Origin of the sequence: Streptomyces sp. NPDC088194, from assembly GCF_040702025.1 — a bacterium.
GTDB lineage: Bacteria > Actinomycetota > Actinomycetes > Streptomycetales > Streptomycetaceae > Actinacidiphila.
Map to the genome: position 1 here is coordinate 1 of NZ_JBFBIV010000002.1, position 114,298 is coordinate 114,298.

General features: G+C 73.1%; 95 protein-coding genes, 2 pseudogenes and 1 riboswitch (1 of these 98 cut by a window edge). Of the genes and pseudogenes, 59 read left to right on the forward strand and 38 right to left on the reverse strand.

From position 1 onward, the window contains the following. Window positions 1-615, reverse strand: a 615-nt coding sequence (locus tag AB0399_RS00940; RefSeq protein ID WP_366409812.1) for a TetR/AcrR family transcriptional regulator, incomplete at its 3' end; no start/stop codon positions are given. 134 nt (window positions 616-749) lie between these two features. On the opposite strand from AB0399_RS00940, the gene AB0399_RS00945 reads away from it, so the two are divergent. Continuing rightward, window positions 750-2,192, forward strand: a complete 1,443-nt coding sequence (locus AB0399_RS00945; protein WP_366409813.1) for an MDR family MFS transporter — start codon at window positions 750-752, stop codon at window positions 2,190-2,192. 68 nt (window positions 2,193-2,260) lie between these two features. Here AB0399_RS00945 and AB0399_RS00950 read toward each other — a convergent pair whose 3' ends face one another. After that, a complete protein-coding gene (locus AB0399_RS00950; RefSeq protein ID WP_366409815.1) occupies window positions 2,261-3,685 on the reverse strand; it encodes a trehalose-6-phosphate synthase in 1,425 nt (474 codons plus the stop codon). A gap of 71 nt (window positions 3,686-3,756) precedes the next feature. Continuing rightward, window positions 3,757-4,722 (reverse strand): glucosyl-3-phosphoglycerate synthase, encoded by a 966-nt coding sequence (locus AB0399_RS00955; protein ID WP_329368182.1) that lies wholly within the window; start codon window positions 4,720-4,722, stop codon window positions 3,757-3,759. Between the two features lie 184 nt (window positions 4,723-4,906). After that, a riboswitch (SAM riboswitch) is annotated at window positions 4,907-5,038 on the forward strand. 18 nt (window positions 5,039-5,056) lie between these two features. Here AB0399_RS00955 and thrC point away from each other — a divergent pair. The 4 genes from thrC to groL all read left to right on the forward strand — a co-directional run bounded on the left by thrC (window position 5,057) and on the right by groL (window position 9,543). Next, window positions 5,057-6,385 carry a threonine synthase gene (gene thrC, locus AB0399_RS00960; protein WP_328465218.1) on the forward strand — a complete coding sequence of 443 codons (1,329 nt, stop codon included), beginning with the start codon at window positions 5,057-5,059 and terminating at the stop codon, window positions 6,383-6,385. Continuing rightward, window positions 6,382-6,657 (forward strand): MoaD/ThiS family protein, encoded by a 276-nt coding sequence (locus tag AB0399_RS00965; RefSeq protein WP_329368185.1) that lies wholly within the window; start codon window positions 6,382-6,384, stop codon window positions 6,655-6,657. The genes thrC and AB0399_RS00965 overlap by 4 nt, the downstream gene beginning before the upstream one ends. 501 nt (window positions 6,658-7,158) lie before the next feature. After that, on the forward strand, window positions 7,159-7,362 hold the full coding sequence (locus AB0399_RS00970) for a cold-shock protein (protein ID WP_009339379.1): 204 nt from the start codon (window positions 7,159-7,161) through the stop codon (window positions 7,360-7,362). 555 nt (window positions 7,363-7,917) lie between these two features. Continuing rightward, entirely contained in the window at window positions 7,918-9,543 is a 1,626-nt protein-coding gene (groL, locus tag AB0399_RS00975) for a chaperonin GroEL (protein ID WP_328465213.1), read from the forward strand. A 96-nt stretch (window positions 9,544-9,639) separates the two neighbouring features. Here groL and AB0399_RS00980 read toward each other — a convergent pair whose 3' ends face one another. From AB0399_RS00980 to AB0399_RS00990, 3 genes are all read right to left on the reverse strand, one after another. Next, entirely contained in the window at window positions 9,640-10,134 is a 495-nt protein-coding gene (locus tag AB0399_RS00980) for a glutathione peroxidase (protein WP_366409816.1), read from the reverse strand. 245 nt (window positions 10,135-10,379) lie between these two features. Continuing rightward, window positions 10,380-11,309, reverse strand: a complete 930-nt coding sequence (gene murQ, locus AB0399_RS00985) for an N-acetylmuramic acid 6-phosphate etherase (protein WP_329368188.1) — start codon at window positions 11,307-11,309, stop codon at window positions 10,380-10,382. 168 nt (window positions 11,310-11,477) lie between these two features. Then, complete coding sequence (locus tag AB0399_RS00990) at window positions 11,478-12,434, reverse strand: MurR/RpiR family transcriptional regulator (protein WP_328465207.1); 957 nt, start codon at window positions 12,432-12,434, stop codon at window positions 11,478-11,480. A gap of 190 nt (window positions 12,435-12,624) precedes the next feature. On the opposite strand from AB0399_RS00990, the gene AB0399_RS00995 reads away from it, so the two are divergent. The 3 genes from AB0399_RS00995 to AB0399_RS01005 all read left to right on the forward strand — a co-directional run bounded on the left by AB0399_RS00995 (window position 12,625) and on the right by AB0399_RS01005 (window position 14,254). Continuing rightward, window positions 12,625-12,969 (forward strand): hypothetical protein, encoded by a 345-nt coding sequence (locus AB0399_RS00995; RefSeq protein WP_366409818.1) that lies wholly within the window; start codon window positions 12,625-12,627, stop codon window positions 12,967-12,969. Window positions 12,970-12,976: 7 nt separating this feature from the next. Beyond that, window positions 12,977-13,261 (forward strand): DUF4031 domain-containing protein, encoded by a 285-nt coding sequence (locus tag AB0399_RS01000; RefSeq protein ID WP_329368193.1) that lies wholly within the window; start codon window positions 12,977-12,979, stop codon window positions 13,259-13,261. Between the two features lie 333 nt (window positions 13,262-13,594). Then, window positions 13,595-14,254 carry a hemerythrin domain-containing protein gene (locus AB0399_RS01005; protein ID WP_366409819.1) on the forward strand — a complete coding sequence of 220 codons (660 nt, stop codon included), beginning with the start codon at window positions 13,595-13,597 and terminating at the stop codon, window positions 14,252-14,254. A gap of 232 nt (window positions 14,255-14,486) precedes the next feature. Here AB0399_RS01005 and AB0399_RS01010 read toward each other — a convergent pair whose 3' ends face one another. The 3 genes from AB0399_RS01010 to AB0399_RS01020 all read right to left on the reverse strand — a co-directional run bounded on the left by AB0399_RS01010 (window position 14,487) and on the right by AB0399_RS01020 (window position 18,849). Next, window positions 14,487-17,093, reverse strand: a complete 2,607-nt coding sequence (locus AB0399_RS01010) for an excinuclease ABC subunit UvrA (protein ID WP_366409820.1) — start codon at window positions 17,091-17,093, stop codon at window positions 14,487-14,489. Between the two features lie 27 nt (window positions 17,094-17,120). Continuing rightward, window positions 17,121-17,558 (reverse strand): nuclear transport factor 2 family protein, encoded by a 438-nt coding sequence (locus AB0399_RS01015; RefSeq protein WP_366409821.1) that lies wholly within the window; start codon window positions 17,556-17,558, stop codon window positions 17,121-17,123. Window positions 17,559-17,646: 88 nt separating this feature from the next. Further along, window positions 17,647-18,849, reverse strand: coding sequence for an MFS transporter (locus AB0399_RS01020; RefSeq protein ID WP_328465193.1), 1,203 nt, complete (start codon window positions 18,847-18,849; stop codon window positions 17,647-17,649). A 54-nt stretch (window positions 18,850-18,903) separates the two neighbouring features. On the opposite strand from AB0399_RS01020, the gene AB0399_RS01025 reads away from it, so the two are divergent. From AB0399_RS01025 to AB0399_RS01035, 3 genes are all read left to right on the forward strand, one after another. Then, on the forward strand, window positions 18,904-19,728 hold the full coding sequence (locus AB0399_RS01025; protein WP_366409822.1) for a helix-turn-helix transcriptional regulator: 825 nt from the start codon (window positions 18,904-18,906) through the stop codon (window positions 19,726-19,728). A 254-nt stretch (window positions 19,729-19,982) separates the two neighbouring features. After that, entirely contained in the window at window positions 19,983-20,990 is a 1,008-nt protein-coding gene (locus AB0399_RS01030; RefSeq protein ID WP_366409823.1) for a dihydroxyacetone kinase subunit DhaK, read from the forward strand. Between the two features lie 73 nt (window positions 20,991-21,063). Beyond that, on the forward strand, window positions 21,064-21,783 hold the full coding sequence (locus tag AB0399_RS01035; RefSeq protein WP_366409824.1) for a DAK2 domain-containing protein: 720 nt from the start codon (window positions 21,064-21,066) through the stop codon (window positions 21,781-21,783). Between the two features lie 97 nt (window positions 21,784-21,880). On the opposite strand, the gene AB0399_RS01040 is transcribed toward AB0399_RS01035, so the two are convergent. After that, entirely contained in the window at window positions 21,881-22,549 is a 669-nt protein-coding gene (locus AB0399_RS01040; RefSeq protein WP_329368209.1) for an HAD family phosphatase, read from the reverse strand. Window positions 22,550-22,768: 219 nt separating this feature from the next. Then, entirely contained in the window at window positions 22,769-23,737 is a 969-nt protein-coding gene (locus tag AB0399_RS01045; protein ID WP_366409825.1) for a ScbA/BarX family gamma-butyrolactone biosynthesis protein, read from the reverse strand. A gap of 181 nt (window positions 23,738-23,918) precedes the next feature. On the opposite strand from AB0399_RS01045, the gene AB0399_RS01050 reads away from it, so the two are divergent. The 3 genes from AB0399_RS01050 (at window position 23,919) to AB0399_RS01060 (ending at window position 26,119) form a co-directional block, all read left to right on the forward strand. Then, the gene (locus tag AB0399_RS01050) at window positions 23,919-24,560 is read left to right on the forward strand and encodes a ScbR family autoregulator-binding transcription factor (protein ID WP_366409826.1); all 642 of its coding nucleotides are present in this window, start codon (window positions 23,919-23,921) and stop codon (window positions 24,558-24,560) included. Window positions 24,561-24,652: 92 nt separating this feature from the next. Then, entirely contained in the window at window positions 24,653-25,324 is a 672-nt protein-coding gene (locus tag AB0399_RS01055; protein WP_366409827.1) for a hypothetical protein, read from the forward strand. 84 nt (window positions 25,325-25,408) lie between these two features. Then, window positions 25,409-26,119: a copper homeostasis protein CutC gene (locus AB0399_RS01060; protein ID WP_329368216.1), complete on the forward strand. Its 711-nt coding sequence runs from the start codon at window positions 25,409-25,411 to the stop codon at window positions 26,117-26,119. A gap of 36 nt (window positions 26,120-26,155) precedes the next feature. On the opposite strand, the gene AB0399_RS01065 is transcribed toward AB0399_RS01060, so the two are convergent. Further along, the gene (locus AB0399_RS01065; protein WP_366409918.1) at window positions 26,156-28,189 is read right to left on the reverse strand and encodes an AAA family ATPase; all 2,034 of its coding nucleotides are present in this window, start codon (window positions 28,187-28,189) and stop codon (window positions 26,156-26,158) included. A gap of 395 nt (window positions 28,190-28,584) precedes the next feature. Here AB0399_RS01065 and AB0399_RS01070 point away from each other — a divergent pair, with 395 nt between their 5' ends. Continuing rightward, on the forward strand, window positions 28,585-28,755 hold the full coding sequence (locus tag AB0399_RS01070; protein ID WP_328465175.1) for a hypothetical protein: 171 nt from the start codon (window positions 28,585-28,587) through the stop codon (window positions 28,753-28,755). Window positions 28,756-28,848: 93 nt separating this feature from the next. Continuing rightward, on the forward strand, window positions 28,849-29,388 hold the full coding sequence (locus tag AB0399_RS01075) for a hypothetical protein (protein WP_366409830.1): 540 nt from the start codon (window positions 28,849-28,851) through the stop codon (window positions 29,386-29,388). 76 nt (window positions 29,389-29,464) lie between these two features. Here the strand turns inward: AB0399_RS01075 and AB0399_RS01080 are convergent, their stop codons facing one another. Both AB0399_RS01080 and AB0399_RS01085 read right to left on the reverse strand, forming a co-directional pair. Then, on the reverse strand, window positions 29,465-31,123 hold the full coding sequence (locus AB0399_RS01080) for a DNA repair helicase XPB (RefSeq protein ID WP_366409831.1): 1,659 nt from the start codon (window positions 31,121-31,123) through the stop codon (window positions 29,465-29,467). A gap of 203 nt (window positions 31,124-31,326) precedes the next feature. Continuing rightward, window positions 31,327-31,836 (reverse strand): hypothetical protein, encoded by a 510-nt coding sequence (locus AB0399_RS01085; protein WP_366409923.1) that lies wholly within the window; start codon window positions 31,834-31,836, stop codon window positions 31,327-31,329. A gap of 460 nt (window positions 31,837-32,296) precedes the next feature. On the opposite strand from AB0399_RS01085, the pseudogene AB0399_RS01090 reads away from it, so the two are divergent. The 4 genes and pseudogenes from AB0399_RS01090 to AB0399_RS01105 form a co-directional block, all read left to right on the forward strand. Next, window positions 32,297-32,422, forward strand: a pseudogene (locus AB0399_RS01090) (LPXTG cell wall anchor domain-containing protein); the annotation flags it as partial. A 390-nt stretch (window positions 32,423-32,812) separates the two neighbouring features. Next, on the forward strand, window positions 32,813-33,475 hold the full coding sequence (locus tag AB0399_RS01095) for a VanZ family protein (protein ID WP_366409919.1): 663 nt from the start codon (window positions 32,813-32,815) through the stop codon (window positions 33,473-33,475). A gap of 165 nt (window positions 33,476-33,640) precedes the next feature. Next, window positions 33,641-34,081, forward strand: coding sequence for a hypothetical protein (locus tag AB0399_RS01100; RefSeq protein ID WP_366409832.1), 441 nt, complete (start codon window positions 33,641-33,643; stop codon window positions 34,079-34,081). Window positions 34,082-34,086: 5 nt separating this feature from the next. After that, window positions 34,087-36,765, forward strand: a complete 2,679-nt coding sequence (locus AB0399_RS01105) for a caspase family protein (protein ID WP_366409833.1) — start codon at window positions 34,087-34,089, stop codon at window positions 36,763-36,765. Between the two features lie 90 nt (window positions 36,766-36,855). On the opposite strand, the gene AB0399_RS01110 is transcribed toward AB0399_RS01105, so the two are convergent. Continuing rightward, complete coding sequence (locus AB0399_RS01110) at window positions 36,856-39,321, reverse strand: helicase C-terminal domain-containing protein (protein WP_366409835.1); 2,466 nt, start codon at window positions 39,319-39,321, stop codon at window positions 36,856-36,858. A gap of 89 nt (window positions 39,322-39,410) precedes the next feature. On the opposite strand from AB0399_RS01110, the gene AB0399_RS01115 reads away from it, so the two are divergent. Next, entirely contained in the window at window positions 39,411-40,514 is a 1,104-nt protein-coding gene (locus AB0399_RS01115; RefSeq protein WP_366409836.1) for a hypothetical protein, read from the forward strand. A gap of 146 nt (window positions 40,515-40,660) precedes the next feature. Further along, a complete protein-coding gene (locus AB0399_RS01120; RefSeq protein ID WP_329368240.1) occupies window positions 40,661-41,290 on the forward strand; it encodes a haloacid dehalogenase-like hydrolase in 630 nt (209 codons plus the stop codon). Here the strand turns inward: AB0399_RS01120 and AB0399_RS01125 are convergent. Further along, complete coding sequence (locus AB0399_RS01125; protein WP_366409837.1) at window positions 41,269-41,619, reverse strand: hypothetical protein; 351 nt, start codon at window positions 41,617-41,619, stop codon at window positions 41,269-41,271. The genes AB0399_RS01120 and AB0399_RS01125 overlap by 22 nt on opposite strands. Window positions 41,620-41,920: 301 nt before the next feature. Here AB0399_RS01125 and AB0399_RS01130 point away from each other — a divergent pair, with 301 nt between their 5' ends. Beyond that, a complete protein-coding gene (locus AB0399_RS01130) occupies window positions 41,921-42,304 on the forward strand; it encodes a cold-shock protein (protein WP_103885605.1) in 384 nt (127 codons plus the stop codon). A 104-nt stretch (window positions 42,305-42,408) separates the two neighbouring features. Here AB0399_RS01130 and AB0399_RS01135 read toward each other — a convergent pair whose 3' ends face one another. From AB0399_RS01135 to AB0399_RS01150, 4 genes are all read right to left on the reverse strand, one after another. Continuing rightward, window positions 42,409-43,323: a 1,4-dihydroxy-6-naphthoate synthase gene (locus AB0399_RS01135; protein ID WP_366409838.1), complete on the reverse strand. Its 915-nt coding sequence runs from the start codon at window positions 43,321-43,323 to the stop codon at window positions 42,409-42,411. Further along, window positions 43,316-44,071, reverse strand: a complete 756-nt coding sequence (locus tag AB0399_RS01140) for a futalosine hydrolase (RefSeq protein ID WP_366409839.1) — start codon at window positions 44,069-44,071, stop codon at window positions 43,316-43,318. The genes AB0399_RS01135 and AB0399_RS01140 overlap by 8 nt, the downstream gene beginning before the upstream one ends. A gap of 143 nt (window positions 44,072-44,214) precedes the next feature. Further along, window positions 44,215-44,706: a hypothetical protein gene (locus AB0399_RS01145; protein WP_329368248.1), complete on the reverse strand. Its 492-nt coding sequence runs from the start codon at window positions 44,704-44,706 to the stop codon at window positions 44,215-44,217. Window positions 44,707-44,894: 188 nt separating this feature from the next. Next, on the reverse strand, window positions 44,895-46,205 hold the full coding sequence (locus tag AB0399_RS01150) for an MFS transporter (protein ID WP_329374212.1): 1,311 nt from the start codon (window positions 46,203-46,205) through the stop codon (window positions 44,895-44,897). A 327-nt stretch (window positions 46,206-46,532) separates the two neighbouring features. Here AB0399_RS01150 and AB0399_RS01155 point away from each other — a divergent pair, with 327 nt between their 5' ends. Together AB0399_RS01155 and AB0399_RS01160 are read left to right on the forward strand one after the other, a co-directional pair. Further along, window positions 46,533-47,456, forward strand: coding sequence for a DUF3027 domain-containing protein (locus AB0399_RS01155; RefSeq protein WP_366409840.1), 924 nt, complete (start codon window positions 46,533-46,535; stop codon window positions 47,454-47,456). 359 nt (window positions 47,457-47,815) lie between these two features. Then, window positions 47,816-51,154 carry a molecular chaperone Hsp90 gene (locus AB0399_RS01160; RefSeq protein ID WP_366409841.1) on the forward strand — a complete coding sequence of 1,113 codons (3,339 nt, stop codon included), beginning with the start codon at window positions 47,816-47,818 and terminating at the stop codon, window positions 51,152-51,154. 142 nt (window positions 51,155-51,296) lie between these two features. Here the strand turns inward: AB0399_RS01160 and AB0399_RS01165 are convergent, their stop codons facing one another. Further along, window positions 51,297-53,687 (reverse strand): HAD-IC family P-type ATPase, encoded by a 2,391-nt coding sequence (locus AB0399_RS01165; RefSeq protein WP_366409842.1) that lies wholly within the window; start codon window positions 53,685-53,687, stop codon window positions 51,297-51,299. Window positions 53,688-53,724: 37 nt separating this feature from the next. Next, a complete protein-coding gene (locus AB0399_RS01170) occupies window positions 53,725-54,063 on the reverse strand; it encodes a DUF2530 domain-containing protein (RefSeq protein ID WP_366409843.1) in 339 nt (112 codons plus the stop codon). Between the two features lie 183 nt (window positions 54,064-54,246). Between AB0399_RS01170 and AB0399_RS01175 the strand changes: the two genes are divergently transcribed. Next, the gene (locus AB0399_RS01175) at window positions 54,247-55,701 is read left to right on the forward strand and encodes an NCS2 family permease (protein ID WP_328465137.1); all 1,455 of its coding nucleotides are present in this window, start codon (window positions 54,247-54,249) and stop codon (window positions 55,699-55,701) included. On the opposite strand, the gene AB0399_RS01180 is transcribed toward AB0399_RS01175, so the two are convergent. After that, window positions 55,671-55,967: a hypothetical protein gene (locus tag AB0399_RS01180; protein WP_366409844.1), complete on the reverse strand. Its 297-nt coding sequence runs from the start codon at window positions 55,965-55,967 to the stop codon at window positions 55,671-55,673. The two genes, AB0399_RS01175 and AB0399_RS01180, sit on opposite strands and share 31 nt — an antisense overlap. A 217-nt stretch (window positions 55,968-56,184) precedes the next feature. Between AB0399_RS01180 and AB0399_RS01185 the strand changes: the two genes are divergently transcribed. The 3 genes and pseudogenes from AB0399_RS01185 to thpR all read left to right on the forward strand — a co-directional run bounded on the left by AB0399_RS01185 (window position 56,185) and on the right by thpR (window position 58,863). After that, complete coding sequence (locus tag AB0399_RS01185; protein ID WP_328474191.1) at window positions 56,185-56,562, forward strand: MarR family transcriptional regulator; 378 nt, start codon at window positions 56,185-56,187, stop codon at window positions 56,560-56,562. A 70-nt stretch (window positions 56,563-56,632) separates the two neighbouring features. Further along, window positions 56,633-57,979, forward strand: a pseudogene (locus AB0399_RS01190) (MFS transporter); the annotation flags it as partial. Between the two features lie 272 nt (window positions 57,980-58,251). Beyond that, complete coding sequence (thpR, locus tag AB0399_RS01195) at window positions 58,252-58,863, forward strand: RNA 2',3'-cyclic phosphodiesterase (RefSeq protein WP_366409845.1); 612 nt, start codon at window positions 58,252-58,254, stop codon at window positions 58,861-58,863. Window positions 58,864-59,034: 171 nt separating this feature from the next. On the opposite strand, the gene AB0399_RS01200 is transcribed toward thpR, so the two are convergent. After that, window positions 59,035-60,030: an aldo/keto reductase gene (locus AB0399_RS01200; RefSeq protein WP_329368261.1), complete on the reverse strand. Its 996-nt coding sequence runs from the start codon at window positions 60,028-60,030 to the stop codon at window positions 59,035-59,037. An 88-nt stretch (window positions 60,031-60,118) separates the two neighbouring features. Here AB0399_RS01200 and AB0399_RS01205 point away from each other — a divergent pair, with 88 nt between their 5' ends. After that, complete coding sequence (locus tag AB0399_RS01205; protein WP_366409846.1) at window positions 60,119-61,174, forward strand: hypothetical protein; 1,056 nt, start codon at window positions 60,119-60,121, stop codon at window positions 61,172-61,174. An 87-nt stretch (window positions 61,175-61,261) separates the two neighbouring features. On the opposite strand, the gene serC is transcribed toward AB0399_RS01205, so the two are convergent. Continuing rightward, window positions 61,262-62,380: a phosphoserine transaminase gene (gene serC / locus AB0399_RS01210; protein WP_366409847.1), complete on the reverse strand. Its 1,119-nt coding sequence runs from the start codon at window positions 62,378-62,380 to the stop codon at window positions 61,262-61,264. A gap of 156 nt (window positions 62,381-62,536) precedes the next feature. Between serC and AB0399_RS01215 the strand changes: the two genes are divergently transcribed. Next, window positions 62,537-65,467: an FAD-binding and (Fe-S)-binding domain-containing protein gene (locus AB0399_RS01215; protein ID WP_366409848.1), complete on the forward strand. Its 2,931-nt coding sequence runs from the start codon at window positions 62,537-62,539 to the stop codon at window positions 65,465-65,467. 116 nt (window positions 65,468-65,583) lie between these two features. Here AB0399_RS01215 and AB0399_RS01220 read toward each other — a convergent pair whose 3' ends face one another. Beyond that, window positions 65,584-66,684 carry a citrate synthase 2 gene (locus tag AB0399_RS01220; RefSeq protein WP_329368269.1) on the reverse strand — a complete coding sequence of 367 codons (1,101 nt, stop codon included), beginning with the start codon at window positions 66,682-66,684 and terminating at the stop codon, window positions 65,584-65,586. 223 nt (window positions 66,685-66,907) lie between these two features. Here AB0399_RS01220 and pdxH point away from each other — a divergent pair, with 223 nt between their 5' ends. Next, window positions 66,908-67,546: a pyridoxamine 5'-phosphate oxidase gene (pdxH, locus tag AB0399_RS01225; RefSeq protein ID WP_366409920.1), complete on the forward strand. Its 639-nt coding sequence runs from the start codon at window positions 66,908-66,910 to the stop codon at window positions 67,544-67,546. Window positions 67,547-67,888: 342 nt separating this feature from the next. Then, complete coding sequence (locus AB0399_RS01230; protein WP_366409849.1) at window positions 67,889-69,283, forward strand: PAS domain-containing protein; 1,395 nt, start codon at window positions 67,889-67,891, stop codon at window positions 69,281-69,283. Window positions 69,284-69,358: 75 nt separating this feature from the next. On the opposite strand, the gene AB0399_RS01235 is transcribed toward AB0399_RS01230, so the two are convergent. Further along, entirely contained in the window at window positions 69,359-70,120 is a 762-nt protein-coding gene (locus AB0399_RS01235; protein WP_366409850.1) for an SIS domain-containing protein, read from the reverse strand. A gap of 141 nt (window positions 70,121-70,261) precedes the next feature. Here AB0399_RS01235 and AB0399_RS01240 point away from each other — a divergent pair, with 141 nt between their 5' ends. From AB0399_RS01240 to AB0399_RS01255, 4 genes are all read left to right on the forward strand, one after another. Next, a complete protein-coding gene (locus AB0399_RS01240) occupies window positions 70,262-70,954 on the forward strand; it encodes a metal-dependent transcriptional regulator (RefSeq protein ID WP_329368274.1) in 693 nt (230 codons plus the stop codon). Between the two features lie 418 nt (window positions 70,955-71,372). Beyond that, window positions 71,373-72,371 (forward strand): alpha/beta hydrolase, encoded by a 999-nt coding sequence (locus tag AB0399_RS01245; RefSeq protein ID WP_366409851.1) that lies wholly within the window; start codon window positions 71,373-71,375, stop codon window positions 72,369-72,371. Window positions 72,372-72,740: 369 nt separating this feature from the next. After that, entirely contained in the window at window positions 72,741-73,343 is a 603-nt protein-coding gene (locus AB0399_RS01250; protein WP_329368278.1) for a hypothetical protein, read from the forward strand. A gap of 208 nt (window positions 73,344-73,551) precedes the next feature. Next, on the forward strand, window positions 73,552-73,821 hold the full coding sequence (locus AB0399_RS01255; RefSeq protein WP_328465108.1) for a WXG100 family type VII secretion target: 270 nt from the start codon (window positions 73,552-73,554) through the stop codon (window positions 73,819-73,821). Between the two features lie 288 nt (window positions 73,822-74,109). Here AB0399_RS01255 and AB0399_RS01260 read toward each other — a convergent pair whose 3' ends face one another. Beyond that, a complete protein-coding gene (locus AB0399_RS01260) occupies window positions 74,110-78,675 on the reverse strand; it encodes an FtsK/SpoIIIE domain-containing protein (protein WP_366409852.1) in 4,566 nt (1,521 codons plus the stop codon). Window positions 78,676-78,988: 313 nt separating this feature from the next. Between AB0399_RS01260 and AB0399_RS01265 the strand changes: the two genes are divergently transcribed. Further along, on the forward strand, window positions 78,989-81,070 hold the full coding sequence (locus AB0399_RS01265) for a hypothetical protein (RefSeq protein ID WP_366409854.1): 2,082 nt from the start codon (window positions 78,989-78,991) through the stop codon (window positions 81,068-81,070). Between the two features lie 62 nt (window positions 81,071-81,132). Here AB0399_RS01265 and AB0399_RS01270 read toward each other — a convergent pair whose 3' ends face one another. Continuing rightward, a complete protein-coding gene (locus tag AB0399_RS01270; protein WP_366409855.1) occupies window positions 81,133-81,798 on the reverse strand; it encodes a hypothetical protein in 666 nt (221 codons plus the stop codon). Between the two features lie 208 nt (window positions 81,799-82,006). On the opposite strand from AB0399_RS01270, the gene AB0399_RS01275 reads away from it, so the two are divergent. The 11 genes from AB0399_RS01275 to AB0399_RS01325 all read left to right on the forward strand — a co-directional run bounded on the left by AB0399_RS01275 (window position 82,007) and on the right by AB0399_RS01325 (window position 92,508). Beyond that, entirely contained in the window at window positions 82,007-82,330 is a 324-nt protein-coding gene (locus AB0399_RS01275; protein WP_328465100.1) for a hypothetical protein, read from the forward strand. 355 nt (window positions 82,331-82,685) lie between these two features. Continuing rightward, a complete protein-coding gene (locus tag AB0399_RS01280) occupies window positions 82,686-83,438 on the forward strand; it encodes a hypothetical protein (protein WP_366409856.1) in 753 nt (250 codons plus the stop codon). Window positions 83,439-83,465: 27 nt separating this feature from the next. Further along, window positions 83,466-84,266, forward strand: a complete 801-nt coding sequence (locus AB0399_RS01285) for a hypothetical protein (protein ID WP_366409858.1) — start codon at window positions 83,466-83,468, stop codon at window positions 84,264-84,266. Beyond that, on the forward strand, window positions 84,263-85,573 hold the full coding sequence (locus tag AB0399_RS01290) for an ATPase, T2SS/T4P/T4SS family (RefSeq protein ID WP_329368291.1): 1,311 nt from the start codon (window positions 84,263-84,265) through the stop codon (window positions 85,571-85,573). The genes AB0399_RS01285 and AB0399_RS01290 overlap by 4 nt, the downstream gene beginning before the upstream one ends. Continuing rightward, window positions 85,573-86,628: a type II secretion system F family protein gene (locus tag AB0399_RS01295; protein ID WP_366409859.1), complete on the forward strand. Its 1,056-nt coding sequence runs from the start codon at window positions 85,573-85,575 to the stop codon at window positions 86,626-86,628. Before AB0399_RS01290 ends, AB0399_RS01295 begins: the two co-directional genes overlap by 1 nt. Beyond that, the gene (locus tag AB0399_RS01300) at window positions 86,625-87,542 is read left to right on the forward strand and encodes a type II secretion system F family protein (RefSeq protein WP_329368295.1); all 918 of its coding nucleotides are present in this window, start codon (window positions 86,625-86,627) and stop codon (window positions 87,540-87,542) included. Before AB0399_RS01295 ends, AB0399_RS01300 begins: the two co-directional genes overlap by 4 nt. 58 nt (window positions 87,543-87,600) lie before the next feature. Further along, complete coding sequence (locus AB0399_RS01305) at window positions 87,601-87,852, forward strand: hypothetical protein (protein WP_329368297.1); 252 nt, start codon at window positions 87,601-87,603, stop codon at window positions 87,850-87,852. Between the two features lie 160 nt (window positions 87,853-88,012). Next, entirely contained in the window at window positions 88,013-88,402 is a 390-nt protein-coding gene (locus AB0399_RS01310) for a TadE family protein (RefSeq protein WP_328474185.1), read from the forward strand. 5 nt (window positions 88,403-88,407) lie between these two features. Further along, the gene (locus tag AB0399_RS01315; RefSeq protein ID WP_366409860.1) at window positions 88,408-88,887 is read left to right on the forward strand and encodes a TadE/TadG family type IV pilus assembly protein; all 480 of its coding nucleotides are present in this window, start codon (window positions 88,408-88,410) and stop codon (window positions 88,885-88,887) included. Next, the gene (locus AB0399_RS01320) at window positions 88,884-89,534 is read left to right on the forward strand and encodes a pilus assembly protein TadG-related protein (RefSeq protein ID WP_366409861.1); all 651 of its coding nucleotides are present in this window, start codon (window positions 88,884-88,886) and stop codon (window positions 89,532-89,534) included. Before AB0399_RS01315 ends, AB0399_RS01320 begins: the two co-directional genes overlap by 4 nt. Window positions 89,535-89,592: 58 nt before the next feature. Continuing rightward, entirely contained in the window at window positions 89,593-92,508 is a 2,916-nt protein-coding gene (locus AB0399_RS01325; protein ID WP_366409862.1) for a BTAD domain-containing putative transcriptional regulator, read from the forward strand. Window positions 92,509-92,635: 127 nt separating this feature from the next. Here the strand turns inward: AB0399_RS01325 and AB0399_RS01330 are convergent, their stop codons facing one another. The 3 genes from AB0399_RS01330 to AB0399_RS01340 all read right to left on the reverse strand — a co-directional run bounded on the left by AB0399_RS01330 (window position 92,636) and on the right by AB0399_RS01340 (window position 96,084). Then, window positions 92,636-94,315, reverse strand: coding sequence for a transporter (locus AB0399_RS01330; RefSeq protein ID WP_329368305.1), 1,680 nt, complete (start codon window positions 94,313-94,315; stop codon window positions 92,636-92,638). Further along, window positions 94,312-95,199 carry an ABC transporter ATP-binding protein gene (locus tag AB0399_RS01335; protein ID WP_366409863.1) on the reverse strand — a complete coding sequence of 296 codons (888 nt, stop codon included), beginning with the start codon at window positions 95,197-95,199 and terminating at the stop codon, window positions 94,312-94,314. The genes AB0399_RS01330 and AB0399_RS01335 overlap by 4 nt, the downstream gene beginning before the upstream one ends. A gap of 219 nt (window positions 95,200-95,418) precedes the next feature. Then, window positions 95,419-96,084 (reverse strand): bifunctional DNA primase/polymerase, encoded by a 666-nt coding sequence (locus AB0399_RS01340; RefSeq protein ID WP_366409864.1) that lies wholly within the window; start codon window positions 96,082-96,084, stop codon window positions 95,419-95,421. Window positions 96,085-96,355: 271 nt separating this feature from the next. Here AB0399_RS01340 and AB0399_RS01345 point away from each other — a divergent pair, with 271 nt between their 5' ends. Continuing rightward, complete coding sequence (locus tag AB0399_RS01345) at window positions 96,356-97,735, forward strand: transcriptional regulator (RefSeq protein WP_328465079.1); 1,380 nt, start codon at window positions 96,356-96,358, stop codon at window positions 97,733-97,735. 242 nt (window positions 97,736-97,977) lie between these two features. Then, the gene (locus tag AB0399_RS01350; protein WP_366409865.1) at window positions 97,978-99,417 is read left to right on the forward strand and encodes a hypothetical protein; all 1,440 of its coding nucleotides are present in this window, start codon (window positions 97,978-97,980) and stop codon (window positions 99,415-99,417) included. Between the two features lie 98 nt (window positions 99,418-99,515). On the opposite strand, the gene AB0399_RS01355 is transcribed toward AB0399_RS01350, so the two are convergent. Then, window positions 99,516-100,667, reverse strand: a complete 1,152-nt coding sequence (locus AB0399_RS01355; protein WP_366409866.1) for an ABC transporter substrate-binding protein — start codon at window positions 100,665-100,667, stop codon at window positions 99,516-99,518. Between the two features lie 295 nt (window positions 100,668-100,962). Here AB0399_RS01355 and AB0399_RS01360 point away from each other — a divergent pair, with 295 nt between their 5' ends. Both AB0399_RS01360 and purU read left to right on the forward strand, forming a co-directional pair. Continuing rightward, window positions 100,963-101,400, forward strand: coding sequence for a hypothetical protein (locus AB0399_RS01360; protein WP_329368314.1), 438 nt, complete (start codon window positions 100,963-100,965; stop codon window positions 101,398-101,400). Window positions 101,401-101,523: 123 nt separating this feature from the next. Further along, window positions 101,524-102,402, forward strand: a complete 879-nt coding sequence (gene purU, locus AB0399_RS01365; protein WP_329374217.1) for a formyltetrahydrofolate deformylase — start codon at window positions 101,524-101,526, stop codon at window positions 102,400-102,402. Between the two features lie 83 nt (window positions 102,403-102,485). Here purU and AB0399_RS01370 read toward each other — a convergent pair whose 3' ends face one another. Together AB0399_RS01370 and AB0399_RS01375 are read right to left on the reverse strand one after the other, a co-directional pair. Next, window positions 102,486-104,039, reverse strand: a complete 1,554-nt coding sequence (locus tag AB0399_RS01370) for a hypothetical protein (protein ID WP_366409867.1) — start codon at window positions 104,037-104,039, stop codon at window positions 102,486-102,488. Continuing rightward, entirely contained in the window at window positions 104,036-104,611 is a 576-nt protein-coding gene (locus AB0399_RS01375) for a sigma-70 family RNA polymerase sigma factor (RefSeq protein WP_329368317.1), read from the reverse strand. Before AB0399_RS01375 ends, AB0399_RS01370 begins: the two co-directional genes overlap by 4 nt. Before the next feature lie 228 nt (window positions 104,612-104,839). Here AB0399_RS01375 and AB0399_RS01380 point away from each other — a divergent pair, with 228 nt between their 5' ends. The 3 genes from AB0399_RS01380 (at window position 104,840) to AB0399_RS01390 (ending at window position 106,649) form a co-directional block, all read left to right on the forward strand. After that, window positions 104,840-105,280, forward strand: coding sequence for an STAS domain-containing protein (locus AB0399_RS01380; RefSeq protein ID WP_366409921.1), 441 nt, complete (start codon window positions 104,840-104,842; stop codon window positions 105,278-105,280). Between the two features lie 86 nt (window positions 105,281-105,366). Continuing rightward, window positions 105,367-105,873 carry an O-acetyl-ADP-ribose deacetylase gene (locus tag AB0399_RS01385; protein WP_329368319.1) on the forward strand — a complete coding sequence of 169 codons (507 nt, stop codon included), beginning with the start codon at window positions 105,367-105,369 and terminating at the stop codon, window positions 105,871-105,873. Window positions 105,874-106,232: 359 nt separating this feature from the next. Then, window positions 106,233-106,649: an ATP-binding protein gene (locus tag AB0399_RS01390; protein ID WP_328465065.1), complete on the forward strand. Its 417-nt coding sequence runs from the start codon at window positions 106,233-106,235 to the stop codon at window positions 106,647-106,649. Between the two features lie 38 nt (window positions 106,650-106,687). Here AB0399_RS01390 and AB0399_RS01395 read toward each other — a convergent pair whose 3' ends face one another. Beyond that, entirely contained in the window at window positions 106,688-107,719 is a 1,032-nt protein-coding gene (locus AB0399_RS01395) for a helix-turn-helix domain-containing protein (RefSeq protein WP_329368322.1), read from the reverse strand. A gap of 71 nt (window positions 107,720-107,790) precedes the next feature. Between AB0399_RS01395 and AB0399_RS01400 the strand changes: the two genes are divergently transcribed. Then, window positions 107,791-109,143 (forward strand): MFS transporter, encoded by a 1,353-nt coding sequence (locus tag AB0399_RS01400; protein WP_366409868.1) that lies wholly within the window; start codon window positions 107,791-107,793, stop codon window positions 109,141-109,143. A 394-nt stretch (window positions 109,144-109,537) separates the two neighbouring features. Here the strand turns inward: AB0399_RS01400 and AB0399_RS01405 are convergent, their stop codons facing one another. Then, entirely contained in the window at window positions 109,538-110,707 is a 1,170-nt protein-coding gene (locus AB0399_RS01405) for an NAD(P)/FAD-dependent oxidoreductase (RefSeq protein WP_366409869.1), read from the reverse strand. Between the two features lie 385 nt (window positions 110,708-111,092). Further along, window positions 111,093-111,740, reverse strand: coding sequence for a TetR/AcrR family transcriptional regulator (locus AB0399_RS01410; RefSeq protein WP_328465059.1), 648 nt, complete (start codon window positions 111,738-111,740; stop codon window positions 111,093-111,095). A gap of 300 nt (window positions 111,741-112,040) precedes the next feature. Here AB0399_RS01410 and AB0399_RS01415 point away from each other — a divergent pair, with 300 nt between their 5' ends. Beyond that, a complete protein-coding gene (locus AB0399_RS01415; protein WP_366409870.1) occupies window positions 112,041-112,829 on the forward strand; it encodes a VOC family protein in 789 nt (262 codons plus the stop codon). A 241-nt stretch (window positions 112,830-113,070) separates the two neighbouring features. Then, window positions 113,071-114,298, forward strand: the 5' portion of a protein-coding gene (locus AB0399_RS01420; protein WP_366409871.1) for a PQQ-binding-like beta-propeller repeat protein. 1,205 nt of this gene lie beyond the right edge of the window; the window shows 1,228 of its 2,433 coding nt (coding positions 1-1,228); it begins with the start codon at window positions 113,071-113,073; the stop codon falls past the right edge of the window.

Genomic DNA, 114,298 nt, shown 5'->3' on the forward strand with positions numbered 1-114,298 from the left:
GCCGCGCTTCGTCGGCCGGGCGAAGAAGTCGATCAGGAACACGTCGTCGACGATCTCCTCCAGGGCGCGCGTGCCCAACGGCTCGCGCGCGAAGACGAGTTCGTTGCGCAGCAGATCCACCGCGACCGTCGTGACGCGCGGCGGCAGGTCGGCGGTCGGGATCTCGCCCCGCCCGGCGGCCCGCCGCAGCACCGACGTCATGACGTCGTACATGATCGCGAACGCCTGGGTGTCGAGGTCGGCGGCTTCGGCCATCAGGCCGTGCAGGGTGTCGCTGCCGATCTCCCGCTGCCGCTCGACCATCGCCGCGAGCACGGCGAGCGCGTCGCCGCGCAGGCTCCCCGTCTCGGGGACGCGGTCGGCGATCGACCCGACGTGCTGCCGCATCGCGTCGGCGACCAGGGCCGCGCGGTTCGGCCACCGCCGGTACAGCACCTGCTTGCCCGTGCGCGCCCGGGCGGCCACGCCCTCCATGGTCAGCCGGGCGTAGCCGGCCTCGCCGAGTTCGGCCCACGCGGCGTCGAGCAGGTCCGCCTCCAGTTCGGCGCCGCGTCGCCGGGTGGGGGTGGCGGCGCGGGTACCGCCGTCCCGTCCGCGTCCACTTCCGTCCTGCACGGGCGGAGCCTCCCTCGGATCTTTGGAGACCTTGCGTCTCTTATCGGAGTCAGCCTATCGTGCTGATCCTGATTGGAGACGCAGCGTCTCTTGTCTGGGAGGCTGTGCGGTGACGTGCGGAAAAGGGGAGAAGGATGAGTGAGGCCAGCGGAACGGCGGGCCGGCCGGCCCGGGAAACCGGTGGTGCCGGGGAGGACGCGCCCGCGCAGGGGCTGGACCCGGCCCTGGTCGCACTCGCCCTCATCCTGGTGCTCGGCGCCCTCACGCCCCTGCTGGACAGCACCATCGTCAACGTCGCGCTGCACACCCTGGGACACGACCTCGGTGCCTCCGTCAGCACCGTCCAGTGGGTCAGCACCGGCTACCTGCTCGCCGTGGCCACCGCGATCCCCGCCGCCGGCTGGACCGCCGAGCGGTTCGGCGCCAAACGGATGTGGCTGGTCTCCCTGCTCGTCTTCCTCGGCGGCTCCGTGCTGAGCGGCGCCGCCTGGAACATCGGCTCCCTCGTCGCCTTCCGCGCGCTCCAGGGCATCGGCGGCGGACTGATGCTGCCCATCCTCCAGACGCTCCTGCTGCGGGCCGCCGCCGGGCGCCCGCTCGGCCGGCTGATGGCCGTCATCACGCTGCCCGCGCTGGTCGGCCCGATCCTCGGCCCGGTCGTCGGCGGCCTGCTCGTCGGCCATCTCGACTGGCGCTGGATCTTCTACGTCAACCCGCCGATCTGCCTCGGCGCCCTCTACCTCGCCTGGCGCCACCTGCCCGCCGACCAGCCCGTCCGCGGCCAACGGCTCGACATCACCGGCCTGTTGCTGCTCTCGCCGGGCCTGGCCGCCCTCGTCTACGCCCTCGCCTCCGCCGGCACCGGTGGTGCCACCCGCACCCGGGTGCTGCTGCCCCTGGTGCTGGGGGCCGCCCTGTCGGGTGCCTTCGCCCTGCGGGCGCTACGGGTCCGCCACCCCCTGCTCGACCTGCGCCTGTTCCGCTCGCGCGGCTTCGCGGCGTCCTCCGCGCTGCTCTTCTTCTCCGGGTTCGCGCTCTTCGGCTCCATGCTGCTGCTGCCGCTCTACTACCAGCAGGTGCGGGGCGCGTCCGTCGTCGCCGCCGGGCTCCTCCTCGTGCCCCAGGGCGTCGGAAGCCTGCTGGCGCGTCCCGCCGGCGGGCTCGCCGACCGGATCGGACCGCGGCCGGTCGTCCTGGGCGGGCTCGCGCTCACCGCACTCGGCACGCTGCCCTTCGCGTTCGCCGCCGAGCACCCGCCGGGGCCGCTGCTCGGCACGGCGCTCGTCGTCCGCGGGTTCGGGCTCAGCGCGGCCAACATCGCGATCATGCTGGGGGCTTACCGCGGGCTCGGCCGGGCGCAGATCCCGCATGCCGGCGTCATCACCCGCATCGCCCAGCAGGTCGGCGGGTCCTTCGGTGCGGCCCTGCTCGCCGTCGTCCTCCAGCACGCCCTGCTCACCCGGGCGCCCGCCTCGGCGTACGCCCTCACCTTCGCGGTGACGCTCGCGCTCACGGTGGCCGGGGGCGTGCCCGCGCTCCTGCTCCCGGGCGGCGCGGACTCCGGGCACGTGTCGTGACGCCTGGTCGGGTGGCGGGGTGGCGGGGGCCGGGGTACGGCCGTTGCTCCGCTCCGTCCCGCGGGCCGTTACCCGGTGATCGCGTGGAGTTGGTCGAGGAACCACTGGCTCGGGGGGAGCGCGGTGGCTGCCGCGGCGAGGCGCTTGGTGCGGTCGGCGCGGTCGGCCTCGGGGAGGGTGAGCGCGAGGTTGAGGGCGACGGCGGTCGCGCGGATGTCGTAGGGGTTGACGGTGAAGGCGTCGTCCCCCAACTCCTCGAAGGCGCCCGCCTCGCGGGACAGCACGAGCGCGACCCCCTGGTCGGAGACGACCGGGACCTCCTTGGCGACGAGGTTCATGCCGTCGCGGATCGGGTTGACGAGCGCCACGTCGGCGAGGCGGTAGGCCGCGAGCGAGCGGGCGAAGTCGTCGTCGACCTTGAGGATGACCGGCGTCCACCCGTCGGTGCCGAAGTCGTCGTTGATCGCGGTGGCCACCCGGGAGACCTCCGCGGTGTACTCCCGGTAGATCGCCAGGTCCTGCCGCGACGGGTAGGCGAAGGCGACGTGCACCACGCGCTCGCGCCAACCCGGGTGCTCGGTGAGGAGCTGCCGGTAGGCGTGCAGGCCGCGCACGATGTTCTTCGACAGCTCGGTGCGGTCCACCCGGACGATCAGCCGCCGCCCCGGCCCGGCCTCCGCGCGCAGCGCCGCCATCCGCTCGCCGACGTCGGGCCGCTGCGAGCGCTCGCGCAGGAACTCCCCGTCGGCGCCCAGTCCGTGCACGCCCAGCCGGGTGGTCCGGCCGCGGTACGTGACCGCGTCGCCGTCGGCGGACACCTCGGCGCCCAGCACGTCGGCGCAGCACGCGGCGAACGCGGCGGCCCAGCGGCGGGTGAGGAACGCGGCCCGGTCGGCGCCGAGGATGCCTTCGAGCAGGCGCGCGGCCACGTCGTCGGGCAGCAGGCGGAAGTAGTCCGGCGGGGCCCACGGCGTGTGCGAGAAGTGGCCGATCCGCAGGTCGGGGCGGCGCTCGCGGAGCAGCGCGGGCACCAGCGCGAGGTGGTAGTCCTGCACGAGGACGGCGGCGCCCTCGGCGGCCTCCTGGGCGAGCGTGTCGGCGAACGCCTCGTTGTACGCCTCGTAGGCGGCCCACTGGCCGCGGAACTCCTCGTCGAAGACCGGCTCGAACGGGGTCTGGTAGAGCAGGTGGTGCACGAACCACAGCACCGAGTTCGCGATGTCGTTGTACGCCGAGTGGAACACCTCCGGCGGCACCGCGATCATCCGCACCCCGGGCTCGGCGACGCCGCGCCGCACCGCCTCCCGGTCACCCTCCGAGAGCGCCGCGCACACCCACACGGCACCCGCGTCCGGGCCGATCGCGCTCAGCCCCGAGACGACGCCGCCACCACCGCGACGGCTCCCCAGGGTGCCGTCGGGTGCCACGGTGTACGACACCGGGCCGCGGTTCGACGCGACCAGAATCCGGGCACCCTGCGAAGATCCCTCCATGCCGCGAGCCTAGCCATTTACCGTGCAGCTCAAACGTGTATTCGGTGCCCTTCGCCCGTCGCGACGCCGCGCTACGCCGCCCGGCGGGCGAGGTATTCCGGCAGGACGCTCATGGGGGGCCGCTCCTCCGTGTCGACCGGGTGGGTGCTGGGGACGAAGGCGGCGCCGGAGCGGCCGAACTGCGTGAGCCGCGGCCGTACCAGCTGTCCCCGGGCGAGCCGGACCTGCGCGGTCCGGTAGATCGCCGCCGCCATCCGCCCGAGCGCCTGGCCGTCCTGGTGCCGGTGATGGCGCACCCCGACGTCGACCTGCCCGAGCGCGTCCAGCCCGACCAGGCCCAACGCATCGATGAGCATGCCGAGTTCGACGCCGTACCCGACCGGGAACGGGAGCCGTTCGAGCAGCGAGCGGCGGGCCGCGTACTCCCCGCCGAGCGGCTGGACGAAGCCGGCCAGCTGCGGCCAGTGCAGGTTGAGCAGGGGGCGGGCGACGAGTTCGGTGACGCGGCCGCCGCCCGCGGGCACCACGGTCCCGCCGGTCTCCAGCGGGCGGTCGTACATCGCCTTGACCAGCTGCACGGCGGGCTCGGTGAGCAGCGGCCCGACGATCCCGGAGACGAAGCGGGCGTCGAACCCGCGCAGGTCCGCGTCGACGAAGCAGACGATCTCGCCGCTGGTCACCAGCAGCGACCGCCACAGCACCTCGCCCTTGCCGGGCACGGCCGGCAGCCGCGGCAGGATCGCGTCCCGGTCGACCACGCGGGCGCCCGCCGCGGCGGCGACCTCGGCCGTACGGTCGGTCGAGCCGGAGTCGACGACGACCAGCTCGTCCACCAGCGGCACTTGCGCGGACATCAGGTCCCGGCGGATCGCGGCCACGATGGCACCGACGGTGGCCTCCTCGTCCAGCGCCGGCAGCACCACGCTGACCGTGCCCTGGCTGCCGGCCGCGCGTTTGGCGGCGAGCAGCAGGTCAAGCGGCCGGTCGGCGGCCGACCAGGACCTCCCGCGCAGCCAGTGCTCCACCTCGTCGAGCACGTGAGTCCTCTCCCTCGGACACGCCCTGATGCCGGGCGTGTGATCCATCTCGCGGTGCGGACGACTATCTCAACCGCCGCCCGTGTCGGTTACAGTCTTGAACAACGCGTGACGCCACCGCATGCCGGGGGCGTGGCGCGTGACAAACGCGACGGGTGCGGTCCGTACCGCCCGGTCGCCATACCGCTCATCCAGAGGGGCAGAGGGAACGGCCCGTAGAAGCCCCGGCAACCCTCCCGCCGACCGCGAGGTCAAGCACGGTGGGGAAGGTGCCAATTCCGTCTCGTGACGCGCCCGCGTGCGAGGAAGATGAGGAGAAAGGGCCTCGCCTGTCATGGCTGCGCAAACCGTCGCAAGTACCACCACCACCGACTCCGCCCTCGGCGCCCAGGGTGCCCAGGACGCCGGAGCACCCGCACCGTTCGGACCGGCCGCCGCGCTGTCCTGCCGGGAGTGCGGCACCCGCTACCCGCTGAGCCCGGTCTTCGCCTGCCTGGAGTGTTTCGGGCCGCTCGAAGTGGCCTACGACCTGCCGACCGGCGACCCCGAGGCGCTGCGCGCGCGGATCGAGGCCGGGCCGACCAACATCTGGCGGTACGCCCCGCTGCTGCCGGTGCCGGTCGACGTCGCCACCAAGCCGAACCTCAACCCCGGCTGGACCAAGCTCGTCAAGGCCGACAACCTCGCCCGCGAACTGGGCATCACCGGCGGCCTGCACGTCAAGGACGACTCCGGCAACCCCACCCACTCCTTCAAGGACCGGGTGGTCGCCATCGCGCTGGAGGCCGCCCGCACCTTCGGCCTCACCACGCTGTCCTGCTCCTCCACCGGCAACCTGGCCGGCGCGGTCGGCGCCGCGGCCGCCCGGGCGGGCTTCCGCTCCTGCGTGTTCATCCCGCACGACCTGGAGGCCGGCAAGGTCGTGATGGCCGCGGTCTACGGCGGCGAACTGGTCGGCATCGAGGGCTCCTACGACGACGTGAACCGCTTCTGCTCCGAGCTGATCGGCGACCCGATCGGCGAGGGCTGGGGCTTCGTCAACGTCAACCTGCGGCCGTACTACGGCGAGGGCTCCAAGACGCTCGCCTACGAGATCGCCGAGCAGCTCGGCTGGCGGCTGCCGGACAACCTGGTCATCCCGATCGCGTCCGGCTCGCAGCTCACCAAGATCGACAAGGGCCTCAAGGAGCTGATCGCGCTCGGCCTGGTCGAGGAGAAGCCCTACAAGATCTACGGTGCCCAGGCCGAGGGGTGCTCCCCGGTGTCGGCGGCCTTCAAGGCCGGGCACGACGTCGTGCGGCCGGTGAAGCCGGACACCATCGCCAAGTCGCTGGCGATCGGCAACCCGGCGGACGGCCCGTACGTCCTGGACATCGCCCGGCGCACCGGCGGGGCCGTGGAGGACGTGAACGACGAGCAGATCGTGGACGCGATCAAGCTGCTCGCGCGGACCGAGGGCATCTTCGCCGAGACCGCGGGCGGTGTGACCGTCGGCGTGCTGAAGAAGCTGATCGAGTCCGGGCAGCTCGACCCGGCCGCCGAGACCGTCGTGCTCAACACCGGCGACGGACTGAAGACCCTGGACGCGGTGGCGCCGACCACCGGACCGACCGCGACCATTCGCCCGACCCTTGCCGCATTCCGAGAGGCTGGCCTCGCATGAGTGCTTCCGTACGTATCCCCACCATTCTCCGCACCTACACCGGCGGCCAGGCCGAGGTGCCCGCCGAGGGTTCGACCCTCGCCGAGGTGATCGGCTCGCTCGAGCGCGATCACAAGGGCATTTCGGCGCGCGTGCTGGATGACGCAGGAAAGCTGCGGCGCTTTGTGAACGTGTATGTCAACGACGACGACGTGCGGTTTTCCCAAGGGCTGGAGACGGCCGTGCCGGATGGCGCGAGCGTCTCGATCATTCCCGCGGTAGCCGGCGGCTGAACCTCGCGGACGGACTTCGTCTCGGCGACCGAACCGGCCGTCGCCCAGCGGGAGTTGGTCCGCCAGTGCGGGTTCTGGCGGTTTGTGCCCCGTTCACCCCTTCGGGTGGACGGGGCATCCGCGTCACAGGGCGGTAGTTGAAAAGTTGTACAGTTGCCGGGGGCAATCTCGCAGCGCGGACACCCGGTCGAGCCGGCTGCGGCGATTTATCGCCAAATTCACGAACGAATTCTCCCTTTCGCCCTTTATGTCCGGCCCGGGTTGCCCTGGCTTATCGTTTTTTCTCGGGCTATTTCCGATGGGTCGCGCCCAGAATTCTCGTCCGATTGACCTGTTGCAGACGGCATCCGTGCAGATACATTCAGCCGCGGTCGACGCGTTCCGGCGCACGCCCCCCAGGACCCCCACCTGTCGACGGTAAGGGGCGAACGGGTGGGTGAGGTCTGACCCGGGCCCGTGAAGTGCGGGGCCGCGATAGGGCCAGCAATAGGGGAGTTAGGAATGGCTCAGGGCACCGTCAAGTGGTTCAACGCGGAGAAGGGCTACGGCTTCATCGCGGTCGACGGTGGTGCGGATGTCTTCGTCCACTACAGCGCGATTCAAATGGACGGGTACCGCACCCTCGAAGAAGGCCAGCGGGTCGAGTTCGAGATCTCGCAGGGTCAGAAGGGGCCGCAGGCGGACATGGTCCGTCTCGCCGGCTGACTTCACGGCGCGTTCGGCCATCGACGCGACCTTTCACACGGAGGAGCCGCACCCCACGGGGTGCGGCTCCCCCTTTTTTCCCGCCCGCGGGGCTCCTCGCGGAAGGCGTGCGCCTTCCAGGCGAAGCGCTGGGAGGGGTGCCTTCCGGCGAGGCCGGCGGGAGAACCGCGCGAGCGACCGCCCACGGGCAGATGGCCCGGCGACTCGCCGCGGGGGCCGGGCCGGCGGGCGCGGCGCGCCACGCAAGCGGCCGAACGCGCAGGTCCGCGTGGGTGCGGCCCACGCCGCAAGGACGCCCCTGCCCACGGGGAGTGGGCGCCGCCCGTCCGCCAGGACACCCCTCCCACGGGGGGTGGGCACCCAAGGACCGCTTGCACTCGCACAGGGAGAGTGCTAATCATTGGCGTTAGCACTCTCCCTGTGAGAGTGACAGCAGGGCCGGGTCGGTGAGGGTCGTACGGGTGCCGGGAAGGAACCGGTGGCCGACGGTCCGTCCGTCGCGGGCACCACACGGTCCCGAGCGCAAACAACCCAGTCCGCGGAGGACACTTCACCATGGCCAAGATCATCGCGTTCGACGAGGAGGCACGGCGCGGCCTTGAGCGCGGGATGAACCAGCTCGCCGACGCCGTCAAGGTCACCCTGGGCCCCAAGGGCCGGAACGTGGTCCTCGAAAAGAAGTGGGGCGCCCCCACGATCACCAACGATGGTGTCTCCATCGCCAAGGAGATCGAACTCGAGGACCCGTACGAGAAGATCGGCGCCGAGCTGGTCAAGGAAGTCGCGAAGAAGACCGACGACGTGGCCGGTGACGGCACGACGACCGCGACCGTCCTGGCCCAGGCCCTGGTCAAGGAGGGCCTGCGCAACGTCGCCGCGGGCGCCAACCCGATGGCCCTCAAGCGCGGGATCGAGAAGGCCGTCGAGGCCGTCTCCGCCGCGCTGCTGGAGCAGGCGAAGGATGTGGAGACCAAGGAGCAGATCGCCTCCACCGCCTCGATCTCCGCCGCCGACACCCAGATCGGCGAGCTGATCGCCGAGGCCATGGACAAGGTCGGCAAGGAAGGCGTCATCACCGTCGAGGAGTCGCAGACCTTCGGGCTCGAGCTCGAGCTCACCGAGGGCATGCGCTTCGACAAGGGCTTCATCTCCGCCTACTTCGCCACCGACCTGGAGCGGATGGAGGCGTCGCTCGACGACCCCTACATCCTGATCGTCAACTCCAAGATCTCCGCGGTGAAGGACCTGCTTCCGCTGCTGGAGAAGGTCATGCAGTCCGGCAAGCCGCTGCTGATCATCGCCGAGGACGTCGAGGGCGAGGCCCTCTCCACCCTGGTGGTCAACAAGATCCGCGGCACCTTCAAGTCCGTCGCCGTCAAGGCCCCGGGCTTCGGTGACCGCCGCAAGGCCATGCTCGGCGACATCGCCATCCTCACCGGTGGCACCGTCATCTCCGAGGAGGTCGGCCTCAAGCTGGAGAACGCGGGCCTCGACCTGCTCGGCCGCGCCCGCAAGGTCGTCATCACCAAGGACGAGACGACCATCGTCGACGGCGCCGGTGACACCGAGCAGGTGGCCGGCCGGGTCAACCAGATCCGCGCCGAGATCGAGAACAGCGACTCGGACTACGACCGCGAGAAGCTCCAGGAGCGCCTGGCGAAGCTGGCCGGCGGCGTGGCCGTCATCAAGGCCGGTGCCGCCACCGAGGTCGAGCTCAAGGAGCGCAAGCACCGCATCGAGGACGCGGTGCGCAACGCCAAGGCCGCCGTCGAGGAGGGCATCGTCGCCGGTGGTGGCGTGGCCCTGCTCCAGGCGTCCGCCGTCTTCGAGAAGCTGGAGCTGGAGGGTGACGAGGCGACCGGCGCTGCCGCCGTCAAGATCGCCCTCGAGGCCCCGCTGAAGCAGATCGCGGTCAACGCCGGCCTCGAAGGCGGCGTCGTGGTGGAGAAGGTGCGCAACCTCACCCCCGGCCACGGTCTGAACGCGGCCACCGGTGAGTACGTCGACCTCGTCGCCGAGGGCATCATCGACCCGGCGAAGGTGACGCGCTCCGCGCTGCAGAACGCGGCCTCCATCGCCGCGCTCTTCCTCACCACCGAGGCGGTCATCGCCGACAAGCCCGAGAAGGCGGCCCCCGCGGGCGCCCCGGGTGGCATGCCCGGCGGTGACATGGACTTCTGATCCCCCCGGATCGGCGTCCAGCACACGCGTGACGACGGCGCCCCCTCCCTTCGAAGGGAGGGGGCGCCGTCGCGCGTGCGGGAAGGCGTGCGCGGATCAGCCCTGGAGCACGGACTCGACCGCGGCGCGCAGGTCGGGGTCCTGCGGGGTGATGCCCGGACGGAAGCGGGCGACGACCTGGCCGGCCGGGTCGACCAGGAACTTCTCGAAGTTCCACTGCACGTCGCCGGCCTCGCCCTCGGCGTCCGCCTGGCCGGTCAGCGTCCGGTAGACGGGGTGCCGGTCGGGGCCGTTGACCTCGACCTTGTCCGTCATGGGGAAGGTCACACCGTAGGTCGTGGAGCAGAACTCCTGGATCTCCGTGTTCGTGCCCGGCTCCTGCCCGCCGAACTGGTTGCAGGGGAAGCCGACGACGGTGAAGCCCCGCCCCGACAGCTCCTTGTGCAGCTCTTCCAACGCCGTGTACTGCGGGGTCAACCCGCACTGGCTGGCGACGTTCACCACGAGTGCGGCTTTTCCGCCGGTCAGTCGGCCGAAGGTGGTCTCCTCGCCTGCCAGTGTGGTCAGGCCCAGCTCATTCAGATCGCTCATGCCCCCATCATGCTCCCTCCCTCCCGGGGGGAAGCGACCCACCGGGGTGCCTCGCGCTGCCGGCCGAGGGACCGCCTGCCGGTGGGGGCTGGGTACCTCCCGGGCGAGGCTCCGGGGGAGTGCCGTTCTCCGCGCCTCTGCGCAACTGCGGCTTCTTCCGCGAAAGGAGCCGCACAGAACCAGGCGCGTGCCACCACCCGCCGGCAGGTGGTCCCCGAACCGGCGGAACAAGGCACCCCGACGGGTCAGTTCACCGCGTCGAGCGCTTCGCGGAGGTGGCCGCCGGAGGCGGCGAGGAGGCGGAGGGCGGTCGGGGCGTCCACCTTCGCCAGGAGGGCCAGGATGGCCGGCTTGACCTCGCCGTCGGTCGCGCTGAGCGCCTCCTCGATGGCGGCGTCGGCCGCACCCGTGGCGAGGGCGACGATACGGCGCGAGCGCGCCCGGAGCTTCTCGTTGGACGCCCGCACGTCGACCATCAGGCTGCCGTAGGTCTTGCCGAGCCGGATCATCGTGATCGTCGAGAGCATGTTGAGCACGAGCTTCTGGGCGGTGCCGGCCTTCAACCGGGTGGAGCCGACCACGAGTTCGGGCCCGACCACCACCTCGATGCCGTGGTCGGCGGCCGCGGCCAGCGGCGACCCGGCGTTGCAGGACAGCCCGACGGTCAGCGCACCGGTCCGGCGGGCGGCCTCGACCGCGCCGAGGGCGTACGGCGTGCGCCCGGACGCGGAGATCCCCACCACGCTGTCGGCTTCGGTGAGGTCCAGCGCGGCCAGGTCCGCCGCCGCGAGTTCCTTGCTGTCCTCGGCGCCCTCGATCGAGGTGACCATGGCCGCTGGGCCGCCCGCGATCAGTCCGACCACCTCGCGTCCCGGCGTGGTGTTGAAGGTCGGCGGGCACTCGCTCGCGTCGAGTACGCCCAGCCGTCCGGCGGTGCCCGCGCCGGCGTAGACCAACCGGCCGCCGCGGCCCATGCGTTCGGCGATGCCGTCGATGGCGGTCGCGATCAGCGGCAGCTGCTGGGCGACGGCGGCCGGCACGGTGAGGTCCTCGCCGTTCATGATCCGCGCGATCTCCAGTGTGGACAGCCGGTCGATCTCGGCGAGTTCGGGTCGGAACGCCTCCGTGGTGAGCGTCTCCAACTCCCGGCGCAACTCGGTGTACTGGTCGGTCATGTGCGGCTCGTTCGTCCTTCTCGGGTGGCTGGCGCGATGCGGGGGGATGGGTGAAGCACGGTGGGTGCGGCGAGCACGGCGCCAAAGGGGTGAGGGTCGGGTCGATCGGGTCGGTCGGGTCGCCGGCGGCGGGTGGAGCGCGGGCCGGCGGCGGGAGGGGCGTCGCGGTCAGCTGGGGCGCGGCGCGCGGTGGGTGTGCCGGTGGGCCAGGGCCTCGTAGGAGGCGGACAGCGCGGGTGCGGCCTCGTCGTAGGTGCGCTGCGCCACGCCTATGAACAGGCAGTCCACCACCAGGAGTTGGCTGGTGCGGCTGGACATCGCGGCCGGTCTCAGCTCGCTCTCCCGCGAGCAGGAGGTGGTGAGCACCACGTCGGCGTACTGCGTGACCGGGCCGTCGGCACGGCCGCTGATCGCGATGGTGGTGGCGCCGCGGTCGAAGGCGACCCGCAGCGGTTCGATGACGTCCTGCGTGGTGCCGGAGTGCGTGATCGCCAACGCCACGTCGCCGGGCCGTAGTTGTACGGCGTTGGTGACCGCCAGGTGCGGGTCGATGTGGGCGTGCGCGATCAGCCCGATCCGCAGCAGCTTCTGCGCCAGGTCCTGGCCGACCAGTCCCGACGCGGCGATTCCGTACACGTCGATCCGCCGGGCGACCGCCAACGCGGCCACTGCGGCCTCCAGTTGGGCGGTGTCGAGCTGGGACGCGGTGTCGGCGAGGGTCTGCTGCTCCTCCAGCGCGAGCTTGGTGACCACGTCGCCGAGCGGATCGTCGACGGCGATGTCGGCGGTGACGGCGGGTGCGGCGCCGGTGGCCTGGTGGGCGGCGAGCGCGGCGAGCGCGAGCCGCAGGTCGCGGTAGCCGGGGTAGCCGAGCAGGCGAGCGGTGCGGACGACGGTCGCCTCGCTGGTCCCGGTGCGGACCGCCAGCGCGGTGACGGTGAGGTGCGAGCAGCCGGCCGGGTCGCTCGCGACGGCTTCGGCGACCCGCTGCATGGAGCGGGTCATCGAGGGCGCGAGAGTGCGGACCTTGGCGGCGAGGGCCCCGGGGTCGGGGGCCGTGACTGGTGCGGGCGCGCCGGGTACGCCCCGGAGGGCGCGGACGCTCGGGGAGAAAGTTTCCTTCACGCTATAGGTCACCCTCTGAAAGGTATTTTCACCTCCGCTGCCGCGTCAACCCCGCAGCGCCGGGTGGCGTCGAGGAGCCGTCCAGGAGCGTGGTAGACGGGCGCGCGGACCGCGACCCCCGGGGCGTCTCGAACGGGCCGGCCGCGGTGGCCATGGCGGGGTCGCGCGCCGCCGGTTGCACAATGGACGGATGGAAGCCGCCCTCCACGACGCCCGCGCGCGCGTCCTCGCCGACATGAAAGCCCGCGACGTCGCCGACGCCGAGATCGTCTCGCTGCTGGAGGACGCGCTGAGCAAGCGCCGGTGGTGGCTGGAGCAGTGGCCGCAGGGCGCCGAGTTCGTGCCGGGGCTGCTCGCGCAGGACGTGCAGGACGCGCTGCTGGAGACGCACGGCCGGTGGCCGCTGTGCCCGCTGTGCGACGACCCGCACGCCCTGGCGGTCGAGCCGGAGCTGGGCGCGGACCCGCACTGGGTGTGCGAGGTCCGGGGCGAGGCGGTCGCCTCCGTCGGGGCGCTGGGCGCGCTGGGCGGGTGAGGCGCGGATGACCGTCTACATCGATCCGCCGACCTGGCCGGGCCACGGCCGGGTCTGGTCGCACCTGGTGAGCGACAGCTCCTACGCCGAACTGCACGCGTTCGCACGGCGGCTGGGTGCGCCGCAGCGCGCGTTCGAGCGGGACCACTACGACATCCCGTCGGCCGACTACCCCGAGGCGGTGCGGCTGGGCGCGGTCGAGATCGGCAGCAAGGAACTGGTGCGGCGGCTGACGGAGGCGGGCCTGCGCCGCAGGAAGCCGCCGCCGGGCGGACCCGCACCCGCCCGCTGAGCCGAGGCGCGCCACCGCACTGGCGCCGGCTCCGGGCGCCCGCCCACGCGGTGACGGTCGGCCTCGTCACGGTTCCGGCGGGCACCGCGGCCTGCCTGCCTGCTCGCGCTGCGCCTGCTGCCGCGCAGGGCCCCGGCGGACGCGTTTGGCCACTACGGCTGACCCGCCCGGCGAAAAGGGCGCAGCTCCCCGCTCCGGGGGCGGTCGCCGGACTCCCGCAATCGGCCCCTATTCGGCGTGTGAATTCCGAATGAACAGGGCCGCCGGCCGTGCCCGCGGGAATGGGGAATCCTCTTGTCCCGCGGTGCGCGCGCTGGCTACGATCGCTGCTCTATGTCCTCCGCACCCGCAGAACCCCGCGAGCCCGACGACAGGCACCACCCTTCCCACGAAGCCGAGCCGGCGCGACGGCCACAACCAGCGGCGCCGACCCTCCCGGCCGGGCCGGCGGAATCCCCGGAATCCGCGGAATCCGCCGCCGCGACCTCCCGGCCGGCCGCGCTGGGCCGCGAACTCGTCGAGATCCACGACTGGTTGCGCGCCGAACTGGCCCAACTCCGCGCCGAGGTCGAACTCCACCTCGACGGCCGCCCTTCGCCCGGCCGCCAACCGTCCCGGCCGCTCACCGCGCACTGCCTCTACTTCTGCGCCGCCCTGACCGGACACCACCGCGCCGAAGACGCCGGCGCCTTCCCGCTGTTGGCCGAGGAATTTCCCCAACTGCGGCCGACCATCGAGAAACTGGCGGAGGATCACCTGCTCGTCGGCGAGATCATGTCCCGGCTCGAAACGGTGGTCGCCGGAATTCCCGCCACCCCTTCCGACGCCGAGGCGCGCCGCGTCCGCGGCGAACTCGACGGACTCGCCGCCATCCTGGAGTCGCACTTCACGTTCGAGGAGAAGCGCATCGCCGCCGCGCTCGACGCACTTCCGGGGACCGGACGGCGGACCGCGGCGGACCTGCTCGGAACGGCGTCACCCGACAGCCGCTGACGGGCCGTCCACCGCCATTGTGGGCTCGTATGCTCCTCAAATTATCTTGACAATTTGAGGGTTTAGATGCGAAATTCGCATACCGGTGATCCGGGGGTGTGGGGGCGCCTGCGGGTCGGCGTGGTGGGAGGCGCGGAGGGGGCTCCTCCCGCCGCGCAGCCGGCCAGGTTCCGGCCCGCCGCCGGTCGGGTTCCGCCGGTCGGGTCCCGCCGGCCGGGTTCCGGCCCGCCGGTCAGGTTGCGGCCCGGGCCGCCAACCGCCGGGCGAGGTACCCCGCCGTCCGGCTGCCCTCGGCCTCGGCCACCACGGCCGGCGGCCCGGCCGCCACCACCCGGCCGCCGTCGTCACCCGCGCCGGGCCCCAGGTCCAGCACCCAGTCCGCACCGGCCACCACGCCCATGTCGTGCTCGACCACCACCACCGAGTTGCCCGCCTCGACCAGCCCGTGCAACTGCCGCATCAGCAGGTCGGTGTCGGCCGGATGCAGGCCGGTCGTCGGCTCGTCCAGGAGGTAGAGGGTGTGGCCGCGCCGGGCCCGCTGCAACTCGGTTGCCAGCTTGATGCGTTGCGCCTCCCCGCCGGACAACTCCGTTGCCGGCTGGCCGAGTCGCAGATAGCCGAGGCCGACGTCGCGCAGCGTGCGCAGGCTGCGCTCGGCCGCGGGCACGTCGGCGAAGAACCCCGCCGCGGTGTCGACCGACATGTCCAGCACCTGCGCGATGTTCCGTCCGTGATAGGTGATCTCCAGCGTCTCCGGGTTGTAGCGGGCGCCGTGGCAGGTCGGGCAGGGCGCGTACGTGCCGGGCAGGAAGAGCAGTTCGACGGCGACGAACCCCTCGCCCTGGCAGGTCTCGCAGCGGCCCGACGCCACGTTGAACGAGAACCGTCCCGGGGTGTAGCCGCGCGCCTTCGCCTCGTCGGTGCCGGCGAAGACCCGCCGTACCGCGTCGAACAGGCCGGTGTACGTCGCCAGGTTCGAGCGCGGGGTACGGCCGATGGGCCGTTGGTCCACGCGGACGAGACGGTCCACGACCTCGATGCCCTCGACCGACCGCACCCGCGCGACAGCCGTCCCCGGACCGCCCGTCCCCGGTCCGCCCGCGCCCTCCCACGGGTCGTCCCCCTCCCCGTCCGCGGGCTCCGCCCCCTCGCCCGCGCCCCCCTCCGGGCTCAGCCGCGCCGCGACCACCTCCGCCAGCACCTGGCTCACCAGCGTGGACTTCCCCGAGCCCGACACCCCCGTCACCGCGGTGAACACCCCCCACGGCACATCGACGTCGAGGTCGTGCAGGTTGTGCCGGTTCACCCCGCGCAGCCGCAACCACCCGGCCGGCGACCGCGGTTCACGCTGCACCCCGGCCCCGGCCCCGGCCGTATCCCCGCCGCCGGCCCCGGCCGTACCGCCGTCCCCGAACAGGTACTTCCGGGTGGCCGACTCCGCCACCTCCGCCAACCCCGGCACCGGCCCGCTGTAGAGCACCCGGCCGCCCTGCTCGCCCGCGCCCGGGCCCACGTCGACCACCCAGTCCGCGCGGCGCACCACGTCCATGTCGTGCTCCACCACGAACAGCGTGTTGCCCTCCGCCCGCAGCCGGTCCAGCACCGCCAGCAGCGGCTCCGTGTCCGCCGGGTGCAGCCCGGCCGAGGGCTCGTCGAGGACGTAGACGACACCGAACAGCCCGGCCCGCAACTGCGTGGCCAGCCGCAGCCGTTGCAGTTCACCGGGCGAGAGCGTCGGGGCCGGGCGGTCCATGCCGAGGTAGCCGAGGCCCAGGCCGACCAGCACCTCGATCCGGGCCACCAGGTCCTGGGCGAGGGAGACCGCGGCCTCGGTGGCCTCGCCGGAACCGGCCGAGGCGGTCGCCGCGCCCGGTGCCGCGAGGCCCGCGGTCTTCCGCAGCACACCGGCGAGTTCGGCCAGCGGCAGCGAGGCCAGCTCCGCGATGTCGCGGCCCGCGAAGGTGACCGCCAGCGCCTCGGGCCGCAGCCGCTTGCCACCGCACACCGGGCACACCGCGCTCTCCAGATGGCGCTGCACGCGCCGCCGGGTGGCGGGGCTCTTCGACTCGGAGAACGCGCGCATCACATACCGCCGCGCGCTCATGAACTTTCCCTCGTACGGCCGTTGGATACGCCCGGCCTCGCGCACCGGGTGCACGGTCACCACCGGCTGCTCGTCGGTGAACAGCAGCCAGTCCCGGTCCGCCTGCGGCAACTCCCGCCACGGCCGGTCGATGTCGTAGCCGAGCGCGTCCACCACGTCGCGCAGGTTCTTGCCCTGCCAGGCGCCCGGCCAGGCCGCGATCGCGTGCTCGCGGATGCTCAGCGACGGGTCGGGAACGAGCGAGGACTCGGTGACCCGGTGCACCGTTCCCAGGCCGTGGCACTCCGGGCACGCGCCGATCGCAGTGTTCGGCGAGAACGCGTCGGAGTCCAGCCGCTCGGCGGTGCCCGGCGGGTACGACCCGGCGCGCGAGAAGAGCATCCGCAGCAGGTTCGACAGCGTCGTCACGGTGCCCACCGACGAACGCGAACTCGGGGCGCCGCGCCGCTGCTGGAGCGCGACGGCCGGCGGCAGCCCGCTGATCTCCTCCACCTTCGGCGCGCCCACCTGCTGGATCAGCCGGCGGGCGTACGGCGCGACCGACTCGAAGTACCGCCGCTGGGCCTCGGCGTAGAGGGTGCCGAAGGCCAGCGACGACTTTCCGGACCCGGAGACCCCGGTGAAAACGGTCAGCGCGTCACGCGGGACGTCGACGTCCACCCCGTCCAGGTTGTGCACCCGCGCGCCCCTGACCCGCACGAACGGGTCGGAGGCGCCTTCGCGATCATTGCCCACGGCTCCACTGTCCCACCGGCGGCGCGGTCATGCCCGCGGCGGGAGGTGCGGGGGCTCACCGTCGGTCCACACCGGGGTGATGGACAGGTCGCCGAACCGCCAGCCGTCGGCCGTACGGCGCAGCGCCGCGCGGCACCGCCCGCCGACCGTGAAGATCCGGCCGTCCGGGTGGAGGTGCGTCATCAGCGCGTTCCACGACGCGTCGGCGGTCGCGCCGTCCGCGGCGGCCGTCACCAGCACGTCCGTCGACATGTGCTGGGTCCGGTCGAACCGGCGCAGGGCCTCCTCCGCCTGCGCGGCGATCGCCTCCCTTCCGCGTACGGCGCCCACGGGGGCCCGGACCGCCGCGTCCTCGGTGAAGAACGCGGCGGTCCACCCGGTCTCGAACGCCCGCTCGTCGAGGGCGCGGAAGTAGCGGCTCACGAGGGTGCTGACGGCGGTCTGCGGTTCCAGGGGGGTGTCCATGCGGACGATCCTGCGACCTCAAGCGGGCTTGAGGTCAAGGGGACGCGCGGGTCGAAGGGAGGCACGGGTCGAGGGGAGGCGCGGGCCGTCACGCCGTACGGGACGGCTCGGGGAGGAGGAGGCCCAGTGCCAGGGCGACGGGCGGGACGACGAGGAGGGCGGTGAGGGCGCCGCGCGGACCGTGGGCGTCGGCGATGAGGCCGAGGATCGGGGAGAGCAGCCCGCCGATGCTGACGCCCAGCCCGAGGGTGACGCCGGCCGCGGTGCCGGGGCGGGTGGGCAGGTAGTCCTGGCCGAGCTTGACGAGGACGGCGAAGGGGAGGTTGAGGCAGACACCGGTGAGGACCGCGAAGAGCAGCGGCGCGATGCTGCCCGGGGTGAGCACGAGCCCGGCGAGCATGGGCAGCGCGAGCGCGCCGCCGAGCTGCACGGTGCGCACCATGCCGATCCGGTCCGCGATCCGCCCGCCCAGCAGGGTCCCGCCGACCCCGCCGGCGAGGAAGACGGTGAGCGCGGCCCCGGCCAGCCCCCGGGAGGCGTGCAGATGCCTGATCCAGTACAGCTCGATGAACGTGTTCACCCCGAAGAAGGCCACGGAGCGCACCACTTCGAGGCAGGTCAGCGCGGCGAACGGCCCCCAGCGGTCCTTTCCGGCGCGGGCCGCCGCCGACGCGGGAACCGCGTGCCGCCGGCGGCGGCGCAGCAGGACGTACCCGGTGAGGACGGCGGGCGGGATGAACAGGGCGGTGGCGCCGACGCCCCACGCGATCAGGGCGGGGGTGGCGAGGACCGGCGCGAGGAAGAAGCCGACGCTGCCGCCGGCCGCGAAGACGCTCATCGCGGCGGCGCTGTCCCCGGCGTCCTCGCGGGCGGACTTCCCGGCGGCCGGGTGGAACATGGCGATGCCGAGCCCGGAGAGCATGATCAGGCACCACACGGCGGCGTACGACGGGACCAGTCCCGACAGGCCGAGGCTGATCCCGGCGATGGCGACGCCGACTCCCGCGAGCCAGCCCAGCCGCATCCGGTCCACCGCCAGCCCGATGAACGGCTGCGGCACCGAACTGCCCAGCGTGGCGGCGAGGGTGAGGCCGGACGCGGCGACGTAGCCGTAGTGCCGGTCGAGGACGAAGTACGGCACGGTCGCCGGGACCAGGCCCTGGTAGAGGTCGTCGACGGCGTGGGCGATGCCCCACACGCGCATCCGCTGCCAGGTGGTGCGGGCGGGGGCCGGCCCCGGGGGGCCGGAGGAGTCCGGTCGAGGTGTTGCCGTGTCGGCGGTCTGGGTCATATCCGCAGCCTGCCGAGTGGGCACACTGGTCGACTACCGATACTCTGTCTACTTATGCCGACAACCCGCCAATCGGCCGGGGAGCCGCCCCGCCGGCCCGGACCGCCGGTTCCCGACGCGCCCGGGCCGCGCCCGCTGGACGCCGCCACCCGCCAGAAGCTGGTCCACCGCGAGCGGATCGACTGGCACCACCACGCCGTGCACCAGCTCATCCACCCCAGCCGCGGCGTCCTGCGGGTGTCCACGCCGCTCGGGGCGTGGGTGGTGCCGCCGTACCGCGCGGTGTGGATTCCGGCCGGGGTGCCGCACGCCCACGAGGCGCACGGCCCGACGGACATGCGGACGCTGTCGTTCGCGCCCCGGCTCGGCCCGCTCGGCGGCGACCGGCCGACGGTCGTGGCGGTCACGCCGCTGCTGCGCGAGCTCGTGGTGGCCCTCAGCGACACGCCCGGCCCCGCGGACCCGCCCTACACCGCCGCTCAGCGGGCCGACCTCGAACGGGTCACCCTCGATCAGCTGCGGCGGGTGGACGCGCTGCCGCTGCATCTTCCGGCGCCCTCCGACGATCGGCTGCGCGCCGTGGCGAGGCTGCTGCACGCCGATCCGGCGGATGATCGCTCGCTGGCGCGGCTGGGGGCCGCGGTGGGGGCCGGTGAGCGGACGCTCAGCCGGCTGTTCCGGCGCGAACTGGGGATGACGTTTCCGCAGTGGCGGACGCAGTTGCGGCTCCACCACTCGCTGATGCTTCTCGCGGCCGGGCAGTCCGTCACCTCGGCGGCCACGGCTTGCGGGTACGCCAACCCGAGCGCGTTCATCGAGGCCTTCCGGCACGCCTTCGGGGTCACCCCCGGCCGCCACGCGTCCCCTGACCGGGGGTGACAGGACCCCCGGGCTGGGTTGTCCCGCCGGCCCCGGGACCACCCGCCGGTGGGCCGGTCGCGCCGCTCCCCGCGCCCCTGGGTTCGTGCGGCTCTTTTCGCGGAGGAACCCGCAGCCGCTCAGGGGCATGGAGGCCGGGGCCGGCGGCCCTTCGCCGGGAGGTGGGCCCTGAGCAGGGAGGACGGGGGCGTTCGGGGGGTCCGGTTGCCGCCATCCGCAGGACCGCTCAGCATGAGGGGACAGGAGGTCGTCTCATGGGCCTTTACTTCGTGAACGTGGCCGACGAACTGGTGGGGGACGCGCTGGCCGGCTTCGCCCGGGCGCACGCGGAAGACGTGCGCTGGGACGAGCGGGACGGCTTTGTACGGGCGCTGAAGCCGGCGCCGACCCGCAGGGTCGGCCTCGTCTCCGGCGGCGGTTCGGGCCATGAACCGCTGCACATCGGATACGTCGGCACCGGAATGCTGGACGCCGCCTGCCCTGGCCGCGTCTTCGCCTCACCGCACAACCGCCAGATCTTCGCCGCGTCGCGCGCCGTCGCGGGCGAGGGCGGGGTGCTGCACGTGGTGAAGAACTACACCGGCGACAAGATCAACTTCGGGATCGCCGCGGAACGCCTCGCCCGGGAGGGCATCGCCTGCGGCCGGGTGCTGATCGACGACGATGTGGCGACCGAGTCGGACGAGGTCGCCACGGGCCGGCGCGGCACCGGCGCGACCGTGCTGGTCGAGAAGATCCTCGGCGCGGCCGCGGACACCGGGATGGGCCTGGCCGAACTGGTCGCGCTGGGCACGGACGTGGCCGGCCGGTGCCGCAGCCTCGCGGTCGCCTCGGGCGCGCACACCTCGCCCGCGACCGGCCGCCCCGCCTTCGACCTGCCGCCGGGCGCCATCGAGTACGGCGTCGGCATCCACGGCGAGCGGGCCCGCCGCACCCTCGGGGAGATGTCGCTGCGCGACCTCGCCGAGGACATGGTCGCCGCCCTCGCCGACTCCCTGGACCTGGGCCCCCGGGCGCAGGTCGTGCTCCTCGTCAACGGACTGGGCGGGGTCACCCGTCTGGAGCTGTACGCGGTGCTGGGCGAGGTGACGCGGCTGCTGGACAAGCGCGGCGCCTCCACCGTACGGACCCTCGTCGGCGACTTCGTGACGGCGCTGGACATGCGGGGCTTCTCGCTCACGCTGCTGGCCGCCGACGACGCGACGCTCGCGTACTACGACGCGCCGGCCTCGGCACCCGCGTGGTGCGGGCGGGCGGGCTGACGGCGGCCGCGACCGGGTGCCCACCACGGTGCTCACCACGACCAGCGGGCAGGCAACGACGGGAGATGCAGCGATGCTCACATCAACCGACACCGAGTTCTCCGAGCCCTTCCGGCCCATCGACTTCACCGGGTTCACCGACGCGTGGGTGCGCCGGTTCGCGGCCTCCGCGACCGCGACCGAGGCCGAACTGACCGCGCTCGACCAGCAGGTCGGCGACGGTGACTTCGGCGCGAACCTGGTGGCCGGGCTGCAGGCCGCGCTGCGGCGGCTCGACGCGTCCGACGTACCGGTGCTGCCCGCGGTTCCACCGGCGCCCGCCTGGCCGTTGGAGGCGGCCGCCTCCGCGTTCCTCGACGAGGTCGGGGGCACCAGCGGCCCGCTGTTCGGCCTTCTGCTCCAGGAGGTCGCGGTCGCCGTCGCCGCTGCCCGGGACGGGGCGCCCGCCGCCGCGCTGGCGGTCGGCGCGGGCAACGGCCTCGCCGCGATCCAGCGGGTGGGGGAGGCGGCGGTCGGTGACAAGACGCTGGTCGACGCGCTGGTGCCGGCCTGCGAGGCGCTGGCCGCGCGGGCTCGTACGGTGCCGGGTGATCCCGGCGCCGCGGTCGCCGGCGCGGCGGACGCCGCGTGGGGCGGGGTGCGGAGCACCGCTCGACTCACCGCGCGGCGGGGGCGGGCGAGTTACCTCGGCGAGCGGGCGGCGGGCGTGCCCGACCCGGGGGCGGTCGGGATCGCCCTGCTCTTCGCCTCCGCGGGCACCACGGTTCCCTCTCTCACGCCGTACCTGGCCTGATCGGCCCGGCCCGGCCTTCCGGGGCGGGTGGCGCTGGTCAACTCCAGGACCACCCGCCGGTGGTGGGCTGGTCGTACGGTTCCCGGCTCCTTACCGGTCAGCGTGACGACCAGGAGAAGATGTTGGGGTCGTCGAGGGAGGCGACCCAGATGTCGACGGTGGCGGCGAGGTCCTCCCCGGGCCAGGGGCCGACGCCCATGGTGCGCAGGCCGGCGCGGGTGGCGGCCTCGATGCCGCACGCGGAGTCCTCGACGGCGAGGGAGTCGGTGGGCGCGGAGCCGCACAGGCGGGCGGCGGTGAGGTAGACGTCGGGGTAGGGCTTGGGGCGGATGCCGGGTCCCGGCACCACGATGTGGTCGAAGTGCTGCCGCAGCCCTGCGGTGCGCAGGCACGTTTCGACGACGTCCAGCGGGCAGTTGCTGGCGACCGCCAGAGGCGCGAACTTCGCTGCGTTGGCGACGAGTTCGCCCGCGCCGGGCATCGTCTGCGGGTCCGCGGCGACGAGCGTGCGGAAATGGCCGAGCAGCCGTTCGGTGAGTTCGCCGCCGAGTTCTGGCCGCCCGGATTCGTCGGCCATGAGCTGACCGCATTCGGTGTAGTGCAGGCCCTTGCTGCGTTCGGCGAATCCGTCTTCCGTCACGAGCTGGAAATCGCGCAGGGTCAGATCGCGGGCGTCCTGCCAGTGCCGCTCGGTGTCCATCAAGGTGCCGTCGCAGTCGAAGACAATCGCCGCCGGGGTCCAGGAAAAGAGGGGGTGAGGGGTCATGGGGGCAAGTCCGTTCGAGAATGCCTGAACGCGCTGAGGGTGGTCGCCGGGAATGCGGGCGACGGACGGCTGTGCGCTGTTTCGTCAGGCAGGCGCGGGCTCTCGGCGAAGGCGTCCGGAAATCCCGCGGACGGCGCGGAATTCGGAGGGCACCACCGAGAACATATCGATCGTTACGTTATGGACGACCGCGTAAGGTAGTCAAGCGAATGCAATAAGTCACACCGCGTGTCGGCCGTATCCGAGCACCCCGTATGCGGTGCAGGCGGGTCCTTGCCGGACCCGGAAGACGCAGGTGCGGTGGTGCGGCACCGGCTCGATCCGGGCGGCCGGCGCGTGCTCGGTGAAGCGGGTGGCCACCAGCCGTCCGGAGACCGGCCGCAGCAGCGCGCCGCCGCTGGCCTCGGCCGCGGCCTGCCGGGCCGCCTCCAGCAGCACCATCCCGGGCACGTGGTCGCTGGCGTGGTCGAAGAAGAACGGGTGCCGAGGGTCGGCCGGTTCGATCGCGAGGCCGCCGTGGCGGCGGGCGATCACCACGTCGCCGTGCCCGGTGACCGCGAGCGCGGAAGGCTCGGGGCGGTCGTCCGGAGCGGGGCGCGAGGCCCGGTTCGCGGCCCGGTTCGAGGCCGGGTTCGCGGCCGGGTCGGGAGCCCGGCCGGGAGCCGGGAGCCGAGCCGGGTCCGCGCGCTCGGCGTCGTCGTCGTACCGGTTCCGTACGGCGCGGTAGCCGTCCGGGTCGACGAAGCGGGCGCCGCCGCCGGCCCGGGCGAAGTCCGTCCCGGCGCAGGCGTAGCGGACGTCCAGCCGCAGCCCGGTGACCGCGCCGTCGGCGTCCCGGCGCACCTTGCGCACCGCGATCGCGCAGGTCACCTCGGTGCCGCCGTGGCCGACCCGCGGCTCCCGGTCCGGGGCGAGCGCGAAGTACAGATCGCCGATGAGCAGATGCGCGGTCGGCGCGACGCCGAAGTAGCGCAGCGGCAGGTAGATGCCCAGTTGCCGCAGTGTCTCGACCACCAGCAGCGGGCTGTGCAGGTCCGAGCCGTCGCGCGGGAAGGTGGCGTGCGAGCGCGGCCAGCACGCCGCCGCCTCGAACCCCCCGGTGCCGTCCGGCCGTACGTCCGTCAGCAGCACCTCGGCGACGGACGACCGGTGCACCATTTCCCTGGCGACCGTGCGGGACCAGCTCAAGCCCGGTGAATCGTCCTGCCCGGAGTTCCGTCCGGACCCATCCCCGACCGAATGATTCATACCATAAGAAGAACTCACGTCCGGCTGATTCGCATGTGCGTCATCCGGAACCCGGTAGGGATCGGTCTTCGCGACGCGCTAGATTGCCGGGGTCGGCGACGAAGCGGCTACCGGGGTGATCGTGCAGGGACGGGCGGAGACGACGCGCAGGTGTCTCGTGGAGGCCGCGGCGCGGCTGTTCGAGGAACGCGGTTATGCCGGCACCAGTATCAGCGACATCAGCGCGCTCTCCGGGCGCACCAGCGGGGCGATCTACTTCCATTTCGGCAACAAGGAGCAACTGGCGCTCGCTGTCGTCGAGGCGCACTTCGCGACCTGGCCGGAGATGATCTCCGGAATTCACCGGTCATACGAATCCGCGCTGGAGAGGCTGGTCGCGCTGAGTTTCTCGGTCGCCCGCGCCTTCCGCGACGACGTCGTGGTGCGGGCCGGGTCGCGGCTGTGGACCGAGCGCCGCGCCATCGACACGCCGCTGCCCGCGCCGTTCCTCGGGTGGATCGACACCGTGGGGTCGCTGCTGCGGGAGGCGGCCGAACAGGGCGAACTGGCGGGCGGGCTCGCCCCGGAGACGGCCGCGGTCGGTGTCGTCTACGCGTTCTTCGGGATGCACACGGTCTCCGACGCGCTCGACGGGCGCGACCAGATCGAGGACCGGCTCTACGACCTGTGGCTGCTGCTGCTCGCCGGGCTCCAGGCGAAGCCCGACGCCCGGGAGCTGTTGACGCGGGTGGGCGCGCCCGGCCCGTCCTGCCTGGTGCCGTAGGGCCCTGGCGCCCGGCGCACTCGGGTGGGGGAGGGGAACCCGCGTCGGGGGGCACCCGTGCTCTCCCGGGAGCGCGGTGGACAATGATCCGCATGCCCGAGAGCCGAGCCGAAGCCCATCCCCGTTACGCCGCTCTGCTCGCGCAGTGGTGCGAGCTGTTGCGCCGCTGCCGGAACGGAGCGGCGGACGAGCCCGATCCGGCCGTGTACGGGCGGGAGTTGCTGGCCCGCTGGGCGGAGCCGCAGCGCCGCTACCACACGCTGGACCACCTGGTCGCGGTACTGGCACGGGTGACGGAGCTGACGGTGTACGCGCAGGACCCGGACACGGTGGCGCTGGCCGCGTGGTTCCACGACGTGGTCTACCGCCCGGAGCGCAGCGAGAACGAGGAGCGCAGCGCCGCGCTCGCCGAACGGGCGCTGACCGAGGCCGGGGTGGACCCGGAGCGCGTCGCGCAGGTCGCCCGGCTGGTGCTGCTGACCGTGGACCACGACCCGGCCGAGGGCGACGCCGACGGCGAGGTGCTGTGCGACGCGGACCTGGCGGTGCTGGCCGGCGACCCGGCGGCGTACGCGGGGTACGCCGCCGCCGTCCGGGAGGAGTACGCCTTCGTGCCGGACGAGGACTTCCGGACCGGCCGCGCCGAGGTGCTGCGACGGCTGCTGGCGCTGCCGAACCTGTTCCGCACGGCGTACGGACGCGAGCACTGGGAGCCGGTGGCCCGCCGCAACGTCGGCACCGAACTGGAGTTGCTGGAGGCATAGTCCGCCCGCCCGGCCGGTTTTTCCGGGCCGTGGCGCGGGACCCGGCCCTCGCGCGGGAGGGGCTGGTGTGGCACCCTTGCTCATATGTCTAGACCAATCTTCGAGGTGATCGCCCTCGGCGCGGAGGATGCCGTTGCGGCCCAGGACGGCGGGGCCGACCGCCTCGAACTGGTCACCGATATGGCCGCGGACGGGCTGACGCCCTCCCGGGAGACGTTCGGCGCGATCAGGGCGGCGGTGCGGATTCCGCTGCGCGTCATGCTGCGGCTGTCCGACGGGTTCAGCGCCGGCGACGCCCGCGAGCTGGACGTGCTGTGCGAGACCGCGCAGGGCCTGCGGGCCGAGGGCGCCGACGAGTTCGTGCTCGGTTTCCTCGACGCGCGGGGCCGGGCCGACCTCGACGCGATCCACGCGCTGGTCGACGTGATCGACGGCTGCGGCTGGACGTTCCACCGCGCCATGGACCGGGCCGCCGACCGCGACGCGCTGCGCCTGCAACTCGCCGGGCTGCCCGGCCTGGACACCTACCTCACCGCCGGATCGGCGGACGGTGTGGCGGCCGGGCTGCCGGTCCTGTGCGACGAGTCGGCGCGGGCCGGCGAGCCCGGATACGAGCCGGAGCTGCTGGTCGGCGGCGGCCTGCTCCTGGACCACGTGCCGACCCTGCGCGCGGCCGGACTCAGCGGCTTCCACGTCGGCGGCGCGGTGCGGCCCGGCGGATGGGCCGCCCCCGTCGACGTCGCCGCCGTCCGCACCTGGCGCGAGGCCCTCGACTCAGCGGTGGCCGTCGGATAGGTCCGCGCGGCTGGAGTTGCCGGGCGCGGCGCGGGGTCAGCCGACTTCCGCCAGGGCGCCCGGCAGCGGGGCGGCGTGCAGCACCGTCAGGCCCGACACCGCGCGGGTGAGGCAGACGTACAGCCGGCGCAGGCCGGTCCGTTCGTCGGGCTCGGCCGCCACGATCGCGGCGGGGTCGTCCATGACCACGTAGTCGTACTCCAGGCCCTTGGCGAGGGACGCGGGGACCAGGGTGAGCCGGGCGGTCGCCGAGGTCTCCTCGCCGGGGGAGAGGTACGGCAGGCCGGCCGCGTCGAGCGCGGCGGCCAGTGCCGGGATTCGGGGGTCGGCCGCGATGAGGCCGATGGAGCCCTCGTAGCCGAGCGACTCGCGGCAGGCGGCCAGCACGGCCGCGTCGAGCCCGTCCTCGGCCGTCGGCCGTACGAACAGGGCGCCGGGCGACTCACGGACGGAGGTCGCCGGCGCGAGCCCGGGAGCGATGGCCGGCAGCAGCCTGGACGCGTACGCGATCACCTCCCGCGGTACGCGGAAGCCGCGGGTCAGCTCCTCGACCCGGGCGTCCGGCTTGCCCAGGTGGGACAGCGCCTCGGCCCAGGAGGCGGTCGCCCAGGGCGTGGTGCCCTGCGCGAGGTCGCCGAGGATCGTCGCCGACCCGGTGGAGCAGCGCCGCCCGACCGCGCGGTACTGCATCGGCGAGAGGTCCTGCGCCTCGTCGAGCACCACATGCCCGAGCGAACCGGTGCGCTGCACCAGGTCGGTGGCCTCGTCGATCAGCACCGCGTCGGCCGCCGACCACTTCGCCGAGGCCGGTCCGCGGGCCGGCTTCGCCCACAGCACCTCCCGCTGCTCCTCCGGCGAGAGCAGCCCGTCGGCGCACGAGGCCAGGAACTCCGGGTCGGACAGCAGCCGCAGCACCGTCTTGGCCGGGTCGACCGGCGGCCAGCACGCCTTGACCGCGGCCTTGACCGCGGGGTTGCGGGCGACCGCGTCCTGCACTCGGTCGTCGGGCGCCTCGCCGGACCGCTCCATCTGCACCAGCACCGCGTGCGCGATCCGCTGCGGCAGCGCGTCCCTGGCGGCGCCGTAGCGGATGTCGCGGCCGGCCATCTCCCGGACGATCTCCTCCAGTTCGTACGCCGGCACCCGCCAGCGCCGGGAGCCGCGCACCACCACGACCGGCTCCTTCGGCATGGTGATGCCCGAGCGCACCGCGCGCCGCAGCACCTCCGCCATGCGCGCGTCGCCCTTGAGCCGCGCGGTGGCCGCCGAGTCGGTGCCGCGCACCTCGACATGGGCCACCAGGTCGTCCACGGTCGCCTGCTTGACCTGGAGTTCGCCGAGCGCGGGCAGCACCTGCTCGATGTACTGGAGGAAGGACGCGTTCGGCCCGATCACCAGGGTGCCGGTGCGGGCCAGCCGCTCCCGGTGCGCGTACAGCAGGTAGGCCACCCGGTGCAGGCCGACCGCGGTCTTCCCGGTGCCCGGCGCACCCTGCACGCAGACGCTGCCGCCCACCCCGGCACGCACGATCTCGTCCTGCTCGGGCTGGATGGTGGCCACGATGTCGCGCATCGGCCCGACGCGCGGCCGCTCGATCTCCGACTGGAGCAGCTTGCTGGAACGGTCCTCCTCGGTGGCGTCCGTCAGGTGCTCGTCCTCGTACGCGGTCAGCTCGCCGCCGGTGTAGCCGAAGCGGCGGCGCAGCGCCACGTCCATCGGCTCGGCGCGGGAGGCGCGGTAGAACGGCTGCGAGACAGGGGCGCGCCAGTCGATGACCATCGGGTCGCCGTCGGCGTCGTGCACATGGCGCCGCCCGATGTAGAAGCTCTCTCCCGCACCCCCTTCGGCCGCCTCGACGCCCGGCGCGCGCAGGTAGTCGAGGCGGCCGAAGAAGAGCGGGGTGCCGGCGAGGTCGGCGAGCGCCTTGATGCGCACCTCGATCTCGCCGGCGAGGATCTTGGCGTTGACCCAGTTCCCGGTGACGTCGCTGATGTCGAGCGCCTCGACGTCCTCCCGCATGGCGCGCAGCGCGGACCGGGAGGAGGCGAGGTGGGCGCGCTCGTGGCCCAGCGGGTCGGCCGGCGCCGGGTCCGCGGGCGGGGCGGAGGAAGGGGCCGCGGCTGTCGGCGAGGCGGACTGGTTGCGGGCGTGCGAGGGCACGGCTTTGCCTCCGGCTGATACGTGGGAGCGTACGGCGTCGCGTACGCACGCGGTGGTGATCACGAAGGGCCGGCCGGTTTCCGTCCGGGCGGCGGCACTCCCGTCAGGGAGGCGGCAAGACGCGGAACTATACGCCCCGGGTCGCGGCGATGCTAACCGTTTTCCGCCCGGGTGCCCGCCGCCGGACTCGGGGGGACCCCGAGGGGCCCGTCAGGGTCGGGGGTCCGCCCGAAGTCGCACACGCCCGGTGCGATATCCGCCCATGGCCCGACGTACGCCGTGCGCGTGATGCCTACCGTGGAGACATGGCCTCCACCACACTTCCCCCAGGTCCCAGCGTCCATGGCGGCACCGCGATCGGCGCCCGCTCCGGCAACCCCCGACACCGCGTGGGCAACGCGCTGCGCGCGGTCAAGGTGTACGTCACCACCGCCGTCGAGGTCGTCCTCCTCGGCACCGAGAGCAAGCGTTACTGAGCACCCGGAGCGCTACCGGTGAGTAGCCTCCCCGCGCCGAGGTGAGTACGGCGGCGCATGTGCGAGACCGCCCTGGGCGCTGTCATGGGACCCATGGCGACACACACCGCAGGGCACTGCCGCGGGGCCGACGATCCGGACCCCGCCCGGCCCCACCCGCCTGACGGGCGCGGCCCCGACGCGAGTCCTTCGTCCGGCCCGCCCCTCCGGCCCGGCCCGCCTCTTCCGCCCGGTCCGCCCCGCCCCGCGCTGCCGCCCACCGCGGCCGGCCGGCCGCCGGAGCCCTGGCCGTACGCCGTCCACCTCACGGGCACCGACTCCCCGCGGGAGCCCCGCGAGATCTTCGTCCCGGTGCTGTGCAGCGTCCTGTGCGCCCCACTCCTGGCGATCGGCGCGCTCTTCTTCATGCTCTCGCCGCTCGCGACCGACTCGTGCGAGCCGGACGGCTGCCACGCGCTCTTCCGGGCGATGGAGGTCGACCCCTGCGTGCTGGCGCTCGCGGCGGTCCTGCTGGCCGGTTGCTGGGCCGTGCCGAACCGCTGGCACGCCGTGCGGCCGCTGCTGGGTGTCGGGGCACTGGCGGCCGCGCTGACCGGCGTCTACCTCTACGTGCACCTGCCGCTGCCGAACTGAGGGCGGGCCGAAGCCGTTACTCGGGCGGCGGGCCGAAGCCGTACGGGGGCGGCGCGGCCGTGCACCGGACGGCTGGTCAGACGTCCTCCGCCTCCGCGGAGCCGGTGAGCAGGTCGTCGGCGTCCACGATGCGGTAGGCGTACCCCTGCTCGGCGAGGAACCGCTGGCGGTGGGCCGCGAAGTCCTGGTCGATCGTGTCGCGGGCCACCACCGAGTAGAAGCGCGCCTCGTGGCCGTCGGCCTTCGGCCGCAGCACCCGGCCGAGCCGCTGCGCCTCCTCCTGACGGGAGCCGAAGGTGCCCGACACCTGGATCGCGACCGTCGCCTCGGGCAGGTCGATGGAGAAGTTCGCCACCTTGGAGACGACCAGCACCGACAGCTCGCCCTGCCGGAACGCCTCGAAGAGCTTCTCGCGCTGCGCGTTCGTCGTCTCCCCCTTGATCACCGGCGCGCCGAGGTGCTCGCCCAGCTCGTCGAGCTGGTCGATGTACTGCCCGATGACGAGGGTCTGCTGCCCCGCGTGCTTGGCCACCAGCGCCTCCGTGACCTTCCGCTTGGTCGCGGTGGTCGCGCAGTAGCGGTACTTCTCCTCGGTCTCGGCCGTCGCGTACGCCAGCCGCTCGGTCTCGGTGAGGTTGACCCGGACCTCGACGCAGTCGGCGGGCGCGATGTACCCCTGCGCCTCGATCTCCTTCCACGGCGCGTCGAACCGCTTCGGCCCGATCAGCGAGAACACGTCGGACTCGCGGCCGTCCTCGCGCACCAGCGTCGCGGTCAGGCCGAGCCGGCGGCGGGCCTGGAGGTCGGCGGTGAACTTGAAGACCGGCGCGGGCAGCAGGTGCACCTCGTCGTAGACGATCAGCCCCCAGTCGCGGGAGTCGAACAGCTCCAGGTGCGGGTAGACACCCTTCCGCTTCGTGGTGAGCACCTGGTACGTGGCGATGGTGACCGGGCGGATCTCCTTGCGGGTGCCGCTGTACTCGCCGATCTCCTCCTCGGTGAGGGAGGTGCGCTTCACCAGTTCGTGCTTCCACTGGCGGGCCGAGACGGTGTTCGTCACCAGGATCAGCGTGGTGGCCTTCGCCTGCGCCATCGCGCCCGCGCCGACCAGCGTCTTTCCCGCGCCGCAGGGCAGTACGACCACCCCGGAGCCGCCGTGCCAGAAGCCCTCCACGGCCTGCTGCTGGTACGGGCGCAGCCCCCAGCCGTTCTCGTCCAGCTCGATCGGGTGCGCCTCGCCGTCGACGTATCCGGCGAAGTCCTCGGCCGGCCAGCCCAGCTTCAGCAGCACCTGCTTGATCTGGCCGCGCTCGGAGGGGTGCACGGCGACGGTGTCCGCGTCGATCCGCGCGCCGACCAGCGGCTGCACCCGCTTCGAGCGCAGGATCTCCTCCAGCACCGGGCGGTCGGTGGTGGTCAGCACCAGGCCGTGCGCCGGGTCCTTGCTCAGCCGCAGCCGCCCGTAGCGGTCCATCGTCTCGGCCACGTCGACCAGCAGCGCGTGCGGCACCGGGTACCGGGAGTACTCGACGAGCGCGTCCACCACCTGCTCGGCGTCGTGTCCGGCCGCCCGGGCGTTCCACAGGCCCAGCGGCGTCAGCCGGTAGGTGTGGATGTGCTCGGGGGCCCGCTCCAGTTCGGCGAACGGGGCGATCGCACGGCGGCAGGCGTCGGCCTGCTCGTGGTCGACCTCCAGGAGGAGCGTTTTGTCGCTCTGGACGATCAAGCAGGACAAGGGGGCCTCCGACGGATGGCGGGCGAACAGACAACTGTACTTCGCCGCGCGGTTCGGTCGGAGCGCGGCGGGAGGGGGCGGGGGTGAGGCGGGGTGGGACGGGGGTGAGGCGGGGGCGTGCGTCCGGACAGGGGAATCTGCGCGCGGCATGTGCTCTGCATACAAGATGAACAGTCGTATTTGATGTTTTCTGCCCCCATGGATCACCAGCAGACGAATCCCCCCACCGCGTCGCGCCGCCGGGGGCCGTTCCGTGCCGCCGCGGCGTCCACGGCAGTCGTCGGCGCGGCAGTCATGGCCGCGGCCGGCCTGCTGCTGCCCGGCTCGCCGGCCGGTGCCGCCACCTCGGACGACGGCGGGACGACCGCCGCGCTCGGGACCGCCGCCGCTCCGTCGGACACGTCCTGGCCGAACGGCAGCGAGTGGCCGCCGAACACTGCCGCGCCGTCGTCGTCGCCCAGCGGCGACAACGCGTCGTGGCCGAACGGCAGCCAGTGGCCGAACAGTGCGGCGCCCTCCGGCGCGGCACCCTCCAGCTCCGCCCCTTCCAGTTCCGCCCCCTCCAGCGCTGTCCCCTCCAGCGCGCCGCCTGCCGAACAGCACACCACGGCGCCGGACGGGTACGGCTCCACGGCGCCCGACGACGGATATGGCTCCACGGCGCCGGACCACGGGTACGGCTCCACGGCGCCGGACCACGGGTACGGCTCCACGCCGCCCGACGACGGCTACGGCTCCACGGCCCCGGGCTACGGGGACACGTGGCCGAGCGGGAGCCCGTCGCCCAGCGACAGCACCAGCTGCCCGCCCACGACTCCGCCCACCAAGCCTCCGACCACACCGCCCACCAAGCCCCCGACCGCCCCGCCGTCCCACCACCCGTCCCATCACCCCTCGCACCACCCGAGCCATCACCCCTCGCACCACCCGAGCCACCACCCGTCGCACCACCCCAGCCACCCGCCGACGACGCCGCCCACCAAGCCGCCGACGACCCCTCCGACGAAGCCGCCCACGACGCCCCCCACGACGCCTCCGACCACCCCTCCCACGACTCCGCCGTCCCACCACCCGAGCCATCACCCCTCGCACCACCCGAGTCACCACCCGTCGCACCACCCCAGCCACCCGCCGACCACCCCGCCCACGACGCCGACCACGCCCACCACGACCCCGCCGACCCTTCCGCACACCGGTGCGTCGGCCCAGGTCGAGTGGGCCGCCGCGGCGGCCGTCGGGGTGCTGGGCGCCGGCGGTGCGCTGGTGGTGTTCAGCCGCAGGCGCGGGCGCCACAACTGACGCCACGCGTATGACCGTTCGTACGATCCGTACGACCGCCGCCGGTCCGGCCGCCGCACGCCTTCCCACGGCGTACGGCGGCCGGTCGGGGGTAAGCGCCGCAGGGACAGTGCCTATTCGAGGGGGCCGCGTTCCATGGCGCTACGAGTCCCGCTCTTCCGTGCCGGCCCGTCCTCCGGGTCGAGCGGGGCGGCCACACCGGGGGCGGCGCGGAAGGCCGCGCCCAAGTCCGTTCCGAAGTCGAAGCCCGAGCCGAAGCCCAAGTCGAAGCCGGAGCCGAAGCAGGGGCCGAAGCCCAAGTCCGCGCGCAAGCCGGGCTCTTCGCCGAAGCAGGCGGCCGGGCGGCCCCGCAAGGCCACGGTCGGCCAGGCGCCGAAGTCCCGCCGTACGTTGCCCGGTTGGTGGCCGCGCTCCGGCGGCGACGTACCGGCGAAGTCGGCGAAGTCGGCCAAGGCGGCAGGGCCCACCAAGTCCGCCAAGCCCGCCAAGTCCGCCGCGCGCCGCGACGCCCCGCCCGCCCCGCTGCTCCAGCGCCGTTCCGCGGTCGCGCTGGCGGCCCGGGCGCTGGTGCTCGCGGTGCTCGTGGTCGCGATGGTGGCCTTCGCGGTGGCGCTGGCCCGGGTGACCCTCGTGCCGTCGCCCGCCTCGGACGCCCTCGTGCACACCAACCTGCGGCCGGGCGCGTCGATCCGGGCCTACCTCGACCAGCCGGACACCCGCGACACCGTCAAGCAGATCGGCGGCAACATCCTGCTCGGCGTGCCCTTCGGCATCCTGCTGCCCACCCTCTTCCCGCGCACCCGCGGGCTGATCCGGGTCGTCGTCGTCACCGCCCTCGTGATGCTCATGGTCGAGACCACCCAGGGAGCGATCGTGGAGGGCCGCGCGTTCGACATCGACGACGTCATCCTCAACACCGCCGGCTCCCTGCTCGGTTACCTCGCCCTCGGCCTCCGCCTCGGCCGCGCCCTCCACCCCCGCCGCCCCCACTGGTACCACCGCTACGGCATCGGCAAGGCTCCGGAGCCCGCCCCCGCCGATCTCGAGCGCTGATCGGGCACCCGCCGGCGGGGGGTGCGCGTTCGCGGTGCGCCGTACCGGAGCGGGGCGTTCCCCTACGGCGAGAACGCGTGCACCCCCTGCGCCCCTGTGGCACCATCACTTCGAGCTGGGCCGGCCCAGGGGCCGCGCGGTGTGCCAGGAGGCGGAGAGTTCCAGATGCGGGTGGAGATCCGGGCGACGAACGACGACGAGGTTCCTGCCCTGCACGACTTCTTCCGCTGGCTGAGGGACGACCAGGACGGGCCCGAGTCGGTCCGCCTGGAGAACGCCGCCACCGGCCGCCCCGGGGCGATGGGAGCCCTGGAGGTCATCCAGGTCGTCCTCGCCGAGTCGACGACCATCGCGAGCCTGGCGATGCAGTACGTCTCCTGGCGCCGCTCGCGAGCCGGCGGCGGGCGCGGCGCGGGATTCACCTTCACCCGCGACTCGGACGGCCTGTCCGTCACCGTGGAGAACGGCACCGACGACGAGGTGCGCCGGGTCCTGGCGGTGCTCGCGGCGCTGCCGGAGCCACCTCCCTCGCCCGACCAGCCCGCCCTCGACCAGCCCGCCCCTGACCAGCCCGCGCCCGACCCTGACGGCCAGGCCCCTGAGTAGCCCGCATGGCCACCCAGGGGGACAGGGAACTCGCCGATCCGCACCGTTCGTACGCGGTCCTCGTCGGAGCCGCGTCGTACGACCACGCCTCCCTCGACGAACTGCCCGCGGTCGCGAACAACCTCGGCAGGCTGGCCGAGTTGTTCACCGACGCCACGATCTGGGGCCTGCCGCAAGGGAACTGCGTACGGCTGCCGCAGCCGGAATCCCGGGAGGAGGTCCTCGACGCGATCCACGACGCGGCGCGCAAGGCCGAGGACACGCTGCTGGTCTACTTTGCCGGGCACGGTCTGGCCCATCCGGACGTCAACGGCCTCCTGCTCGCCCTGCCCGGCACCGATCCCGAACGGGCCTACACCGCCCTGGACTTCGATGCCGTACGCGGCGAGGTGCTCCGTACCCGGCGCGACGTCAACCGGGTCGTGATCCTGGACTGCTGCTACGGCGGGCGGGCGTTCGAGGGGGGCATGGGCGGCGCCGGCCGGGCGGTGCAGATGGCCGAGCAGACGCGCATCGCGGGCTCCTACCTCCTCACCGCGAGTTCCGCGACCCGGCAGTCGCAGTCGCCGCCCGGCGAGACGTACACGGCGTTCACCGGAGAGCTGATCCGTCTGCTGGAGAGCGGGCTGCCCGACGCTGGCGAACTGATCGAGGCCACCCACGTCTACGAGCACCTGTACGGCGAACTGCGAGCCAAGGGACGCCCGTTGCCGCAGCAGCGGCTCAGCAACACCGGCCGCACCCTCGTCTTCGCCAGGAACCGGCACCTGGCGGAGAGCGCACCGGTGGACGACGAGGAGCAGGGCGCGAGCCCGTCCGGCACCCCCCACGTGGTGACCGGGCCGGCCCGGACGCCGCGCGAACTCGTCCAGGAGGCCGCGAGGTCGAGGACCGCGGACGGCGGTGCTGCCGCCGACGCGCTGCTGCGGGAATGGGCGGCGCGCCGTCCGGTCCAGGAAGTGGCCGCCCTCGCGGCGCTTTTGAGCGCGGCGGACGACCGGGCCGCCTCCGGTGTGGTGACCGCGGCCCTGTCCGATCGCGGCCCGCAGGCCGTCGCCGACTACCTTGACGCCCTGTACGCCGTCGACGACGAGCCGGCGGACGCCGCACGCGTCCTGCACCATGCCGCCGGCCAATCCGTCGATGTCGTCGCGGCCACCTACAAGTCCCTGCGCTCCAACGGCCGTTCGGCCGAGGCGGACCGCTTGCTGTCCCTGCGGACCGAGCGTCTGAGCAGTACCGACGACGTCCTCGAACTGGCAGGAGCGCTCTGGTCCGCCGGTCTCGAGCCGGAGGCCGACCGGGTCCTCACGGCCGCCACCACGGACTCCCCGGAGGAACCAGGACGCCTGGCCGACGCCCTCCTGGCCATCGGCCAGCAGGTCCGGGCGTTCGCGCTCTACCTGCGGACCCAGGAGACGGTGACACGGCGTCCGGTGCCCGCGTTCGTGCAGCTCCTGCGGAAGATGCACGAGGCGGAACACGAGGACGACGCCGCCACGATCCTCGAAGGGTGGATCGCCGGCGCCGTTCCCCCGTCAGCGTCGTCGGTGCGTCCCGATCTGCGGACCATCGCCGAACTCTGCGCGGAACTGCGTTCGGCGGGCCTCGGCCCCGACGCCTCGACCGTGCTGCGGCGGTGCGCTGCCGCGATGTCTCCGGCGGACCTGACGGCACTCGCCAAGACGCTGTACCGGCAGGGCCGAGGTGAGGACTCCGTCCTGCTGTTGTCGATGGCGACCCGCACCGGCCCGGTCGAGGCCGCGGTGGACTTCGTCGACAGCCTGCGCGAGATGGGCCGCCCCGTGGACGCGAACGCCCTGCTCGACGAGGTCGGCCAGTCGTCCGCGCAGGACGTCGCGCGGCTGCTGGAGGGGTTGGAGGAGCGGGGCCGGACCCGTGACCGTGACCGGCTGCTGTCCGCGATCGCTGCTCAATCGGCACCTGCGCGGCTCGCGTTGCTCAGAGAGCCGTTCCTGGCGGACGGGCGCTACGACGAGGTGTTCACCTCGTTCGGCACCGCGTCGGACGAGGCGTTCGCCGAGGTGCTGGAACAACTGCGGGACACCGGAAGCCATCTGGACCTCCTCGCGCTGTTCGGCTACGGCGCCCGCAGGGCTCCGGCGGACCTCGCCGCACGGCTCGCCTGGCTGGAACGCGGAGGATTCCCCGAAGCCCTCGCGCTGCGGGCCTGCTTGTCCGACCGCGGGATCTCGGCCGGCGGACGTGTCCCGACCCTGGACAAGGGCAACCTGGAGGCCGTGGCCGACCGCCTCCGGTCTCCCACCGGGCTGGCGCTGGCGCTGGCGGCCTTGCGGGCCCTCGGCCGCGAGGAAGCGGTCCGGTACGCGGCCCGGCGGGCGGCGGGGGCGTGGTTCGACTCCGCGCGGCGGCTGGAGTTGACGCTGTCCCTGCGCCGCAGGGGACTGCACGGCACCGCCCGGGTCGTGATCAAGGGGGGATCGTGGGACGAGATCGGCCACCTGCGCGCCACGGTCACCGGGCTGCACGGCGCGGGGTTCCCCGACGACGCCGCGTACGCGCTGCGCTGCTACGCCGTCCGGCTGGGCGGCCGGGCGAAGAAGCTCGCGGTCTCGCTCGGCCTGGAACCGCCGCCCGGCCCGGCGTACTTCCCGCTCCTGCGGCGCTCCGTGCTCGACGACGGTGACGGCACGGCGAGCTGACCGTTTCGGAACGGCCGGGTTTCGCGTGAGGCCGGGTCAGGACGGGTGTCGGAACAGGCCGGGTCAGGACGGATGCCGGAACAGGACGGGTCAGGACGGGTCTTCGGCGAGGGTGGAGACGCCGGTGATGCGGTGCAGGGCGAAGGTGCGGTTCTCGTCGGCGGTGTGGTCGTAGGCCGTGACGTATCCGCCTTCGACGCGGAGCGGGGCGATGACGCGCTGGGTGGCGGCGCCCTCGGCGTTGACGTAGCCGATCCAGAGGGACTCGCCGGTGAGGGCGGCGGCCTGCACGGTGGCGAGGGTGTCGGCGGCGGGGGTGCGGGGCAGGCCGCCGTCGCGGGCGGCGGGGGCGCTGCGGGTGACGGTGGCGGCGCGGTCGCCGGCCCGGATCGCCTTGACCGCGAGGCCGAGCAGCGCGTCGTCGGGCGCGGGCGGCCCGTCGGTGACGGGCAGCGGCGGGGTGCGCGGCGGGGTGCGGCGGGCGTCGGGGCGGGTGATCAGGACGTCGCCGTCGGGCGATTCCGCGGCCGGGGCGAGGCCCATCGCGCGCAGCCGCTCCAGGAGGGTGGCCGGGTCGGCCTGCGCGGCCAGCACGGTCGGGGCGAGCCGGCGCAGCCCGAGGCCGCCTGCCCGGCGGTCGGCGAGGAGTTCGGTGAGCACGGCGTCGTCGTCGCAGCGCAGGTACGCGGCGGCCACGCCGACCCGCAGCGCGCCGTGCCGGCGCGCCACGTCGTCGATGAGATAGCTCAGCGGCTGCGGCACGGGCGTACGCGAGTGGGTGGTCAGGAAGGACTGCAACTCGGCGGCGCTGCGGCCCGCGTCCAGGGCGCGCCGCACCGACTCGGGGGTGAAGCGGTAGACCGTGGCGCCGCCCTTGGACTCGATGTCGGCCAGCATGCCCAGCATCTCCGCGAGCGGCGCGACCAGCGGACCCGGGGCGACGGCCGTCAGGTCGGCCTGGAGCAGCACGTGGTCGAGTGGTTCCGGCAGCAGCGGGGCGAGCGCGGCGGCGGCCGCGTCCGGGTCGCCGGCCAGCAGCGGCCGGGCGTGCGCGGCGAGCGCGCCGCGCCCGGTGACGCCCAGTGCCTCGGCGTCCATGAGGGTCCAGTCGAGCAGGTCGGTGCGCAGCGCGTCGGCGCCCGGCCGCAGCGGGCGGTCCCAGCGCAGCCGGGCCAGCAGCGCGTCCCGGTCCGCGGCGGTGCCGGGCGGCGGCTCGGCGAGCAAGTCGAGCGCGGCGCGCCGTACTTGGGGGGCGAGCGGGCGGTCCAGGTCGGGGCCGAGCGCGGCCAGTGCCCGCCCCTTCGGGTCCCGGCTGCCGACCAGCCCTGCGGTGCGGGTCGCGGTCAGCCAGGCGGCGGCCAGTACCGACCACTGCTGCTGGGACGGGAGTTGGGCCCATCCGTCGGCCGCGGGGGTCGGGGCGTACGCCTCCTCGACCTCGCCGTCCGCGGCCACCAGCCCCGCGGCGTAGGAGAGTTCGACCCAGAAGGCGGCCTGCGGCTCGGGCAGGTCGAGGGTCGCCGCGGTCCGCTTGAGGTCGCGCACGCTGATCCCGCCGGCCCGCAGCACGGCCGGCCCGCCGGTCTCCCACGCGGCGAGCAGTTCGGCGACGGTGCGTACGGCGGTCAGCGCCTGGCCGGCCGCGGTGAGGTCGACGGTGCGCGGGGTGCGCGGCACCGGGGCGATCGGCGGCGGCGCCGGCTGCGGGGAGCGGTGCGCGCGGCCACCGCGCAGCGCGAGCGCCGCCTCGCGGGGCAGCGCGACGTTGTGCGGGCCGGCCGGCAGCAGCAGGCCGCGGGCGAGCAGCCACTGCACGGCGGTCGAGGCGTCCTTCGCCCGTACGGGTGCGGTCGCGTCCCGCACCTCGCCGTACGGCGGTCCCCACACCAGGCGGTCGAGCACGGTGCGCACGCCCTCGGGCGCGGAGTCGAGCAGCGGGCCCAACCCGCCCGGATCGGCGAAGAGTTCGGCCAGCGCGCGGGTGGCGCTCACCGGGTCGTGGGTGGCCGGCAGGCCCGCGTCGGCCACGATCTCCTGGAGCCGGGCGGGCGACATGCCCGAGGTGGCCTCGCCGACGGACGGGCCGAGCCCGGTCGCGGACGCCACCGCGGGCGACGGCGCCAGCACGTCGCGGGCCGCGCGCACCAGCCGCAGCCGGTCCTCGCCGCCCCACACCACGCCCCGGGTGCGCAGCCGCTCCACCGCGCCGGGCAGGGCGGCGGTGACCGCCGCGGCGAGGTCGGCGGGCAGCGGCTCGCCGAGCGGGGCGGCGCCGCCCCCGGCCGGGTCCGCGCCGGCCATCAGCACGCGCAACGCGTCGTACGGGCACGGGTCGGCGGCCACCGCGAGCGCCTCCGCGACCTGGCGGGTGAACGCGTCGACCTGGTCCAGCGCGCGCAGCACCGACGCGCGGGTGGCGGCGCGGGTGGCGAGCTGGGTGAGGTCGTTCGGGACCGGGGCGAGCAGGTCGGGCCGGGCGCGCAGGAGGCGGGCCAGCGCGTCGTCGTCACGTGCGCGCAGGTCCTCCGCGAGGGTGCGCGGCTCTGCCGTATCCATCCGTCCCACATTAGCCGCATGGAGGTAAGCGGACGGGTACGGTCGTCGTGGCGGGCGGCGGTGCGGCGGACGGCGGAAGGAGCCCGGCGGTGGGCGTGGAGAGCGACCGGCTGGTGTTCGACTACCTCAGCCGGGTCGGTGACCTGGCGCAGACCGCGCTTCCGGCGGCCGACCGGATGCGGCTGGTGGCGCAGTTGCGGACCGACATCGACCGGGCCAGGGGCGAGGGGGACAACGCGGCGGCGGTGCAGCGCATCCTCGGGCGGTTCGGCAGCCCGGACGAGGTGGTCGAGGCGGCGGCGGGCACCCGCGGGTCGGGCCGGTCCGCTGCCGGCGCCGCGTCGGGGGCTGCCTCCGGGTCCGGAGCGGGCGAGCCGCCCGCCGGGGAGCCCGCGCCGGGGACGTACGGGCCGTACGCGAAGCCGCGCGGGGCGGCGGTGCCGAAGTCGCGGGAGAGGTCGCCGGAGGAGCCGTCCGACGGGTCGCGTGACGATTCGCGCGAGGAGCGGCGGGCCTCCCGCCGGGAGAAGCCGCGGTCGCGCGGCGAGCGGGAGCCGGAGTGGTGGGGCGGCGGGCTGGGGGAGGGGCGGCTGCGTGCCGGGGACGAGCTGGCCGGGCTGCCGGGGATGACCGGGGGGATCTTCATCCCGTTCGACGACGAGGACCTGGCGGGGAAGGAGGCGGGGGAGGAGCTGCGGCCGCTCCCGGGTGCCCTCGCGGGGGGAGGGGGCGGTGGCCCCGGGGAAGGCGAGGGGGCGGCGGGCGGCGGGTCGGCCGAGGCGGGGCCGACGGGGCGGAAGGGGCTGCGCGGGCTGCTGCGGCCGGGCGCGGGCGGGGGTGCCCGTGCCCGCGTGAAGCGGTGGGGCAGCCCGCTGCTGCTGTGCGCCGCCGCGCTCCTGGTCGCCGGTGTGGTGATCGGCTCATGGATTCCGCTCGGGCTCGGCTGGCTGGCCGGATACCTCTCGCGCACCCTCACCCGTACCCAGGCCAAGATCGCGGTGTTCGGGGTGCCCGGGGCCACGGCCGTGGGCTACGCGGTCTGGCTCTGGGGCCGTGACAAGGGCCGCTGGGGTTCGCCCGTCGCCCAGGGGCAGATGGGACACGTGATCCGGGACGACCTCCCCGTCGCGGTCCGCGTCGCCGCCGTCGGCTCCGCCCTGTACTTCCTCTGGCGGGCGCGCAGGTCCGCGTAGCGCTCGGCCCGGGCGGACCCTCCGGGTCGCCCGGTGCTGTCGGTGCCGGGACCGCCTTCCGGTGCCTCCGGTCCCCCCGGAGGACGGAACGGGACGGGAACGGGGGCACCGGGGTGGGTCCCGTCGCCGTCGGGGACAATGGGCGGGTGACCAAGGACCTCGCCGCCCCGTTGACCGTCGGGTTCGACCTCGACATGACCCTGATCGACTCCCGCCCGGGGATCAAGGCGGTGTACGACCGGCTGGCCGCGGAGACGGGCACCTTCATCGACTCGGCGCTGGCCGTCACCCGCCTCGGCCCGCCGCTGGAGGACGAGCTGGCGAACTGGTTCGCGCCCGAGCTCATCGCGGAGATGGGCGACCGCTACCGCGCGCTCTACGTCGACCACGCGATCCTCCCGACCCCGGCGATGCCCGGCGCGGTGGCCGCGGTGGAGGCGGTACGGGCAGCGGGCGGCCGGCCGCTGGTCGTCACGGCGAAGCACGCCCCGAACGCCCGGCTGCACCTGGACCACGTCGGCATCGAGGCCGAACTGCGCGGCTGGCTGTGGGCGGAGGCGAAGGCCGAGGCGCTGGTCGAGTACGGCGCGTCGGTCTACGTCGGCGACCACGTCGGGGACGTGCGCGGGGCGCGTGCCGCCGGCGCGCTGTCGGTGGCCGTGGCGACCGGGCCGTGCGGGGAGAAGGAACTGCTGGCGGCGGGCGCCGACGTGGTGCTGGCCGACCTGACGGAGTTCCCCGCCTGGTTCGCGGACTACCGCTCCGCGGCGGCCTGATCCGCGGCGGCCTGCCCGGCCGCCTGCTGCCCGATCCCGGACTGCCCGACCCCGGACTGCCCGACTCCGGACTTCCCGACCACGGCCGTTCCCCCCGCACCGCCCGCCGTCGCGTGCCGCTGGGCCAGCGCGGACTTCAGCAGCCCGACCAGGGCCAGCGCGAGGCCCAGCCCCATCAGCATCGACACGAAGTACGCCGGGGTGGGCAGCCGCTTGGTGTGCAGCAGCAGCGGCGCGACCGTCACCACGGTGCCGACCGTCCCGACCAGGAACGTGATGGCGCCGGTGCGGACCAGCAGGTCACCGGGGCCCAGGGTTTGTTTGCTCACCCGACAAGGGTAGGTCCGTGGGGTGGACGGAGTGGAACGGAGTCAGGGCCGCCGGGCGTCCTGTCGTACGGTGGCGGGCCGTCGGCGCGCTGCCGGCGACTGTTCGGACGGGTCCGCGGACGGGTCTGCCGACGGGTCCTCGGACGGGTCCGGAGCGGTCCGCTGACGACCTGCCGGGAGCGGTTTCCAGCTGCTCTCGGGTAATTCTCCAGCAGCCCCCGGCGGGTTCGGGTAATTTCGAGTAACTTCCATCAGCTCCGAGAACTTCGGGCGACACCGAGCAATGAGGACGAGGTCGGACGTGCCTACCGGCAAGGTCAAATGGTTCAACAGCGAGAAGGGCTTCGGCTTCCTCTCCCGCGATGACGGCGGCGACGTCTTCGTGCACTCGTCGGTGCTGCCCGAAGGGGTGGCGGCCCTCAAGCCCGGCCAGCGCGTGGAGTTCGGCGTGGTCGCGGGCCAACGCGGTGACCAGGCGCTTTCGGTGACGCTGCTCGATCCGGCACCGTCCGTCGCGGCCGCCCAGCGGCGCAAGCCGGATGAGCTGCTGCCGATCGTGCAGGACCTCACCTCGCTGCTGGAGGACGTCGCGCGCTCGCTCCAGCGCGGCCGCTATCCGGACAAGGCGCACGGCCACAAGATCGCCTCGGTGCTGCGCGTCGTCGCCGACCAGCTCGACGTCTGACCCTTCGGCGGCGCGCGCCTCTTTTAACCGGGCTTTACCGGAACCGTGGATTCCGGTAAAGCCCGGTGCGGTAATTCAGGTCACATCCGTCACAAATCCGCCGGTTATCCGAAAGCCAGCGCGCCGGCCGGCAGCGGCGGCACCAGACCCTCGGCCGCGGCCCGGGTGAGCAACCCGCGCACCGCCGCGTAGCCGTCCTCGCCGAGGTCGGCGGTGAACTCGTTGACGTACAGCGCGATGTGCTGGTCGGCGACCGCGGGGTCCATCTCCTGGGAGTGCGCGAGGACGTACTCCCGGGACAGCTCGGGCTCGTCCCAGGCGCGCCGCACCGACGCCCGCGCCGCATCGGCCAGCGCGCGCAGCCGCTCGCCGCCCAGCGACCGCTTGGCGATGATCGCGCCCAGCGGGATCGGCAGCCCGGTGGTGGCCTCCCAGTGCTCGCCCATGTCCGCGAGCTTGTGCAGGCCGTAGTTCTGGTACGTGAAGCGCGCCTCGTGGATCACCAGGCCCGCGTCCACCCGGCCGTCCCGCACCGCGGGCATGATCTCGTGGAACGGCAGCACCACGATCTTCCCGACGCCGCCGCTCACCTCGGCCGCCGCCCACAGCCGGAAGAGCAGGTACGCCGTCGACCGCTCGCTCGGCACCGCGACCGTCTTCCCCGCCAGGTCGGTGCCGGCCTCCTTCGTCAGCACCAGCGGCCCGCACCCCCGGCCGAGCGCCCCGCCGCAGGGCAGCAGCGCGTACTCCTCCAGCACCCACGGCAGCACCGCGTACGACACCTTCAGGATGTCGAACTCGCCGCGCTCCGCCATGCCGTTGGTGATGTCGATGTCGGCGAACGACACGTCCAGCGGCGGGGCCTGATCGACCAGGCCGTGCGCCCAGGCGTGGAAGACGAAGGTGTCGTTCGGGCACGGGGAGTACGCGATGCGCAACGCCGACTCCCGTTCGGCCGACCCGTCCTGTCCGGCCCGCTGATCCGGCCGCTGCTGCTCTGTCTTCTGCTCGTCACCCATGATGTGCCTCAACTCCCAGTACGGCCGGCAGCTTCCCGAACGCGGCCGTCAGGGCCGCCAGCGCCTCCCCGATCCGCCAGGCGGCCCGGTCGCGGGGACCGACGGCGTTGGACACCGTACGGATCTCCAGCACCGGCAGGTCCGCCGCCGCGGCCGCCTCGGCCACTCCGAAACCCTCCATCGCCTCCGCCACCGCGCCCGGGTGACGGCCCGCCAGTTCGGCCGCCCGCTCGGCGCTGCCGGTCACCGTGGACACCGTCAGCACCGGCCCGTACGCCGCCGCGAGGCCGTCGGCCACCGCCCGGCTCAGCTCCGGTGGCGGGAGGTGGCGGGAGGTGCCGAAGCCCAACTCGGCGACCGGCACGAAGCCGTCGGGCGTCTGCGCGCCGAGGTCCGCCGCCGTGATCGCGCTCGCCACGGCCACCGAGCCGACCGGTGCGGTGGGCGCGAAGCCGCCGGCGATGCCCGCACTGAGCACCAGGTCGTACGGCTGCCCGGCCGCCTCCGCCCGGGCCAGCGCGGTCGCGGTGGCGGCGGCAGCGGCGCCGGGGCCGACGCCGCCGGCCAGGACGGTGGCGCGGAGTGCGGGCGCGGGCCCGGAGCCGGGGGCCGTGGCGGGATCGGGGGCGCCCGTGGTCACGGCGCCCGGGGGGAGGACCGCGGCCAGGCCCGCGGCTGCCGCGTCGCGCTCGGCGGCCACCGCAGTCACCACCAGCAGGCGGTTCGCGGGCGCTGTCGTACCGCTCATCCGTTCAACCGCCCATCCGTACGGCGACGGACCGGGGCGCGGCCGACCGTCGCTCAGCCGTCGTTCACTTGCCGCTCAGCGGTGGCTGAGCAGCGGGCCTCAGCCGTCGCTCGGTTGCCGCTCAGCCGGCGTTCAGTGGTCGCTCAGTGGTCGCGCCGCAGCTCGAAGGAGATCACCCGGGTGACCTTGGCGCCGCTGGTGTCCGCGGACTCCACGATGTTCAGCGTCACGCTGTCCACCGGGGTGGTCTGGCCGGTCTGCGGGTCCTGCACGTGGAACAGCTCCGCGCTGTCCACCGTGAAGTAGGTCTTGTTCTTGAGCACCTCGTCGTTGGCGAGCGAGGTGTTCTGCACGATCAGCCAGCCCTTGTCGCCGATCGAGGGGTCCACGCCGATCCGTACCTGGTCGCCGACCGGGACGGTGATGTGGTGGGTCGGCTTCGCCTGGAGGCACTTGGCGAAGATCGCCTGCGGCAGCAGCGCGCCCTTGGCGTAGCAGGCCTTGCTCGCCGACGCCATCACTGACTTGCTGCCCACGGTCACCGTCGCCTCGGCGGTCGGCTTCGTGCAGGCGGTGAGGGAGATCAACCCGAGGGAGATGGCACCGAGGGCGGTGGCGGCGCGGCGAATGCTCATGGCAGGAGGCTACCGGGCGGTCGCCTCCACTCCGCGCGCGGGTAGGCCGTGTCCCCCGAGATCGGGCCGGTGGCGCGGGCCGGGCGGCCGCCGGGAGTTGTGCGGACGGCGCGCCCTCAGGCGACGGGGGCCTTGGTCGGCGAGCGGTGCCGTCAGGCGACGGGGGCCTTCGTCGGCGAGCGGTGCCGTCAGGCGACGCGGGCCTTCGTCGACGAGCCGCGCCGGGCGGCGCCCAGCAGCCCGCGCACCGCGACCAGGAACGCCGCCAGCACCAGGCAGGCCGCCGTCGCCATGCCCAGCGAGCCGTTCAGCGGCAGCACGATGCCGATGCCGCCGCCGACCACCCAGGACAGCTGGAGCACCGTCTCGGAGCGGGCGAAGGCCGACGTACGGACCGCCTCCGGTACGTCGCGCTGGATCAGCGCGTCCAGCGACAGCTTCGACAGCGCCTGCGCGATGCCCGCGACCGCGGTCACCGCGGCCACCGTGATCAGGCCGAACCAGCCCGCCGCCACGGACGCCACCGACAGCGCGCACACCAGTGCCGTCGCGATGATCACCTCGGGGCCACGGGCCTTGAGCCAGGCGCCCAGCGCGGTGCCCAGCGCGTTGCCCGCGCCGGCCGCGACAACCGCCACCCCCAGCGACAACTCCGGCGACAGCCCGCCGATCGGATGCTCGCGCAGCATGAACGCCAGGAACATCGTCAGGAAGCCGGACAGCGCGCGCAGCCCGCAGTTGCCCTGCAACGCGTGCAGCACCGACGAACCGACACCCAGCAGACCCGGCTTGCGGCCCGGGACGCCGGACGGCTCCGCCGGCGCCTCCTCGTCGGCGGTCAGCCTGGCCCTGCGCTCGCCGCGGGCGGAGTCCACCTTGTTCGGCAGCGCCATGCACAGCACCGCGCCGCACATGAAGATCGCGAAGGCCCCGTACAGCGGCCACTGCGGGCCGATCTTGTGCAACCCCGCGCCGACCGGCGCCGCCACCGTGGTGGCCAGCAGACCCGAGAGGGTGACCCGGGAATTCGCCTTGACCAGGGTGGTGCGATCCGGCAGCAGCCGCGGCACCACCGCGCTGCGCACCACCCCGTACGCCTTGGAGCCGACCAGGCTGCCCAGCGCCGCCGGATACAGCCCCAGGCCGGCGTGCGAGACCATCCCGGCCATCATCCAGGCGAGCACCGCGCGGGCCACCATGGACATCGCCATCGCGGCCCGGCGGCCGTGCTGAAGGCGGTCCAGCAGTGGGCCGACCACCGGCGCGAGCAGGGCGAACGGCGCCATCGTGATCAGCAGGTAGAGCCCCACGCGGTTGCGGGCCTCGCCGCTGGGGACCGAGAAGAACACGGTGCTGGCGAGCGCGACGGTGATCATCATGTCGCCGGCCGAGTTGACCGCGTGCAACTCGATCAGTTTCGCCAGGCCCGACTCGCCCGCACCGCCCGCGTGTGTCGTGCGCCGGATACGACGGCGCAGCGCTCCCGCCGACCGCCCCACGCCGCTCGCGAGGGCGCGCCCGGCCCTGCGTGCGGGCCCTGGGCCCGCGGTCACGGTTCGTGCCACGACGCAATCCTGCCCCAATTGGAAGACGGCGCACCCCCTCCTTTGCGCGCATGGTGCGCACCGGTAGCGTGCGATCGCGCAGAATGGGTGACAACAGGTGCGCCCGATGACGCTCGGGCAGGGCCGGGGAAGCGGTGAACTCAGGCGTTGAAGCGGTCCGTCGGTCCGCTCCGCCGAGGTTCATCGCGCCTCGGGTCCGCCCGCCCGCGAGCGCACACGTGAGACGGCGTAGAGAGAGAAACGATTTCTGTGAGTCCTGCGATGCGAAGCCGTACCCCTGATCGCCTGTGCGCCGAGGCGGTCGATGTCGCGCTGGCCGTGACGAGGGAGGCGGTGGGCGCGGCATCGGTCGGCGAGCACCTCGGCGTCGTCGCCGAGGGCGACCGCGTGGTCACCCATCTGTTCGCCTGCACCGAGCCCGCCTACCGGGGCTGGCGGTGGGCGACCACCCTCACCCGGGCGTCCCGCGCGAAGGCGGTGACGATCGACGAAACGGTGCTGCTGCCCGGTCCGGATTCCGTACTGGCACCCGAGTGGGTGCCCTGGAGCGAACGGCTGCGGCCGGGCGACATGGGCCCGGGCGACCTGCTGCCCACCGAGGCGGACGACCTGCGGCTCGAACCGGGATGGACCGGGGACGGCGCCGCGGCGGTGTCGGCGGCGGCGGATGTCGCGGGGGCCGTGGAGATCGAGGAGGCCGTCGAGGCGGCGGAGGCCGGGGAGGCCGGTGGGGCCGCCAAGGGCGAAGCGTCCGGTGGGGCCGGAGCGGCCGGAGTGACCGCGCCGGGGTCCGGAGCGTCGACGGCCGGTGACGTGGTCACCGGGGTCCCGAGCATCGCCGAGATCCGCTCGGTCGCGCGCCAGCTCGGCCTCGGCCGGCCCCGGGTGCTGTCCCGGTACGGACTGCACACCGCCGCCGACCGCTGGGAGGAGCAGTTCGGCCCGAAGACGGCGATGGCCCAGGCCGCGCCCGCGAACTGCGTGAGCTGCGGCTTCCTCGTGCCGATCGGCGGCTCCCTCGGGCAGGCGTTCGGCATCTGCGCGAACGAGTACTCCCCGGCCGACGGCAACCTCGTCTCCCTCGCGTACGGCTGCGGCGGCCACTCCGAGGCCGCCGTGATGCCCAAGACGCCCGAGCCCGCGCCCATGGTCCTCGACGACCTCGACGACGACGAGACCCCCTGAGGGCCACTGCCTGAGGGGCCCTGCCCGCCGCGGAGCGGGCCGAGCCGGCGACGGCGGACGGGGCGGCGTAGGGACGCGTGGGGGAGACCCTCAGGCGCGGTCCTGAGCGCGGTCCTGAGCGCGGTCCTGAGTGCTGCCCGCGCACTGCCCCAGGCGCGGCCCCGGGGAAGCCCTGGCGGACGGACGGCTCGGGCGGACCGGAACGGACCGTTCGGGCCCTGGTGGACAGAACCGACCACTTCAGGGGGTCGGAGCACCCATGGGACGCAGTGGAGTACGGTCGGGCTGAAAGGGGCCCGGAGCGGCCGGAACCCGAAGCGCACAGTGCATGACGAAAGGTCCAAGTGACCCGCCCAGGCGTGATCCGCACGACCCCGGAAGGCCAGCCGGACCCCTTCCGTACCGCTTCCCTGCGCCAGGCCGTGCTGACCGCGTGGTCCGCGTCCGCCGCGCGGTTCCGCGAGGACGCCAACGCCGAGGAGGACCTCGCGCTCGGCGGTCACCGCGACCGGCTGATCGTGGAACTCGCCCAGAACGCCGCCGATGCCGCGACCCGCGCCGGCGTCCCCGGACGGCTCCGGCTCACCCTGCACGACGCCGACCCCGGCGCCGCCGACGGCACCGGTTCCTCCTTCGCCTGCCTCGCCGCCGCCAACACCGGCGCCCCGCTGGACCCGGCCGCCGTCGAGTCGCTGTCCACGCTGCGCGCCTCCGCCAAGCGGGACGACGCCGCGGAGGCGGTCGTCGGCCGCTTCGGCATCGGCTTCGCCGCGGTCCTCGCGGTCAGCGACGAGCCCGCCGTGCTCAGCCGCAGCGGCGGAGTGCGCTGGTCGCTCGGCGAGGCCCGCGCGCTCACCGCCGACATCCCCGACCTGGTCGAGGAGTTGCGCCGCCGCGACGGCCATGTCCCGCTGCTGCGGCTGCCGTTCCCCGCCGAGGGCAGCGCCCCGGACCCGTACGACACCGTCGTGGTGCTGCCGCTGCGGGACGGCTCCGCCGAGGATCTGACGAACCGTCTGCTCGCCGCCGTGGACGACGCGTTGCTGCTCGCGCTGCCCGGTCTGGCCGAGGTCGTCATCGACACGCCATCGGGCGTACGGACGTTGACCCGGCGTCAACTCGACGGCGGTGACGTGCTGATCGAGGACAGCTCCCGCGACGCGCCCGCCCGCTGGCGGGTCGACGCGAGTGGCGGCGAGCTGACCCCCGAACTGCTCGCGGACCGCCCGGTGGAGGAACGCCTGCGCCCGGTCTGGTCGGTGACGTGGGCGGTGCCGGTGGACCCCGAGGGCGCCCCGGCCGCGCCGCGTACCGCGGGCGTCGTGCACGCCCCCACCCCGACCGACGAGCCGCTCGGCCTGCCCGCGCTGCTGCTGGCCACCTTCCCGCTCGACCCGACCCGGCGGCACACCGCGCCCGGACCGCTCACCGACTTCCTGCTGGACCGCGCCGCGGAGTCGTACGTGCGGCTGCTCGCGGGGTGGCGGCCGACCGGCGCCGGCGTGGTGGACCTGGTGCCCGGACCGCTCGGCAAGGGCGGCCTGGACGCCGAACTGCGCCGCCGGGTCCTGGACGCGCTGCCGCGGACCCCGTTCCTGCCGCGCGCCGTGGAGGCCGGTGCGGCCGCGCCCGAGGCGGGCGGCCCCGCGCCGGACCCGGACGCCTGGGACGACGGCGGCCGGCTCGCGGGGGAGGGGCACGCGCTGCGGCCGGTGGAGGCCGAGATCGTGGAGGGCGCCACCGCCGAGGCGGTCCGGGTGCTCGCCGAAGTACTGCCCACGCTGCTGCCCGCGAGTCTCGAACGGCGTCCCGCGCTGCGCCAGTTGGGCGTCCCCCGGCTCTCGCTCGCCGACGTGGTGGACCGGCTGGCGGGTGCCGAACGCCCCGCCGACTGGTGGTGGCGGCTCTACGACGCCCTCGCCGGCACCGACCCCGACGTGCTCAGCGGCCTGCCCGTCCCGCTCGCCGACGGCCGTACGGTGGTCGGCCCGCGTCAGGTGCTGCTGCCGGTGCCCGGTGGCGGCGACGAGGACGCCGCCGGCGGTTCGGGCCGGGGCGAAGACGCTTACGGCGTGGGCGACTTCGACGGCTCCGGTTCCGGCTCCGGCTCCGGCTACGGTTCGGGTTCCGGCTCCGGCTCCGGCGAGCGCGCCGGCGGTGTGGACCCGGCGGTGCTCGCCCGGCTCGGCCTGCGGGTCGCCCACGCGGACGCCGCCCACCCGCTGCTGGAGAAGCTGGGCGCCGCCCCCGCCACACCGCGCGCGATCCTGACCAGCCCGCAGGTGCGGGCCGCGGTGGCCGCCTCCCTCGACGACGACCGGGTCGCCTGGGACGACGAAACGGGCCTGGACGCGGAGGAGTTGGCCGACGCGGTGCTCGCACTGGCCCGGGACGCGGGCCTCTCGCCCGGTGACGAGCCGTGGCTGGCCGGGCTCGCGCTGCCCGACGAGGACGGCGAACTGGCCCCCGCGGGCGAGCTGGTGCTGCCCGGCAGCCCGCTGGAGTCCGTGCTGCGCGAAGGCGAACTCGCCGCCGTGGACGCCGACCTGGCCGACCGCTGGGGCGAACAGCCGCTCACCGCAGTGGGCGTGCTCGCCACCTTCGCGCTGGTCCGCGCCGAGGACGTGGTGCTCGACCCCGACGACCTCGACCCGCGTGACACCGACTGGGCGGAACCCGACGACGTCGGGCTGCTCGACGCCGTCGACGTGTGGTGCGAGGACGTCCTCGACCAGCTTCCGGAGGCCGACGTGCCACCGGTCGCCACCGAGGTGATCGGCGTCCGCGACCTCGACCTGGTGGACGACGACGCCTGGCCGCAGGCGCTCGCGCTGCTCTCCCGGCCGCCGCTGCGCGACGCGGTGACGGCACAGGTCCGGGTCCTGCTGCCGGACGGCACCACCGAGTCCGTACGGCCTTACGCGGCCTGGTGGTTGCGCGATCACCCGGTGCTGGGCGGTCGGCGCCCGGTCGGCCTGCGCGCCGCCGGCGGCGACCGGCTGCTGGCCGGGCTCTACGACGAGGCCGAGACCGACACGGCCGTGGACGCGCAGGTGCTGCGCGCGCTCGGCGTGCGCACCACGGTCGACGCGCTGCTCGCCGAACCGGGTGGCGGCGCCGAGCTGCTCACCCGCCTCGCCGACGCCGACCGCCCCGTCACCGCGGCGCAACTCCACGTTCTGTATGCCGCGTTGGCCGAGCTCGACCCCGAACAGGTCACCCTGCCGGACGAGTTGCGGGCGGTGCGGGACGGCGAGGTCGTGGTGGTGGATGCCGCCGACGCGCTCGTCGCCGACGCGCCCGACCTGCTGCCGCTGGCCGGCGGGCTGCCGCTGCTGCCCGTACCGCCGCGGCTGGCCGCCGAGTTGGCCGAGCTGTTCCAGGTCCGCCGGCTGAGCGAGGCGGTCGAGGCGGCGGTGATCTCGGACGGCGAGCCGCACGACGTCCTGCCCGCCGTGCACGACCTGCTGCCCGGCGCTCCGACCGGCTACGTCGAGCACGAGGAGCTGCTGCTCACCGGCGACGTCGAGGTCGACTGGCGCTGGGTGGACGGGGTGCTGCACGGCGCCACCGTGGAAGGTGTCGCGGCCGGGCTGGCCTGGGCGGCGGGCCACTGGGAGCGCCGCTTCGAGCTGGCCGCGCTGCTGGAGGACCCGACCCGTACCGAGGAACTGGCCCGGGCCCGCTGGTTCGACTAGGCCGCAGCAGCCGCCACCGCCGCACGGCCGCCGACGCCCGTGCTTTCGTGACGGCGCCGCGACCCGTACGTCCGTGACGGCGCCGCGACCCGTACGGCCCCGGCGCCGTCACGGACGTACGGGTGTTCAGGCGGCCGGGTGTTCAGGCTTGGGCGCGGGTGTCCCGGCGGCGGACCCACGCCCAGCAGAACTCCAGCACCACCCCGCCGGCCGCGGCGATGCCGACCGCCGACCACGGCACCTCGTCTCCGATGAGCTTCAGCGCGAAGAACCGCTGTAGCCACGGCACGACCAGCACCACCAGGAAGCCCAGCACCATCGCGAACACCAGCGCGACCCGCCACCAGGTGTAGGGGCGGGCGACGATCGCCAGCACCCACACCTCCATCAGGAACAGCGTCAGCGTCGCCGCGCTGGTCTGCGCGTCCAACGCGCCGGCGCCGGAGTAGTGGTGGCGGGCGAACAGGTACGTGGCGAAGGCCGTGAGGCCGCAGATCACGCCGGCCGGGGTGGCGTAGCGCATCACCCGGCGGACGAAGTTCGGCCGGGCCCGCTCCTTGTTCGGCGCGAGCGCCAGGAAGAACGCCGGCACCCCGATGGTCAGCGTCGACAGCAGCGTCAGGTGCCGCGGCAGGAACGGGTACGGGATCTGCCAGAACACCACCAGCAGCGCCAGCAGCACCGAGAACACCGTCTTGGTGAGGAACAGCGTGGCGACCCGGGTGATGTTGCCGATCACCCGCCGCCCCTCCGCGACCACGTAGGGCAGCGTGGAGAAGCTGTTGTCGAGCAGCACGATCTGGGCGACCGCGCGGGTGGCCTCGGACCCGGAGCCCATCGAGACGCCGATGTCCGCGTCCTTGAGGGCGAGCACGTCGTTGACGCCGTCGCCGGTCATCGCCACGTTGTGCCCGCGGGACTGCAGCGCGCCGACCATGTCCCGCTTCTGCTGCGGGGTGACCCGGCCGAAGACGGCGCCCTCGTCCAGCACCTGGGCCATCTCCTCGCGGCCGGCCGGCAGCCGCCGGGCGTCGACCGGCCGCTGGGCGCCGGGCAGCCCGAGCTTCGCGGCGACCGCGCCGACGGACACCGCGTTGTCGCCGGAGATCACCTTGGCGTGCACGTCCTGCTCGGCGAAGTACCGCAGGGTGTCGGCCGCGTCGGGTCGCAGCCGCTGCTCCAGGACCACCAGGGCCGTCGGGACGACCGCCTGGGCGGCGAGCGGGTCGTCCAGCTCCCGGTCGGTGCGGGACAGCAGCAGCACCCGAAGTCCCTCGTCGTTCAGCCGGTCCACCTCGGCCAGTGCCTCGTGCCCCTCGGGCAGCAGCACGTCGGGCGCGCCGAGCAGCCAGCGGCTGGTGGTGCCGTCGGGCTCGGTGAAGGCGGCGCCGCTGTACTTGCGGGCCGAGCTGAACGGCAGGGTGCCGGTGCCCCGCCAGTCCTCGGCGGACTCCGGCGGGTAGGCGTCGATGATCGCCTGGAGGCTGGCGTTGGGGTGCGGGTCGGACCGGCCGAGGGCGGCCAGCACCCGGCCGGTGTGCTCCTCGTCGGCGCCGTCGAGCATCCGCAGCTCGGTGACGTCCATGCCGCCCTCGGTGAGGGTGCCGGTCTTGTCCAGGCAGACCACGTCCACCCGGGCCAGGCCCTCGATCGCGGGCAACTCCTGCACCAGGCACTGGCGTCGGCCCAGCCGGACCACGCCGATCGCGAACGCCACCGAGGTGAGCAGCACCAGGCCCTCGGGCACCATCGGGGTGATGCCGCCGACCGTACGGCGCACCGCCTCGCGCCAGTTGTGGTCCTCCACCGTGAACTGGCTGATGATCAGGCCGATCGCGGTCGGCGCCATCATCCAGGTCACCCACTTGAGGATGCGGCTGATGCCGTTGCGCAGTTCGGAGTTGACGAGGGTGAAGCGGGACGCCTCGTCCGCCAGTTGCGCCGCGTACGCCTCCCGGCCGACCTTGGTGGCGGTGAAGGCCCCGCCGCCGGCGACCACGAAGCTGCCGGACCGCACCTCGTCGCCCGCGTGCTTGAGCACCGGGTCGGCCTCGCCGGTCAGCAGCGACTCGTCGATCTCCAGGCCGTCCGCCTCGGCGAGCCGGCCGTCCACCACGACCTTGTCGCCGGGGCTCAACTCGATCAGGTCGCCGAGCACGATCTGCGAGGTGCCGATCTCCGCGGCCGTGCCGTCCCTGCGCACCATCGGCTTGGCCTCGCCGATCACCGCGAGGCTGTCGAGGGTGTGCTTGGCGCGCAGCTCCTGGAAGATGCCGATCGCGGTGTTCGCCACGATCACGAATCCGAACAGGCCGTCCTGGATCGGCCCGACCACCAGGATCACCAGGAAGAGCCCGCCGATGATCGCGTTGAACCGGGTGAAGACGTTGGCCCTGACGATCTCGCTGACCGACCTGGACGAACGCACCGGAACGTCGTTGACCTCGCCCCGCTCCACCCGCCGCGCCACCTCGGCGCTGCTCAGCCCGGGCTCGCGGGCGGGTGCGATGCCGGGGTCCGTACGTTCCGTCATGGCTCGACGGTACGTGGCGGGCCCGGCTTCCACCCGTTCACCCGTGTTGCGGCTTCTCCGGGTCGGTGGTGTCCGATGCGGCCGGGGCCTGGCCGGAGGCGTCGGGGGAGGCGGGGGCACCGGGGCCCGCGGCCCGCGCCCTGGCGATGGCGTCGCGCCGGGCCCGTACGTACATCAGGCCCAGCAGCCCGCAGGCGCCGCCGGCCAGGCAGGTCCAGATGAACCAGGTGTGCCCGTGGTCGGAGTACCAGCCGTAGAAGGGCAGCTGCACGAAGAAGAGCACGAACCAGACGATCACGCCCACCGTGATCGTCGCGACGTCGTTGGCCTCCAGGGGCTCGGGGGCCTCGCGCAGAGGGGTCCGCTCCTTGCTCATGGGGTCATCGTATGCGGCCCGGCAGGGGGCGGGGGCGGGCGGGGTCGGCCCGAGTCCATGGGCTTCTACGCGCGGAGATAGCGTCCGGTTTCCTGTTTGTTCATACTGAAACGGTCACTGGTTGACCGAAAACACTCGTATGATCGCCCAATCCGTGGCGATAAAAGCACCCTGAGGACCCGCATGTCCCCCACGGCCCCCGCTCCGGTCGACGCGCGCCCGCCCATCGGTACCCCGCCCGCCACCGGCCTGGACCGCTACTTCCGCATCTCCGAGCGTGGCTCCTCCATCCCCCGGGAGATCCGCGGCGGGCTGGCCACGTTCTTCGCGATGGCGTACATCATCGTGTTGAACCCGATCATCCTGGGATCGGGCACCGACAAGTTCCACCACCACCTCCAGGGCGGGCAGCTCGTCACCGCCACCGCCGTGACCGCGGCCTTCACCACCCTGCTGATGGGCGTGATCGGCAACGTGCCGGTCGCGCTCGCCGCCGGTCTCGGCGTCAACACGGTGGTCGCCCTCCAGCTCGCGCCCCGGATGAGCTGGGCCGACGCGATGGGCATGGTGGTCCTGGCTGGCCTGGCGATCATGCTGCTGGTGGCGACCGGCCTGCGGGAACGGGTGATGAGCGCGGTGCCGCTGGGCCTGCGCAAGGGCATCGCGATCGGCATCGGCCTGTTCATCCTGCTGATCGGGCTGGTCGACTCCGGCTTCGTCACCCGCATCCCGGACGCCGCCCACACCACGGTGCCGCTGCAGCTCGGCGGCAACGGCCACCTCACCGGCTGGCCGGTGCTGATCTTCGTGCTCGGCACCCTGCTGACGCTGTCGCTGATCATCCGCAAGGTCTCCGGCGCCATCCTGATCTCGATCGTCTCGATGACGGTGCTCGCAGTGGTGGTCGACCTGATCGCCGACGTGCCCGCCGCGAGCTGGGGACTGACCGTCCCCAAGTGGCCCGGCAACCCGGTGGCCACCCCCGACTTCGGCCTGGTCGGCAAGGTCAGCCTCTTCGGCGGCTTTCACCAGGTCGGCGTGCTCACCGGCATCCTGTTCGTCTTCACGGTGCTGCTGTCCTGCTTCTTCGACGCCATGGGCACGATCCTGGGCGTCAGCGACGAGGCCGGGCTGCTGGACAAGAAGGGCGACCTGCCCGGCATGAGCAAGGTGCTGATGATCGACGGCATCGCCACCGCCGCGGGCGGCGCGACCTCCTCCTCGGCGAACACCTGCTTCGTGGAGTCGACGGCCGGCGTCGGCGAGGGCGCCAGGACCGGTCTGGCCAGCGTCGTGACCGGCCTGATGTTCGTGTTCGCGCTCTTCCTGGCGCCACTCGCGGAGATGGTGCCGGCGCAGGCCGCCACCCCCGCGCTGGTCGCCGTCGGCTTCCTGATCCTGTCCGGCTCGATCCGGGAGATCGACTGGAGCGACTTCACCATCGCGGTGCCGGCGTTCCTGACCATGGTGCTGATGCCGTTCACCTACTCCATCACCAACGGCATCGGCATCGGCTTCATCACCTTCTGCCTGCTGCGCACCGTGGCCGGCCGGTGGCGCGAGGTGCCGATCGCGCTGTACGCGGTGGCCGCGGTCTTCACCTTCTACTACCTGATGCCCGCGCTCGGCCTGGTCTGAGGCCGGCCCTGGGAGCGGGTCCGCCGTGCCGCCGGGTCGCGGGCGGCGGGGCCCGGCCCGGCGGGTGGTTCCTGCCCGGGCCGGGGTGCGGCGGCGTAGAAGCGGTCGGTCTCCTCGACCGCCGTCTTGAAGCGTTCGTCGAAGTCGTCGCGAATGAGCGTCCGGACCACGTAGTCCTGGGCGCTCATTCCGCGTCGGGCGGCATGGTCATTGATCCGGTCCCACAGCTCTGCGTCTATCCGGAGGCTGAGCACTCTCGATGCCATGCGACCACCGTCGCCGCACAGCGCGGCCGCGCGTGTCGCTTTCGGCGCGAATCTCACCCGTACGGGTGAGTTGCGGGAGCTGCGGGGTTCGGGCCGTGAGTGACGGGCATCATTCGCACGCAGGTGTACTTAGCCAAAGTAATGAGCTAGGCTAACGACCGTGACCGAACTGTCCGAGGACGACCGCGCCGCGGTGAGCGAAGTGCGGGGCGCGGTGATGCGGCTGTCGCGCCGGCTGCGCCACCAGCGTGTCGACGAGTCGCTGAGCCCCACCGAGATGTCGGTGCTGGCCACCCTGGCCCGCTGCGGCTCCGCCACCCCCGGGGAGCTGGCCCGCAAGGAACATGTGCAGCCGCCGTCGATGACCCGCATCGTGGCGATGCTGGAGGGCAAGGGGCTGGTCCGCCGGGAGCCGCATCCCGACGACCGGCGCCAGGTGGTGGTGAGCCGCACCTCGCAGGCCGAGGCGATGCTCGCCGAGAGCCGCGACAAGCGGAACGCCTGGCTCTCCGAGCTGGCCGAAGGACTCACCGACGAGGAGCTGGCGATCCTGCGCCAGGCCGCCCCCGTCCTGGAGAAGTTGGCACACCTGTGAACCGCAGGTCACCGCGCGACCCGCGCGTGACCGCCTGCGCGGCGTGCCCTCAAGGGCCCGCCGCGCTCGAATGACCCAAGGAAGGGCAGGCGAGTACCGATTGAGTTCGGCAGCCGGACCAGATACCGCAACCGAACCTGACCGTCCCGCCGCTAAGACGGGCACTTTCAGCTCCCTCAAGATCCGCAACTACCGGCTCTTCGCGACCGGCGCCGTGATATCCAACACCGGCACCTGGATGTCGCGGATCGCCCAGGACTGGCTGGTGCTGAGCATCACCGGCTCGTCCTTCGCGGTGGGCATCACCACCGCGCTGCAGTTCCTGCCGATGCTGCTGTTCGGCCTGTACGGCGGCGTCATCGCCGACCGCTACCCGAAGCGCAAGATCCTGCTGGCCACCCAGCTCGCCCTCGGCCTGCTCGGTCTGCTGCTCGCCACCCTCACCCTGTCCGGCGTCGTCCAGGTGTGGCACGTCTACGCCATCGCCTTCCTGCTCGGCATGGTCACCGTCGTCGACAACCCCACCCGGCAGACCTTCGTGGTGGAGATGGTCGGCCCCGACGTGGTCCGCAACGCCGTCTCCCTCAACGCCGCGAACTTCCAGGCCGCCCGCCTCGTCGGCCCCGCCGTCGCCGGTGTGCTGATCACCGCCGTGGGCAGCGGCTGGGCCTTCCTCATCAACGGCCTGTCCTTCCTCGCCCCGCTCACCGGCCTGCTGCTGATGCGCACCTCCGAGCTGCACAAGATCGAACGTGCTCCCCGCGGCAAGGGCCAGCTCCGCGAGGGCCTGCGCTACGTGGCGGGCAAGCCGGAGCTGATTTGGCCGATCGTGCTGGTCGGCTTCATCGGCACCTTCGGCTTCAACTTCCCGATCTGGCTGTCCGCCTTCGCCAACAAGGTGTTCAACGCGGGCGCCGGCACCTACGGCCTGTTCAACACCCTGATGGCCGCCGGCTCCCTGATCGGCGCACTGCTCGCCGCGCGCCGCACCCGCACCCGGCTGCGGATGCTGGTCGCCGCCGCCCTGCTCTTCGGCCTGCTGGAGATGGTGGCCTCGGTCGCCCCGGCCTTCTGGCTCTTCGCCATCCTCCTGGTGCCGATCGGCGTGTTCGGCCTCACCTTCAACACCACCGCGAACGCCACTGTCCAGCTCGCCACCGACCCGGTCATGCGCGGCCGGGTGATGAGCCTGTACATGATGGTCTTCGTGGGCGGCACCCCGATCGGCGGCCCGGTCATGGGCTGGGTCACCGACACCTTCGGCGCCAGGATCGGCTTCCTGTCCGGCGGTCTGGTCTCCGCCGCCGGCGCGGCCGGTGTCGGGCTGGTGCTCGCCCGGGCCGGTGGACTGAGGCTGCGGGTGAACCTGCGGGCCGGCCGCGACAAGAGCCGCCCGCTGATCGCCTTCGTGCCCCGGGAACCGCTCCCCGATGTGCCGGCCGAGGCGGGCACCGCGACGGCGGGTCCGGCGCCGGACGACCCGGCGGGCTCCGACCCGGCGCGCGCTGCCAGTGCCAGTGCCGGTGCCGAAGACGCCCCCGGGCAGAGCACCTCGACGCCGGGCTCCTCGGAGCGAGGCGCCCCCGAGCGAGGCGCCCCCGAGCGAGGCGCCGGCGAGCGAGGCGCCGGCGACCAGGGCACGCCCGGCACGGACCCGAGCCCGTCCGGCAACCGGCTGACCTCCGCGGCGTGAGGCTCTTCACGGCGGTCCTGCCGCCCGCCGCCGCGGTGGCCGAACTCACCGCCGCGCTCGCACCCCTGCGGCGCCTGCCCGGCGCCCAGGACCTGCGGTGGACCGTCGCCGGGGGCTGGCACCTCACCCTCGCCTTCCTCGGTGAGGTGCCCGACGGCGTACGTCCCGAACTCGACGAACGTCTCGCCCGCGCCGCCCGCCGGCACGATCCGCTCACCCTGCGGCTCGCCGGCGGCGGCCACTTCGGCGGCAGCGCCCTGTGGATCGGCGCCGAGGGCGACCTGCCGGCCCTGTCCCACCTCGCCGCGTCGGTCCAGGCCGCGGGCCGCCGCGCCGGGGTGCCCCACGACGCCGAGCGGCACGCCTTCCGCGCCCACCTGACGATCGCCCGTGTCCCGCGCTCCACCACGGTGCCGCTGCGGCCCTTCGCGGACGCCCTGGCCGCCTTCCGCGGCTCGCCCTGGACCGTCGGCACCCTAGCCCTGGTCGCCAGCGTCCTTCCGAGCTCCGGCGTACCGGGCGAGCAGCCCCGCTACGACACCGTGGCCACCTGGCCGCTCGGCCGTACCCCGGGCCCGGGCGGCGGACCGGCTCCCACGGACGGCTAACCTCGAAGCGTGGACCCCAAGACCCGTACCCGTGTGATGACCGCCGCCTTCGTCCTGATGCTGGCGGTGGTGGTCGTGGCCGCCGCGGTCCACTGACCCCGGCGGCCCACGCACACTCCTGGGGCGAGTCCGCGAGCGCCGCCCGCGCGCCCGCTTCCTTCGCCGTCAGGGCTACCAGGCGAAGGACTCCGGGGACGGCCCGGGGCCGGGGAAGATCTCGTCCAGGGACGCCAGGAACTCCTCCGACAGCTCCAACTCCACGGCCCGCAGCGCCGAGTCGAGCTGCGCCTGCACCCGCGGACCCACGATCGGCCCGGTCACGCCCGGCCGGGTCAGCAGCCACGCCAGGCCCACGTCGCCGGGGTCGACGCCGTGCTTGTCGCAGAGGTCCTCGTACGCCTGGATCTGGTCGCGCTGCTGCGGCGACTTCAGGGCGTCCGCGCTGCGGCCCGCGGTGGAGCGCGCCCCGCCGCCCTCGCGCTGCTTGCGCAGCGCCCCGCCGAGCAGGCCGCCGTGCAGCGGCGACCACGGGATCACCCCGAGGCCGTAGTGCTGCGCGGAGGGGATGACCTCCATCTCCGCGTCCCGCACCGCCAGGTTGTACAGGCACTGCTCACTGACCAGGCCGAGCGAGTTGCGCCGGGCCGCTGCTTCGTTGGCCTGGGCGATGTGCCAGCCGGCGAAGTTGCTGGACCCGGCGTAGAGGATCTTGCCCTGCTGCACCAGGACGTCGATCGCCTGCCAGATCTCCTCCCACGGCGTGTTCCGGTCCACGTGGTGGAACTGGTAGATGTCGATGTAGTCGGTGCCGAGCCGCTTGAGGCTGGCCTCCACCGCGCGGCGGATGTTCAGCGCGGAGAGCCGGTCGTAGTTGGGCCAGTCGGCGTCCTCGGCCGCCATGTTGCCGTAGACCTTGGTGGCCAGCACGACCTTGTCCCGGCGGCCGCCGCCCTGCGCGAACCAGCTGCCGATGATCTCCTCGGTGCGGCCCTTGTCCGCGCCCCAGCCGTAGACGTTGGCGGTGTCGAAGTAGTTGATCCCGGCGGCGAGAGCCGAGTCCATGATGGCGTGGCTGTCCGCCTCGTCGGTCTGCGGACCGAAGTTCATCGTGCCGAGAACCAGGCGGCTGACCTTGAGGCCGGAACGTCCGAGCTGTGTGTACTCCATAGCCTCAAGCCAAGCTCTTGGAGTGCGCTCGAATCAAGAGGGGCACTCGGCCGCGGGACCCTCTGTGACCGGATGGCACGCTTGGCCCATGCGTACGTACCTGCCGGCCGCCGCCGCCGGTGCCGTCGTCGTCCTGAGCTGCGCCTGGGCCGTGCCCGCGAGCGCCGACAGCGGGCCGGCGGTGGCCTTCCGGATCAGCGACCCGCGGATCACCGAGTCCAGCGGCCTCGCCGCCAGCCGGCTGCACCCGGGGGTGTACTGGACGCACAACGACAGCGGCGACGGGCCCTACGTCTACGGCGTCGACGCGGCCACCGGGAAGACCGTCGCCACCCTCACCATGCGCGGGGTCCACGCCCGCGACGTGGAGGCGATCTCGCTGGGCCCCGACGGCGACCTGTACGTCGCGGACACCGGCGACAACCTCAACTCCTGGCCCGAGGTGTGGATCTACCGCTTCCCCGAACCGCGCGACCTGACCAGCCGGACCGTCGACGTCACCCGCTTCACCGTCCGGTACGAGGACGGCCCCCGCGACGCCGAGGCGCTGATGGTGCAGCCCACCACCGGCCGGGTCTACCTCGCCAGCAAGAACCAGAAGGGCGGTCACCTCTACGAGGGCCCCGCCGCACTGAGCGCCCGCGGAGTGAACGTCTTCCACCGGATCGGCGATGTCCCCTGGGTGACCGACGGCGCCTTCTCCCCGGACGGCAGCCGCCTGGTGCTGCGCGGGTACCTCTGGTCCGCCGTCTACCGCTGGGCCGACGGCCGGCCGCACAGGATCGACTCCCTCACCGTGCCGATACAGCCCCAGGGCGAGTCCGTCACCTTCACCCGCGACGGACGCTCGCTGCTGTACGGCAGCGAGGGGAAGGACAGCAAGGTGTGGAAGGCGATGCTCGGTGGCGAGGAACTGCCCGACGACGTCGCACAGTCCGCCGGCGCCACCGCGCGGACGGACGCCTCCCCGACCGCGACCGGCTCGCTCGGGGGCAGCCCGTCGCCGCGTCCCACTGCCGGCACCGGCGCCAAGAAGGCCGAGAACTCCGGCGGGAGGACGGTCGGTTTCGTCCTGCTCGCCGTGATCGCCGCCGCCGGGTACGGCCTGCGCAGGCTGGGGCGCCTGCGCCGCAGGCGGGACTGACACTCCGTCATACCTCGTCGGCGTGCCGCCGACGGGGCCGCCCGCCGTGCGGCGGCCCCGGGACGGATCAGCAGGTCACCGCAGCGGTCAGAGCTGCTCGATGACGTAGTCGACGCACGCGGTGAGCGCCTCGACGTCGGACGGCTCGACGGCCGGGAACATCGCGATCCGCAGCTGGTTGCGGCCCAGCTTGCGGTAGGGCTCGGTGTCCACGATGCCGTTGGCCCGCAGCACCTTCGCCACCGCGGCGGCGTCGATGCCGTCCTCGAAGTCGATGGTGCCGACGACCTGGGAACGCTGCGCCGGGTCGGCCACGAACGGCGTCGCGTACGACGCCTTCTCCGCCCAGCCGTACAGCCGCGAGGAGGAGTCGGCAGTGCGCTTGACCGCCCAGTCCAGACCGCCCTGGCCGTTGATCCACTCGAGCTGCTCCTTGAGCAGGAACAGCGTGGACAGCGCGGGGGTGTTGTACGTCTGGTTCTTCAGCGAGTTGTCGATCGCGGTCGGCAGGTCGAAGAACGCGGGGATGTGCCGTCCCGACTCCGCGATCGACGCGGCGCGCTCCAGGGCGGCCGGCGAGAACACCGCCAGCCACAGGCCGCCGTCGGCCGCGAAGGACTTCTGCGGCGCGAAGTAGTACACGTCGGTCTCGGTGATGTCGACCGGCAGGCCGCCCGCACCGGAGGTGGCGTCCACCACGACGAGCGCGTCGTCGTCCGCGCCCGCGACCCGGCGGATCGGCGCCGCGACGCCCGTGGACGTCTCGTTGTGGGTCAGGGCGTACACGTCGACGCCCGCCTCCGCCACCGGCTCCGGGTGGGTGCCCGGCTCGGACTTCACGACCGTCGGGTCCGCCAGCCACGGCGCCTGGAGGGACGCCTTCGCGAACTTCGAGGAGAACTCGCCGAACGACAGGTGCTGCGACTTCGCGCTGATCAGCCCGTGAGTGGCGACGTCCCAGAAGGCGGTGGACCCGCCGTTGCCGAGCACCACTTCGTAGCCTTCAGGGAGCGAGAACAGCGCGCGCACGCCGTCCCGGACCTGCCCGACCAGGTTCTTCACCGGCGCTTGGCGGTGAGAGGTGCCCAGCAGGGACGTCCCGGTGGCGGCCAGCGCGTCGAGCGCCTGCGTCCGCACCTTGGAGGGGCCCGACCCGAACCGTCCGTCGGCGGGCTTGATGTCAGCGGGGATCTCAATATCGGCCACGTCCGCAGCGTAGTCCGTTACGGGCGGGTTGCCGCCGGCGTTCCATCCGATGAGACGGTGCGTCGCCCACCTGTGATAGCGGCGGACGGGGGCGCCGTTACGCCCCGCCGGATCGCCGCGCACACCCGGCGGGCCGCAGCGCGGCAAGCTGGACCCATGACGGTTGCCATGCCCCCCGGGGCCGAGCGGGCACTGCGCGCGGCGGTACGCGGCGAGGTCGCCTGCGACGCCGGTACACGCGCGCTGATGACGATGGACGCGTCCAACTACCGCCGGGTGCCGCTGGCGGTGGTCGCGCCCCGGGACGCCGACGACGTGGCCGCGGCACTGGCGGTGTGCCGCGAACACGGCCTGCCGGTGGTGCCGCGCGGCGGGGGCACCTCCATCGCCGGGCAGGCCACCGGCACCGGCGTCGTGCTGGACTTCACCCGTCACATGAACCGGGTCCTCGCGCTGGACCCCGACGCGGGCACCGCCCGCGTGCAGCCGGGTGTGGTGCTGGACGATCTGCGGGCCGCGGCCGGCCGGCACGGACTCACCTTCGGCCCCGATCCGTCCACCCACAGCCGCTGCACCCTGGGCGGCATGATCGGCAACAACGCCTGCGGGGCGCACTCGGTGGCCTGGGGCACCACCGCCGACAACGTGCGCGCACTGGACGTGCTCACCTACCGGAGCGAGCGGGTCCGGCTCGACGGCGCCCTCACCGCCGACGCGCCGCCCCGGCTGCGCGACGGCCTGCGGACCCTGGCCGACGAGCACCTGGCGCTGCTGCGTACCGGATTCCCGCAACTGCCCCGCCGGATCTCCGGCTACGCCCTCGACCGGCTGCTGCCCGAGCACGGCCGCGACGCGGCCCGGGCCTTCACCGGGAGCGAGGGCACCCTCGGGGTGCTCACCGAGGCGACGGTGCGGCTGGTCCGGGCCCCGGCCGCCCGTGTGCTCGCCGTCCTCGGCTACCCCGACGAGTCCGCCGCCGCGGACGCCGCGCATCTCCTGCTGCCGCACGGCCCGTTGACGGTGGAGGGGATGGCCGCAGACCTGGTCGGGGAGGCCGGCCGGACCCTGCCGCGCGGCGGGGCCTGGCTCTTCGTCGAGGTCGGCGGCGACGACCCGGACGACGCGCTGGCCCACGCGCGGGAGTTGTGCGGCGCGGCCGAGGGCATGACCGGTCATGCCCTGGTGGCCGACCCGGTCCGGCAGCGCTCCCTGTGGCGGATCAGGGAGGACGCCGCCGGCACTGCCACCCGGATGCCCGACGGCACCGAGGCGTGGCCGGGCTGGGAGGACTGCGCGGTGCCTCCGGCCCGACTGGGCGCGTATCTGCGGGACTTCCGCGCCCTGCTGGCCGAACACGGGCTGCGCGGCACGCCCTACGGCCACTTCGGCGACGGCTGCGTCCACGCGCGCATCGACTTCGACCTGGTGGACAAGGCCGGGGTCGTGCGCTTCCGTCGCTTCTCCGAGGCCGCCGCGGACCTGGTCGTCTCGCACGGCGGCTCGCTCTCCGGCGAACACGGCGACGGGCAGGCGCGCGCCGAGTTCCTGCCGAAGATGTACGGCCCGGAGTTGATCGCTCTCTTTGCAGTTTTCAAGGACCTCTGGGACCCCGACGCCGGGATGAATCCGGGGATGCTCGTGCGTCCCGCGACAAGTGTCAGCAATCTGCGGTTCTCGGTGCTACCCCCTTCGAATGACCGGAGGGTCGCCATGGAATTCACGCGAACAGGTGATGGAGATGATTTTCCGGCCGCGGTCCGGCGCTGTGTCGGCGTCGGAAAATGCCGTACGGCGACGCTTCCGGAGGGCGGTTCCGACGTCATGTGCCCGTCATTCCGGGCGACCGGAGAGGAGCGCCACTCCACGCGCGGCCGGGCCCGGCTGCTGCACGAAATGCTCGCCGGCGAGCTGATCGAGGACGGCTGGCGCTCCACGGAAGTGCGCGACGCGCTCGATCTTTGCTTGTCCTGCAAGGGCTGTCGCAGTGACTGCCCGGTCGAAGTCGACATGGCCACGTACAAAGCGGAGTTCCTGCACCGCCACTACCGGGGGCGGCTGAGGCCGCGCTCGCACTACGCGATGGGATGGCTCCCGGTGTGGTTGCGGTGGGCCGCGCCGTTTGCCGGGCCGCTCAATCTCCTTGGCAGGGCGCGGTCAACGAGCTGGCTCGCGAAGCGCCTCGCGGGAGTCGCCGCCGAGCGGAAAATGCCCGAACTCGCGTCCGAGACATTCACTCGATGGTGGCATGGGTCCGACACGGACGGGCTAACCGACGGGCCTCCCGGCGGCCCCGCCGAGCTCCGCGGAGCGGCCGGTACCGTCCGGACCGAGCCCTCCGCGGACACCCGGGTCCCGCCCGCGGGCCCCGCCGTCGTCCTGTGGCCGGACACGTTCACCGACCACCTCGCGCCCGAGGTCGGCCGGGCCGCGGTCCGCGTGCTGCGGGCCGCGGGGCTGCGGGTGCGGATTCCCGACGCGCCGGTCTGCTGCGGCCTGACCTGGGTGTCCACCGGCCAACTCACCCGCGCCAAGGCCGTCATGCGCCGCACCCTCGACCGGCTCGCACCGCTCCTCGACGCCGGTCTGCCGCTGGTCGTCCTCGAACCGAGCTGCGCCGCCGCGCTCCGCGCCGACCTGCCCGAACTCCTCGGCGCCGACGACCCGCGCGCCCACCGCCTCGCCGCGTCCGTGCGCACCTTCGCGGAAGCACTGGAGGAGTACGCGCCGAACTGGGAGCCGCCGCGGCTGGATCGGGCCGTCACCGGCCAGACGCACTGCCACCAGCACGCCGTGCTCGGTGACGCGGCCGACCGCAGGCTGCGCGAGCGGGCCGGACTGACCGGCGCCATGGTCGGCGGCTGCTGCGGTCTGGCCGGCAACTTCGGCTTCGAGGAAGGCCACTACGAGGTCTCGGTGGCCTGCGCGGAGGAAGCGCTGCTGCCCGCGGTCCGGTCGGCCGGCCCCGGCACCGCCGTCCTCGCGGACGGGTTCTCCTGCCGCACCCAGATCGCCCAACTCGCCGGCGTCGAGGCCCGCCACCTCGCGGAACTCCTCGCCGACGCGCTGCCTCCGGAGACCCGTCCCTGACACCCGACCGACCCCTACCCCGACCCCGCCCCCAACAGTGTCCCCAGGGGGCGCGGGTGACTGCGTTCCGGAGACGGGCGGGGCCGAACTTGCCGGTCCCGCCCGCCCCCGGCAGGTCAGTGAGCCACGTCGGGGAAGCCCTCGACGTCCTTGACGCTGCGGGTGCCGGGCCCGATGTAGCGGGCCGAGGGCCGCACCAGCCGGCCGGTGCGCTTCTGCTCCAGGATGTGGGCCGACCAACCGGCCGTGCGGGCGCAGGTGAACATCGAGGTGAACATGTGCGCGGGCACCTCCGCGAAGTCCAGCATGATCGCGGCCCAGAACTCGACGTTCGTGGCCAGCACCCGGTCCGGCCGCCTGGCGTGCAGCTCGGCGAGTGCCGCCTTCTCGAGGGCTTCGGCGACTTCGTAGCGCGGCGCGCCCAACTCGCGGGCGGTGCGCCGAAGCACCCGGGCCCGCGGGTCCTCCGCGCGGTAGACGCGGTGGCCGAAGCCCATCAGCCGCTCGCCCCGGTCCAGCGCGGCCTTCACGTAGCCCTCCGCGTCGCCGGTGCGCTCGATCTCCTCGATCATGCCGAGCACGCGGGACGGCGCCCCGCCGTGCAGCGGCCCGGACATGGCGCCCACCGCACCGGACAGCGCGGCGGCCACGTCGGCGCCGGTCGAGGCGATCACCCGGGCGGTGAACGTCGAGGCGTTCATGCCGTGCTCGGCCGCCGACGTCCAGTACGCGTCCACCGCCGCGACGTGCTTGGGGTCCGGCTCGCCGCGCCAGCGGATCATGAACCGCTCGGTGATCGACTGCGCCTTGTCGATCTCCCGCTGCGGCACCATCGGCAGCCCCTGGCCGCGGGCGGACTGGGCGACGTACGACAGCGCCATCACCGCCGCGCGGGCGAGGTTGTCCCTGGCCGCCTCCGCGTCGATGTCGAGCAGGGGTTTGAGGCCCCACACGGGCGCCAGCATGGCCAGCGCGGACTGCACGTCGACCCGGATGTCACCGGAGTGCACCGGGATCGGGAACGGCTCGGCGGGCGGCAGGCCGGGGTTGAAGCGGCCGTCGACCAGCAGGCCCCACACGTTCCCGAACGAGACGTGGCCGACCAGTTCCTCGATGTCGACCCCGCGGTAGCGCAGCGAGCCGCCTTCCTTGTCCGGTTCTGCGATCTCCGTCTCGAACGCGACGACTCCTTCGAGTCCCGGTACGAAGTCGGACATGGGGCGGCTCCTTCACGATCACGGCTCTGTGCTTGTCTCCCCGTCATGCCCCGTAGCCGGTCAGGTCACCCCGCCGAGCGGGGTTCCGCGGCGGGTGACATCCGGCACACGGGGTCACCATGGGACCGCCCGCGCCGCGGTCCTGCAAGATGTGCGCGTGCACGAACCTCTCCGGCAAGACGACCAGACCGCTCCGCGTCCGGGTGACGACGACCCCGCGGCCATGCGCAAGCAGTACCGCGCGGCAGGGCTCACCGAGGCCGAGCTGGCCGCCGATCCCTACCGGCAGTTCGCCCGGTGGTTCGCCGACGCCGTGCGGGCCGCGGCACGCGGGGAACTCGCGGAGCCCAACGCCATGGTCGTCTCGACGGCCGGACCGGACGGGGCGCCCAGCTCCCGCACGGTGCTGCTCAAGGGCTACGACGAGGGTGGATTCGTCTTCTTCAGCAACCACGGCTCGCGCAAGGGCCGTGAGCTGGCCGCCAACCCGTACGTCTCGCTGCTCTTCCCCTGGCACCCCATTGCCCGCCAGGTGATCGTCAGCGGCACCGCAGTAAGGACCACCGCCCAGGAGACCGAGGCTTACTTCCACAGCCGTCCGCACGGCTCGCAGATCGGTGCCCACGCCAGCCGGCAGTCCTCCGTCGTCGCCTCCCGCGCCAGGTTGGAGGAGAGGTACGCCGAGCTGGCCGGGCGCTGGCCGGAAGGCAGCGAGGTACCGGTGCCGCCGTACTGGGGCGGATACCGGGTACGCGCCCGCGCCGTCGAGTTCTGGCAGGGCCGGGAGAACCGGCTGCACGACCGGCTGCGGTACGTGTCCGGCGCCGACGGCGGGTGGTCCGTGGAGCGCCTGGAACCCTAGGCGCTCAGCACCCCAGCACTCGGCCCCTGACGCCAGGGCGCTCAGGGAGCGAAAAAACGGAACGACCCGCGGGCTGCTCCCCGGAGCCGGATGGCTCCGGGCACCGGCCGGACAAGTCCGACGAGCCCGCGGGTCGGGTGAACTGCGTGGGATTGGCGAGCATCACGCACGCCCAAGTGCGCGGAGCTAGCCCGCAGTCACCTCACGTGTCCGAGTGCAACTCATGCTTCAGACCACCTCCCTTCGTGTGTGCCGCAACAGTAAGAACCTCACGGGGGAAGGCACAAGCCATTTATCCAAACGGCCTGTGACGCGGCCCACACGAGGGTTGAATGTTGTGACGTGCAGCCTTTCGATGCGCAATCCAAGGGTGACGAGCAGCTTCTCGCGGCGCTTCTCGACGGTATGGAGGCGGGCTTGTGCGCCTTCGACCGCAAGGGGGTCGTCACCCACTGGAACGCCGAGGCCACCCGCATTCTCGGCTGGAGCGCGGCGGACGCCATAGGAAGGCGCGGATTCGACGGCTGGGCGGCCCGCGCCCCGGACGCCAGGCAGGCGGAGCAGCGGCTGCTGGCAGCCATGAGCGCGGACGGACGCCGGGTGCACGAGTTCGCGCTGGTCACCAAGGACGGCAGGCGCGTCCTGGTCCGTACCCAGTCGGCGGCCGTCCTGGGGCCCGACGGGCAGCCCAACGGCGTGTACTGCGCCTTCTCCGAGGTCGACGCCCAGATCGACCTGGAACGCTCCGTCGCCCTGAGCGAGTCGCTCTTCGACGACGCTTCCTGGGGCGTGGTGCTCGTCGACGCCGACCTGCGGCCCGCCCAGGTCAACGCCCACGCCGTCCGGATGCTGCGGGCGGGCCGGGAGGGCGTGCTCGGCCGTCCGCTGGGCGACCTGCTCGGCCAGGGCGCGGAGCAACTGGAGAGCACGCTCCAGCACGTGCTCGCGGAGGGCGCGCCGCCCGCCTCCACCGACCTGTGGGTGAGCCTGCGGGGTGACAGTGCCGGCACCCGGCACTGCTGGCGCAGCGGCTTCGTGCGGCTGGGGTCGCCGCTGGGGGAGGAGCCGGTGCCCTTGGGCGTCGGGTGGCTGTTCGCCGACATCACCGAGCAGAAGACCGCCGAGCACGAGAGCGCCCGGGTCCGCTTCCGCTACCAGCAGTTGCATCGCGCGGACCGGGCCGCCGCGGAGTGCGAGGGCGCCCTGGAGGCGGCGGTGCTCCACCTGGACTTCGCGCTCGCCGGGTTCGCCGACCACGCGCTGGTGGACCGCGCCGACGGTGCCGGACGGCTGGTGCGGATCATCGCCACCCCGGAGGGCGAGCCGGGCCCCGGGCGCCCTGCCGAGGGCAATGTCGTCCCCGTCGGCTACCGGCGCGACCACCCCGCCTGCCAGGCCGTCGAACGGCTGGGCACCGTACGCACCAGCTTCGGGGCACCCGACGCCGAGCGGGCCGCGCCCCGGGACCGTACCGACGCGTGGGCCGAGGCCAGGCAGTGGCCGACGGGCACCGTGCACGGGCTGGCCACGGTGCTGCGCAGCAGGGGCCGTACGGTCGGCGCGCTGACGTTTCTGCGGGGCGCCGGGCGCCGGCTGTTCGACCGGGCGGACGCCGCATATGCCGAGGACGTCGCCGCCAGGGTCGCGATGGCGCTGGACCTGGCGGGGGTGGCGGGCCCGGCGGAGCGGCCGGACGTCGCGGCGGACGGGGACCGCGACGGGCCCGGTGGGCGCTGAGCGCGCCGCGAGCCCGGCGCCTCGGTCCGGCGCCGGCGGGCGGGCAGCGCGGCCCGCGCACCGGGCCGGCGGGCCTCAGCGCCGGAAGAAGATCCGGTCGCGGTACTCCTCGAAGACGCGGCCGTTCCACTCGTGGCCGCCGTCCACGTTGCCCGAGCGGATCATCGGGGGGACCGCGCCGCGGGCGGCGAGGTCGGTGGCGGCGGTCGCCATCACGGCCTGCATCAGGGCGCTGGTGACGACGGTGGAGGCCGGCGCGAAGGGCGCGGGAATCCGGTCGTCGGCCAGTTCGGCGTCGCCGACCGGGATCTTGGAGTCCACCACGATGTCGCAGTGGTCCTTCAGGAAAGTGCCGGTCGAGTGCCGGGAACCGGTCTCCCGGGCGTATGCGAGCGAGGTCACACCGATGACGGTCATGCCCAGGGCGCGGGCGTTCTGCGCCATCTCGATCGGCAGGGTGTTGCGGCCGGACAGCGAGATCACGAAGAGCACGTCGCCCGCGCGGGCCGGACTGGTGTCCAGGGCGGCACCTGCCAGCCCCTCGACGCGCTCCAGGGCGCTGCCCAGGGTGGCGGGGACCACATCGACGCCGACGACACCGGGGACGGAGAGTAGGTTGACCAGGGCGAGGCCGCCCGCACGGTACACCACGTCCTGGGCGGGCAGCGAGGAGTGGCCTGCCCCGAAGGCGAAGATCCGGCCGCCCGCGGTGATCGCGTCAGCGACCGCGGCGGCGGCCTGCCGGACGGATTCGCCCTCCTCGTCGCGGGCCCGGCGAAGTAGTGCGATCGCGGCGTCGAAATAGCGCTCGGCCGGTTCCTGGCGGGGGTCGGTCATGCGGATCACCGTGCTGCCAGGCCCTGGCCGGTGTCAAGAAAACCAGCGTGCGGCGGAGCTGTCCGGTCGGCGCGGAGTCCGATGTCCGTGGGATGAGTCAGAATTGTGGCGGGGCCACGCACGAGTAAATGAGGGGCGCGCATGTCCGGACTGATCGACACGACGGAGATGTATCTCCGCACCATTTTGGAGCTGGAGGAGGAAGGTGTGGTTCCGATGCGCGCTCGGATCGCCGAGCGGCTCGACCAGAGCGGGCCCACGGTCTCCCAGACCGTGGCACGCATGGAACGCGACGGGCTGCTGCACGTCGCGGGGGACCGGCACCTGGAACTCACCGACGAGGGGCGCCGCACGGCGACGCGGGTGATGCGCAAGCACCGCATCGCCGAATGCCTGCTGGTCGACGTGATCGGCCTGGAGTGGGAGCAGGTGCACGCCGAGGCGTGCCGCTGGGAGCACGTGATGAGCGAGGCCGTGGAGCGGCGGGTGCTGGAGATCCTGCGGCACCCCACCGAGTCGCCGTACGGCAACCCGATCCCGGGCCTTGAGGAGCTGGGCGAGGCCACGGAGGCGGACCCCTTCCTTGAGGAGGGCATGGTCAGCCTCAGCGAACTCAACCCCGGCAGCGCTGGCGCGAGCGTGGTGGTCCGCAGGATCGGGGAGCCGATCCAGACCGACGCGCAGGTCATGCACACGCTGCGGCGGGCCGGCGTGCAGCCGGGCGCCGTGGTGAGCGTGACGGGTTCGGCGGGCGGCGTCCTGGTCGGCAGCGGCGGCGAGGCCGCCGAGCTGGACCCCGAGATCGCCTCGTACGTCTTCGTCGCCAAGCGGTAGGGCCCGTCACGCACCAGGACGCGCCATCTGTGCGGTGCGCCAGGTGGTGCGTCCGGTGCGCCGCGGGACAAGGCGAGGCCCCGGTGCCGCGTGCGGCACCGGGGCTCTTCCCTCCCCTCGCCCCTCCCCTGCGGTCCCCGAAGGACCCGGGACCCCGAGCTTCCCGAGACCTCCCCGCGACCCGCTTCCCCTGCACGCCGCGTCCCGTTCAAGTCCTCCCCTCGGCCCACACGGCCAATCCTTGAGCGCTGTCACTCGAACGAGCGGTGTTGGGCGCGTGAGCCCCATGTTCGAATAGAAGTTCGATAGCGTTGCCGGTGCAAGGGATCAGCGCGGCGCGGAAGAACCGTGACCGAGCGGCCGGCGGGCGCCCCTCTGCACCCGCCGGTGTCGGACGAGGAGCGGAAGGGGGTGCGGGATGGCCACACGGCATGAGGTCACGGGAGCGGGCGGTCTGCGGCTCGCGGCGTGGGAGTACGGCGGGCCGGTCGCGGCCGGGCCGGGCGCACCCGCGGGTGCGGGCCCGCCGGCCGGTGCGGGTAGGGACAGGGCCGTACGGGCCGACGCGCGCGCGGCGAGCGGCGTGGCTCTGGCCGCCGGGCGCCCGGCGGCGGACGGGTCCGCCGAGCCCCGCCCCGGAATGCTGCTGCTGCACGGCCTGCTCGGCCGCGCCTCGCACTGGGCCGTCACCGCCCGGCGGCTCGCCCCGCACTATCGAGCGCTCGCCCTCGACCAGCGCGGCCACGGCCACAGCGGCAAGCCCGACGGCCCCTACACCCCTGAGGCGTACGTGCGCGACGCCATCGCCGCCATCGAGCAACTCGACCTCGGTCCGGTCACCCTCGTCGGCCACTCGATGGGCGCGCTGACCGCCTGGCAGTGCGCGGCGCGGCGGCCCGACCTCGTGGCGGCCGTCGTCATCTGCGACATGCGCGCCTCGGCCCTGGGGGAGACGGGACAGCGGGAGTGGGCGGAGTGGCTGGCCTCCTGGCCACTGCCCTTCGCCACGCTCGGCGACGTACGCCAGTGGTTCGGCGTCGCCGACCCGTGGGCCGATCCGCCCGACCCGGTTCGCGGCGACTTCTTCGCCGAGGTGATGAGCGAACGGGAGGACGGCTGGCGCCCGATGTACGAACCCGCGCATCTGCTCGGCTCCCGCGACCCCTGGATACGTGACGCCCACTGGGACGAGTTGGCCCGGGTGCACTGCCCGGCGCTCGTCGTCCGCGGGCCGGCCGGCGAGTTGGGCCGCGCCGAGGCGCAGGAGATGGTCCGTGTCCTGCCGCGCGGGCGCTACGCCGAGATAGCCGACGCCGGTCATCTCGCCCCGTGGGACCAACCCGACGCCTGGGTCGAGACGTTGGAGCGTTTCGTCGGTGAGGCCCTCGCCGAACGGGAGGCCGCGGGCTCGGCATGACCCGGTCGGGAGCGCCCAGCCGGTGGGCGGAGACACGCGCCGGCCGGGACGCGGACCGACGTGGCCGCGCGCTCGCCGGGCCGCGTACCGACGACCGGGACGGGCCCGAGCGAGACGGGTGCCCACGCCGTCATCACCCGTACGGCGTCGGCCCGTAGCTGTGTCGCGGCGGTGAGGCTGCTGTGAGGCAGGAGCGGGTGGTTGTGGTGCCTGTGTGTGGCGAATGTGGAGCCGTGCGTGGCTGTCGGGGTGAGGTGCGGGCGGGACGGGGGTTCGGACTGCGCGTAGTCGTTCGGCTGCTGGTAGCTTGCGTGTCCGCTGGGTTCCACATCGCGACATGGGGGAGTGCGGATGCGCTGTCGGAGTCGTTTGAGCCGTCGAAGTCGCAGTCGAAGTCGAAGCCGCCGGGACGGTCAGAGCGGGCCCGGTGCCGCGGGCCTGCGCGGCCGCGCCACGGCGGCCGGATACGCGGGTACGGCGACCGCCGCCGCGGTGGTCGCTGCCGCACTCCTGCTGACCGGGTGCGGGGGCAGCGGTCGCGGCACCGACGCCAGGAAGGAACCGAGCGCAAGCCGGACGGCCACGCTGCCGCCGGCGCCGTCGGTCTCCGCCGCGAGCACCGTCACGCCGAGCGCGACCGGTTCGGCCACCGACACCGCGGAGGGCGGCGACACCGGTGGGGCGTCCACGGACTCCACACAGACCGTCGAGGGCGTCTGGCTCGCCACTGTCGACGGGGTGAAGGTGCAACTCGTGCTCGGCAAGGGCAAGGCCGCCTTGACCAGCGACCACCTGTGCGGCGGCAGTTTCACCGACCGGGACGGCGTCCACCTGACCATGACCTGCATGGACGGCGACAAGGAACGGACCTCCGGACACGGCGTGATGGCCGCGGACGGCAAGACGCTCACCGTGCAGTGGACCGACGGACCCACCGACACGTTCACCCGAACCGGCTTGCCCAGCAGCTGAATAACGCGGCACGCACGGAACAGCGGCGCGCACCGAACAGTGGGCGGACCGCGTCCCGTGGGTGACGTTCCCGAGGGGATGTCCACGTTCGGCAACAAACGGGCGGGGCGTCTGGGACGGGGGCTGCATTCACGGCCCCTGTTTGCTAGCGTCCCGTATGGCGGATGAGGTGTCCGCCACGTTTTCCTACTAACGGGGAGGGACGCACATGGCGGGTATGCAGGGCGCCGATATCGCCCAACTGACTGCACTGGCGGGAAAGTTCGGAACCGAGGCCGGTAACCTCGCGACGCTGATCAACCACCTTCACTCTGCGACCAGCAGCAGTGCGGACTACTGGAAGGGCCCGCGCGCCAACCAGTTCCGCAGCGAGTGGGAGCAGCTGAAGCCGACCTTCGAGAAGTTCGTGTCGACGCTGCACGAGGCCCAGAACTCCGCCAAGACCAACGCGACCAACATCGAGCACGCCACCAGCTGACGCTGGTCCGGTCACGTTCGAGGCCGCGCGGTACCGCAAGGGCCGGGCTTCGGAGCATCGCTCCGACCGCCCGGCCCTTCCGCGTGCCCGGCCACTTCCGTATGCCCGGCCCTTCCACCCGCCCGGCTCTCCACCCGCCCGGGCGCCTGCCCGCCGTGCCCGCGCCTGCCCCAGCCGTCCGGTCGCAGGTCAGCCGGCCAGCCGGCCGGAGACGTCAGCGGGGCCGCGCCCTCGAACGGCGCGGCCCCGCAGGCCAGTTGCACACAGGCCCCGTCAAGCGAACCCCGACTACACCGGCTCCGCCGCCTGCACCTGCATCACCGTGCCCCCGCGGATCAGCAGACCGCGGCCGAGCGGGCCGCCGCCCACGTCCCGCGGCAGCCGCACGTTGAACAGGTCGCCCTCGGAACCGCCCTGCGGCGACAGCAGCATGCCGTTGCGCGACTTCCGCGCCTCCACCACGAAACCGCGGTACTGCGAGCCCATCGAGTCCGCCGACCCGGCCGCGATCAGCGCGTGGTCGCCGTCCATGCCGCTCTTGACGACCTCCTCCAGCGCCGTCTCCAGCGTGGTGTCGTAGAGGAGTTCGCTGTCGTCCACGAGAACCACGAACTTCTCGCCGCCCGCCTTGCCGGTCAGCTCCGTCAGGTCCTCCGCGCTCGCGTCGGTGCCCATCAGCAGTCCCAGCACGCCGGGTTGACCGGCCAGGTCGCGCAGCGGGGAGCGGCGCGGGGTGACCAGCACCACCGGCGTACCGGCGGCGAGCAGCGACCGTGCCGCCGTGATCAGCGCCGTCGAGCGGCCCGACTTCGGCGGCCCGGCGATCACGAACCCGGGCCCGGCGTCCTGCAGATCGATCCCGACCGGCGCCAACTCGTCGCCGCCCACGCCCATCAGCGCCCACAGCGGTGACGACGGCGTGAAGTCCGGGTCGAGCGCCATCGCGTCGGTCAGCGTGACCCGCGGCGGCAGCGCGTCCACCCGCATCGGCCGCTGCGGCTTGGGCAGCCGCCCCACCCGCCCGATCCGCTCGGTGGACTGCCGTCCGATCCGCTGCAGCACCTCCACCTGCGCCTGGCCGGCCGGGTCCGCGGCCAGCAGCGCCACCTGGTTCTCCTGGACGCCGTGGTCGGTGGGGCGCAGCGCCCGTCCGGACGGCATGTTCTTCGGCACGTCACGCGGGCCCAGGCCGCCGTTGACGTAGTCGTTCGGGTCGGCCATCCGCAGGATCAGCTTGTCCGCGAAGACCGACGAGATCGCTCCGAGGAAACCGGACCGGTCCGACGTCATGACGACCTTCAGCCCGGCCGAACCGCCTTCCCGGAACAGCCGCATGGCCCCCTCGATCAACTTGCCGTAGTTGTACGACTCGAACGTCGAGGTGTAGCCCTCCCAGTTGTCGAGCAGCAGCACCATCCACGGCAGCCGCTCCTCCGGGGTGGCGGCCATCGCCCGCTGCTCGGCGGCACTGGACGCGCCCTTGACGGCGAGGAGTTGCTGCCGCCGCGACACCTCGCTGGACAGCCGGTCCAGCAGTCGCGACAGCCGCTCCGGCTGGTCGCGGGTGACGACCGCGCCGCAGTGCGGCAGCGCCACCAGTGGTAGCAGCGCGTTGGCACCGCAGTCGATGGCGTAGAGGTGCACGTCGCTGGGCGCGGTGTCGCGGGCGAGCGAGCCGGCGATCGTCCGCAGCGCGGTGGAGCGGCCCGAGCGCGGGCCACCGGCGATCAGGACGTGCTCGCCGTGCACCAGGTCGACCGAGAGCCGGGCGCGGGCCTGCTGCGCGGGCAGGTCGGTCAGACCGTAGCCGATGGGCGAGACGTCGCCGCTCGGGGTCGCGCCGGCATCCGCCGGCAGGTCCTCGGCGACGATGTGCTCGGGCAGCGGGTCCAGCCACGGCTTGCGCGGTGCCGGGAAGCCGAGCAGGTCGGAGGCTTCCCTGATCGCGTCCACCAGCACCGCGAGGTCGGTCACCATGGTGCCGTCGTCGCCGTCGCCCTGCGCGCCGCGCGGTATCGGCCGGCCCAGCGACCGCCAACCCAGCGGCGCCACCTCGGCCTTGGTGCGCTCCTGGCCGACCGCCGGGCGGCGGCCACCGATACGCGCGGACTGCACGCCGACCAGCGACTGGGCGCCGGAGCGGACATAGGCGCGGCCCGGCGTGGATTTGGCGATCGCCCCCGAGTCGGGCGCGTCGATGACGTCCCGAGACTCGTCGGCGTCGGTGACGCGCAGCGCGATCCTCAGGTTGGTGTTGGCGCGGATGTCGGCGCTGACCACACCGGCGGGCCGCTGCGTCGCCAGCACCAGGTGCACGCCCAGCGAACGGCCGCGGCGGGCGATGTCGACCAGACCGGCGATGAAGTCCGGAAGTTCGGCCACCAGGGAGGCGAACTCGTCGATGATCAGCACGAGTCGGGGCATCGGCTCCAACTCCGGCCGCATCCGCCGCGCGTCGTTGTAGTCCTCGATGTCCTTGGTGCCCGCGTTGAACAGGATCGTCTCGCGGTGGTGCAACTCCGCGGCGAGCGAGGCGAGTGCGCGCTCGGTCAGGTGCGCGTCCAGGTCGCTGACCATGCCGACCGTGTGCGGCAGCCGCGCACAGTCCTGGAAGGCGCTGCCGCCCTTGTAGTCGATCAGGACGAAGTTGAGCGCGTCGGGGCGGTTGGCCACCGCGAGCGAGGCGATGATCGTCTGCAGCAGCTCGGACTTGCCCGCGCCGGTGGTCCCCGCGACCAGCGCGTGCGGGCCGTCCTTGCGGATGTCCAGGACGAAGGTGCCGTCCGCGCCGACGCCGATCGGCGCAGCGGTCGTCGAGCCGCCGCGCTGCCAGATCCCGGCGACCTGCTCGCCCACCGGGTCGGGCATGCCCAGCAGGTCCAGCAGCCGTGCGGACGTGGGCAGCGCGCTGTCCGCGTCGTCGCGGCTGACGTCGCGCACCGGCGCCAACGAGCGGGCCACCAACTCGCACCAGTCGGGACCGACCTGGTCGGCGAGGACCTCGCCGAGCCGTTCCAGACCCGCGCCGCGCAGGTGCAGCCGGCTGGCCGCGTGCTGCGACCAGCACACCGCGAGCCGCACCTCCTCGGGCAGCAGCCGCTCGTCCTCGTCGACGCACAGCGCGAACATCCCGAACTGCGGCCCCTCCTGGAGGAGTTGCGGCAGGCCGGGCATCCGGCGCAGCAGCCGCGCACCGTCCAGCACCACCAGGACGTACGGGTCCGGGCGCAGCCGGCCGCTCTGGTTGGCGGCGGAGTCCGCCTTGCGCCGGGCCAGTTCCTGGAGGAGTTCGTTGATCCGGCGGCCGGCCGCCTCCTGGTCGGTGCCGATCAACGAGACGCAGTCCTGGCCCTGTTGGGGAGCCAGATGCGGCAGCCAGTGCGCCCAGCTCCACGACTGCTCGGCGTCGGGGGCGGAGGAGAGCACCACGATCGACAGGTCGCGCGGGCTGTGCAGCACCGCGGCCTGTGAGACCAGCCAGCGGGTGGTGGCCAGTGCCCTGGCCCGTTCGCCCGCGACACCGATCACGCCGATCTCCGGGAACGGCAGCGGCAGCGGCACGTCGTAGACCAGCGGGACTTCCAGCGGCGGCGCGCCCTCGGGCATGTTGCCCTTGGGCTGCAACTCGATGTCGGCGGGCAGGTCGGCGACGCCGATCCGCAGCCGCATCGCGTCCGGGTCGGTCAGCCGCCGCTCCCACAGCCGGCGGCGCGGGCCGGTCGCGAAGAGCAGGATCTCGGCGGCGTCAGGGTAGTTGGAGCGCCGCTCCCGCTGGTCGAAGAGCCGGGCGGCCTCCAGGTCCTGTTCGTGCTCGGCCATCGCGGCCTTGAAGCTCTTCGCGGCGTCCTGGTTCTTGCGCTTGCCCTGGCGGTTCTCGCTGACCCACTGGCCGACCATCATCACCGGGCTCATCACGCAGAAGAGCAGCATGTAGACCTGGTGGACCATGAAGTACATCATCACGCCGAAGAGCAGCGGGACGACCAGGGTGAGCACCTGGAACCGGGCGCGGTCGTTCTTCTCGCCCTTCTGCGGGACGTACAGCCGCGGCCGCGGCGACAGCGCGTTCAGCCGGGGCGGCCGGTTGTAGGCGAGGCCGCCCTCGCCCATCGGGGACAGGTGCGCGTCCGGCGTGCTCGGCTCGTCCAGCACGAGCACCGACTCACCCGCCTTCACCTGCGCGCGCAGCGGCCACTGCCGCTCCGACTCCACCGGTTCGTTCTCCAGCGTGAGGCCGGAACCCGGCGCGCCGATCAGCGTCACGGTGCCGTCCATGGCCACCGAGACGCGCGCGGCGGTCGGCGCCATCGCCGGGTCCTGCACGGTGACGGTGCAGCCCACCGCGGAGCCGATGGTCGCGGTGCCGACACCGAGCCGGGCCACCCGGCCGGCGCCCGGCCCCGCGCACACCCGCAGTTCGTAGCGCCCGGACGGCTCGCCGGTGCGCATGAACGGCCCGATCGAGTCGTCGACGGTGACCCGCATGCCGTCGCGCAGCACCGTCGACGCCTGCGCCTGCGGGTCGCAGGGCACGCCGTCGGCCCACAACACCGGTGCGGTGATGACCGGTTGGGCGGGCCACGCCCTCGATCCGCCCGGCTGGCCGAGCGGTTGCCGGGCCGATTGGCCGCCCGGTATTCCGCCCGGTTGTCCGCCCGCCCGGGTGCCGCCCTGGTGCTGCCCGGGGAACTGCACGACCACGCCCCCGACCTGCCCGGCCGGCTCCTGCGCCACCGCGCCGACCGCCCGACCCAGCGCCAGCGCCACGTCTTCCGCGCTCGCGGAATCGTCGGCGGTCAACAGTACGTCCTGCGCGTCGACGCCCTGCTGTACGACCGTCACGGTCACGCGCATGGCTGTGTCCCTCCCCGTGGGCCCGCACCGGGCCCCGCATCCACTGTGCCTGTGTCCATTAACCATCCCGGTGTTCCCACGAGGCTATAGGCCCGCGGAAACCGCCGGTAAGTCCCGTCACGGGCCCGGCGGGGCCGACGGCTCCGGCGTCCGCCACCGGAACCGCCGTTGAGGGCGGAACCGTTTCTCGCGGCTATGCGATCCTCGTCTACAACACGGGGCCGGCCGGGTGCGCCTTGTCGCGGGGAAGACGACGTCCTCACGAAGCGGAAGCTCGGCAAAAGGCACAAACGGACAACGGGAGGAGAAGCGGATGGGTGAGTTTTCCGGGATAGATCCGGACGGCCTGCAGAAGATGACGAGTTCGTTCAAGGGCGACAAGGACCAGTTGCGGACCACTGCGACGTCGTACAAGTCGCAGTTCGCCGAAAAGGGGCTGGATACCTCGTCTCTCTCCCAACTGGTCGGCATATGCGGCTGGTTGGACGATCAGATGCCGATGCTCACCCGTCGCTACCACCTGGCGATCGCCACCGAGAAGCCGTATCCGGGGCACAAGGGCATGGTCACCATCGACGACAGCATGGTGAACACCACGGCCCAGTCGCAGAAGGACGGCAAGGCCCTCGCGGACAAGTACAAGGACGCGATCAAGAACGGCGACGACCCGTCCGAGGACCTCTTCTCGGATCTGAGCGCCCACGGGGACGACCCGGACTATCTCAAGTCGTTCTACAACGAGTTGGGTCCGCAGAACCTGATGGTTCTGACCAACGACATGGCCGACGACAACATGTACAGCCGGTACGGCGACCACCCGGACCAGGCCAAGCACGACCGTGACGTCATCGCCAAGACCTTCGGCACCTTCACCAAGGTCGCCTACGAGGGGCAGACCGCCGCCCAGAAGCAGGCGAGCTGGGACAAGTGGTTCGACAAGTTCAAGGACCCCCGGGGCGTCTTCCGCGCCGACTACCTCACCGGGCTGCTGCCCGGCGGCTCGCAGGACAAGGACTACCTGGTCGCGCTGGGCAATCGCGTCTTCGACAAGGACAGTTCGAAGAACGGCAGCGAGTTCATGAACAGCTCGGGCATGGAGAAGGGCGTCTTCGGTGACGACCACTACACCCAGCTCTTCAACGCGATCAGCAAGAACCCCGAGGCGTCGGGTGAGTGGATGGACCACAACTACGACACCATGCAGACCATCATCTACCCGCACGGCCCCTGGGACCTCGGCCAGCCGCCCGCTCGGGCGAAGGCGTTCGCGGACATGATGTCGGCCGGCACGATCGACCTGAAGACGACCAACCGGCCGCTCGCCGAGAAGCTCACCGGCCGCATCATGATGGACAACTACCGCCATCAGAGCGGTGATTCGAGCAAGATCCACCCCTACGACCCGATCGACGTCTACTACGGCAAGCTGATCACGGCCAACTGGAGCGACATGGTCTACGGGATCACGTCGCCGACCGGCAACACGCTGTGGGGCGCCGACGCTACCTCGGGCGGCTTCACCGAGAAGATGTCGCAGTGGGACCAGAAGGCGTTCCTGGCCGGCCAGGACCCGAACCGCCCCGGCCTGGAGGTGGGCGCTCCGCTGTGGCAGGCGCTGCTCAACGAGTCGGCACGGAACCCGACCGTCGCCGGCCAGGAGAGCGCGCTCTTCGACTCCTTCCGCACCCAGATCACCAACGAGGTCGGCAGCGCGAAGAAGGACACCACGGAGCACGCGCAGGACTACCGGGCCATGCAGCGCGGCATGATGATGAAGGCGTACAGCACTGCCTTCGAGTACGCCAAGGGCTCGATCGAGACGGACGCCGACGACTGGGCGGAGAGCGTCAACAGTGCGCGAACCGCGCTGATCTCGACCGCGAAGGACCTGGCGGTGGGGGCAGCCACCGGCGGTACGGCCGCGATCACCGAACTCGGCACGGAGAAGGCCACCGAGCTGGGTGGGACCGCGACCGACCTGCTCACGGACTACATCGCCAGCAAGGTGTCGGTGTCCCCGGAGGACGCCCCCGGCCTCGCCGCCAAGTACAAGCAGATCAACGACTCCGAGCTCGACGTGAGTTGGCAGCACGAGTACCAGAGCGAGGCCAACTCGCAGCTCAGCGGCGGCGGTTTCTCGTCCGACGTGACGGCGCCGGTCACGATCCACCCCAGGAACGGCGAGCCGAAGACGTACACCGGCAACCCCAAGGACTACATCAAGGCGCCGGCCGACAACTTCATCACGTCCGACGGCACCGTCATGGACATCGACAAGATGAGCCCCCGCCAGCGCACCGCCTACAACAGCTGGCTCATGGACCCCGCGATCGTCAACCACGTGGACTCACGCGGCTTCACGCAGGGGCAGCAGCTCCAGCACCTGGCGGAGTGAGGAAAGCGGTTCACCGGGCGGCTACCCGGACGCGGGTGGCCGCCTGCCGGACCGGACCGCGGTCAGTCCTGGGCCTTCGGCTCGATCTTCAGGGCGTCGAGGAAGGAACGCAGGACGTCGGCGGCGTCGTGGTCCACGATCGTGTGCTGGTCCAGACCGGGCGAGAGCGTGACCGTGGCGGCCTTGCTCTGCCAGGCACACCGCGAGATGGTGCGCCCCGCCGCGGAGATGTCGGCGCACTGGATCGTGCCGCCTTGCCTGCCGGCCGGAGAGCTGGTGATCTTCTCTTTCCCGTCGGTCCCCAGGAGTTCCGCGGTCATCGATGCGGAACCGGGTCCGTGGTCGGTCTGGTCGCTCTTGTAGTCCGGCGGGTCGAGAGACACGTCGACCAGTGCGGCGCGGCCGCCCGACCCCAGGTAGATGAGGTCGACGTCGCCCTTGGTGATGTCCGTGTTGTGGGGTGTGAGCCCGGCCCACCCGGTCCCGTCCTTCGCCTCCGTGTACGCCCCGAACGCCTTCGGGATCGCCGCGGTGTGCTTGGTCGGCTTGGAGTCACCGCTGTTCGCGGCCACGGCCCACCAGCTGATGCCGCCGGCCACCACGACCACCGCTCCCACGAGCGCGATGACCTTCCTGCGGCGTTTGGCGCGGTCGCGGTCGGTGGGGTCGGGCACGGAGATCGGGGTGAGCGCGATGGCGTTGTCGTTGTCGGCGGCGTTGTTCGTCACGTGGTCCTCGTCCTCCTGCGGGGGCTAGCAGATACCATAGGGGCAGGTGCGCCGCGCGCACACGGGGACAGCGGGCCGAAAGCGGAAGCCGGGACATCCGGCCCGGAGCTTTCAGCTCCGGCGCCTGCTCCCGTTCCCGTGCAGTCGGCGCTTCGTGCAAGCGCGGATATTCTCGTTGTGATCGTGTTCGGCTACGGGGGACAACTCGATGGGTGACAGCAGCACCAGCAACCTCGCGCCACAGGCGACAGTGCCGAATCCGGCGATCGAGGATCTGCAGGCTCTCAAGCGCAGACTGATGCAGGATCTCGGCGCGCTCAAGGAGCCGTTGAAGACGACGGTTTCGGACATGGGCGGCGGCAAGGTGTGGGTCGGCAAGACAGCGGACTCCTGGGGCGCCGATGTGAAGGGCCGCCACGGCACCATCCAGACGCTGCTCGGCAAACTCGTGCCGGTGATCGACGCGGAGATCGGCAAGCTCCCGGAGAAGGTCACCCCGGGCGAGGCCAAGATGTACCACATGCCGTACTAGCGGAGCGGAGGGCGCCGCGCGGGCCTGAGCCCGTACCGCCCCGCAATCCCGCGTGATCGCGGTATCGAAGTATCGCCGTATCGGTGCGGTGGCCCGGATTTCCGGGCAATTGCCGTACGTGCGGGGGTTCATGGCGGGATCGGAGTGGTTGACCGGTCCGGGCGGGCGTCGTTTCGTTCTGTTGCAATGATGTGTGCGGGTTGTCACCGGCCACGCCTTGAGGGCGTTTGTTTGGCGCTGATAGCGTGCGGTGACTTGACATCGGCCTGTGGGGTCGTCGCCGGACAGGAGAGCGACGGACTCGCCGCACGGGGCCGAAAAAGCTGATGCGATGCGCCGGCTCGGGGGCAGTGAAGTGAAGACCAGGGAACGTTCCGCCGCGGGCGGCGGCAGTGGCCGCCAGTCCGTTCCCGCACCGCACTTGAACGGACCGGGCGCCGGGCGGTTGCCGGTCGCGCCGCGCGAACGCAAGCCCGCGCTGGCCGCGCTCGCCGTGCTGCTGATCCTGGTGGGCGCGCTCGGCGCCACCGTGATGGTGCTGCGCGCGGGCAACAAGGTGTCTGTCATCGAGGTCATGTCCGACGTCGCGGTCGGCGACAAGATCCCGGCCAAGGCGATGCAGGAAGTGATGGTCGCCGACGGCACCGCCGTCGACTACATCCGGTGGGACCAGCGTGAACAGGTGATCTCGCAGTGGCGCGCGGCCACCAACCTGACCAAGGGGTCCGTCCTGGTCCGCTCGATGATCACCCAGAACTCCGACGTGCTCGCGCCCGGCAAGACCCTGGTGGGTATGTCACTGAAGGCGGGCCAGTACCCCAACGGCCTGGCCAACGGCCTCACCGTGGCGGCGTACCTGGTCGGCAACGACGCCAAGTCCTCCAGCGACTCGGGGACTTCGACGAGTGGTGCCAATGGCACCGGCGGCGCCAGCAACCTCATCAGCGACAACCTGGTCATCAAACACTTCGACGCCACCAGCGGCGGTAACTTCGGCGACGGCTCCGCGAGCGTCACGGTCGTCGCGGACGTCGCCGACGCCGGCCCGCTGGCGGTCGCCTCCGCGGCGGGCAACGTCTCCCTCGTGCTCGTCCCCAGCAAGCACTGATCGAGCGGCGCGGACGAGGCAGACGAGATGGCACTGATCGCAATCGCAGCGGACAAGGGCTCCCCCGGCGTCACCACGACCGCGGTGGCGCTCGCCGCCGTATGGCCGCGCCGCGTCCTGCTGGCCGAGGCCGACCCGGCCGGCGGTGACCTCGTCTACCGCTCGACGGGCGCCCACGGCGGGGTGCTCAACCCCAACTCCGGCCTGCTGTCGCTGGCCGCGACCGCCCGGCACGGCCTGGCCGCCGAGCAGTTGTGGGACCATGCCCAGCCGCTGGTCGGCGGCCTTGACGTGCTGGTGGGCCTTGCCGCACCCGAACAGGCCGCGGGGCTCTCCGGGTTGTGGCCGATGCTCGGGCAGGCGTTCGCCACGCTCGCCGAGTCACCCAACGGCGCCGCCGACGTGATCGCCGACTGCGGCCGGATCGGTCCCGACTCGCCGAGCCTTGAACTGCTCCCGCACGCCGCCCTGGTGCTGCTGGTCGCCCGTACCGAGCCGGAGAACCTGGCCCGGGTCAGGGACCGGGCCGGCGCGCTGTCCGCGAAGCTGCACGGCTCGCAGCGCGGTGCCGCCGCGCTCGGCTACCCGCCGATCGGCGTGCTGCTGATCGCCGACACCGGGCGCAGCGCCCGGCTCGCCGCCCAGGTCAACGAGATGCTGGTGGCCTCGCAGATCTCCGCCCGGGTGGTCGGCACCCTCGCCGACGACGCGGCCGGCGCCGAGACGCTCAGCGGCCGGCGCCGCGGCCGCCTCGACAAGTCCCTGCTGATCCGCTCCGCCCGCCAGGTCACCGCCGACGTACCGCAGCGGTACGGGGTCCTGCGATGAGCGAGGTGGACCACTCGCTCGTCAAACGCTTCCGGCAGGAGGCGGGCGACCGCATCGCCGAGCAGCGGCGGCTGGACCAGGTCGCGGCCCGCACCGCGATGTCGCCGGAGGACGAACGGCACTTCGCCCGCGCGATCATCGCCCAGATACTCGAGGACTACGCGCGCGCCGAGATCGCCGTCGGCCGCACCCCGCCGGACGCCCACGGCGAGGAGGCGTACGCCGCCGCGGTGCACGCCGCGCTGTTCGGCGTCGGCCGGCTCCAGCCGCTGCTGGACGACCCCGAGGTCGAGAACATCGACATCAACGGCTGCGACCAGGTCTTCGTCGGCTACTCCGACGGCCGTGAACTGCAGGCCGAACCGGTCGCCGAGACCGACGAGGAACTGATCGAGCTGATCCAGGTGCTCGGCGCCTACTCCGGCCTGTCCTCGCGCCCGTTCGACACCGCCAACCCGCAACTCGACCTGCGGCTGCCCGACGGCTCCCGGCTCTCGGCGGTCATGGACGTCACCCGCCGCCCCGCGCTGTCCATCCGGCGCGCCCGCCTGGGCAAGGTCTTCCTCGCCGACCTGGTCGGCAACCACACGATCACCCCCGAGGTCGGGTCGTTCCTGTCCTCGGCGGTGCTCGCCCGCAAGAACCTGATGATCGCCGGGGCCACCAACGCCGGAAAGACCACGCTGCTGCGTGCGATGGCCAACGTGATCCCGGCGCACGAGCGCCTCATCACCGTCGAGCGCGCCCTGGAACTCGGCCTCGACCAGTTCCCCGAACTCCACCCCAACGTCGTGGCGTTCGAGGAGCGGCTGCCCAACTCCGAGGGCCTGGGTGCCATCTCCATGGCCGAACTCGTCCGCCGCTCGCTGCGTATGAACCCCTCCCGCGTCATCGTCGGCGAGGTGCTCGGCGACGAGATCGTCACCATGCTCAACGCCATGTCGCAGGGCAACGACGGCTCGCTGTCGACGATCCACGCCAACGGCTCCGCCGAGGTCTTCAACCGCATCTCCACCTACGCGCTGCAGGCACAGGAGCGGCTGCCGGTGGAGGCGTCGCAGATGCTGGTGGCCGGCGCCATCGACTTCGTGGTCTTCATCCAGCGCCGCAACGACTTCCAGCGCGGCGGCACCCTGCGCCGCGTCGTCACCTCCATCCGCGAGGTGAACGGCGTGGACGGCCGCGTCCTTTCCAGCGAGATCTTCGCCGAGCACCCGGACGCGGCGGTGGCCCTGCCCCACGCGCCCATCTCCTGCCTCGACGAGCTGCTCGCCAACGGCTACCAGCCCACGGGGGTGTGGCGGTAATGTCCGGCTTCTTCTCGATGACCACGCTCTACGGGCTGCTGGCCGGGGCGGTGGGCGGCGGCGGCATCGCGCTGTTCGTCGTCGCGATGCGCGGCTGGGCGCCCAAGCCGGTGGCCCCCGGGCAGTCCGGCGCCGAACGCGCCTCGGAGATCGGCCGGTTCCTCACCCAGCGCGGTTCGATCGCCATCGTGGTCGGCCTCGCGGTGCTCGCCCTGACCCGGTGGCTGGTGCTCGGCGCGGCCACCGCACTGCTCGTCTTCGCCTGGGACCGGCTCTTCGGCGGAGCCTCCGACGAACGCGCGGCGATGAAGCGGGTCGAGGCGCTGGCCGGCTGGACCGAGTCGCTGCGCGACACCATCGCCGGCGCCGTCGGCCTGGAGCAGGCCATACCGGCCTCCGCCCGGGCCGCCGCGCCCGCGCTGCGGGTCCATCTCGACGCCCTCGTCGACCGGTTGCGGGCCCGCTGGCCGCTGCCGGACGCGCTCCAGATGCTCGCCGACGAGATCGACGACGCCTCGGCCGACATCATCATCGCCGCCCTCATCCTCAACGCCCGGCTGCGCGGCCCCGGTCTGCGGGACGTGCTCGGCGCCCTGGCCAAGTCCGCCCGCGAGGAAGTGGACATGCGGCAGCGCGTGATGGCGCAGCGGGCCAGCACCCGGCGCAGCGTGCAGATCGTGGTCGTGGTCTCCGTGGTGTTCGTGCTGGGACTGGCCATCTTCAACCGCGGCTTCGTCCAGCCGTACAGCAGCGCGGTGGGCCAACTCGTGCTCGCCATCGTGTGCCTGCTGTTCGCGGCCGGGTTCTGGTGGCTGCGCAAGTTGTCGAAGATCGAGACGCCGGACCGCTTCCTCGTGCACGGACCCGAGCGGACCGGGCAACAGCCCTTCGCGGCCGGGCAGTTCCCGGCCGGCGGTCCGCAGGGCGCGGCCGGCCGGCAGGGCGGACCGTACGGCGGCGCGGCGCAGCAGGCGCCCGGCGCGGCACAGGGCGTCCCGGGCTACGGAGCGCAGGGCCGTCCGGCCGTGCCGGGACAGGGGGCAGGCAACCGATGAACACCATCGTCTTCGCGTGCCTGGTCGGCGCCGTCTTCGGCCTGGGCGTCTTCGCACTGATCCGGGCGCTGATGCCGAGCCGGCGCAGCGCGGTGTCCACCATCGCGCAGATCGACGCGCTGCGCGCCACCGGCGCCACCACCGCCGACACCACCGCCAACTCCGTCAAGGCCGAGGGCTGGCGCGCCCAACTCGGTCGGCGGGTCGCCGCCTTCTACCTGCAGCAGGGCTGGGAGCTGCGCTCGCTGCGTTCCGACCTCGCGGTGCTCGACCGCAGTTGGGAGACGTTCCTCGCCACCAAGACGGCGCTGGCCGCGGCCGGTGTGGTCTTCGGCCCGGCGCTCTTCGCGGTGGGCGCGGAAGTGGGCTTCGGCGTCAGCCCGATCATCCCGGTCTGGCTGGCGCTGCTCTTCGCCGGGGTGTTCTTCCTGCTGCCGGACCTCGAGGTGCGGCGGGACGCCGCGGCCAAGCGCAAGGACCTGCGGCGGGTGATCGGCGCCTATCTCGACCTGGTGTCGATGAACCTGGCCGGCGGCCGCGGTCTGCCCGAGGCGCTGATGGCGGCCGCGGAGATCAGTGACGGCTGGGCGCTGATGCGCATCCGCAACTGCCTTGCCGACGCGCGGATCACCGGCACCAGCCAGTGGGTCGCCCTCGGCCGGCTCGGCGACGAACTGGGCATCGAGGAGTTGCAGGACCTCGGCGTCACGCTCGCGCTGGTCGCGGACGACGGCGCGAAGATCCGCGAGTCGCTGGCCTCGCGCGCGGAGACGATGCGCCACCGGGAACTGTCCGAGATCGAGGGCCAGGCCGGCGAGCAGTCCCAGTCCATGCTGGTCGCGCAGATGCTGCTCGCCGCCGGCTTCCTGGTCTTCCTGATCTACCCCGCCGCGATGCGGGTCTTCCAGGTCTGATCACCATCGTGCAGCTCCGACGACGACCGTCCACCGAGAGGACCGAGCCATGAACCGCATGGACCGACTGACATCCTTCGACCCGAAACTGAGTTTCCTCTACGTCTACCTGCGTGGGCGGATCGACCGGGTCCGCACCGAGGAGGACATGTCCCGCGGCGCCTCCGCCGTCGAGTGGGTGGTGATCTCCGCGATCGTGGTGGCCATCGTCGCGGCGGTCGGGTTCATCATCAAGAACGCCCTGAACAGCAAGGCGACCGGCGTCAGCAACTGCATCGCCGGCGCGGACGGCAGCAAGAACGGCTGCTGACCGGCCTGTCAGGGGGAGAGCAGCCATGGGACGGACGACCCGTACTCTGCGCCGCGCCGTACGCCGCCGGCTCGACGCGGCGCACGGCGACAGCGGCGTGGGCAGCCGCGCGCCCGCGGCGCCGGGACGTGCTCCGGCACGCCCCGGCGGCGACCGCGGCATGACCGCGATCGAGTTCGTCTTCCTCACCCCGGTGCTGTTCTTCATGATCTTCGCGACCGTGCAGTTCGGGATGTACTACTTCGCCGACCATGTCGCACAAGCGGCGGCGCGAGCCGGCGCCCGCAAGGCGAGGGACGAGGCGTCGACCGGCCAGGACTGGTCCGGGGACGCGAGCCAGACCGCGAGCGACTACATCCGGCAACTCGGGCCCGAGCTCCTGATCGACCCGCACGTCGTCCCGAGCAGGGACGCGAACGACGCCGACACCGTCCGCGTCCAGGTGACGGCGAAGGTGCCCACGGTCTTCCCGCTGGCGGGCTTCTCCTTCAAGGTGAACGAGACGTCGTCGGGTCCGGTCGAGCGGTTCGTGCCGGACAACGGGGGATGAGGGACATGGAGTTCGCGCTCAGAGCGCGCGCCGCCGCGGTAGGCGGCGTACGCGCGGCGGCCGACCGGTGCCGTACCGGGCGCCGCGACGGGGACCGGGGGCTGTCCACCATCGAGGTGGTCATCCTCGCCCCGGTGATCATCATGTTCGTGCTGATGCTGGTCGCGTTCGGCCAACTCGTCGACGGGCGCGGGGCGGTGGACGGTGCGGCTCGCGACGCCGCCCGGGCCGGCTCGATCGAGCACAGCCGCTCGGAGGCGATCCAGCAGGCGGTCCAGGCGGCGCACGAGGACCTGGCGGGCACCTGCACCAAGCCGGCGACGGTCACCCCGGTCGGCGACACCAGCTTCCGTCCCGACACCCTCTTCACGATCGAAGTCACCTGCACGGTGCGCGGGTTGAGCTTCCTCGGGCTGCCCATCACCAAGACCGTGACCTCCACGTCGGCCTCGCCGCTCGACCCGTACCGCAGGTCGGCGACATGAGGGCGGCGACGAAGGCGAAGGCGCCGACGAACGCGGTGGAAGCGGCCGCGGGCGAGGCGCTGGGCAACGTGGTGGACGACGTGATGGACGACGTGGTGGCGTTCCCGAAGCGGACGGCCCCCGCGAGGCGCACCGCCCCCGGGGGCCGCACCGCCGGCGACGGCAGCCAGCCCGCCGGCCGTACCCTGACCGCCCGGCTGCGCGCCCTGCGCGGCGACGACCGGGGCTCCGGCGCCGCCGCCGTGGTGATCTTCGCGCTGGTGTTCATGGCCCTCGCCGCCTTCGTGGTGGACGGCGGGCTGTCCATCGCCAAGCGCGAACGCGCCGCCGACATCGCCGAACAGGCCGCGCGCTACGCCGCTCAGGACATCGACGTGGAGGCGCTGCGCAACGCCGGGAGCGGCGCCCAGCCGGTGATCGACTACCAGCAGTGCACCGCCCGGGTGCAGCAGTTCGCCCGGGACGTCAACCTGCCCGCCAGCGACTGGCGCCGGGCCGGCTGCCCGACCCCGCCGACCGGGCCCGACCGGGTCGAGGTGGTGGTGTACGTGACCTACAAACCGATCCTCAGCGGCTTCTTCTACAAGAGCTCGATCACCGTCGAGGGCAAGGCCGACGCGGTGTCGATCACCGGCCCCGGCAACTGACAGCGGCACGCGAACCGTACGACAAGGACCCGTACCACCGAAGGCAGAGGAAGCAGCCATGGCACGCACGACCGCCACGGGACGTAACCGCCCGCAGCAGGGCGGGGGAGCGGCCCAACCACCGCGCAGGCAGCGGACGTTCGGCGACATCGTGCGGGCGTTCGGGGCGTTCCTGGCGCTCGCGGTGCTGGTGGTGGCGGTGCCGGCCGCGCTGCTGATGTACATCGGGTCGCCGTTCCCGCACCACTTCAACTCCGACGTGCTCCAGCAGCCGATCACCTCGGAGACGTTCGTCAACACGCTGGCGGTGCTGGTGTGGGTGGCGTGGGCGCAGTTCACCGCCTGCGTGCTGGTGGAGGCGAAGGCGGCGGTGTCCGGGGTCGGCATGCCCACCCGGGTGCCGGGCAGCGGTCCGAGCCAGTTGCTGGCACGGCAGTTGATCGCGGCGCTGCTGCTGGTCGGCGTGAGCACCGCGGGCCTGGTCCCGGGCCTCGCCCAACTCGGCCAGCAGCACTCGATGGAGAGCCAGGCCCGGCCCGGTGTGGCCGCGACCGCGCAGGCCACCCCCGGGCAGCAGGCGGCGGCCCATCAGGCCGCCGTGCAGCACCAGTCGGGGCCGAGCGCGTCCACCGCGCAGGGCGGCGGCCAGTCCACCCAGCAGGCGACGAAGTTCTACCGGATCAACCCGCCCGAGGGGCGGCACCACGACTCGCTGTGGGAGATAGCGCAGCGGCACCTCGGCGACGGCCGCCGCTACAAGGAGATCTACCAGCTCAACAAGGACCGCGTGCAGCCCGACGGTTCGCAGCTGTCGCAGGCCAGCCTGATCCGGCCCGGCTGGGTGCTGGAGATGCCCGCCGACGCGCACGGCGGCGACCTCGTCGAGATGCCCGTCGCGTCCCCGCACACCGCGCCCGACATCCTGCACTACGCCCAGCACGGCGGCGCAAAGGACACCACGGCCGAGGGCGCGCACGCCGCGCACCAGACCCCGGCGGGCGAGCAGGGCGGTTCTGGCGGCTCGGGCGGCTCGGGCGGCGGTGCGCACGAGAGCGTCGCGGGCGGCGCCAGCGAGGTGGTCACCGGGCTTTCCGCGTCGCACGGCTTCGACCTGTCCGACGCGCTGATCGGCGCGCCGCTGCTGGCCGCGGGCCTGCTCGCCGCGCTGGGCCGGCGGCGGCGCACCGCGCTGTGGCAGTCGCTGACCGCGGGCGCGCTGCGCAGCCCGCGTACCCCGACCGGCGCGGAGGCCGACGTCGCCGACGCGCTGCGGATCGGTGCCGACCAGGACGCCGTCAACTTCCTGGACCGGGCGCTGCGTTCGCTGTCGGTCCGGCTCGACGCGGACGGCCGCAAGCTTCCCGTGGTGTACGCGGCCTGGCTCACCGAGGACGCGCTGCACCTGCAACTGGCCTGGCCGGACGGGCAGCCGCCGGCGCCCTGGAAGACCGGGCAGGACGAGACCTTCTGGCAGGTGGAGCGGGCCCGGCTGGTCGAGGACATCGACACCTCGGCGGCGGCCCCGTACCCGGGCCTGGCGGTGCTGGGCACCCTGGACGGCGCGCGGCTGCTGCTCAACCTCGAAGCGGTGCCCGGGATCGTGTCGCTGAGCGGCGCCAAGGCCGACCGCGAGGCCGTACTCGCGTCGGTCGCGGCCGAGTTGGCGACCAACGGCTGGTCGGACCGGATGACGGTCACGCTGGTCGGCTTCGCCCAGGACCTGACCGCGCTGGCGCCCGCGCGGGTGCGGCACATCGGCACGGTCGCCGAGGTCGTGGAGATCATGGCCGCGGAGACCGTGCAGCGCTCCGGGGCGCTGCGCACCGCGGGCCAGGACAGCGTGCTCACCGGCCGTACCGGCCGCGCCCAGCACACCCAGTGGGCGCCGCACCTGGTGCTGCTGGCCGCCGAGCCCTCGCCGGAGGAGGCGCAGCGGCTTGCCGAACTCGCCGCGGACGCAGGGCGGTTGGGCATCGGCTACCTGGTCGGCTCGGGCCGCACCGATCTGCCGGGCGCCGCATGGGAGTTGGAGATCACCCCGGCGGGACGGCTGCTCGCGCCGCTGCTCGGCCTGGACATGAAGGCCCAGCTGCTGCCCAAGGCGCAGTACGAGTCGGTGCTGCGGCTGTTCGCCGAGGCGGACGGCGACGGCCCCGGCCCGGAGGCGCCGCCGTTCCTGGTCGACCTCAGCGACCAGGGCCGCCCGGGGGTGTACGCGCGGCTGCTCGGCCCGTTCGAGGTGGTCGGCGTCGACGCGCCCGACCGGGAGCGCAGCGGCCTGCTGCACGAGGCGCTGGCGCTGCTGCTGCTGCACCGCGAGGGCGTGCACCCGCGGGTGCTGGCGTCCGCGCTGTGGCCGCGCGGGGTCACCGAGGACGTACGGGACGCGCTCATCGCCCGGCTGCGGGACTGGCTGGGCACCGACCCCGACGGCGGGGAGCGCCTCACCCTCGACAGCACCGGGCGGATCGTGCTCAGCACCACGGTCGTCTCGGACTGGGACGTCCTCCAGACGCTCCACCACGAGGCCACCGAGGGCCGGGCGGCGGGCGATCCGGCGGCCCGGCGCCGCCTGCTCACCGACGCCCTCTCGCTCGCCCGCGGCCGGCTCTTCGAGGACCGGGCGCCGGGCCGCTACGGCTGGCTCGGCCACGAGATCGTCGACGCGCAGCACCCGGTGCTGGTGGCGGAGATCGCGCTCGCGCTCGCCTCGCTCCACCTCGACGCGCACAAGCCGAAGGCGGCCGTCGCGGCGATCGAGACCGGCATGGCGATCTCGCCCGACGACGAACGCCTCTGGCTGGCCTACCTGCGCTCCGCCAACGCGACCGGCGATCCGGGACGGCTCGAGGCGGCTGCCTCGGCGCTCTTCGCCCGCGCCTCCGCCAACGGCCCGTCCAGGGGGCTGCCGCCACGGGTCGAGGCCCTCCTGGACGAGCTGTTGCCCGCCTGGCGCGGCAGCATCGCCAACTGAAGTCCGTCGCGCACGGAAGCCCGCCGGCCGGGGTCGCCGCCGGCTGAGGTCGCGGGCGACCGCAACCTCAGCCGGTCGCGGCCGGCCGCCCGCCGGGTGCCCCTGTTCGCAGGGGCGCCCGGGCGGTTCAGGGGCGGGCGACGGCGGCGAGGATCTCCGGCAGCCGGTCGAGCAGCCGGGGCGCGGTGAACCGCAGGCTCGCCACCGACAGCGCGGCCGCGTACACCGCGCCGACCGGCAGCACCGTCCACAGCAGGGCGTGGTGGCCGGTCAGGTGCAAGGCGAGGTCCAGGCCCAGCACCGGCAGGCAGAAGGCGGAGGCGATCACGGACCCGCCCAGCGCGTTGAACGCCACCATGGAGCCGTTGCCGGGCGCGGCGTTCCCGAAGGCGTTGTCCTGCGCGACCGCGTACGGGAAGCGGACGCTCGCGTAGCCGCCGGTGGAGATCAGCGCGCCGAGGAACGCGAAGGCCATCCCGAGGACTTCGGGCAGCGCCCCGGCCCGCCCCAGCAGCAGGGCGGTCGCGCAGGTCACCACGGTGACGTAGGGGAGGGCGACCACCGCGAGCATCAGGGCCCGGCCGCGCAGCTCGGACTCCGCGTCCTTGCGGGTGGTGATGGTCGCGACGACGGTCCAGAACGCGGAGTTGTCCATCCCGAACTGGTTGTACATCTGCATGCCGAGCAGGCCCGCGGTCCACAGGCACTGGTAGACCGAGCCGTGCTGGACGACCGCGACCAGCGGCAGCAGCAGGCCCACGGCGAGCCCGGTCGCCCAGGACGCGCGCAGTTTGGGATCGCGCGCGGCGTAGCGGAACTGGCGCTCCATCACGGTCGCGGTCCGGCCGGCCAGCGCCCGTTCGGGCAGCAGGCGTGAGAGCAGCGGCGCGCGGCCGCCGCCCCTGCGCACGGTGCTGTCGGGGACGGGCTGGAGGGTGGAGGAGTCCGGCGACATCATCAGCCGGTACAGGGTGCGGTACCACCAGCGCAGCACCACGGCCAGCAGCGCGACGGCGAGCGCGAGTTGGGCCGCCGCCTGCCCGTACGCACCGTCGGAGACCGACCGCACCGCGTCGACCGCGGAGGCCGGCGGGACCCAGCGCAGCACGGAGGTGACCGAAGTGACCCGGTGCAGGCCGTGGTTGGAGGACAGGGAGCTGAGCCCGAGGTTGACCAGCTGGGCGCCGACGGCCACGATCAGCCCGCTGAGCAGCGCGAGGTCGCGGCCTTTACGGCTGGTCAGCAGCCGGGTGTTGGCCGCCGCGACGCCCCGGGAGGCGGCCGCGCAGATCGCCAGCAGCAGCGCCACCGCCGGCACCGCGACGACCGCGGCCGCCGCGCCGTGCGCCACCGCCACCACCGAACCGGTGCCCACCAGCAGCGTGAACAGCGGGCCGGCGCCGATCAGCGACGACGTCAGCAGGGCGGTGATCAGCGGGCGGGGGCGCAGCGGCAGCATCGCCAGCCGGGTCGGGTCCAGGGTGTCGTCGCCGCCGAAGAAGAACAGCGGCATCACCGCCCAGCCGATGGCCAGCACCGCCGCCATGGTGACGGCGGCGGCCGGCGCGTACTCGTTTCCGCGCAGGGCGATCATCCCGGCGCCGTTGCCCAGCGCGTAGAGCATCGCGAGGCCGACGCCGATGCACCAGCTCACGGTGCGGCCGCGGGACTGCCGGACTCCGTTGCGCAGCACGGCCAGTTTGAGGCGGACGAACGTCGCCGTCACCGGGGCGGCCCGGTCCGCGGCGGGCGGCGCGGGCGAAGGGGGCGGCGGCGACTCGGCGGTGAGCGGGCCCGCGCCGGTCATTTCGGGCCCCCGCCCAGCCAGTCCAGGTCACCGCCGGAGCGCCGGTCGGCGCCCACCAGCGACAGGAAGGCGTCCTGGAGGGTCGCCGCCTCGCCGCGCACCTCGGCGAGCGGGCCGTGCGCCACGATCCGTCCGGCCGCCATCACCGCGACCCAGTCGCAGAGGCTCTCCACCAGCTCCATCACGTGGGAGGAGAACACCACGGTGCCGCCGGTGGCCGTGTACCGCTCCAGCACGCCGCGGATGACCTGCGCGGACACCGGGTCGACCCCCTCGAACGGCTCGTCCAGGAAGAGGACCTCGGGGTTGTGCAGCAGGGCCGCGGCGAGCCCGATCTTCTTGCGCATGCCCGTCGAGTAGTCCACGACGAGTTTGTGCTGCGAGGCGGACAGGTCCAGCACGTCCAGCAGTTGGGTGGCGCGCAGGTCCACGTCCTTGACCGGCAGGCCGCGCAGCCGACCGGTGAAGGTGAGCAGTTCGCGGCCCGACAGCCGTTCGAACAGCCGCAGTCCTTCCGGCAGCACGCCGATCCGGGACTTCACCTCGACCGGGTCGCTCCACACGTCGCGACCGACGATCTGCACCAGGCCCTCGTCGGGGCGCAGCAGCCCGGTCACCATCGACAGGGTCGTGGTCTTCCCCGCCCCGTTGGGCCCCACCAGGCCGGCGAAGCGGCCGGCCGGCAGCTCCAGGTCGATGCCCGCGACGGCCTCCTGCTCGCCGAACCGCTTGCGCAGGCCGCGCACCCGCAGCGCCGGCGGCACGCCAGACGGCTGCCGCGGCGGCTGCTCCAGCCCGGACCCGGCCGGGCCCGTCCGACCCCCGTAGTACGACGGGAGTCGCCGGCTGTCCGGCTCCCGCTCCGCACCGCGCGCCTCACCCATCGCACCGCACCTCTCCCCGATCCCCGTCCACGCTCACCGCGACGCTTCTCCGGCCGCGTTCACCACGCGTACGGCCACCCTATGTGCGACGACTGACAGTGACGGAAAGCCCGGGTGGCTTCCGGGAAGGACGGAGAAAACCGCTCGTGCGAGCGGTGTTGGGTTTGACGGCGAACGCGGGGGGTAACACAACGTCATCGGCTCGGTGCCGGGTCCTGCTCAGCGTACGGCGCGGGTCTCCGCCGCCTCGCGCCCGCACGCCAGCGGGCTCAGCACCTCGCCGACGTCCGGCAGCCACCGATGCGCCGCAGTCGGCCGGCCGGCCCACTGCGTGCACCCTCCCGTGCCCATCCGGGTCGGCGGGGCGGCCACCCAGTCGCCTTCGCCGCGCCCGGTGAGGTGCAGCGCGTCCGGCGGCCGGCCGAGCGCGCCCAGCAGCCGGGGCACCTTCGCGCATGCCCCGGGCAGCACGAAGAACGCCATCCGGTGGGTGGGCGTGGAGATCACCGGGCCGAGCCGCACCTCCAGCCGCTCGATCCTGGCGAGCGCGTGGAAGCCCGCGCTCTCCGGGACCTCCGGCACATCGAAGGTGCGCCCCGTGGGCAGCAGCACCGACGAACGCGACCGCCCGGTCCACATCCGCCGCACCTCCGAGCCGTTGCCGCTCGCTCGGGTCGCCCGGGTCGCCCAGTCCGCGCTGGTCGGACGGGCGCCGGGAGCGGGGCACGCCGCCGAGGCGCACGAACAGCGCGGTGCGCCCCCCGCGCTCATCTCCAGCCACGTGCCGGGCAGCACCTCCCAGTGCCGCTCCTGCACGTACGAGACCGCCGTGTCGAGCAGTCGGGCACCGCTGAGCTGGCGCGGAACCGCAGGGGTGTCGTCCACGCGCTGCACAACCGTCCACGTGGGCGGGGGATACGGGCATCCGGCGCGGCCCGTCACCGCGCACCGCCGCTCATCGCCGGGCGCACGGAAGCATCTGCGGGGGCGCGTACGGGCACCTCGTCAGGAATCGGGTAGGAACCGGACGAGCGCCCGCCGGCCCGGCCGGCCCGGCGCCGCCCAACGGCCTGGTACGGGTGAATTGCCGTCAATAAGGGGTTTATCCACCGGGGTTGGGGAAGGAAGACCCACGAAGAACGACAAGGGGGGATCGATGGCCGCACGACCACTCGTGGCGCGGCAGCCGAACGAGAGGCTCCAAGCACTGATCCAGGAGGCCGGCTGCTCCAACGCCGGCCTCGCACGCAGGGTGAACATGTGCGGGAGCGAACACGGCCTCGACCTGCGATACGACAAGACATCCGTGGCCCGCTGGCTGCGCGGGCAGCAGCCGCGCGGGCGCGCCCCGGGCATCGTCGCCGAGGCGCTGGGCCGCAAGCTCGGCCGCGCGGTGTCCATCGACGAGATCGGTATGGCCAACGGGCGGAACCTCGCCACCGGCATCGGGCTGCACTTCGCGCCCACCGTGCTCGGCGCGATCGAGCAGGTCTGCGAGTTGTGGCGCAGTGACGTCGGCCGGCGCGACTTCCTCACCGGCTCCACCGTCGCCGCCTCCGCACTCGTCGAGCCCAGCAGGGACTGGCTGATCACCCGCCCCGACCAGGGCGTGGCGCGCAACGGCGGGGCCAGGGTGGGGATGTCCGACGTCGAGGCGGTCAAGGCCACCACCCAGGCGCTCACCGACCTCGACCACCGCTTCGGCAGCGGCCATTGCCGCCCGGTCGTCGTGCACTACCTCAACAGCGTGGTCTCCGGACTGCTCGCCGGCAGCTACCGCGAGTCGGTCGGGCGCGAACTCTTCTCCGCCGTCGCCCGGTTGACCGAGCTGGCCGGATACATGGCGGTCGACACCGGCCAACCCGGCCTCGCCCAGCGGTATTACATCCAGGCGCTGCGGCTGGCCCAGGCGGCCGGCGACCGCGCCTACGGCGGATACATCCTGGCCGCGAGCATGAGCCATCTCGCCGCCTCGCTCGGCAACCCCCGCGAGATCGCCCAACTCGCCCGCGCCGCCCAGGAAGGCGCCCGCGGTCAGGTCACCGCCACCGTCGAGGCGATGTTCCACGCCGCCGAGGCACGCGGCCACGCCCTGCTCGGCGACGCCCGCACCTTCGCCACCGTCGCCGGGCTCGCGCTCGACGCGATGGACCGTTCGGAGCCGGACCAGGACCCGCCGTGGATCGCCCACTTCGACCACGCCTACCTGGCCGACGAGTTGGCGCACTGCCACCGCGACCTCGGCCAGGCCGAGCCCGCCGCCCGCCGTGCCGAGGAGGCGCTGGCCGCCCACCCGGCCACCCGCGCCCGCCGCCGCGCGATCGACCTGCTGCTGCTCGCCGACACCCAGGTGCAGCAGCGCGAACTGGACGCGGCCTGCCAGACCGGCGAGGAGGCCGTCGTCCTGCTCTCCGGGCTGCGCTCCAACCGCGGCGCCGAGTATCTGGACGACTTCCGCCGTCGCCTGGAGCCGTTCGCCGGTGAGCCGGTGGTGCGCGCCTTCCACGCCCGGCTGGACGAACGGGAGGCGGCCTGAAGGTGACATAGGGGTGCCGCCCGCCCCCGCACGCCGAATCGTTACCGGACCGACACTCCGCGCCCACATCGCGGTCAAAGCGCTGCGCAGACCCGCCGAGCCCAGCGCCCGCGCCAGTAGCCGCCCCGTCGCCCAAGTGTGAGGTGACGCTCACCTGTTCATGAGCGGGGGCGGCGCTCAGCGGGACCCGGTAGCGTTGGCCGACGGTTTGCACGGTAGGCCAGAGTCAGGAGTGGGCGGCGATGCACAGCAGCGGACGCGGCGAGGATTCGCCCGAAGCGTACCGGGGCGTCGTGCTCCCCTCGGGCCGGCAGCAGCAGCCGCTGCAGTACGGCGAGCACGTCCAGCCGGCCGGCGGCACCCCGTGGGGCGCGCCCGACGGCCCGCCGGCCGCCGAGCCGGCCGACGCCACGCAGATGCTGCCGCCCTACCCCGGTGCCGACCCGCTCGGGCCGCCCGCGCAGCCCCCCGCGCCGCTGCCCGCGCCCCCGGTAGCCGACGCCACGCAGATGCTGCCGCCCTACCCCGGCGACGCCCCGGCACCACCGCTGCCGCCGGTGCCGCCGCAGTCCCCGCCGCCCTCGTACATACCCGACCCCTCTCCGGCAGAGGCGACCCAGGCGCTGCCCTTCTTCCAGGACCGGCAGGACCACCCGGGCGGCTACGACCAGCAGACCGGCTACGACCAGCAGGGGTACGGCCAGGCGCCGTACGAACAGCCCGGCGGCTACGACCAGTACCCCAACCAGGGCGGCCCGTCGTACGGCGGCCAGGAGCAGCACCCCGGCCAGTACGGCGGTTTCGAGGAGGAGCCGCAGCCCGGCCCCGGGCACGACAGCGACTACGACCACCTCTTCCGGCATGACGTGCCGAGCCCGGCGCCGATGCGGCCGCGCATCATCCAGCCGCCGGACCGCCGGCAGCCCGCCCAGCAGCCCTACCCGCAGGGCCCCGGCGGCGGTCCCCAGGAGCCCGGCTACGGCCCTGAGCGGGACTACGGCTACGACAGCGGCGGCGAAGGCGGGCGCCGGATGTCGCCGAAGGCGCTGATCGGCGTCGTGGTCGGCGGCTGCGTGGTGGCCGGCCTGGTGGTCGGCGCGCTGCTCAACTCCGGTGGCGGTGGCGGCGGCAAGACCGGCACCGTGGCCGACTCGTCGAGCGCCTCGCCCGCGCCCGGCACCTCCGCGGGCGCCAAGCCCGGCCCCTCCGACGGCGCCGACGACGCCGCCAAGCAGCAGGCGTCCGCACTGGACTCGCTGCTCAACACCAGTGACGCCAGCCGCAGTTCCGTGGTGAGCGCGGTCGCGTCCATCAGGAGCTGCAGCAACCTGCCCGGCGCCGCCGGCGACCTGAACACCGCCGCCGACCGGCGCAAGTCCCTGGTCACCCAGCTGGCCAAGCTGCCCCTGGACCAGCTGCCCGACCACGACGCCCTGAGCACCGCGCTCACCAAGGCGTGGCAGGCGTCCTCCGCCGCCGACACCCACTACGCGAACTGGGCCGGCCAGGCGCAGAAGAACCACAAGGTCTGCCACGGCGGCCACGCCAAGAACACCAGCGAGACGCAGGCCGGCGACCGGGAGAGCGGCACTGCCACCACCGAGAAGAAGAAGGCGGTCAAGCTCTGGAACGCGATCGCCAAGAAGTACGGCCTCACCCAGCGGCAGTACTCCCAGCTCTGACGGCTCAGCTCTGACGGCTCAGCCCTGACGGCTCAGCCCTGACGGCCCAGCTCTGACGTCTCAGCCCTCACGGCCCAGCTCTGACGGCTGCCGGCCGGCTACTGGCCGTCCCGCTTGAGCGGGGCGTACGACGCCGGCTTGAGCGTCTTGGTCACGTTCACGAAGCCGGGCTGCGCCTGGACCAGGCGGCCCTGCCGCACCTTCTGGTAGGCGATGTCGGCGTTGACCATCCGCGGGTGGTCGGGGATGTTCAGCAGGTCGGTGTCGGTCCAGCCGAGGTCGGGGGTGAGGCCGCCGGTCGACAGCTTCGTGGTCGCGTCCATCGCCCGCCGCACGCTGTCCGCGGTGATCTTCGTCTTGGCGTCCATCGCGCGCACCACCTTGGCGAACACGGAGTACGCGATCCACGTGGTCTGCACCCCGGGGTCGGCCACGTCGATCGTGTCGTCGCCGAACGCGTACTTGCTGATCACCGACTTCATCTCGTCCCACTTCGGGTCCGAGGCCGGCGGGTACCAGTCGGCGATCTTCGCGCCCTCCAGCGGGCTCTTCGCGCCGCCGCTCGCGTCCACCACGGACTGCTGCACGCTGCCGATCACCGAGGAGAGCTGCACCTTCGGCTGCACGTCGCCGATCCGGCGCAAGGAGTCGAAGAAGGTGCTGGTGTGGTCGCCGAGCACCGCGGACACGCAGGTGGACGTCTTGTCGTCGCCGACCGCCTGGGTCGCGACGTCGGTGTAGTCGGTCGAGTCGTCCTTGGCGAGGATGTCCTCCACCGGGCGCTTGCCCTCCTCCTTCAGCCCCTGGTCGAGGAAGATCGGGAACTGGTCGCCGGTGATCGAGTCCGGCCGCACCAGCGCGACCTTCTTGCAGCTCTGCGCGAGTTGCAGCCCGCTGCCGGCCAGCAGCGCCGGCAGCCCGCCGTTGATCGGGTACGACATCAGGGACTGGTACTCGTCCTCGGTGATCCCGTAGCCGCCGATGTACGGGATGTCGTCGCCCTCCAGCGCGGAGATGAAGCTGCTGCCCTCCTCGCTGTACGACCCGACGACGGCGACCGCGCCCGCGTCGGCGGCCTGCTTGGCGCATTCGGTGACCGTGACCGCGTCGTCGCGCTCGTTGCAGGTGAGCACCTTCAGCTTGCGTCCGTGCAGCCCGCCCTGGTCGTTGACGTAGCTCTCGACGGCCTTGGCCATCCCCAGCATGCCGGGCATGTTGGTGGCGTTGGTGCCCACCGGCGCCCATGTCATCACCACGATCGGCCCCGGAGAGCCCCCCGCGCTCCCCGGAAGGACACCACACCCGCTGACCAGCGCGGATACGGCGAGTAGTGGGACGGCGGCACGCCGGAGCGCGCCCCTGCGGCGGTCAGTCATATCAATGGAAGATTCCGCTTCCGGCTCAACGGCCGGGTGACCGGATGCCAACGCCCGGTCACGTTCGGGTGAATTACAGGTGTCGCCGATCGGGTGCGTACGATCGTGCGCTGTGCAAGGTTCGGAGAAGTCTTCCCGTCGCGGCCGTCACTCCTCCACGATGGGTGGCATGCCCCTCAATGACATGCCGTGGTGGCGCTGGCGCAGCAATGTGCGCTCCGCGCTGCACATGATCAGCGACCCCGTCTTCCAGATGGAGGTGTGGCGGACCGGCCGCGAGGGATACGGCGATGTCACCGACGCCGTCTACCGCCTGGTCGAGGACACCTGGCTCGACAACTGGTCCGCCGAGAAGTACGTCGGCACCATCTTCCGCGACGCGCAGGAGGCGGCGCTGGTCGACGTGGCCGTGCTGCGCGTGCTGAAGATCCTGCACCAGGTGGGCGCCGACGCCCCCGCGGTCGCCTATCTCGACCACTCGGCCTGGCCGGAGGCGGTGCACGCGGCCCGCGAGGCGCACGTGCGGATGGCGTCGGCCGACGGCGAGGACCCGGACGTCCCGCCGCGCTCGCTCGAGGTGCTGGCGATCTACAACCGGACGGCGTGACCCCGGCGAGTGTCGTGACCACGTGCACGCGTGACCACGTGCACGCGTGACCACGCGGTCGTGACGGCGTGATCGGGTCCGTGTGCCGGACACCCGCGCCCTCGGCTGCCTGCTTGTGCCAGGCTGGCGCCTGTGAACGAACAGCAGTCGCAGCCCCCGCAGTACGTCCTCACGCTGTCGTGCCCCGACAAGCAGGGCATCGTGCACGCGGTCTCCAGCTACCTCTTCATGACCGGGTGCAACATCGTCGACAGCCAGCAGTTCGGCGACCAGGGCACCGGGCTGTTCTTCATGCGGGTGCACTTCTCCGCCGAGTCCGAGGTGACCGTCGACAAGCTGCGGGCCAGCTTCGCCGCGGTGGGCGACGCCTACCACATGGACTGGCACATCCACCCGTCCGCGGAGCGGATGCGGATCGTGCTGATGGTCAGCAGGTTCGGCCACTGCCTCAACGACCTGCTCTTCCGCGCCAGCACCGGCGCGCTACCGGTCGAGGTCGCCGCCGTGGTCTCCAACCACACCGACTTCCGCGCCCTCGTCGAGTCCTACCACGTGCCCTTCCACCACATCCCGGTCACCAAGGACACCAAGTCCGACGCCGAGGCGCGGCTGCTGGAGATCGTGGCGGCGGAGAACGTCGAGCTGGTGGTGCTCGCCCGCTACATGCAGGTCCTCTCGGACGACCTGTGCCGGAAGCTGTCCGGCCGGATCATCAACATCCACCACTCCTTCCTGCCGAGCTTCAAGGGCGCCAAGCCGTACCACCAGGCGCATGACCGCGGTGTGAAGCTGATCGGCGCGACCGCGCACTACGTGACGGCGGATCTCGACGAGGGCCCGATCATCGAGCAGGAGGTCGAGCGGGTCGGCCACGGGGTCACCCCGGAGCAACTCGTCGCGATCGGCCGGGACGTGGAGTGCCAGGCGCTGGCGCGGGCGGTGAAGTGGCACAGCGAGCACCGGGTGCTGCTCAACGGCGGCCGGACCGTGGTGTTCGGGTAGCGGCTGGCGGGTAACAGGTGGCGGGGGCGGGGCCTGCGACTCCTCAGGTCCGCAGGCCCGCACGTCTTCGGGGCGAGGCGACCTCAGAGCCGGGACAGCGCCGCGGTCGCGTACAGCACGTCCCGGATCGCCGCCCGGTCACCGGCCTTGCCCGCCGCCACGCGCTCCGGCACCACGTGCCCCGTGGCGAGCTGGCAGAACTCCAGGCTGTCCATCGCCACATGCGCCACCTGGTGGTCGGGCGAGGCCACCGCGCCCGGCGAGTCGAGCGCCAGCAGCCACTCGCCGCCACCGTCGCCCTCGATCTCCAGCTTGAGCGAACGCCCGGGCGAGCCCGCGGCCACCAGCCGTGCCGGCGACGTGGCCAGCCCGGCCCGGCGCCGTGCGGCGAGCGCCCGGGTCAGCTTGCCGGCGGTCAGCCCGACGATCTGCCGCATGTGGCCCTCGGCGGGCGTGTCGTACGGGTAGTCCACCGCCTCGGCGATGTCCGTGGCGTGCGTCCAGCACGCGAAGGCGCGGTCCACGAACGCGTCCTGGAAGGGCAGTTCGAAGTCGCCGTGGTCCACCGGGAGGCCCGCGACCCCCTCGCCCGCGAACGCGATCGTCCGCACCAGCCGGTGGCTCTGCTCGCGCCACAGCAGGCGGAGCGTCGCGCCCGGCAGGTCCTGGTGAGCGGCCCAGTGCGCGGCCGTGCGCGCCGCGGGTGAGCGCGGCAACTCGATCTCCTCGGCGGCATGGCTCAGGCGTACCGGCCGCGGCCGGTCGAGACCGTAGCGTTCGGTGGCGTCGTCGGCCGCCGTCTCGATGCTCTGCTGCGGCAGCCCGAGGGCCCGGCCGACCAGGCCGTCGACGGCGATCAGGTGGGCGATGACCTGCCCGACGGTGAACTCCCGTGTCACCGGGGCGCCGTCGAACCACTGCAACCGCACCGGCGCGGTCCAGTAGCCGTCACCCAGATCGCGCAGCAGCGCGTCCAGCCGGGCGGCCTCCGCGTCGTAGGGCCCGGCCCACTCCGGTACCGGGATGCGCGCCGGACGCCGCCCGAGGCACCCTTCGAGCACCCGCGCCCGCAGCAGCGGGTCGAGGTCCAGCGAGTCCTCCTGGTGCAGCAGGCCGACCGCGTCGCGCAGCCGCAGCGCCTCCTCGGCGCAGCTCGCGCAGTCCGTGAGGTGCACCTCGACGGCGAGGGTCTCGTCGCGGGAGCAGGCCGCCAGTGCCCAGGCACCCAGCAGCGACTTGAGGGTGCCGTGGTCGTACGGCGGCACGCGGACGGTGGTCACGGCCGAGGCCGTCGCCGGGCTGACGCGGGGCAGGTGGGGCAGGTGCGGCACAGGCGGGTCCGCCCCGTCGGTCGGTTCGGTCGGTTCGGGAGATACGGGGGACTCGGGGGACTCGGAGGAGCCGGAGGAGCCGGTCGGTCGCGGCGCGCCGAGGGCGGCAGGCGCGGTTTCGGCCGGGGAGCCGGTGGTGGGCCCGGCAGGCGTACCGGGGCCGGGCGACTGCGGGCCGAAGGAGCCGAAGGGCACGTCATCGGGCGCGTCGTGCTGTTCGCGCTGGGCGGGGACGCGGGCACGGCGCCCGTCTCCTCGGCCGTCGTCGGACGGGCCGTCGCCGTCGTGGTACGTCGGGCCGCTCACCGCTCGCCTCGCTTGGTGTTCTGCTCGAACGACGCCTCGGCCTGCTCGTCGGGCTCCATCGCGGTGGACAGCAGTTGCAGGCCCAACCGCAGCCTGCGGCGGGCCTCGTCCTCGCTGACCCCGAGATCGGCCGCCGCGGCGCGGTAGTCCAGCCGTTCCCGGTAGGCGAGTTCGAGGGCGGCGCGCAGCGGAGCCGGCATCGATGTCACGATGAAGTCGGCGCGTGCCGCGGTGTTGGCCTCGCGCACGCGTGCCTCCAGCACGTCGGGGTTGGTCCGGCCGCGGTTCGCGTACTGGCGCAACCGGTGCACCGCGTGCCGCTGGGTGAGCGCGGCGATCCACGACCGCAGCGAACCGTACTTCGGCTCGTAGGCGTCCGGGTTCTCCCAGACGTAGCCGAACACTTCGCGGGTGATCTGGTCCGCCGCGTCGTCGTCGTCGGTCACCCGGTGCGCGAGACCGTGGACCAGGGAGGCGTAGCGGTCGTACAGCTCACCGAGTGCCGCCTCCTCGCCCCGCGCCAGCCGCTGCTGCATCTTGCGGTCCCAGCGCGGCGGTGCGGGTGTCGCCATCTCCCGGCCCCCTTGCGTCGTCCGGCCCGTGCCTGCGTCCCCGACGTTACCGGGCACCCATGAGGGTGTACGCGGCTTTGCACCAACCTGACACCGGATGCGACCGCTTCTGTCGGTCTGTTATGCGGGTGTGACCAGAAGATTGCGGGGTTGCGACCGGGAGCGGGCATAGGGTCGTAGGACGGGAGAATCCAAGTCGACGGCGAGGCGAGGTGGGAACCGGTGCTGGTGACCCAGGCCGAGCGGGACGGCTGGGCGGTGGTCACGGTCGCGGGGGAGATGGACCTGATCTCCTCGCCCGCGGTCCGGCAGAAGGTGCATGAAGCGGTCGCCGACGGGCGGCGCAGCCTGGTGCTCGATCTCGCCGGGGTGCGGTTCTGCGACTCCAGCGGGGTGGGCGTGCTGATCGGCGCCCGACGGCTGATGCGGTCCTGCGCGGGGCGGTTGCGGATCGTGCTGCCTCGGGAGGACGACGAGGGTGCGCCGCACGGGGCGCCCGGCTCGTCCGGATCATCAGGGTCATCCGGGTCGGCCGGGCAGATCGCCGGCCACGGCGGGGAAGCGCACGTCAACCGGGTGCTGGCCGCGCTCGGGGTGCGCCGGCTGTTCGAGGTCTACCCGGACCTGGACGCGGCCACCGATGACACCGCCAGGCCGCTGTCCGCCTGAGCGCAGCGCTTCGCGGGCGGGCGCCCGCAACGCCGGGCCCGCGTTGTCCAGTACGTGGCCGGCGCGGGGTGACCGAGGATGGACCCATGACCCTTCTCACCTTCGTGCGCGGCGACATCACCGAGGAACCGGTCGACGCGGTGGTCAACGCCGCGAACTCCTCCCTGCTCGGCGGTGGCGGCGTGGACGGCGCCATCCACCGCAAGGGCGGCCCCGAGATCCTGTCCGCCTGCCGCGACCTGCGGGCGTCGCACTACGGTCGCGGGCTGCCCACCGGCCAGGCCGTCGCCACCACCGCGGGGCGGCTGCCGGCACATTGGGTCATCCACACCGTCGGCCCGGTCTGGCGGGCGGGGGAGGACCGTTCCGAACTCCTCGCTTCCTGCTACCGGGAGTCGCTGCGCGTAGCCGACGAACTGGGCGCCGCCACCGTCGCCTTCCCCGCCATCTCGACCGGCGTCTACGGCTGGCCGATCGACGACGGCGCCCGCATCGCCGTACAGACCGTGCGCGCGGCCTCCACCTCCGTCACGGAGGTGCGCTTCGTCCTCTTCGACGATGTCGCTTATGAGGCATTTACGGCTTACGGGTAAACCACTTGCGGGGTGCTCGGCGTGGTCACGGAGCGTCCGCGGCGGGTTGTGTCCGATGCGTGACTTGTTACGCGGTGGAGTCGGGGTGGTCCTCAGGTACGCTCCATCGGGTGCGCGTACGTTCCAGGCTTCCCCAGGGAGCCGCTCGGCTGGTCCGAAGCGGTTCCGTGCCTGGCTGCGCGATCCCTGACCGGACGCGGCGCACAGTATGCGGTACGCCCGCTCCGTTGCGAGGGAATATGCCCGAAGCGCTTGTTGGAGTACCAGTCGGTCGACCAGGCTATGTGACGTCTGTGTCACATACGGTGACGACGGGCAGGCGTGAGACGTCGGGTCAGCCGGTTCGGATGGTGTGAGCAGTGCAGATGCTTCAGATGCAACTGGAGGTCGGTGTCGACCCGGCGGAGGTCGGACGCGCCCGCCGCTGGGCGAGGTCGCGACTGGTGGGTTCCGGGATAGGAGCCGACGAACCGGTCGCCGAGACGCTGCTCCTGCTCATCTCCGAACTCGTCACCAACGCCGTCGTACACACCGGCTGTCCGGCCGTGCTGCGCATGCTCTTCCCTGCCGCGCCGGCCGCTCCGGTACGGGTCGAGGTCGCCGACGCCAGCGTCCTGCCGCCCGCCCCGCGCCATGCCAACCGTGACGAGACCGGTGGCCGCGGCCTGGAACTGGTCGACGGCCTCGCCGACCGCTGGGGCTGGCACCCGGAAGGCGCGGGCAAGCAGATCTGGTGCGAGGTCGACCGAGGCGCGGCCACCGCGGTCCTGACCTGACCCTTTCGCCTCATCCGGACCGCCGGGCCGGCCGCGCCCTAACCGCGCGCCGACGTCTGGAACGTCCGCCGGTACACCGTCGGTGACACACCCAGCGCGCTCTGGATGTGCTGCCGCAGCGACGCACCCGTACCGAACCCCGCCTCCCGCGCGATCTGGTCCACCCCGAGATCGGTCGACTCCAGCAACTGCCGCGCCCGCTCGATCCGCTGCTGCGTCAGCCACTGCCCCGGACTCAGCCCCACCTCCTCCCGGAACCGCCGCGTGAACGTCCGTACGCTCATCGCCTCCCGCTCCGCGAGCTGCCGCAACGTCACCGGCTGCTCCAGCCGCTCCAACGCCCACGCCCTGGCCCGCTCGGTGCCCGCCAACTGCGGCTCGGGCAGCGGCCGCCGGATGTACTGCGCCTGACCGCCCTCCCGATGCGGCGGCACCACCGTCCGGCGGGCCACCCCGTTCGCCACCGCGGTGCCGAAGTCCCGCCGCACGATGTGCAGACACACGTCGATCCCCGCCGCCACCCCCGCCGAGGTGAGCACGTCGCCGTCGTCCACATACAGCACGTCCGGGTCCACCCGCACCCGCGGGAAGAGCCGTTGGAAGTGGTCCGCGCTGCGCCAGTGCGTGGTCGCCGGCCGCCCGTCCAGCAACCCCGCCGCCGCCAGCAGGAACGATCCCGTGCAGATCGACACCACCCGCGTACCCGGCCGGATCGCGTCGAACGCCGCCCTCAGCTCCGCGCTGAGCCGACCCTCCTCGTAGACGTCCTCCATCTCGTGTGACGCGGGCACCACCACCGTGTCCGCCTCGGCCAGCGCTTCCATGCCGTGCTCGACCGTGATCGTGAAGTCCGCGTCCGTCCGCACCGGACCCGGGCGCACGCTGCACGTCACCACCTCGTACAGCGCGGGGCCGCCCTCTTCCCGCTCCTGGCTCCTCGCGGCCCCGAAAATCCGCAGCGGGATGCCGAGTTCGAACGGGATCACCCCGTCGAGCACGAACACCGCCACCCGGTGCCGCCCACCGCCGCCGAACACCCGGGCCCGCGGGGGAATCCGAGAATCTGCCATGGCCCGATTCTTTCACACCATGGCCCTCGGGCCACTCGTCACCGGGGAGCTCTCCTCGGAGACTGAGCACCGTGACGCAGACATCTCGCACTCCCGCGCCCGCCGACGGCCCAGCCGCGCCCACCGGCTCCGCCACACCCGGCGACGCCACCGGGACGCGCCGGCACCCGCGCCCGCACCGTGCCTGGGCGGTTGCCGCCGTCACGTTCGTGACCATCATCGGATCTGCCGCATTCGCCTCCCTTCCCGGACTTCTGATCGACCCGCTGCGCAGCGAGTTCGGCTGGTCGCGCGCGATGATCGGGTTCGCCGTCTCCATCAACCTCGCGCTGTACGGGCTGACGGCGCCGTTCGCCGCCGCGCTGATGGACCGCTTCGGCATCCGGCGCGTCGTCGCCTGCGCGTTGCTGACGATCGCACTCGGCGCCGGACTCACCGTCTACATGACCCAGGTCTGGCAACTGGTGCTCTGCTGGGGTGTCTTGGTGGGTCTGGGCAGCGGTTCGATGGCGCTCGCGTTCGCCGCGACCGTCGCCAACCGCTGGTTCGTCGCCCGCCGCGGCCTGGTCACCGGCATCCTCACCGCCGGTGGCGCCGCCGGGCAGTTGGTCTTCCTCCCTCTCCTTTCATGGATCACCGAACATCACGGCTGGCGTCCTGCCGCCGCGACGGTCGCGTTCGCGGCACTCGCCGTCGTGCCCTTCGTCTGGCTGCTGTTGCGCGACCACCCCGCGGACGTCGGTGTGGCCCCCTACGGCGCGGCGGAGTTCACGCCCAAGCCCCCGCCGGTCAGAGGGGCGGCCGGTCGTGCGCTGCGGGCCCTTCTCCAGGCGGCACGCGGCGGTACCTTCTGGCTGCTGGCCGGCAGCTTCGCGATCTGCGGTGCGTCGACCAACGGTCTGGTGAAGACCCACTTCGTGCCCGCCGCGCACGACCACGGGCTCCCGGTGACGACCGCGGCGTCCCTGCTCGCCGTCATCGGGGTGTTCGACATCGCGGGCACGGTGGCCTCCGGATGGTTCACCGACCGCCTGTCGCCGAGGCGGCTGCTCGCGATCTACTACGGACTGCGTGGACTCTCGCTGATGTTCCTCCCGATGCTCTTCTCGGACAGCATCCACCCCTCGATGGTGCTGTTCATCGTCTTCTACGGCCTCGACTGGGTGGCGACGGTGCCGCCGACCATCGCGCTGTGCCGTGAGCACTACGGCGAGAGCAGCGCGATCGTCTTCGGCTGGGTGCTCGCGGCCCACCAGATCGGTGCGGCCCTGGTCGCCTACCTCGGCGGGGTGGCGCGTGACGCGCTCGGTTCCTATGACGTCGTCTGGTACACCTCCGGTGCGTTGTGCGCGGTGGCCGCGCTGATGTCCCTGGTCGTCCGCCATCGGCCGGTCGCCGCGCCCGTGATGGCGGTTACTGGATGAACGCCCCGAATGTCTGTGCTAGTTCCGATTCGAGTGGAGTTCACTCGCCCGGGTGAACGGGACCGGCTGGAGCGGGCGGTGGGCGCCGCTCTCGCCCGGATCGGCCCTGGCAGAGCGGTCCGTACGGCCCGTTGAGAACGATCCGCGGTGAACGAGGCGGCACGCGCGGAACAGCTCGCGTGGATCGCCGTGGAGAAAGGGCCGTGCGCGTGCGCAACGGCCGGGGCGGGCGGCTCGCAGGGAACGGCTCGCAGGGAACGAGCGGTGCGGATCGAACGAGCCGCGGTGACGGGGGCGTTGCACCGCCGCCCGCCGCCCGCCGCCCGCCGCCCGCCGCTCGCCGCTCGAGGCAGGACTCGCCCGCGCCCGCGCCCGCCGGCTTCCGCGTACCGCTCTACCGCGCGCGGGCGGCCGCGCGCGCGATGCGGCGCGCGTCGATCGCCATTTCGCGGAACATCCCGCTGATCGGATTGGTGAACCCGGTGAAGTACAGCCCGGGCGCGCTCGCGGGCGTCCTGGCTCCGTGCACCACCGGGCGGCCGCGGCCGTCGAGCACGCCGAGGTGGCCCACGAGCGGTTCGAGGCCCCGCCGGTAGCCGGTCGCGGCGATCACCGCTTCCGGGCTGATCTCGGAGCCGTCGGCGAGGCGCACCTTGTCTCCGTCGAACTCGGCGACGGCGGCGACGGGTTCGACCCGGCGCGAGCGGACGGCGGCGATCAGGCCGACGTCCTGCACCGGAATCGCGCCGTCCAGCACGCGCGAGTACAAGCCGGTCTCGGGGCGGGGCAGGCCGTACGCGGACAGGTCCGGTACGCCGGCCCGTTCGATGTACGGCGCGACGCGGTCCACCAGCCGCGTCGGCAGTCGGCGGCAGACGATCCCGCTTGCCTGCGCGGGCCAGCCGAGCGTCGAACGGCGCAGGATATGAGGGGGTGTCCGCACCGCGAGGCGTACTCGCGAGGCGCCGCCCTCCATCAGGTCGACGGCGATCTCCGCACCGGTGTTGCCCGCGCCGACCACGAGGACGTCCCGCCCGTTATAGGGGACGGCGTTGCGGTAGCGGGCCGCGTGCAGAAGATCGCCGGAGAAGGTGTTTCGTCCCGGCCAGTCGGGTATGTACGGACTGTGGTTGTGGCCGGTCGCCACCACGACCACGGCGGAGGAGAGCACCCGGCCTCCGGTCGCGGGCAGTTCCCAGCCCGCGCCCTTCCGTTCCACTCGTCCCACCTCGATGCCGGTAGCGATCTCGAGTTCGTGGTATTCGGCGTACTTCTCGAGGTAGCGCACCACGTCGTCCCTGCTGACCCATCGGCCGAACCGGCGCGGAATGGGCAGTCCCGGCAGCGCCGACAGCCGCCGCGTGGTGTGCAGATGCAGCCGGTCGTAGTGGCCGCGCCAAGACGCTCCCACGTGTTCCGCGCGCTCCACCACGAGTGGCCTGAGTCCCCGCTCCCGCAGTGCCGCGGCCGCGGCCAGTCCGCCGGGGCCGGCGCCGATGACGATGGCGTCGGGAGCTGCGGTGGGCGGGGGGACCCGGTCGGTGGCGGTCGTGGGGTCGGCCATGGGGGCACTCCTGAGCCTGAATACGTCTGTCGCGAGCAAGGTGGTGGTAGCCGGAAGGTATTCCGACGGGCGGGTGCGAGCGTAACCCCCCATGCCGGTCGAGCGGCATGGGCCGTTGCGGGCTGCCCACTTGCCGGTCGCGGTCCGCCACTTGCCGCCCACGGGCAACCGGTTGTCGGCCGATACCGATGGCCGGTCGCCCGCAGCGCCTCGCCGCCGCCGGCGGTGCGCCGCCGCGTTGCCCGTCTGCCCGGAAACGCAGCGAAGCGGGCGCCGGCGGTCTCCCCCGAGACCTTGTGGCGCCCGCGTCGAGGCGTGGTGTTGCGGCAGGACTGGCGAGTGCGGGGCCGAACGGCCCTGCGGGTGAAGGGTGTTGGGACGGTCGCTACTTCGGTGGTTTCTTCCCGGTGACCCCGAGGTGGACGAGCAGCGCCAGGTTCGGCTTCAGGTCGGCCTGCTTGACGCCGGACCCGGTGAAACCTTTCTGGTGGGCGGCGACCGCAGCCAGCATGGCCACCAGCGAACCGGCCACGGCCGGCGCGCTGACCTGCTTGTCGACCTTGCCCTTGCTCTGAAGGTCCTTGATGGACTCGGTGAGTGAGCCCGTCACGGAGTTGAGGATGCGGGTGCGGATTCTGTTGAAGCGCTTGTCGCCTTCGGCGGCACCGAGGTCGATCACGCGCAGGATGGCGTCGTTCCTGCGCCAGAAGGACAGGAAGCCGTCCACGAGTTGGTCTGCGGCGAGCGCGCCGGACTTGCCGACCCAGGAGCGGCCCGCGACCAGTTCGGTCAGGCTCGCCCCCTCTTTGGCCATCTCATCGGCGAGTTCAAGGACGGCGCCCTCGACGTCGGGGAAGTACTGATAGAACGTTGCGGGGGAGGTGCCCGCCATCCGGGCGACGTCAATCACCTTGACATCCCGGTACGGCGACGTGCTGAGCATCTCGCCGAGGCAGTCCAGCAGCTTCTGCCGCGTTGCCTGCCCGCGGCGGCCCGCAACACGGCCGTCGACGGTGCGAACTTGTCCTGTCATGCCGTCAGTTTACCGACCCGTGATCGGCGCGCGATTTGGCGGCGTGCAAACGGGGACGCTCTCCTTCCGCTTGGCGAACCACCAGTTCAACGGTGCTTTCTTCCGTCCCGGCGGCCCCACGGGACGGCGCGTGAAATGTGGCGAATGGGTGATTCGGCGGCCTGGAGCGGGCGACTCGAAGAATTGACCATATGTTCGAATTCCAGCGGGTGTGGTGGGGAAGATCACTGGTTACGGTGGCGATGACAGCGTGTCGCGGACACGGCGCGGGCCATCGTGAAGGTACGGGAGGATCGAGTCATGTCGGCATTCGGAGAAGGCGCCCCGTGCTGGGCGGATGTGGCACTGCCCGACCTCGCCGTCGGCCGGACCTTCTACGGCGAACTGCTCGGCTGGACCTTCGAGGACCAGGGGGAGGAGTTCGGCCACTACACGATGGCCCTGCGCGACGGCGTCAAGGTCGCGGCCCTGATGCCGAAGGCGGACCCGTCGATGCCCACCGCCTGGGGCGTCTTCCTCGCGGTCGCAGACGCGGCCCGGACCGCCGAGAAGGTCAGGGCGGCCGGCGGGCAGGTGGCCTTCGGGCCGGACGCGGTCGGCGACAGCGGAGTGATGGCCGGGGTCGTCGACCCGGGCGGCTCCTTCGTCGGCCTCTGGCAGCCCGCCGGCCACCAGGGTTTCGACCTGGTCAACAAGCCCGGCGCCTACGCCTGGTCGGAGAACCACACGCGGGATGCCGAGGCCGTGGACGCCTTCTACCAGGACGTCTTCGGATACGAGTCCCAGCAGGTCGGCGACGGCGTTCACTTCGACTACAAGGTGTGGTCCGTGCCCGGAGCCGAGGACCCCTCGCTCGGCCGGCTGAAGCTGGACGGCACCGCGGAGGACACCCCCAGCGCGTACCAGGTCTACTTCGCGGTCGGTGACTGCGACGACGCGGCCGCCACCGTCCGCCGGCTCGGCGGCCAGGTGCTGGTGGGCCCCGCGGAGTCGCCGTACGGCCGCACCGCCATCGTCACCGACGACCAGGGAGCGCGGTTCGCCGTGATCGACCTCGCGCGCCGGTCCGACTCGATACCCGGTCAGTGAGGCCGGACGCCACCTTCTGACCCCCGTTCCGGCGCGGCGGATGGCCGTCGGGCCCCGGGGAGCGGATGATAACGAGTTCGCTTTCCGGGCGTGTCGGGACGGCCCCGGGTTCGCAACCGGCGCTCTTCCCAGGAAGAATCGGGTCCGTACCCTGGCACGGGAGCCAGCGACCGGCCGGACGGGGCCGCGCAGCACGGGGAACGGCCGCGGACAACGCGGGCACGGGGAGGTGGCAGGGCAAGTGGTGGAGCAGCTTACGCAGCATGACCCGAGACGGATCGGCCCTTTCGAGGTGCTGGGACGGCTCGGCGCCGGCGGCATGGGGCTGGTCTATCTCGCCCGCTCGGCCTCCGGTCGGCGAGTGGCGATCAAGACCGTGCGGGCGGAACTCGCCGAGGACCAGCTCTTCCGCGTCCGCTTCACCCGTGAGGTCGAGGCGGCCCGTGCAGTGTCCGGCTTCTACACCGCCGCCGTCGTCGACGCCGACCCTCGTGCCGCCGTCCCCTGGCTCGCCACCGCCTACGTCCCGGCGCCGTCCCTGGAAGAGATCGTCAACGAGTCCGGCCCGCTGCCCGCCCAGGGAGTGCGCTGGCTCGCCGCCGGGATCGCCGAGGCCCTGCAGTCGATCCACGCCGCGGGCCTGGTGCACCGGGACATGAAGCCGTCGAACGTACTGGTGGTCGAGGACGGACCGCGGGTGATCGACTTCGGCATCGCCTCCGGGGTGTCCAACACCCGGCTGACGATGACGAACGTCGCGGTCGGCACCCCCGCCTACATGTCGCCCGAGCAGGCCCGTGACTCCCGCAGCGTGCGCGGCGCCAGCGACATCTTCTCGCTCGGGTCCACCCTGGTCTTCGCCTCGACCGGCCATGCCCCGTTCCATGGGGCCAACCCGGTCGAGACCGTCTTCATGCTGCTGCGCGAAGGCCCCGACCTGGCCGGTCTGCCCGACGAATTGCGCCCGCTGATCGAGTCGTGCATGCGGATGAAGGCCGAGGAGCGTCCCACCCCGGCCGATCTGCAGGCGCAGCTCGCCCCGCACCTGTTCTCCTCCGGCGGCGACGACACCGGCACCGCGTCGGCCTGGCTGCCCCCCGGCGCGGTCGCCCTGATCGAGGAACGCCACCGCAGCCGGATCGGCCCGGTGCAGAACGGCGGCCGCAGCGCGCGCCAGCCCGGCGCACAGGTGTCCGGCCCGCAGGTCCCCCTGCCGTCGGCCCCCGCGCCCGCACCCCAGCCGCCCATGCCGCAGGCTCCCGCGCCGCAGCCCTCCGGCCTGGTGCCGCCGCCGCCCGTGTCACCGCCCCGCCCGCAGCAGCCGCCCCGCAGCCCCGCCCCCCAGCACGCGGCCGCGTCCGTACAACTCGCCGGGTCCGCGCCGATCGGGCCCGGGCTGCGGCTGGCGCGGGCGGCCGACCTCAAGGCGACGGCCGGACCGGTTCCGGGAACCGAGTGGGTGCGCCCCC

What these genes read in the sequence shown, in the direction of transcription:
- AB0399_RS01360 (WP_329368314.1), top strand. Translation starts at nt 100,963, where the DNA reads ATGCCCCTCAATGACATGCCGTGGTGGCGCTGGCGCAGCAATGTGCGC.
- AB0399_RS01070 (WP_328465175.1), top strand. Translation starts at nt 28,585, where the DNA reads ATGGCCTCCACCACACTTCCCCCAGGTCCCAGCGTCCATGGCGGCACC.
- AB0399_RS00970 (WP_009339379.1), top strand. Translation starts at nt 7,159, where the DNA reads ATGGCTCAGGGCACCGTCAAGTGGTTCAACGCGGAGAAGGGCTACGGC.
- AB0399_RS01035 (WP_366409824.1), top strand. Translation starts at nt 21,064, where the DNA reads ATGCTCACATCAACCGACACCGAGTTCTCCGAGCCCTTCCGGCCCATC.
- AB0399_RS01255 (WP_328465108.1), top strand. Translation starts at nt 73,552, where the DNA reads ATGGCGGGTATGCAGGGCGCCGATATCGCCCAACTGACTGCACTGGCG.
- AB0399_RS01325 (WP_366409862.1), top strand. Translation starts at nt 89,593, where the DNA reads ATGGCACGCACGACCGCCACGGGACGTAACCGCCCGCAGCAGGGCGGG.
- AB0399_RS01245 (WP_366409851.1), top strand. Translation starts at nt 71,373, where the DNA reads ATGGCCACACGGCATGAGGTCACGGGAGCGGGCGGTCTGCGGCTCGCG.
- AB0399_RS01415 (WP_366409870.1), top strand. Translation starts at nt 112,041, where the DNA reads ATGTCGGCATTCGGAGAAGGCGCCCCGTGCTGGGCGGATGTGGCACTG.
- AB0399_RS01155 (WP_366409840.1), top strand. Translation starts at nt 46,533, where the DNA reads ATGCGAAGCCGTACCCCTGATCGCCTGTGCGCCGAGGCGGTCGATGTC.
- AB0399_RS01320 (WP_366409861.1), top strand. Translation starts at nt 88,884, where the DNA reads ATGAGGGCGGCGACGAAGGCGAAGGCGCCGACGAACGCGGTGGAAGCG.
- AB0399_RS00950 (WP_366409815.1), bottom strand. Translation starts at nt 3,685, where the DNA reads ATGGAGGGATCTTCGCAGGGTGCCCGGATTCTGGTCGCGTCGAACCGC.
- AB0399_RS00945 (WP_366409813.1), top strand. Translation starts at nt 750, where the DNA reads ATGAGTGAGGCCAGCGGAACGGCGGGCCGGCCGGCCCGGGAAACCGGT.
- AB0399_RS01265 (WP_366409854.1), top strand. Translation starts at nt 78,989, where the DNA reads ATGGGTGAGTTTTCCGGGATAGATCCGGACGGCCTGCAGAAGATGACG.
- AB0399_RS01260 (WP_366409852.1), bottom strand. Translation starts at nt 78,675, where the DNA reads ATGCGCGTGACCGTGACGGTCGTACAGCAGGGCGTCGACGCGCAGGAC.
- AB0399_RS01015 (WP_366409821.1), bottom strand. Translation starts at nt 17,558, where the DNA reads ATGGACACCCCCCTGGAACCGCAGACCGCCGTCAGCACCCTCGTGAGC.
- AB0399_RS01405 (WP_366409869.1), bottom strand. Translation starts at nt 110,707, where the DNA reads ATGGCCGACCCCACGACCGCCACCGACCGGGTCCCCCCGCCCACCGCA.
- AB0399_RS01205 (WP_366409846.1), top strand. Translation starts at nt 60,119, where the DNA reads ATGCGTACGTACCTGCCGGCCGCCGCCGCCGGTGCCGTCGTCGTCCTG.
- AB0399_RS01395 (WP_329368322.1), bottom strand. Translation starts at nt 107,719, where the DNA reads ATGGCAGATTCTCGGATTCCCCCGCGGGCCCGGGTGTTCGGCGGCGGT.
- AB0399_RS01220 (WP_329368269.1), bottom strand. Translation starts at nt 66,684, where the DNA reads ATGTCCGACTTCGTACCGGGACTCGAAGGAGTCGTCGCGTTCGAGACG.
- AB0399_RS01385 (WP_329368319.1), top strand. Translation starts at nt 105,367, where the DNA reads ATGACCCTTCTCACCTTCGTGCGCGGCGACATCACCGAGGAACCGGTC.
- AB0399_RS01075 (WP_366409830.1), top strand. Translation starts at nt 28,849, where the DNA reads ATGGCGACACACACCGCAGGGCACTGCCGCGGGGCCGACGATCCGGAC.
- AB0399_RS01030 (WP_366409823.1), top strand. Translation starts at nt 19,983, where the DNA reads ATGGGCCTTTACTTCGTGAACGTGGCCGACGAACTGGTGGGGGACGCG.
- AB0399_RS01295 (WP_366409859.1), top strand. Translation starts at nt 85,573, where the DNA reads ATGTCCGGCTTCTTCTCGATGACCACGCTCTACGGGCTGCTGGCCGGG.
- AB0399_RS01355 (WP_366409866.1), bottom strand. Translation starts at nt 100,667, where the DNA reads ATGACATGGGCGCCGGTGGGCACCAACGCCACCAACATGCCCGGCATG.
- AB0399_RS01020 (WP_328465193.1), bottom strand. Translation starts at nt 18,849, where the DNA reads ATGACCCAGACCGCCGACACGGCAACACCTCGACCGGACTCCTCCGGC.
- AB0399_RS01175 (WP_328465137.1), top strand. Translation starts at nt 54,247, where the DNA reads ATGTCCCCCACGGCCCCCGCTCCGGTCGACGCGCGCCCGCCCATCGGT.
- AB0399_RS01290 (WP_329368291.1), top strand. Translation starts at nt 84,263, where the DNA reads ATGAGCGAGGTGGACCACTCGCTCGTCAAACGCTTCCGGCAGGAGGCG.
- AB0399_RS01310 (WP_328474185.1), top strand. Translation starts at nt 88,013, where the DNA reads ATGACCGCGATCGAGTTCGTCTTCCTCACCCCGGTGCTGTTCTTCATG.
- AB0399_RS01200 (WP_329368261.1), bottom strand. Translation starts at nt 60,030, where the DNA reads ATGGAGTACACACAGCTCGGACGTTCCGGCCTCAAGGTCAGCCGCCTG.
- AB0399_RS01275 (WP_328465100.1), top strand. Translation starts at nt 82,007, where the DNA reads ATGGGTGACAGCAGCACCAGCAACCTCGCGCCACAGGCGACAGTGCCG.
- AB0399_RS01140 (WP_366409839.1), bottom strand. Translation starts at nt 44,071, where the DNA reads ATGAGCGGTACGACAGCGCCCGCGAACCGCCTGCTGGTGGTGACTGCG.
- thrC (WP_328465218.1), top strand. Translation starts at nt 5,057, where the DNA reads ATGGCTGCGCAAACCGTCGCAAGTACCACCACCACCGACTCCGCCCTC.
- AB0399_RS01055 (WP_366409827.1), top strand. Translation starts at nt 24,653, where the DNA reads ATGCCCGAGAGCCGAGCCGAAGCCCATCCCCGTTACGCCGCTCTGCTC.
- AB0399_RS01025 (WP_366409822.1), top strand. Translation starts at nt 18,904, where the DNA reads ATGCCGACAACCCGCCAATCGGCCGGGGAGCCGCCCCGCCGGCCCGGA.
- AB0399_RS01180 (WP_366409844.1), bottom strand. Translation starts at nt 55,967, where the DNA reads ATGGCATCGAGAGTGCTCAGCCTCCGGATAGACGCAGAGCTGTGGGAC.
- AB0399_RS01240 (WP_329368274.1), top strand. Translation starts at nt 70,262, where the DNA reads ATGTCCGGACTGATCGACACGACGGAGATGTATCTCCGCACCATTTTG.
- AB0399_RS00965 (WP_329368185.1), top strand. Translation starts at nt 6,382, where the DNA reads ATGAGTGCTTCCGTACGTATCCCCACCATTCTCCGCACCTACACCGGC.
- AB0399_RS01375 (WP_329368317.1), bottom strand. Translation starts at nt 104,611, where the DNA reads ATGGCGACACCCGCACCGCCGCGCTGGGACCGCAAGATGCAGCAGCGG.
- AB0399_RS01315 (WP_366409860.1), top strand. Translation starts at nt 88,408, where the DNA reads ATGGAGTTCGCGCTCAGAGCGCGCGCCGCCGCGGTAGGCGGCGTACGC.
- AB0399_RS01000 (WP_329368193.1), top strand. Translation starts at nt 12,977, where the DNA reads ATGACCGTCTACATCGATCCGCCGACCTGGCCGGGCCACGGCCGGGTC.
- AB0399_RS01345 (WP_328465079.1), top strand. Translation starts at nt 96,356, where the DNA reads ATGGCCGCACGACCACTCGTGGCGCGGCAGCCGAACGAGAGGCTCCAA.
- groL (WP_328465213.1), top strand. Translation starts at nt 7,918, where the DNA reads ATGGCCAAGATCATCGCGTTCGACGAGGAGGCACGGCGCGGCCTTGAG.
- AB0399_RS01135 (WP_366409838.1), bottom strand. Translation starts at nt 43,323, where the DNA reads ATGGGTGACGAGCAGAAGACAGAGCAGCAGCGGCCGGATCAGCGGGCC.
- murQ (WP_329368188.1), bottom strand. Translation starts at nt 11,309, where the DNA reads ATGACCGACCAGTACACCGAGTTGCGCCGGGAGTTGGAGACGCTCACC.
- AB0399_RS01235 (WP_366409850.1), bottom strand. Translation starts at nt 70,120, where the DNA reads ATGACCGACCCCCGCCAGGAACCGGCCGAGCGCTATTTCGACGCCGCG.
- AB0399_RS01335 (WP_366409863.1), bottom strand. Translation starts at nt 95,199, where the DNA reads ATGGGTGAGGCGCGCGGTGCGGAGCGGGAGCCGGACAGCCGGCGACTC.
- AB0399_RS01185 (WP_328474191.1), top strand. Translation starts at nt 56,185, where the DNA reads ATGCGGCTGTCGCGCCGGCTGCGCCACCAGCGTGTCGACGAGTCGCTG.
- AB0399_RS01060 (WP_329368216.1), top strand. Translation starts at nt 25,409, where the DNA reads ATGTCTAGACCAATCTTCGAGGTGATCGCCCTCGGCGCGGAGGATGCC.
- AB0399_RS01165 (WP_366409842.1), bottom strand. Translation starts at nt 53,687, where the DNA reads ATGACGGAACGTACGGACCCCGGCATCGCACCCGCCCGCGAGCCCGGG.
- AB0399_RS01300 (WP_329368295.1), top strand. Translation starts at nt 86,625, where the DNA reads ATGAACACCATCGTCTTCGCGTGCCTGGTCGGCGCCGTCTTCGGCCTG.
- AB0399_RS01215 (WP_366409848.1), top strand. Translation starts at nt 62,537, where the DNA reads ATGACGGTTGCCATGCCCCCCGGGGCCGAGCGGGCACTGCGCGCGGCG.
- AB0399_RS01110 (WP_366409835.1), bottom strand. Translation starts at nt 39,321, where the DNA reads ATGGATACGGCAGAGCCGCGCACCCTCGCGGAGGACCTGCGCGCACGT.
- AB0399_RS00980 (WP_366409816.1), bottom strand. Translation starts at nt 10,134, where the DNA reads ATGAGCGATCTGAATGAGCTGGGCCTGACCACACTGGCAGGCGAGGAG.
- AB0399_RS01285 (WP_366409858.1), top strand. Translation starts at nt 83,466, where the DNA reads ATGGCACTGATCGCAATCGCAGCGGACAAGGGCTCCCCCGGCGTCACC.
- AB0399_RS01410 (WP_328465059.1), bottom strand. Translation starts at nt 111,740, where the DNA reads ATGACAGGACAAGTTCGCACCGTCGACGGCCGTGTTGCGGGCCGCCGC.
- AB0399_RS01040 (WP_329368209.1), bottom strand. Translation starts at nt 22,549, where the DNA reads ATGACCCCTCACCCCCTCTTTTCCTGGACCCCGGCGGCGATTGTCTTC.
- pdxH (WP_366409920.1), top strand. Translation starts at nt 66,908, where the DNA reads ATGCGCAAGCAGTACCGCGCGGCAGGGCTCACCGAGGCCGAGCTGGCC.
- AB0399_RS01145 (WP_329368248.1), bottom strand. Translation starts at nt 44,706, where the DNA reads ATGAGCATTCGCCGCGCCGCCACCGCCCTCGGTGCCATCTCCCTCGGG.
- AB0399_RS01005 (WP_366409819.1), top strand. Translation starts at nt 13,595, where the DNA reads ATGTCCTCCGCACCCGCAGAACCCCGCGAGCCCGACGACAGGCACCAC.
- AB0399_RS00995 (WP_366409818.1), top strand. Translation starts at nt 12,625, where the DNA reads ATGGAAGCCGCCCTCCACGACGCCCGCGCGCGCGTCCTCGCCGACATG.
- AB0399_RS01350 (WP_366409865.1), top strand. Translation starts at nt 97,978, where the DNA reads ATGCACAGCAGCGGACGCGGCGAGGATTCGCCCGAAGCGTACCGGGGC.
- AB0399_RS01330 (WP_329368305.1), bottom strand. Translation starts at nt 94,315, where the DNA reads ATGACCGGCGCGGGCCCGCTCACCGCCGAGTCGCCGCCGCCCCCTTCG.
- AB0399_RS01170 (WP_366409843.1), bottom strand. Translation starts at nt 54,063, where the DNA reads ATGAGCAAGGAGCGGACCCCTCTGCGCGAGGCCCCCGAGCCCCTGGAG.
- AB0399_RS01305 (WP_329368297.1), top strand. Translation starts at nt 87,601, where the DNA reads ATGGACCGACTGACATCCTTCGACCCGAAACTGAGTTTCCTCTACGTC.
- AB0399_RS01105 (WP_366409833.1), top strand. Translation starts at nt 34,087, where the DNA reads ATGGCCACCCAGGGGGACAGGGAACTCGCCGATCCGCACCGTTCGTAC.
- AB0399_RS01100 (WP_366409832.1), top strand. Translation starts at nt 33,641, where the DNA reads ATGCGGGTGGAGATCCGGGCGACGAACGACGACGAGGTTCCTGCCCTG.